At 64.4% G+C, this 112,818-nt stretch carries 107 protein-coding genes, 1 tRNA gene and 7 pseudogenes (2 of these 115 cut by a window edge); 65 read left to right on the top strand and 50 right to left on the bottom strand.

The window, feature by feature from the left end:
• Window positions 1-780: the 3' portion of an MFS transporter gene (locus C3B44_RS07755; protein ID WP_235840443.1), read on the top strand. 390 nt of this gene lie to the left of the window's left edge; the window shows 780 of its 1,170 coding nt (coding positions 391-1,170); its start codon lies off the left edge, out of view; the stop codon is at window positions 778-780.
• A 38-nt stretch (window positions 781-818) separates the two neighbouring features.
• Complete coding sequence (locus tag C3B44_RS07750) at window positions 819-2,195, top strand: FAD-dependent monooxygenase (RefSeq protein WP_108431874.1); 1,377 nt, start codon at window positions 819-821, stop codon at window positions 2,193-2,195.
• A gap of 10 nt (window positions 2,196-2,205) precedes the next feature.
• On the opposite strand, the gene pth is transcribed toward C3B44_RS07750, so the two are convergent.
• The 6 genes and pseudogenes from pth to C3B44_RS07720 all read right to left on the bottom strand — a co-directional run bounded on the left by pth (window position 2,206) and on the right by C3B44_RS07720 (window position 8,355).
• Window positions 2,206-2,748: an aminoacyl-tRNA hydrolase gene (pth, locus tag C3B44_RS07745; RefSeq protein WP_108431873.1), complete on the bottom strand. Its 543-nt coding sequence runs from the start codon at window positions 2,746-2,748 to the stop codon at window positions 2,206-2,208.
• Between the two features lie 90 nt (window positions 2,749-2,838).
• The gene (locus C3B44_RS07740; protein ID WP_108431872.1) at window positions 2,839-3,504 is read right to left on the bottom strand and encodes a 50S ribosomal protein L25/general stress protein Ctc; all 666 of its coding nucleotides are present in this window, start codon (window positions 3,502-3,504) and stop codon (window positions 2,839-2,841) included.
• A 237-nt stretch (window positions 3,505-3,741) separates the two neighbouring features.
• Window positions 3,742-4,509: an SDR family NAD(P)-dependent oxidoreductase gene (locus C3B44_RS07735; RefSeq protein WP_108431871.1), complete on the bottom strand. Its 768-nt coding sequence runs from the start codon at window positions 4,507-4,509 to the stop codon at window positions 3,742-3,744.
• A gap of 124 nt (window positions 4,510-4,633) precedes the next feature.
• Window positions 4,634-5,611, bottom strand: a complete 978-nt coding sequence (locus tag C3B44_RS07730) for a ribose-phosphate diphosphokinase (protein ID WP_108431870.1) — start codon at window positions 5,609-5,611, stop codon at window positions 4,634-4,636.
• Between the two features lie 2 nt (window positions 5,612-5,613).
• Window positions 5,614-7,086 carry a bifunctional UDP-N-acetylglucosamine diphosphorylase/glucosamine-1-phosphate N-acetyltransferase GlmU gene (gene glmU / locus C3B44_RS07725; RefSeq protein ID WP_412841952.1) on the bottom strand — a complete coding sequence of 491 codons (1,473 nt, stop codon included), beginning with the start codon at window positions 7,084-7,086 and terminating at the stop codon, window positions 5,614-5,616.
• 43 nt (window positions 7,087-7,129) lie between these two features.
• Window positions 7,130-8,355: pseudogene (locus tag C3B44_RS07720) on the bottom strand (MFS transporter).
• Window positions 8,356-8,459: 104 nt separating this feature from the next.
• Here C3B44_RS07720 and C3B44_RS07715 point away from each other — a divergent pair.
• Window positions 8,460-9,977: a multicopper oxidase family protein gene (locus tag C3B44_RS07715; RefSeq protein WP_108431868.1), complete on the top strand. Its 1,518-nt coding sequence runs from the start codon at window positions 8,460-8,462 to the stop codon at window positions 9,975-9,977.
• A gap of 668 nt (window positions 9,978-10,645) precedes the next feature.
• Complete coding sequence (locus C3B44_RS07705) at window positions 10,646-10,933, top strand: transposase (protein WP_235840437.1); 288 nt, start codon at window positions 10,646-10,648, stop codon at window positions 10,931-10,933.
• Window positions 10,934-11,086: 153 nt separating this feature from the next.
• On the opposite strand, the gene C3B44_RS11665 is transcribed toward C3B44_RS07705, so the two are convergent.
• The 5 genes from C3B44_RS11665 to C3B44_RS07685 all read right to left on the bottom strand — a co-directional run bounded on the left by C3B44_RS11665 (window position 11,087) and on the right by C3B44_RS07685 (window position 14,076).
• Complete coding sequence (locus tag C3B44_RS11665; protein ID WP_146183469.1) at window positions 11,087-11,269, bottom strand: hypothetical protein; 183 nt, start codon at window positions 11,267-11,269, stop codon at window positions 11,087-11,089.
• A 31-nt stretch (window positions 11,270-11,300) separates the two neighbouring features.
• Window positions 11,301-12,155, bottom strand: a complete 855-nt coding sequence (locus tag C3B44_RS07700; RefSeq protein ID WP_108431867.1) for an esterase/lipase family protein — start codon at window positions 12,153-12,155, stop codon at window positions 11,301-11,303.
• A gap of 355 nt (window positions 12,156-12,510) precedes the next feature.
• Window positions 12,511-13,011, bottom strand: a complete 501-nt coding sequence (locus tag C3B44_RS07695) for an MmpS family transport accessory protein (RefSeq protein ID WP_108431866.1) — start codon at window positions 13,009-13,011, stop codon at window positions 12,511-12,513.
• A 245-nt stretch (window positions 13,012-13,256) separates the two neighbouring features.
• Complete coding sequence (locus C3B44_RS07690) at window positions 13,257-13,646, bottom strand: ImmA/IrrE family metallo-endopeptidase (protein ID WP_108431865.1); 390 nt, start codon at window positions 13,644-13,646, stop codon at window positions 13,257-13,259.
• Window positions 13,621-14,076 (bottom strand): helix-turn-helix domain-containing protein, encoded by a 456-nt coding sequence (locus C3B44_RS07685; RefSeq protein ID WP_108431864.1) that lies wholly within the window; start codon window positions 14,074-14,076, stop codon window positions 13,621-13,623. Before C3B44_RS07685 ends, C3B44_RS07690 begins: the two co-directional genes overlap by 26 nt.
• Window positions 14,077-14,260: 184 nt before the next feature.
• Between C3B44_RS07685 and C3B44_RS07680 the strand changes: the two genes are divergently transcribed.
• The 3 genes from C3B44_RS07680 (at window position 14,261) to C3B44_RS07675 (ending at window position 17,060) form a co-directional block, all read left to right on the top strand.
• Window positions 14,261-14,506: a hypothetical protein gene (locus C3B44_RS07680; RefSeq protein WP_108431863.1), complete on the top strand. Its 246-nt coding sequence runs from the start codon at window positions 14,261-14,263 to the stop codon at window positions 14,504-14,506.
• A gap of 602 nt (window positions 14,507-15,108) precedes the next feature.
• Window positions 15,109-15,672, top strand: a complete 564-nt coding sequence (locus C3B44_RS11660; protein ID WP_146183467.1) for a hypothetical protein — start codon at window positions 15,109-15,111, stop codon at window positions 15,670-15,672.
• A gap of 500 nt (window positions 15,673-16,172) precedes the next feature.
• On the top strand, window positions 16,173-17,060 hold the full coding sequence (locus C3B44_RS07675; protein ID WP_108431862.1) for a trypsin-like serine protease: 888 nt from the start codon (window positions 16,173-16,175) through the stop codon (window positions 17,058-17,060).
• A 99-nt stretch (window positions 17,061-17,159) separates the two neighbouring features.
• On the opposite strand, the gene C3B44_RS07670 is transcribed toward C3B44_RS07675, so the two are convergent.
• On the bottom strand, window positions 17,160-17,486 hold the full coding sequence (locus C3B44_RS07670; RefSeq protein ID WP_108431861.1) for a hypothetical protein: 327 nt from the start codon (window positions 17,484-17,486) through the stop codon (window positions 17,160-17,162).
• 420 nt (window positions 17,487-17,906) lie between these two features.
• On the opposite strand from C3B44_RS07670, the gene C3B44_RS12190 reads away from it, so the two are divergent.
• The 4 genes from C3B44_RS12190 to C3B44_RS07645 all read left to right on the top strand — a co-directional run bounded on the left by C3B44_RS12190 (window position 17,907) and on the right by C3B44_RS07645 (window position 23,942).
• Window positions 17,907-18,101: an excisionase family DNA-binding protein gene (locus tag C3B44_RS12190; RefSeq protein ID WP_412841954.1), complete on the top strand. Its 195-nt coding sequence runs from the start codon at window positions 17,907-17,909 to the stop codon at window positions 18,099-18,101.
• Window positions 18,102-18,388: 287 nt separating this feature from the next.
• Window positions 18,389-19,021: a TetR/AcrR family transcriptional regulator gene (locus tag C3B44_RS07655; RefSeq protein WP_108431860.1), complete on the top strand. Its 633-nt coding sequence runs from the start codon at window positions 18,389-18,391 to the stop codon at window positions 19,019-19,021.
• A gap of 11 nt (window positions 19,022-19,032) precedes the next feature.
• Window positions 19,033-22,635, top strand: coding sequence for a transcription-repair coupling factor (gene mfd, locus C3B44_RS07650; RefSeq protein WP_108432610.1), 3,603 nt, complete (start codon window positions 19,033-19,035; stop codon window positions 22,633-22,635).
• 119 nt (window positions 22,636-22,754) lie between these two features.
• On the top strand, window positions 22,755-23,942 hold the full coding sequence (locus C3B44_RS07645) for an HNH endonuclease signature motif containing protein (RefSeq protein ID WP_108431859.1): 1,188 nt from the start codon (window positions 22,755-22,757) through the stop codon (window positions 23,940-23,942).
• On the opposite strand, the gene nadC is transcribed toward C3B44_RS07645, so the two are convergent.
• On the bottom strand, window positions 23,896-24,759 hold the full coding sequence (nadC, locus tag C3B44_RS07640; protein WP_108431858.1) for a carboxylating nicotinate-nucleotide diphosphorylase: 864 nt from the start codon (window positions 24,757-24,759) through the stop codon (window positions 23,896-23,898). The genes C3B44_RS07645 and nadC overlap by 47 nt on opposite strands.
• Before the next feature lie 31 nt (window positions 24,760-24,790).
• On the bottom strand, window positions 24,791-25,747 hold the full coding sequence (nadA, locus tag C3B44_RS07635) for a quinolinate synthase NadA (protein ID WP_108431857.1): 957 nt from the start codon (window positions 25,745-25,747) through the stop codon (window positions 24,791-24,793).
• 86 nt (window positions 25,748-25,833) lie between these two features.
• On the opposite strand from nadA, the gene C3B44_RS07630 reads away from it, so the two are divergent.
• The 3 genes from C3B44_RS07630 (at window position 25,834) to eno (ending at window position 28,626) form a co-directional block, all read left to right on the top strand.
• Entirely contained in the window at window positions 25,834-26,445 is a 612-nt protein-coding gene (locus C3B44_RS07630; protein ID WP_108431856.1) for a MazG nucleotide pyrophosphohydrolase domain-containing protein, read from the top strand.
• 24 nt (window positions 26,446-26,469) lie between these two features.
• Window positions 26,470-27,255, top strand: a complete 786-nt coding sequence (locus C3B44_RS07625; RefSeq protein ID WP_108431855.1) for a lytic transglycosylase domain-containing protein — start codon at window positions 26,470-26,472, stop codon at window positions 27,253-27,255.
• A 93-nt stretch (window positions 27,256-27,348) separates the two neighbouring features.
• On the top strand, window positions 27,349-28,626 hold the full coding sequence (gene eno / locus C3B44_RS07620) for a phosphopyruvate hydratase (RefSeq protein ID WP_108431854.1): 1,278 nt from the start codon (window positions 27,349-27,351) through the stop codon (window positions 28,624-28,626).
• Window positions 28,627-28,697: 71 nt separating this feature from the next.
• Here eno and C3B44_RS07615 read toward each other — a convergent pair whose 3' ends face one another.
• Window positions 28,698-29,624 (bottom strand): DUF368 domain-containing protein, encoded by a 927-nt coding sequence (locus tag C3B44_RS07615; RefSeq protein WP_108431853.1) that lies wholly within the window; start codon window positions 29,622-29,624, stop codon window positions 28,698-28,700.
• Window positions 29,625-29,713: 89 nt separating this feature from the next.
• Between C3B44_RS07615 and C3B44_RS07610 the strand changes: the two genes are divergently transcribed.
• The 5 genes from C3B44_RS07610 (at window position 29,714) to C3B44_RS07590 (ending at window position 32,704) form a co-directional block, all read left to right on the top strand.
• Window positions 29,714-30,217: an FtsB family cell division protein gene (locus C3B44_RS07610; RefSeq protein ID WP_108431852.1), complete on the top strand. Its 504-nt coding sequence runs from the start codon at window positions 29,714-29,716 to the stop codon at window positions 30,215-30,217.
• Window positions 30,218-30,222: 5 nt separating this feature from the next.
• Window positions 30,223-30,771, top strand: a complete 549-nt coding sequence (locus tag C3B44_RS07605; protein ID WP_108432609.1) for a DUF501 domain-containing protein — start codon at window positions 30,223-30,225, stop codon at window positions 30,769-30,771.
• A 7-nt stretch (window positions 30,772-30,778) separates the two neighbouring features.
• Window positions 30,779-31,702 (top strand): Ppx/GppA phosphatase family protein, encoded by a 924-nt coding sequence (locus C3B44_RS07600; protein ID WP_108431851.1) that lies wholly within the window; start codon window positions 30,779-30,781, stop codon window positions 31,700-31,702.
• Window positions 31,703-31,737: 35 nt separating this feature from the next.
• Window positions 31,738-31,811 (top strand) — tRNA-Leu (locus tag C3B44_RS07595).
• Window positions 31,812-31,903: 92 nt separating this feature from the next.
• Window positions 31,904-32,704 carry a Bax inhibitor-1/YccA family protein gene (locus C3B44_RS07590; RefSeq protein WP_108431850.1) on the top strand — a complete coding sequence of 267 codons (801 nt, stop codon included), beginning with the start codon at window positions 31,904-31,906 and terminating at the stop codon, window positions 32,702-32,704.
• Window positions 32,705-32,801: 97 nt separating this feature from the next.
• Here C3B44_RS07590 and C3B44_RS07585 read toward each other — a convergent pair whose 3' ends face one another.
• From C3B44_RS07585 to C3B44_RS07575, 3 genes are all read right to left on the bottom strand, one after another.
• Entirely contained in the window at window positions 32,802-33,278 is a 477-nt protein-coding gene (locus tag C3B44_RS07585) for a hypothetical protein (protein WP_108431849.1), read from the bottom strand.
• A gap of 45 nt (window positions 33,279-33,323) precedes the next feature.
• Window positions 33,324-33,842, bottom strand: a complete 519-nt coding sequence (gene greA, locus C3B44_RS07580) for a transcription elongation factor GreA (protein WP_108431848.1) — start codon at window positions 33,840-33,842, stop codon at window positions 33,324-33,326.
• Between the two features lie 112 nt (window positions 33,843-33,954).
• Window positions 33,955-34,416, bottom strand: coding sequence for a DUF4307 domain-containing protein (locus C3B44_RS07575; RefSeq protein WP_108431847.1), 462 nt, complete (start codon window positions 34,414-34,416; stop codon window positions 33,955-33,957).
• Between the two features lie 142 nt (window positions 34,417-34,558).
• Between C3B44_RS07575 and mca the strand changes: the two genes are divergently transcribed.
• From mca to C3B44_RS07555, 4 genes are all read left to right on the top strand, one after another.
• Window positions 34,559-35,437, top strand: a complete 879-nt coding sequence (gene mca / locus C3B44_RS07570; protein ID WP_108431846.1) for a mycothiol conjugate amidase Mca — start codon at window positions 34,559-34,561, stop codon at window positions 35,435-35,437.
• On the top strand, window positions 35,434-35,727 hold the full coding sequence (locus C3B44_RS07565; protein ID WP_108431845.1) for a hypothetical protein: 294 nt from the start codon (window positions 35,434-35,436) through the stop codon (window positions 35,725-35,727). The genes mca and C3B44_RS07565 overlap by 4 nt, the downstream gene beginning before the upstream one ends.
• 204 nt (window positions 35,728-35,931) lie before the next feature.
• Window positions 35,932-37,005 (top strand): 3-deoxy-7-phosphoheptulonate synthase, encoded by a 1,074-nt coding sequence (locus C3B44_RS07560; protein ID WP_108431844.1) that lies wholly within the window; start codon window positions 35,932-35,934, stop codon window positions 37,003-37,005.
• Window positions 37,006-37,010: 5 nt separating this feature from the next.
• A complete protein-coding gene (locus C3B44_RS07555; protein WP_108431843.1) occupies window positions 37,011-37,781 on the top strand; it encodes an isoprenyl transferase in 771 nt (256 codons plus the stop codon).
• A gap of 19 nt (window positions 37,782-37,800) precedes the next feature.
• Here C3B44_RS07555 and coaA read toward each other — a convergent pair whose 3' ends face one another.
• Window positions 37,801-38,727 carry a type I pantothenate kinase gene (coaA, locus tag C3B44_RS07550; RefSeq protein WP_108431842.1) on the bottom strand — a complete coding sequence of 309 codons (927 nt, stop codon included), beginning with the start codon at window positions 38,725-38,727 and terminating at the stop codon, window positions 37,801-37,803.
• A 123-nt stretch (window positions 38,728-38,850) separates the two neighbouring features.
• Here coaA and glyA point away from each other — a divergent pair, with 123 nt between their 5' ends.
• Together glyA and C3B44_RS07540 are read left to right on the top strand one after the other, a co-directional pair.
• Window positions 38,851-40,146, top strand: a complete 1,296-nt coding sequence (gene glyA / locus C3B44_RS07545) for a serine hydroxymethyltransferase (RefSeq protein ID WP_108431841.1) — start codon at window positions 38,851-38,853, stop codon at window positions 40,144-40,146.
• A gap of 13 nt (window positions 40,147-40,159) precedes the next feature.
• Window positions 40,160-41,323, top strand: coding sequence for an alpha-amylase family glycosyl hydrolase (locus tag C3B44_RS07540; RefSeq protein ID WP_108431840.1), 1,164 nt, complete (start codon window positions 40,160-40,162; stop codon window positions 41,321-41,323).
• Window positions 41,324-41,333: 10 nt separating this feature from the next.
• On the opposite strand, the gene C3B44_RS07535 is transcribed toward C3B44_RS07540, so the two are convergent.
• From C3B44_RS07535 to C3B44_RS07520, 4 genes are all read right to left on the bottom strand, one after another.
• Window positions 41,334-41,843 carry a TspO/MBR family protein gene (locus C3B44_RS07535; protein WP_108431839.1) on the bottom strand — a complete coding sequence of 170 codons (510 nt, stop codon included), beginning with the start codon at window positions 41,841-41,843 and terminating at the stop codon, window positions 41,334-41,336.
• A 49-nt stretch (window positions 41,844-41,892) separates the two neighbouring features.
• Window positions 41,893-43,290, bottom strand: coding sequence for an MFS transporter (locus tag C3B44_RS07530; protein WP_235840436.1), 1,398 nt, complete (start codon window positions 43,288-43,290; stop codon window positions 41,893-41,895).
• A 282-nt stretch (window positions 43,291-43,572) separates the two neighbouring features.
• Window positions 43,573-44,502 carry a 3-hydroxyacyl-CoA dehydrogenase gene (locus C3B44_RS07525; protein ID WP_108431837.1) on the bottom strand — a complete coding sequence of 310 codons (930 nt, stop codon included), beginning with the start codon at window positions 44,500-44,502 and terminating at the stop codon, window positions 43,573-43,575.
• A 124-nt stretch (window positions 44,503-44,626) separates the two neighbouring features.
• Window positions 44,627-44,956, bottom strand: coding sequence for a DUF5997 family protein (locus C3B44_RS07520; protein WP_235840441.1), 330 nt, complete (start codon window positions 44,954-44,956; stop codon window positions 44,627-44,629).
• Window positions 44,957-45,019: 63 nt separating this feature from the next.
• Here C3B44_RS07520 and C3B44_RS07515 point away from each other — a divergent pair, with 63 nt between their 5' ends.
• The 3 genes from C3B44_RS07515 (at window position 45,020) to C3B44_RS07505 (ending at window position 47,853) form a co-directional block, all read left to right on the top strand.
• On the top strand, window positions 45,020-45,664 hold the full coding sequence (locus tag C3B44_RS07515; protein WP_108431836.1) for a LysR family transcriptional regulator substrate-binding protein: 645 nt from the start codon (window positions 45,020-45,022) through the stop codon (window positions 45,662-45,664).
• A gap of 74 nt (window positions 45,665-45,738) precedes the next feature.
• A complete protein-coding gene (locus C3B44_RS07510; RefSeq protein WP_108431835.1) occupies window positions 45,739-46,317 on the top strand; it encodes an LGFP repeat-containing protein in 579 nt (192 codons plus the stop codon).
• A gap of 195 nt (window positions 46,318-46,512) precedes the next feature.
• Window positions 46,513-47,853 (top strand): RNA 5'-3' helicase PhoH2, encoded by a 1,341-nt coding sequence (locus C3B44_RS07505; protein ID WP_108431834.1) that lies wholly within the window; start codon window positions 46,513-46,515, stop codon window positions 47,851-47,853.
• Here C3B44_RS07505 and C3B44_RS07500 read toward each other — a convergent pair.
• Both C3B44_RS07500 and C3B44_RS07495 read right to left on the bottom strand, forming a co-directional pair.
• Entirely contained in the window at window positions 47,850-49,385 is a 1,536-nt protein-coding gene (locus tag C3B44_RS07500) for an MDR family MFS transporter (RefSeq protein WP_108431833.1), read from the bottom strand. The genes C3B44_RS07505 and C3B44_RS07500 overlap by 4 nt on opposite strands.
• Window positions 49,385-49,975, bottom strand: a complete 591-nt coding sequence (locus C3B44_RS07495; RefSeq protein ID WP_158268646.1) for a TetR/AcrR family transcriptional regulator — start codon at window positions 49,973-49,975, stop codon at window positions 49,385-49,387. Before C3B44_RS07495 ends, C3B44_RS07500 begins: the two co-directional genes overlap by 1 nt.
• Before the next feature lie 171 nt (window positions 49,976-50,146).
• Here C3B44_RS07495 and C3B44_RS07490 point away from each other — a divergent pair, with 171 nt between their 5' ends.
• The gene (locus C3B44_RS07490; RefSeq protein WP_108431831.1) at window positions 50,147-50,644 is read left to right on the top strand and encodes a hypothetical protein; all 498 of its coding nucleotides are present in this window, start codon (window positions 50,147-50,149) and stop codon (window positions 50,642-50,644) included.
• A complete protein-coding gene (locus C3B44_RS07485) occupies window positions 50,554-51,075 on the top strand; it encodes a hypothetical protein (RefSeq protein WP_108431830.1) in 522 nt (173 codons plus the stop codon). The genes C3B44_RS07490 and C3B44_RS07485 overlap by 91 nt, the downstream gene beginning before the upstream one ends.
• Here the strand turns inward: C3B44_RS07485 and C3B44_RS07480 are convergent.
• The 3 genes from C3B44_RS07480 to glpX form a co-directional block, all read right to left on the bottom strand.
• A complete protein-coding gene (locus tag C3B44_RS07480) occupies window positions 51,032-51,589 on the bottom strand; it encodes a hypothetical protein (RefSeq protein WP_108431829.1) in 558 nt (185 codons plus the stop codon). The genes C3B44_RS07485 and C3B44_RS07480 overlap by 44 nt on opposite strands.
• Before the next feature lie 57 nt (window positions 51,590-51,646).
• Window positions 51,647-53,050 (bottom strand): class II fumarate hydratase, encoded by a 1,404-nt coding sequence (locus tag C3B44_RS07475; protein ID WP_108431828.1) that lies wholly within the window; start codon window positions 53,048-53,050, stop codon window positions 51,647-51,649.
• A gap of 113 nt (window positions 53,051-53,163) precedes the next feature.
• Window positions 53,164-54,180, bottom strand: coding sequence for a class II fructose-bisphosphatase (gene glpX, locus C3B44_RS07470; protein WP_108431827.1), 1,017 nt, complete (start codon window positions 54,178-54,180; stop codon window positions 53,164-53,166).
• Window positions 54,181-54,367: 187 nt separating this feature from the next.
• Here glpX and C3B44_RS07465 point away from each other — a divergent pair, with 187 nt between their 5' ends.
• Window positions 54,368-54,937, top strand: coding sequence for a DUF4245 domain-containing protein (locus C3B44_RS07465; RefSeq protein ID WP_199222421.1), 570 nt, complete (start codon window positions 54,368-54,370; stop codon window positions 54,935-54,937).
• On the opposite strand, the gene C3B44_RS07460 is transcribed toward C3B44_RS07465, so the two are convergent.
• Window positions 54,934-55,215, bottom strand: a complete 282-nt coding sequence (locus C3B44_RS07460; protein WP_108431825.1) for an exodeoxyribonuclease VII small subunit — start codon at window positions 55,213-55,215, stop codon at window positions 54,934-54,936. The genes C3B44_RS07465 and C3B44_RS07460 overlap by 4 nt on opposite strands.
• A 41-nt stretch (window positions 55,216-55,256) precedes the next feature.
• The gene (gene xseA / locus C3B44_RS07455) at window positions 55,257-56,459 is read right to left on the bottom strand and encodes an exodeoxyribonuclease VII large subunit (RefSeq protein WP_412841951.1); all 1,203 of its coding nucleotides are present in this window, start codon (window positions 56,457-56,459) and stop codon (window positions 55,257-55,259) included.
• A 185-nt stretch (window positions 56,460-56,644) separates the two neighbouring features.
• On the opposite strand from xseA, the gene C3B44_RS07450 reads away from it, so the two are divergent.
• Both C3B44_RS07450 and C3B44_RS07445 read left to right on the top strand, forming a co-directional pair.
• Complete coding sequence (locus C3B44_RS07450) at window positions 56,645-57,616, top strand: 4-hydroxy-3-methylbut-2-enyl diphosphate reductase (RefSeq protein ID WP_108431823.1); 972 nt, start codon at window positions 56,645-56,647, stop codon at window positions 57,614-57,616.
• Window positions 57,617-57,620: 4 nt separating this feature from the next.
• On the top strand, window positions 57,621-58,127 hold the full coding sequence (locus C3B44_RS07445; RefSeq protein ID WP_108431822.1) for an O-acetyl-ADP-ribose deacetylase: 507 nt from the start codon (window positions 57,621-57,623) through the stop codon (window positions 58,125-58,127).
• 228 nt (window positions 58,128-58,355) lie between these two features.
• Here C3B44_RS07445 and C3B44_RS07440 read toward each other — a convergent pair whose 3' ends face one another.
• From C3B44_RS07440 to C3B44_RS07430, 3 genes are all read right to left on the bottom strand, one after another.
• Window positions 58,356-58,928, bottom strand: a complete 573-nt coding sequence (locus C3B44_RS07440; protein ID WP_108431821.1) for a DUF6542 domain-containing protein — start codon at window positions 58,926-58,928, stop codon at window positions 58,356-58,358.
• Window positions 58,929-59,017: 89 nt separating this feature from the next.
• Window positions 59,018-60,184: a DNA recombination protein RmuC gene (locus C3B44_RS07435; protein WP_108431820.1), complete on the bottom strand. Its 1,167-nt coding sequence runs from the start codon at window positions 60,182-60,184 to the stop codon at window positions 59,018-59,020.
• Between the two features lie 36 nt (window positions 60,185-60,220).
• Window positions 60,221-61,654 (bottom strand): AI-2E family transporter, encoded by a 1,434-nt coding sequence (locus C3B44_RS07430; protein WP_108431819.1) that lies wholly within the window; start codon window positions 61,652-61,654, stop codon window positions 60,221-60,223.
• 93 nt (window positions 61,655-61,747) lie between these two features.
• Here C3B44_RS07430 and ychF point away from each other — a divergent pair, with 93 nt between their 5' ends.
• The 3 genes and pseudogenes from ychF (at window position 61,748) to C3B44_RS11955 (ending at window position 63,881) form a co-directional block, all read left to right on the top strand.
• Complete coding sequence (gene ychF / locus C3B44_RS07425) at window positions 61,748-62,833, top strand: redox-regulated ATPase YchF (protein ID WP_108431818.1); 1,086 nt, start codon at window positions 61,748-61,750, stop codon at window positions 62,831-62,833.
• Between the two features lie 37 nt (window positions 62,834-62,870).
• Window positions 62,871-63,362 (top strand): annotated as a pseudogene (locus C3B44_RS11960) (2'-5' RNA ligase family protein); the annotation flags it as partial.
• A gap of 21 nt (window positions 63,363-63,383) precedes the next feature.
• Window positions 63,384-63,881 carry a pyridoxamine 5'-phosphate oxidase family protein gene (locus C3B44_RS11955; RefSeq protein ID WP_328588290.1) on the top strand — a complete coding sequence of 166 codons (498 nt, stop codon included), beginning with the start codon at window positions 63,384-63,386 and terminating at the stop codon, window positions 63,879-63,881.
• Here C3B44_RS11955 and C3B44_RS07415 read toward each other — a convergent pair.
• Window positions 63,878-64,513 (bottom strand): MBL fold metallo-hydrolase, encoded by a 636-nt coding sequence (locus C3B44_RS07415; RefSeq protein ID WP_108431816.1) that lies wholly within the window; start codon window positions 64,511-64,513, stop codon window positions 63,878-63,880. The two genes, C3B44_RS11955 and C3B44_RS07415, sit on opposite strands and share 4 nt — an antisense overlap.
• Before the next feature lie 62 nt (window positions 64,514-64,575).
• On the opposite strand from C3B44_RS07415, the pseudogene C3B44_RS07410 reads away from it, so the two are divergent.
• Window positions 64,576-66,018, top strand: a pseudogene (locus tag C3B44_RS07410) (GuaB1 family IMP dehydrogenase-related protein).
• Window positions 66,019-66,024: 6 nt separating this feature from the next.
• Here C3B44_RS07410 and C3B44_RS07405 read toward each other — a convergent pair.
• On the bottom strand, window positions 66,025-67,050 hold the full coding sequence (locus tag C3B44_RS07405) for a zinc-dependent alcohol dehydrogenase (RefSeq protein ID WP_108431815.1): 1,026 nt from the start codon (window positions 67,048-67,050) through the stop codon (window positions 66,025-66,027).
• Window positions 67,051-68,027: 977 nt separating this feature from the next.
• Here C3B44_RS07405 and C3B44_RS07400 point away from each other — a divergent pair.
• The 4 genes from C3B44_RS07400 to C3B44_RS07385 all read left to right on the top strand — a co-directional run bounded on the left by C3B44_RS07400 (window position 68,028) and on the right by C3B44_RS07385 (window position 71,862).
• Entirely contained in the window at window positions 68,028-69,056 is a 1,029-nt protein-coding gene (locus C3B44_RS07400) for a GDSL-type esterase/lipase family protein (RefSeq protein ID WP_108431814.1), read from the top strand.
• A gap of 506 nt (window positions 69,057-69,562) precedes the next feature.
• Entirely contained in the window at window positions 69,563-70,120 is a 558-nt protein-coding gene (locus C3B44_RS07395) for a MetQ/NlpA family ABC transporter substrate-binding protein (RefSeq protein WP_328588289.1), read from the top strand.
• Window positions 70,121-70,159: 39 nt separating this feature from the next.
• Window positions 70,160-71,188, top strand: coding sequence for a methionine ABC transporter ATP-binding protein (locus C3B44_RS07390; protein ID WP_108431813.1), 1,029 nt, complete (start codon window positions 70,160-70,162; stop codon window positions 71,186-71,188).
• An 8-nt stretch (window positions 71,189-71,196) separates the two neighbouring features.
• Entirely contained in the window at window positions 71,197-71,862 is a 666-nt protein-coding gene (locus C3B44_RS07385) for a methionine ABC transporter permease (protein ID WP_108431812.1), read from the top strand.
• A gap of 20 nt (window positions 71,863-71,882) precedes the next feature.
• On the opposite strand, the gene C3B44_RS07380 is transcribed toward C3B44_RS07385, so the two are convergent.
• The 4 genes and pseudogenes from C3B44_RS07380 to C3B44_RS11945 form a co-directional block, all read right to left on the bottom strand.
• Entirely contained in the window at window positions 71,883-72,161 is a 279-nt protein-coding gene (locus tag C3B44_RS07380) for a Rossmann-fold NAD(P)-binding domain-containing protein (protein ID WP_146183466.1), read from the bottom strand.
• 174 nt (window positions 72,162-72,335) lie between these two features.
• Window positions 72,336-72,858: pseudogene (locus C3B44_RS07375) on the bottom strand (NAD-dependent epimerase/dehydratase family protein).
• Window positions 72,859-72,915: 57 nt separating this feature from the next.
• Window positions 72,916-73,059 carry a hypothetical protein gene (locus C3B44_RS11950; protein ID WP_235840435.1) on the bottom strand — a complete coding sequence of 48 codons (144 nt, stop codon included), beginning with the start codon at window positions 73,057-73,059 and terminating at the stop codon, window positions 72,916-72,918.
• Window positions 73,046-73,906: a hypothetical protein gene (locus C3B44_RS11945; RefSeq protein WP_235840434.1), complete on the bottom strand. Its 861-nt coding sequence runs from the start codon at window positions 73,904-73,906 to the stop codon at window positions 73,046-73,048. Before C3B44_RS11945 ends, C3B44_RS11950 begins: the two co-directional genes overlap by 14 nt.
• 25 nt (window positions 73,907-73,931) lie before the next feature.
• Here C3B44_RS11945 and C3B44_RS11940 point away from each other — a divergent pair, with 25 nt between their 5' ends.
• Both C3B44_RS11940 and C3B44_RS07360 read left to right on the top strand, forming a co-directional pair.
• Entirely contained in the window at window positions 73,932-74,348 is a 417-nt protein-coding gene (locus C3B44_RS11940) for a hypothetical protein (RefSeq protein WP_235840433.1), read from the top strand.
• 404 nt (window positions 74,349-74,752) lie between these two features.
• On the top strand, window positions 74,753-78,127 hold the full coding sequence (locus C3B44_RS07360) for a proline dehydrogenase family protein (RefSeq protein WP_108431808.1): 3,375 nt from the start codon (window positions 74,753-74,755) through the stop codon (window positions 78,125-78,127).
• A gap of 1,167 nt (window positions 78,128-79,294) precedes the next feature.
• On the opposite strand, the gene C3B44_RS07355 is transcribed toward C3B44_RS07360, so the two are convergent.
• Both C3B44_RS07355 and C3B44_RS07350 read right to left on the bottom strand, forming a co-directional pair.
• Window positions 79,295-81,175 carry a purple acid phosphatase family protein gene (locus tag C3B44_RS07355; protein WP_108431807.1) on the bottom strand — a complete coding sequence of 627 codons (1,881 nt, stop codon included), beginning with the start codon at window positions 81,173-81,175 and terminating at the stop codon, window positions 79,295-79,297.
• A gap of 150 nt (window positions 81,176-81,325) precedes the next feature.
• Window positions 81,326-82,141, bottom strand: coding sequence for a spermidine synthase (locus tag C3B44_RS07350; RefSeq protein WP_108431806.1), 816 nt, complete (start codon window positions 82,139-82,141; stop codon window positions 81,326-81,328).
• 78 nt (window positions 82,142-82,219) lie between these two features.
• On the opposite strand from C3B44_RS07350, the pseudogene C3B44_RS07345 reads away from it, so the two are divergent.
• The 7 genes and pseudogenes from C3B44_RS07345 to C3B44_RS07320 all read left to right on the top strand — a co-directional run.
• Window positions 82,220-83,596: pseudogene (locus C3B44_RS07345) on the top strand (ABC transporter transmembrane domain-containing protein); the annotation flags it as partial.
• 145 nt (window positions 83,597-83,741) lie between these two features.
• Window positions 83,742-84,020 carry a hypothetical protein gene (locus C3B44_RS12185; protein WP_412841953.1) on the top strand — a complete coding sequence of 93 codons (279 nt, stop codon included), beginning with the start codon at window positions 83,742-83,744 and terminating at the stop codon, window positions 84,018-84,020.
• Between the two features lie 63 nt (window positions 84,021-84,083).
• A pseudogene (locus tag C3B44_RS07340) lies at window positions 84,084-85,459 on the top strand (GntP family permease).
• 532 nt (window positions 85,460-85,991) lie between these two features.
• Window positions 85,992-86,750 carry a LamB/YcsF family protein gene (locus C3B44_RS07335; protein WP_108431805.1) on the top strand — a complete coding sequence of 253 codons (759 nt, stop codon included), beginning with the start codon at window positions 85,992-85,994 and terminating at the stop codon, window positions 86,748-86,750.
• Window positions 86,747-88,300, top strand: coding sequence for a 5-oxoprolinase subunit B/C family protein (locus tag C3B44_RS07330; RefSeq protein ID WP_108431804.1), 1,554 nt, complete (start codon window positions 86,747-86,749; stop codon window positions 88,298-88,300). The genes C3B44_RS07335 and C3B44_RS07330 overlap by 4 nt, the downstream gene beginning before the upstream one ends.
• 3 nt (window positions 88,301-88,303) lie before the next feature.
• On the top strand, window positions 88,304-90,040 hold the full coding sequence (locus tag C3B44_RS07325) for an acetyl/propionyl/methylcrotonyl-CoA carboxylase subunit alpha (protein ID WP_108431803.1): 1,737 nt from the start codon (window positions 88,304-88,306) through the stop codon (window positions 90,038-90,040).
• A gap of 29 nt (window positions 90,041-90,069) precedes the next feature.
• Window positions 90,070-90,693, top strand: a complete 624-nt coding sequence (locus C3B44_RS07320; RefSeq protein ID WP_108431802.1) for a GntR family transcriptional regulator — start codon at window positions 90,070-90,072, stop codon at window positions 90,691-90,693.
• A gap of 3 nt (window positions 90,694-90,696) precedes the next feature.
• Here C3B44_RS07320 and C3B44_RS07315 read toward each other — a convergent pair whose 3' ends face one another.
• The 3 genes from C3B44_RS07315 to C3B44_RS07305 form a co-directional block, all read right to left on the bottom strand.
• Window positions 90,697-91,488 carry a putative hydro-lyase gene (locus C3B44_RS07315; RefSeq protein ID WP_108431801.1) on the bottom strand — a complete coding sequence of 264 codons (792 nt, stop codon included), beginning with the start codon at window positions 91,486-91,488 and terminating at the stop codon, window positions 90,697-90,699.
• Between the two features lie 23 nt (window positions 91,489-91,511).
• A complete protein-coding gene (locus tag C3B44_RS07310; protein WP_108431800.1) occupies window positions 91,512-92,729 on the bottom strand; it encodes an NRAMP family divalent metal transporter in 1,218 nt (405 codons plus the stop codon).
• A gap of 108 nt (window positions 92,730-92,837) precedes the next feature.
• A complete protein-coding gene (locus C3B44_RS07305; protein WP_108431799.1) occupies window positions 92,838-93,572 on the bottom strand; it encodes a hypothetical protein in 735 nt (244 codons plus the stop codon).
• A 207-nt stretch (window positions 93,573-93,779) separates the two neighbouring features.
• Between C3B44_RS07305 and C3B44_RS07300 the strand changes: the two genes are divergently transcribed.
• A protein-coding gene (locus C3B44_RS07300; RefSeq protein WP_108431798.1) for an IS3 family transposase occupies window positions 93,780-94,996 on the top strand; the annotation gives its coding sequence in 2 pieces (ribosomal slippage) (window positions 93,780-94,041 and window positions 94,041-94,996; 1,218 coding nt in all).
• A 157-nt stretch (window positions 94,997-95,153) separates the two neighbouring features.
• Here C3B44_RS07300 and C3B44_RS07295 read toward each other — a convergent pair.
• Together C3B44_RS07295 and C3B44_RS11655 are read right to left on the bottom strand one after the other, a co-directional pair.
• Window positions 95,154-96,379 (bottom strand): IS3 family transposase gene (locus C3B44_RS07295; RefSeq protein WP_108431797.1). Its coding sequence is split into 2 segments (ribosomal slippage): window positions 95,154-96,100 and window positions 96,100-96,379, totalling 1,227 coding nucleotides; the frame shifts between segments, so codons are not numbered across the junction.
• Window positions 96,380-96,636: 257 nt separating this feature from the next.
• Window positions 96,637-96,945, bottom strand: coding sequence for a hypothetical protein (locus tag C3B44_RS11655; protein WP_146183504.1), 309 nt, complete (start codon window positions 96,943-96,945; stop codon window positions 96,637-96,639).
• 510 nt (window positions 96,946-97,455) lie between these two features.
• On the opposite strand from C3B44_RS11655, the gene C3B44_RS07290 reads away from it, so the two are divergent.
• A complete protein-coding gene (locus C3B44_RS07290; RefSeq protein WP_108432607.1) occupies window positions 97,456-99,273 on the top strand; it encodes a BCCT family transporter in 1,818 nt (605 codons plus the stop codon).
• A gap of 236 nt (window positions 99,274-99,509) precedes the next feature.
• Here the strand turns inward: C3B44_RS07290 and C3B44_RS07285 are convergent, their stop codons facing one another.
• A complete protein-coding gene (locus C3B44_RS07285) occupies window positions 99,510-100,577 on the bottom strand; it encodes a lipoate--protein ligase family protein (RefSeq protein ID WP_108431796.1) in 1,068 nt (355 codons plus the stop codon).
• 65 nt (window positions 100,578-100,642) lie between these two features.
• Between C3B44_RS07285 and zupT the strand changes: the two genes are divergently transcribed.
• The 8 genes and pseudogenes from zupT to C3B44_RS12180 all read left to right on the top strand — a co-directional run bounded on the left by zupT (window position 100,643) and on the right by C3B44_RS12180 (window position 105,595).
• Window positions 100,643-101,455: a zinc transporter ZupT gene (gene zupT, locus C3B44_RS07280; protein WP_108431795.1), complete on the top strand. Its 813-nt coding sequence runs from the start codon at window positions 100,643-100,645 to the stop codon at window positions 101,453-101,455.
• A gap of 41 nt (window positions 101,456-101,496) precedes the next feature.
• Complete coding sequence (locus C3B44_RS07275; RefSeq protein WP_108431794.1) at window positions 101,497-101,859, top strand: DUF2218 domain-containing protein; 363 nt, start codon at window positions 101,497-101,499, stop codon at window positions 101,857-101,859.
• Between the two features lie 62 nt (window positions 101,860-101,921).
• Window positions 101,922-102,161, top strand: a complete 240-nt coding sequence (locus tag C3B44_RS11780) for a transposase (protein ID WP_108430616.1) — start codon at window positions 101,922-101,924, stop codon at window positions 102,159-102,161.
• Between the two features lie 105 nt (window positions 102,162-102,266).
• On the top strand, window positions 102,267-102,752 hold the full coding sequence (locus tag C3B44_RS11775) for a transposase (RefSeq protein ID WP_199906014.1): 486 nt from the start codon (window positions 102,267-102,269) through the stop codon (window positions 102,750-102,752).
• A gap of 50 nt (window positions 102,753-102,802) precedes the next feature.
• Window positions 102,803-103,018: pseudogene (locus tag C3B44_RS07265) on the top strand (ABC transporter permease subunit); the annotation flags it as partial.
• Window positions 103,011-103,994 (top strand): ABC transporter permease, encoded by a 984-nt coding sequence (locus C3B44_RS07260; RefSeq protein ID WP_108431793.1) that lies wholly within the window; start codon window positions 103,011-103,013, stop codon window positions 103,992-103,994. The pseudogene C3B44_RS07265 and the gene C3B44_RS07260, both read left to right, overlap by 8 nt.
• Window positions 103,991-105,382 carry an ATP-binding cassette domain-containing protein gene (locus C3B44_RS07255; protein WP_412841964.1) on the top strand — a complete coding sequence of 464 codons (1,392 nt, stop codon included), beginning with the start codon at window positions 103,991-103,993 and terminating at the stop codon, window positions 105,380-105,382. The genes C3B44_RS07260 and C3B44_RS07255 overlap by 4 nt, the downstream gene beginning before the upstream one ends.
• A gap of 54 nt (window positions 105,383-105,436) precedes the next feature.
• Window positions 105,437-105,595, top strand: a complete 159-nt coding sequence (locus tag C3B44_RS12180) for an ABC transporter ATP-binding protein (protein ID WP_412841963.1) — start codon at window positions 105,437-105,439, stop codon at window positions 105,593-105,595.
• Here C3B44_RS12180 and arsC read toward each other — a convergent pair.
• The 3 genes from arsC to C3B44_RS07240 are packed head-to-tail and all read right to left on the bottom strand — an operon-like array spanning window position 105,592 to window position 107,184.
• Complete coding sequence (gene arsC, locus C3B44_RS07250; RefSeq protein ID WP_108431792.1) at window positions 105,592-105,933, bottom strand: arsenate reductase (glutaredoxin); 342 nt, start codon at window positions 105,931-105,933, stop codon at window positions 105,592-105,594. The two genes, C3B44_RS12180 and arsC, sit on opposite strands and share 4 nt — an antisense overlap.
• 16 nt (window positions 105,934-105,949) lie before the next feature.
• On the bottom strand, window positions 105,950-106,480 hold the full coding sequence (locus tag C3B44_RS07245) for a ribonuclease FAU-1 family protein (RefSeq protein WP_108431791.1): 531 nt from the start codon (window positions 106,478-106,480) through the stop codon (window positions 105,950-105,952).
• Window positions 106,480-107,184, bottom strand: a complete 705-nt coding sequence (locus C3B44_RS07240; RefSeq protein WP_108431790.1) for an Rv1157c family protein — start codon at window positions 107,182-107,184, stop codon at window positions 106,480-106,482. The genes C3B44_RS07245 and C3B44_RS07240 overlap by 1 nt, the downstream gene beginning before the upstream one ends.
• A gap of 294 nt (window positions 107,185-107,478) precedes the next feature.
• On the opposite strand from C3B44_RS07240, the gene typA reads away from it, so the two are divergent.
• From typA to fdxA, 5 genes are all read left to right on the top strand, one after another.
• On the top strand, window positions 107,479-109,398 hold the full coding sequence (typA, locus tag C3B44_RS07235; RefSeq protein ID WP_108431789.1) for a translational GTPase TypA: 1,920 nt from the start codon (window positions 107,479-107,481) through the stop codon (window positions 109,396-109,398).
• A gap of 10 nt (window positions 109,399-109,408) precedes the next feature.
• Window positions 109,409-111,112 carry an ABC transporter family substrate-binding protein gene (locus C3B44_RS07230; protein WP_108431788.1) on the top strand — a complete coding sequence of 568 codons (1,704 nt, stop codon included), beginning with the start codon at window positions 109,409-109,411 and terminating at the stop codon, window positions 111,110-111,112.
• Window positions 111,113-111,991, top strand: a complete 879-nt coding sequence (gene mshB / locus C3B44_RS07225) for an N-acetyl-1-D-myo-inositol-2-amino-2-deoxy-alpha-D-glucopyranoside deacetylase (protein WP_108431787.1) — start codon at window positions 111,113-111,115, stop codon at window positions 111,989-111,991. It abuts the gene before it with no gap.
• A 29-nt stretch (window positions 111,992-112,020) separates the two neighbouring features.
• Window positions 112,021-112,416 (top strand): hypothetical protein, encoded by a 396-nt coding sequence (locus tag C3B44_RS07220; RefSeq protein WP_235840511.1) that lies wholly within the window; start codon window positions 112,021-112,023, stop codon window positions 112,414-112,416.
• Between the two features lie 89 nt (window positions 112,417-112,505).
• Window positions 112,506-112,818, top strand: the 5' portion of a protein-coding gene (fdxA, locus tag C3B44_RS07215; RefSeq protein WP_108431786.1) for a ferredoxin. 14 nt of this gene lie beyond the right edge of the window; 313 of the gene's 327 nt are visible here — the first part of the coding sequence; it begins with the start codon at window positions 112,506-112,508; its stop codon lies beyond the right edge, outside the window.

Genomic DNA, 112,818 nt, shown 5'->3' with positions numbered 1-112,818 from the left:
GCCGATCTGGTTCCGGCGCGCAAGATGGCCGCCTGGTCCACCGTGATCATGGCCGGCGTGCCCTTGGGCGGCTCGATCGCCGCCATCCTCGCCGGCTTCATCGTCCCCTCCCACGAGGACTGGGGATGGCGCATGATGTTCCTCATCGCTCTCGTCCCGCTGGCAGTGGGGCTGCCGCTGGCCATGCGGATCATCCCCGCCGATAAAGAAATTATCGACGACCTGCGCCACCGCGGCCAACGCATGCCCGAAGGTAGCGCGGTACAGAAGCAGCCGGGCTTCGGTGCCCTGTTTGCGCCGCAGTACCGCAGCGCGACTGTCATGTTCGCCATCGCTACCTTCGTGACCCTGCTGGCCTGGTATGGGCTGGGTACCTGGCTGCCGCGGCTCATGCAGGAACAGGGCTACAACCTGGGCGCGTCGTTGAACTTCACGCTCGCGCTCAACCTCGGCGCGATCATCGGCTCGGTGGTGGCGATCTATGCGATTTTGGTGCTCGCGGGCGTCGGCACGCATGGGACCCAAATCCTCATCATCGCCGCCGTCACCCAGTTCTACCCGCACCAGCTGCGCGGCACCGGCCTGGGCTGGGCGCTGGGCGTGGGCCGCATCGGCGCCGTCGTCGCCCCGCAGATGGCCGGCCTCCTGCTGGCCTGGGGCCTAGGGCCCGCCTCCAGCTACCTCATGTTCGGCATCGCGGCGATACTCTCCGGGCTCTCCCTCTTCGTCCTCTGGCGGATCGCGCGGGCCCGCCCGCCGGTGCTCACCCGCGTCGACTAGCTCTCTCTACTGTTTAAGAAAGGATCAACTGCGAGACCATGTCTATTGCTGAAAAGACCACCGAACTGCAGGGACAGAAGATCGTCATCGTCGGCGGGGGCATCGGCGGGGCGGCAGGAGCACTCGCGCTCGCGCTGCGGGGCGCCGACGTCACCCTCTACGAGCACCACCCCGAATTCAAAGAGGTCGGCGCCGGGCTGCAGATCGGACCGCACGGCGTGAAGATGCTCAAGAAGTGGGGCATCGGGCAGCGCGCCATCGAGCTCGGCTTCGTGCCTGAGAACATGCAGTTCCGCGACGCGATGACCGCCGAGACCATCCTGACCATGGACTTCGGCGAGAAGTTCTTAGAACACTACGGCGCCGAATACCTGGTCATCCACCGCTCCGACCTGTTGAACCTCCTGGTCGAATCGGCCACCGAGGCCGGGGCGACGCTCGTCAACAACCATCACGTCCTCGACGGCGTCACCGACGGCGACGGCGTCAAGGTCACCGTCAAAAACCGCGCAGACAACTCCATCAGCGAGGTCGAAGCGGACGTCCTCATCGGCTTCGACGGCACCCACTCCTTGTTTCGGAAGAAGATTGTCGACGACGATCCCGTCCCCTCCGCCTACGTCGCCTACCGCGGCACCTCCTCGCTTCCCGACGACCCCGACATGGCCGGCCTCACCTCCGTCATCGGCTACATCGGCCCGCGCTGCCACTTCATCCAGTACCCGCTGCGCAGCGGCGAGTTGCTCAACCAGGTCGCCGTCTTCCAGTCCCCGCGCTACCTAAAGTCCCTGGTCGAAGGAACCGAGGTGCCCGAAGACTGGGGAAACAACGACGAGTTCCGCCAAGCCTTCACCCACACCCACGAAAAGATCCAGTGCCGCCAGAAGCACATGTGGCTCGACCAGTGGTGGCAGATGACCGACCGCGAGCCGCTGGACAACTGGGTGGTCAACGACCGCATCATCGTCATGGGCGACGCCGCCCACCCGCCGCTGCAATACCTCGCCTCCGGGGCCGTCATGGCCATGGAAGACTCCGAGGTCTTCGCCCTCTTCGCCGCCGAAGCCGCCAACCGCGGCGAACTCGACTGGGGCAAGGTGCTGCGCGAAGTGTCCGTTGAACGCGCCCCCCGCTGCGGCCGCATCCAGACGGTGGGACGTCTCTGGGGAGAGCTCTGGCATGTCGACGGCATCGCCCGCCACGTCCGCAACGAACTCTTCCGCCAAGCCGGCGTGGATAACTACTGGTTCCACTACGCCGACTGGCTGTGGAACTACGACCCCGAAGCCCGCGCTTATTTGAAGGACCCGTCGCTGGGCAACCTGCCGAAGGGCCTGGAGGACTGGGAGTACAACCTCCACAAGCTCGAACGCCAGCGCAAGGATGGCGCTCAGCCCAGCGACTTGGTGCTCTAATACGCGCGCGTTAGAGGTGTTTTTCCACCAGGTCCGCGGCATCGGCCGCGATAATCGGCAGGCTGTCGCGCTCTGCGCGGCCAAAGGGGCGCAACACAAAATCCGCCGGGGCCTGGCGCCCAGGCGGGCGGCCAATGCCGATACGCAGCCGCTGATAGTTGTTCGTGCCGAAGGACTTCGTCAGCGACTTCAGCCCCTTATGCCCCTTATCCCCGCCCCCGGTGACGAGCTTTAACTCACCGAAGGCGAGCTCCATGTCGTCGTAAAGCGCTACGATGCGTGCCGGGGGAATACCGAAATACCCCGCGAGTGCTTTAGCCGGCCCGCCGCTTAAGTTCATGAACTCGCGCGTGCGCGCGAGCACCACCCGCTTAGGCCCCAGCACGCCGGGGGAGATCTCGGCGATTTCGGTGTTGGTGCGTTTGTGCACCGTCAGTGTTGCCGACGCGCGCGCAAGCAGCTCGTCGAGCACCATCACACCCACATTGTGCCGGGTAAGGGCGTATTTCGGGCCCGGGTTGCCGAGGGCCAGTAGCAGGGAAGTATCAGACACACCCCTTAGTCTGACACAACAAACGCCCCGCCGCGGAAACCGGCCGGTGGTGGCAGGCCCGCAGCGGGGCGTTGGTGAGACCCGAAAGCCTTACTCGGTGTCCGAGTCGTTCTTCGAACCCTCGTCGACAGCGTCCGGCTCTTGGCCAGCCGGGGCATCCTCGCCGTCGGTCTCGGGGGCCTCGTCGCCCTCCTCGGGGACCTCGGCCTCTTCCGGCTCGGTGATGTTGACGAAGAGGTCGTCTTCCTCGTCGTTGACCAGGGAGACACCGTCCGGCAGCGGCAGGTCGGAGGAGAAGATCTGGGTGCCGATCTCCATGCCCTCGACGTTGATGACGATCTCGTCCGGGATCTTCAGCGGATCCACCAGGACCAGGACGTTGTCGGTCTCCTGCAGCAGCTGGCCACCCGGGGCGATCTCGCCCTCGGTGACGACCGGAACCTCGACCTCAACCTTCTGGCCGCGCTTGACGGTCAGCAGGTCGATGTGGTCGATGTCCAGGGTCAGGATGTTCTGATCGATGTGGCGCACCATGCACAGGTGCTGCTGGCCCTCGAGCTCGAGCTCCATGACGGCGTTGACGCCCTCGTAACGGATCAGGGTCTGCATCTCCAGCAGGTCCACGTGGAAGTGGTAGTTGTCGTGGCCCTCGCCGTAGAGCACACCGGGCAGGCGCCAGTCGCGGCGCAGACGGCGGGCAGCGCCCTTACCGAACTCCTTACGGACCTCACCCTTGATGACCGGGGTTTCAGCCATGTGGAATCCAACCTCTCTTGAGTATGTCGCTTACTGTGGTTTTCCGGTCGAGGGCGACAAAAGAAATGAAGCCTGCGACCGACTCGGTGTCTACGTCGAGTCATCGCAGGCTTCGGTGCCACGTCAAGGTGGCCAGAAAGTCTGGGATTAAATCATCGCGTCGATAACGGCCCACATTCGTGCGCCCTCGCCGAGACGGTAGCTAATGCTAGCAGCCTGAGAGGCGAGGACCCAAAACTAGACCGTGGTGTAGCCGCCGTCGACCAAGTGGTAGGAGCCGGTGATGAACGAGGCATCCTCCGACAGCAGGAAGGAGACCAGCTTCGCCACCTCTGCGGCGCGGCCCAGCCGGCCCATCGGGTGCTTATCGACCAACGTCTCGCGCACCTCCGCCGGCAGCTTCGACAGCAGGGGAGTGTCAATGTAGCCGGGGCCGACCGCGTTGACGCGGATGCCATCGGCGGCGTACTCGACGGCGGCGGTCTTCGTCAGCCCGACGACCGCGTGCTTAGCGGTGGTGTAGGCCGAGTTGTTGCGCACGGCGACGGTGCCGGCCACCGACGCCAGGTTCACGATCGCGCACTCGTTGGTGTTGTCCTGCTTCTCGAACTGCTCGATCTGGTAGCGGTTGCCGAAAGCCACGCCGTTGATGTTGACGTCGATGACGGCATTCCACTTCTCCGGGGTGATCTCACCGGTGGGCTCGTCGGTGCCGCCGATGCCGGCGTTGTTGACGGCCAGATCGAGGCTGCCAAAGGTCTCGACGGCGAATGCGACCGCCTTCTGATGCTCCTCGGCCGAGGTGGCGTCGTGCTTCAAGGCGGCGGCCTCGCCACCGGCCTGCTTGATCTCCTCGGCGACCTTCTGCGCGCTTTCCTCGTTGATATCGGTGGCGACGACCTTCACGCCGTGCGCCCCGAGATCCAGCGCGATCGCCTCTCCGATGCCGGAGCCGGCACCGGTGATCAGCGCAACCTTACCCTTGAGTCCTGCGTAATCAGCCATGTGTAAGTCTGAATCCTCCCAATAACGTGGTTCAGATTCTTACGTAGCCCACGCTAGCCCTGTTCGCGGGTCTTGGCCACGGTGCGAGATTGGGAGCAGGTGCTCACACGCTTGACGGAAGAACCTAAGCCTCGCCCTCGAACAACGTCGTGACGGAGCCGTTTTCGAAGATCTCGTGGATGGTCTTGGCCAGCAGCGGGGCGATGGACAAGACGGTGAGGTTCGACCAGCCCTCGGTGGACTGCGGCAGGGTGTTGGTGGTGATGACCTCCTCGGCGCCGCACTCGCTGAGGCGCTCGCGGGCTGGGTCGGAGAACACGCCGTGCGTGCAGGCGATGATGACGTCCTTCGCGCCGGCTTCCTTGAGAACCTTGACGGCGCCGGCGATGGTGCCGCCGGTGTCGATCATGTCGTCGAGAAGCACGCAGTTGCGGCCCTCGACGTCACCGACCACGCGGTTAGCGGTGACCTTGTTGGCCTCGTCGACGCTGCGGGTCTTGTGGACGAAGGCCAGCGGGGCGTAACCCAGCGTCTTGGCCCACTTCTCGGCGACCTTCACGCGGCCGGCATCGGGGGAGACGACGACTAGGTTGTCGAGGTCGTACTTCTCCTTGATGTAGTCGGTGAGGATCGGCATCGCGTGCATGTGGTCGACGGGGCCGTCGAAGAAGCCCTGGATCTGGTCGGTGTGCAGGTCGACCGAGACGATGCGGTCGGCGCCGGCCGCGGTGAGCAGGTCGGCGACCAGGCGGGCGGAGATCGGCTCGCGGCCGCGGTGCTTCTTGTCCTGTCGCGCGTAAGGGTAGAAGGGCAAAATCGCGGTGATGCGCTTGGCGGAGCCGCGCTTGAGGGCGTCGATCATGATGAGCTGTTCCATGATCGCCTTGTTCAAATCGCCGGAGTGGGCCTGCAGGACGAAGCAGTCGGCGCCGCGGACGGACTCCTCGAAGCGCACGAAGATCTCACCGTTAGCGAAGTCGCGGGCAGTGGTGGGCACGAGGTCGATGCCGAGTTCCTTAGCGACGGCCTCGCCCAGCTCCGGGTGGGCGCGGCCGGAAAACAGCATCATGTTTTTGTGGCTCTCGGACCATTGTCCAGTCATAGTTACTTGCCTTCCTTCTCGCGTGCGCGCTGCGCGGCCTCCGCTGCGGGGGTGCCGGGGCGCTTCTTCTCGACCCATCCCTCGATGACGCGCTGCTTGCCTTCCTTGACAGCCAGCGCCCCTGCCGGGACATCGTCGGTCACTACTGTACCGGCCCCGGTGTAGGCGCCGTCGCCGACCGTCACCGGGGCGACGAACATGGTGTCAGAGCCGGTCCGGCAGTGATCGCCGATGGTGGTGTGGTGTTTGTTCACGCCGTCGTAGTTAACGAACACACTCGAGGCGCCGATGTTCGTCTCCTCGCCGACGGTGGCGTCCCCGATGTAGGTCAAATGCGGCACCTTGGAGCCGGCGCCGATCGTGGCGTTCTTGGATTCCACGAAGCCGCCGAGCTTGCCGCCGGTGCCCAGCACCGTGTGGGGGCGCAGGTAGGTAAACGGCCCGACGGTGGCATCCGCGCCGATGGTGGAGCGCTCGCCCTGGGTGCGGATCACGCTGGCGCGGGTGCCGACGGTCACATCCGTCAACGTCGTATCCGGACCGATCACCGCCCCGTCGGAGATATGCGTAGCCCCCCACAGCTGGGTGTTTGGGTGGATGGTCACATCCTGGCCGATCACCACGTTGACGCCGATGAACGTGGTCTCCGGGTCAATGATCGTCGCCCCACCCAGCATCGCGGCCTCAACGGTGCGGCGGTTGAACTCCTTGCCGGCGGCCGCGAGCTGGACGCGGTTGTTCACCCCGGCCAACTCGCGGGGATCGTCGGCGAGGTGGGCGCCCACGGTGTGCCCCTCGCGGCGGGCGATGGCCAGCACGTCCGTGATGTAGAGCTCGCCCTGGGCGTTGTCGGTATTCAGCTGGGTGAGTGCGTGGTTGAGCACGCGGCCGTCGAAGGCGAAGACCCCGGAGTTGACCTCCGTGATCTCTTTCTGCTCCTCGGAGGCGTCCTTCTGCTCGACGATCTCGGTGACCTCGCCGGCGTCGTTGCGCACGATGCGGCCATAACCGGTCGGATCATTCAGGTCCAAAGACAAGACGGTGACTGCGGCGGAGGCGGTGGTGTGGGCGTCGAAAAGCGCCTGGATGGTCTCGGCGCGCAACAGCGGCACGTCTGCGTTGGTGACGATGACCGTGCCCTCATACTCCGGGATCGGGCGCAGCCCGGCCGCCACCGCGTCGCCCGTGCCGTTTTGCTCTTCCTGCACCGCCTGCAGCACCTCGCGGTCGAGTTCCTCGGCGACTCGTTCGACCTCGGGGATGACCTGGTCGCGCTGGTGACCCACCACGGCGACCAGGTGCTCCGGGTTGATGCCCTCGGCGGCGTGCAGGGAGTGCGAGAGCAGGCTGCGGCCGCCGATGGCGTGCAGGGTCTTCTGGGTGGCGGACTTCATGCGGGTACCGGCGCCGGCAGCTAAGACGATGACGGCGCAGGGAGTGCGGGTGCTCACGACGAGTGCTGCTCCTGGAGACATAGACAACAGTGATAAGGAAAACTACCGCCCCAGCATATCGCGCCTAGGGGTTGCGGGAGACGTCGTCGAGACGCGTGGCGCCCACCACGCCGATCACGCCCACCGCGGCCAGGAACAGCAGCGTGATCGACGCGCCGAAGATAGCGATCACACCGGAGACCACGCCCACGATGAGCAAGATGAGGCCCATTATCGTGTTCGCCGCGCCCGTATAGCGGGTGCGCTGGTTTCCTTCGGCCATATCGACGATGTAGGTCTTGCGCGCCACCCGCACCGCGGTATGCGCGACCTGGATGAGGAAGAAGCCGAGCGGCAGGGCGAAAGGCGCCAACCGGTCGGGAGAGAAGTGCGCGGCGGCCACCACGAGCACGATCACCGCGGAGGCCGCCGCCGAGCCGTAGGCCATGACGCTTTTCGACGACGCATCCGACCAGATCCCCGAAATCCGGCCAGTAACGAGTGACGCCGCGGCCGAGGCGACCACGAAGGCGCCCAGACCGGAGATGTCGTGGCCGATCTGCTGCGACAAGGCGACCACGAACGTCGTCGACAGGGAGGTGACCAAAAGGAGGGAGCGCACGATCACGAAGCGGCGAAACTTCGCATCCTGGGTGAACAACCCCCAGGTGTCGGCCCACCAGCGGCGGTTGAGTCCCTGTTCTTCTTCTTGTGAGTCCGGCTCACGAATGCCGCCGAAGATGACGACGGCCGCCGCCCAGCTCGCCGCCCCCACCGCGAGCAGCAGCGCCAGCAGCCACTGCGGCAGATCCGAATCTAAAAACCACAAGAACACGCCCACGACCAGTGCGATCAGCCCGCCGAGTGCGGTGGCCCGCCCCGTGATGCGCCCGCGCAGGCCCTTCGAGATCGTGCGTCCCTGCACGTCCTTCGACGAGATCGAGTTCAACGCCCGAAACAGCGCGAGTACGCCGAGGAGCACCACCACCGCAAGGCCGAGCGCGACACCGCTTAAAAGCACGGCGGCGAGCGCGATCCCGACGGCGGCGAGCGCCTGGCCGGCCGCACCGATCATCCAGACCTTTTTGCGCGAGGGCTGCGTCGTCACCCATGGCGAGAGCGCCGCTTGGGGCAGCATCGAGCCGGCCTCGCGGACTGGAACCAGCAGGGCGATGAAGAACCCGGGCGCGCCGGCGGCCCCAAAAGCCACGGAAGCACAGTCTTCGCGGAGACGATCTGATCCCCCAGGCCTTGCAGCCCGTTGGAGACGATGAAACGGTTGCCGTTATGGCGCTCCAGGTCGCTGGTCATTAATTAAAATAGTACGGCTAAGGTTAATTAAAATAGTACGGCTAAGGTTGAATTATGCACTTTCGGCTGAATGAGATTGGTGAGTGTTGACGATGGCTGCAGCGATGTCACGACGCGGATTTCTCAAAGCGGCGACGGTGATGGCCCTCGCCGCCGCCACCGGCCCGGTCCTCGCGGCGTGCGGCACCTCTCAACCGCAGCCGCGCGGCTACGATGGCGAGCCGCGCCCGCTGCCCATCCCGCCGCTCGACGAGGGCAAGCTTGTCGACGGCCACCGCCACTTCACCCTCACCACCCAGGCAGGCAGCGCCGAAATCCTGCCCGGCACCACCACCTCCACCTGGGGTTTCAACGGTGACTTCCTCGGGCCGACGTTGCGTATGCACCGCGGCGACGACGTCGAGGTCGACATCACCAACGAACTCGACGAGATGACCACCATCCACTGGCACGGCATGAAACTGCCCGCCTGGGCCGACGGCGGCCCGCACTCACCGATCGAGCCGGGTGAAACCTGGAGCCCACGTTTCGGCGTCGACCAGCCCGCCGCCACCCTGTGGTACCACCCGCACCCCCACGGGCGCACGCGCCTGCACTGCTACCGGGGACTGGCCGGGCTGTTGCTTATCGACGACGACGTCTCCGACAACCTCGACCTGCCCCATGAGTACGGCGTAGACGACATCCCCGTGGTCATCATGGATCACAAGTTCACCGACGACGGCGAGCTCGATGAAACCCTCGACGATGACCTCGGGCTCATGGGCGACACCCCGGTGGTCAACGGCATCACCAACGCGCGTTTCGACGCCGAGACCTCACGCGTCCGCTTCCGCATCGTCAACGGCGCCAACATGCGCTTCTACAACCTGGCGTTGAGCGATGAGCGGGCTTTTTCCGTCGTCGCCACCGACTCCGGCCTGCTCAGCGAGCCGCACGAGGTGACCCACGCGCTCATCGGGCCGGGCGAGCGCTTAGAGATCGTCGTCGACCTCGAGCCGGAAGAGGAGATCTCGCTGGTCTCGCTGCCGCTGGAGGGAAACTTCGGCATCCCCGAAGACAACGACGAGGCCCCCGATTTCGGATTCCAGCACGAGTTCGAGTTCTTGCAGATCACCGGCCCGGCCGAGGGGACGCCGGCCTCGGCGGCGCTGCCCGCCGAACTCGACCCAGCGGCCGCCGAGCAACCCAACCTCGACGGCGTCATCGAGCGCGAGTTCGCGCTCAACACCTTCGAGATCAACGGCGAGACCATGGACATGGAGCGTGTCGACGTCACCATCGACCACCAGGACCCCGAGGTCTGGATCGTCACCAACGAAAATCCCGACTGGCCGCACAACTTCCACATCCACAACAGCCGCTTCCGGGTGCTGAGCATCGACAATAATGAGGTCGAAGAGATCGGCACCTACGGGTGGAAAGACACCGTCTCCTTGCCGCCGGGGGCCACGGCGCGACTGGCCGTCGAGTTCGGCTACTACCCGGATCCCACCGTGCCGTACATGTATCACTGCCACATGCTCTGGCACGAGGACAACGGCATGATGGGGCAATTCGTGATCGTCGAGCCCGGCGAAGAAGCCGCCCTAGAGCCCATGAGTGGGCACGGCCCGCACTAGGCGGCTATCGAGTTATGTGGTGCTGTCAGTGAGGAGTGATCGAGCTTTCCTGAGATGCTGAAGGGCGGATGAATGCGGGGAAGACACTGGTGGATGTGAAGTAAACCGCTGGGTTCATTGGTGAAGTCTCCTTAAAACAAGGAAAGACCAGGTGAGTGGGTGATGGCATACCTTCAGCCGCGCACCGTCAGGCGACGGTGCCTCCCCATCCCCACAGCGAGCGAGATCATCAAACAGTCCTGGGCAATCACGGGCAAGTGCCTCGCCACCTCGATCAGGAAATACTCGCAGAACTCCTAAAACAGCGACTCTGAAGAAGACCAGTGCGAGCTGATCAGTCGCTCTGCTTGCTCGTGGGAGCGTTGACCACGGGGAGCCAGGACGGTTGGCTTGCCCGGCTTTGATCTCCTCGGCGTCCCACAGTGGTGCCGCCTTACCCCATGTAGCCACGGGTTTAGGCGTGCGTCCGTTGGCGTAGTAGTTGGACCAGGTGCGGGCGGTGACGCCGATGTAGTCGGCGCATTGGGTGCCGTTCCAGAGACGGGCGCCGGTGTCTTCGGCGATGATGATGCCAGTTCCAATCCCTAGCATTGTGAAGTTCCTCTGCTGTGCAGGGCGCCAAGGTTCTTTGGGGCAGTGAAACTCTCTCATCTGCAATGAGAGTAGGCATGGCCTCTCGTTATTCCGCAGAATTCCGCAAGCAGTGCGTCGATGCCGTCCTCGAGCTCGGCAAAACCCGGACCGAAGTCGCCCAAGAATACGGCATTAGCGACTCCACCTTGGGCCGCTGGGTCGCCAAGGAACAAGGCACCCTCGGCACCGGCTCCGGAAGCCACATGCGCAAAGCCGATCCGAACTCCACAGATCCTGCAGAGATGGCCAAACGCATCGCCGAGCTGGAACGCGAAAACGAGTTCTTAAGAAAAGCAGCCGTGTTCTTCACTAAGGAGAACTAGCGCCTGACCAGCGCAACCACTGGCCGGCGGGTCGTCGTCAAGCTTCCCCACCAGGACTCGAACCTAGAAATAAAACCACATTTAAGCTGCTTAAACGCCGAAACTTGCCCACACTCCGCGACAAATCCACGACATAAAAAGCATACAATTAACTTAAAAGATGACGCCGAAGAATTCCCTGGCAGACTGCCCCAATCCGGTGAGTGCGGCGGCGAAGCCGAAAATGATCACCACGATGGCGAGGACGCGTTTGATGGTGTGCCAGAATTCAGGCTGCTGAGTGTGATTCATGATTCCTGTGATGTCGAGGTTAAGGGGGACAAAAGGAAAAGCCATCCTACGTGGGTAGGATGGCTGGGATTGTCAGCTACGGTATGCAGTGGGGTTTGACGTCCTGTCCCCGGAAGAACTGCACGATCATCTCATGTACCGCGTGGTGGAAACCCATGAGCGGGTGGTCCACCTGTTGGAAGGGACACATGTCCTCGATGAGTACATTCTGGTAGTCGCCGTCACCGAACATGAGGTTGTTGGTGTAGGGACCGGCGACGATGTCGGCGCGGGAATCGATGTTGAGGTATTCGATGCCGGGGAGCGCTTCGGTGGGGTTGGTGATGAAGTGGATGACGTCACTGTTGGGATCAAGGTCTTGGCAGGTTCCGATTCCCAAGCAGCCACCGGGAAGGAGTTGGTTGGCCAACTGGGCGGCGGGGGATCCGTGGACAAGACCGGAGATGTTGACCACTTTGTCCACCTTGGAGGCGTTGTTGCCTTGGCGTTGCCATACTGCGGAAATGAGTCCACCTTGGGAGAAAGTGACGAGATTGACTTTGGGTGCTCCGGTTTGCCGTAGCACGTCGTCGATGTAAGCGTTGAGGCTGGGTGTGTATTTATTGATGTGATCGAAGACGCCGACGTTGGGGTCGGTGGCGGTGACTGCGAGTGGTGCCCATTCGAAGAAACGGAGGCCGTTTTTCTCGAAGTAGGAGCGGGCGCGGGTGTTGATGCCGGGGAAGTCGAGGGCTGATCCTACCCATACGACGGGGAGGTTGGATGAGTCTTCGCGGACTTGTGCGGTAACGGCGGGAGGCGTGCCGCCGAGTTGGTCGGGGTAGGAGGGGGATTGGATGGTGTTGGCTCCTGCCGCAGGTGCGGCGAAGCTTGCGGCGAGGGCCAGTGTGGCCGCGGCAATGGCGGCATGGCGGTGTCGTACATGAATCATGGTGTCGAGTGTATTTTCCGTGTCGCTGGGCGGGAAATTAGGCCCCTATCAGTGGGCATTGATGAAACATTGATGAAATAGGTAGGGGTCCTCACGGACGAGTTGACAGTCCGCTATATCTCAAACGTCGGGTGGTCGTCAGTGGCATCATCGCCGAAAATGATGACGTTGATGGCTAGGGGGTGAACCGCCAGCGCGTGTGAAGGGGCTTCTTGGATGGTTGAGTTCGTGGGCGAGGGTGGATCGGTATTCGGCGATGGACAGTCCGCGCCGGGCACTGGGGTATAAAAAGAGGGCGCCCCACTGGGTGGGGTGTCCACCGTGTGAGGCGCAGCCACATGAAACTCGGTTTCGTTTATTCTCCGGTGTCGATATCACTCGTCGCGATGGAGCAGGAAGCGCTCGCGCCCATGCCGGACGCGGAGTTTTCAGTGACGACCTCGCCGTTGTAGAGGATGCGGCAGTTGATGGTCCCTTCATCTTCAACTCCGTTGGTGACTGAGACCTGGGCAAGGTCGAAGCCGGTGAAGGTGACGTCCTTGCTCCACGGCAGGGCGACCCCGTTTTCTTGGGACATGTTGCCGTCGGTGTTAATGAAGGTGACTAGGGCTCCGGTGGCGTCACCATCAACCTCGTAGGTGATGGCACGTTCGGTGTTCATTTCCTCGTTGACGTCGTTAGCGGCTTTTCCGAAAAGCGCTGTGCATCCACCCATGAAAAGGAGGATGATGATCACGATGATGAGGGGGATGATGCAGCCGGGCTTCTTGTACCAGGGGCGCTTTTGCCGGATCTCGTATCCTTCGGGGAGGTTGTTGGGCTGCGGGTTCGGCTGCTGGCCGTTCGGGGTTGACACTGATTACTTTTCCTTTCTGTGTTGGGCGCGGTCACACTGAGTATGCCGTGCTCGGTTAGGGCCTTTGTTTTGCGGTCATTGAGGCTATCGTGGGCGGGTTAATAATACTTACGGCCGGGGGGTGGCGGGGGAGGTTTTGACGGGCTCAGTCGTCTCGAAGCTACCTCCGCGAGAACGTACCCACACGCTAAGTATTTACGCCTAGCTTGCCCTGCCAGTGTTCATGTCCCAAATTTTTGTGTCTTTCATGCTGTTTTCCTTTGGTAGTGGTTGCGCCAGGTGTTGATGACGTGAGTTGTCACGCCGAGTTCCAATGCTATGGCTCCGCTGTGGGGGCCGTGTGTGTTCTCTGCGTCTCGGTATCTTTCGGGGGTGATGAGCAGGTCAGCTGCCCACTGGTCTGCTGCGTTTTCTTGCCTTTCCTTCCACCACCCGGTGGCTCTGGGGTTGTGGTCGAGGATGTAGTGGGCGAGCTCGTGGGCGAGTGTGCAGCGCCGGGCGCGGTAGCCGAGGCCGCGGCGGAGGCTGATTATTCCGTAGCCGTAGTAGCGGCCTTTCTCGCCTGTGTCGTGCTCGAAGATTGTCACCCCGAGTTCGTGTGCGAGTTTCTCAGGGTCCGTCGTGGAAACCTTCATCTCCTTCCTCCGGTTCGTTGGGGCTGTCGTCAGCAGCATAGGAACCGAGGTGGACATCGGGGGTGGGGAAGTCGAACACTTCGGCGTCCGGGGCGAGTCCGATGGTGCCCTCGTCTGCACCGAACAGGTGGCGCGCTTCGGGGTCGGAGCGGCGCATGATCTCGTCGAGGAGTTGCTGGTTCGTCGCCCGCTCGAGGGCGAAGGGGACGGAGACGCCGTCGGTCTCGTAGGACTCGATGTAGCCGGTCTCGACGAGTCCGGTGACAGGGGAGCGGCCGTAGGCACGGCAGAGGGTGATGATCGTCTCCGGCGTCATCCTTCCAGCGTCGAGGTTGCGGGAAAGGGTGCTCTTTGAGACGCCGCTCGTCTCGGCAGCTTCGCGTAGTGAGGCGTTGCCCGTCAGGTCGGTGAACCACTTCTCAATGTCCATGTGTCCCACTATAGGGACACTGTGTGATCGCGGCAATCTGTGCAGCACAAGTGTGTTGACGGGGGTGACGGGCGGGGTATGGCGTGGTGCGAGGGTTGCATTAGCGGGACGCATGGCCCAAACTAGGGACACCGGCGCATGGCAGAGCACCGGAACAATAAATGAATGACAAGGAGGGAATTACATGAACGCACTAAGCAAGCCGCGTTACACCTTCCACCCCGGAGCGCTCGAAGCAATCATGCGCTCACGCAACCTCACCACCGACGAACAGCTCGCACTGTTCATCGGGGTACGCCGCAACGACCTCGCAAAGGTACGCGCCGGCTACCCCGTCTCCGCAGAGGTCGCACTCCGCGTCAGCGCACTCCAGGGCGACCAGAACTACCTCGCAGCCTGGTTCGACCAGGTACAAGACAACGCAGCATAAAAAGAAAGGAGGCCCCAGAATGCCTAATCATCTGGAGCCAGTCAACGGTATTTATTAGCTCCAGCATGGTGTCCTAGGGGATATGAAATGCTGGCTTTGCCGATGGCAGGGCTGTGTGTTCGCTGCCATCGGTTAGGTGGTGTGATTAGTGCTTGGGCTGCTCTACATGATTGCTGTGGCAGTATCTACGTTATGAAATCAGCCACGAGGGACACGGTAGTTGGCGCCCTAGGGGCAGCTCGGATGGCCCCATATCTTTCTGCTGCAGACGGCAACAAGAAAAGGGCTCTTGCGCTGTATCGGTGGAGTTCGGACGCTACAACGTCTACAAAGGTAGTATGACCTACTGGTCACCAAAGTGCGGAGCGCACTTTAATATCCAGAGCATTAAGACAAGTTGCAGGGAGTAGCACTGCCCTGCAGGAATTGGACCTAAATAACAGACCAACAGGAGTCAAAAGTTACAATTAGACTCCTCTACACACCTAATACAAGGAGTAGAATGCGTATTCTAAAAGGTAATTCAGTGATCGTCGCAGGTGCAGCTTGTCTGATCGCATTCCCCCCCAGCTACTGCCGCAGCCCAATCGTCTAGCGCTGCATTGCTTACCGCTTCCCCGGAAAGTTCTGTCACCCAGCCCGTCGACCAGAGCGAGACATGCTCGCAGACCGTTTCAGAAACCAAAAGCGAGAAACAGAAAATTCTAGACTCTGCGCAGGAAGAGTACGAAACTTTTGATCTGCAAGAAGCGATTGCGAAAGATCCCGTTCAATATCAGGAAAATATTTCTATCATTGAAAATTCTTCAGCGCTAGTTGAATATTTTGATAAGTATTCTGATTTTTCAATAGAGGATCGACAGCGTCTTGCAGCGAGCACCCCTACGGTCGTCGTGCAAGAAATAGCGGCGAATCTAGAGGGAAAAGCGCTCCTACTCCATCCATCTACAGGTTCACCGGAAGTTGTGCCACAGGACGAGGCTGATAAGTACGACAACTTTCCGTCACTTCAAAACGATCCCTGCTGGAAAAGCTATGTAGGAGCAGGCACCGCAGCGGTAGTAACTGGATTCTATTGCGGTCTTGGCGGACCAATCACCGCTACAGCATGTACTATCGGAGCTGCTATAGGTGGTACTCATATTGATTGGAATAGATACTGTTAGGGTTAGGGTATTAATGACAAGGTTTCTAACATTCACAGCAATACTTGTAATACCGGCCTTAGCGCTTTACCTCTTGTTTGTTTTTTTCAGCATAGGGAATGAGGACTCCTGGGTTGTTGTGAGTTTAAGCTTCGGCCTCGTTCTATCGGCATACTTCTTGCTTAGATTCCCAATTAAAAAACGCCACAGAGATCGGACGGGAGAAGCCAAGAAATAGCCTCTCCTCACATTGCTGGAAATCGCATGATAGAAATATGGGCCTGAACCCCGGAAAGTGGACACGGAGTTTTAATCAAGATGCGGTTTTGAGCATAGTTGCTTCGGAAGATTCAAAGGCGTTCGGCGAACGATAGCCGCACCTCGAGTGCAGGCGTTTGGTGTTGTGGTGTGCGCTGGCTGTCCTTAGGCTACAAGTTGTCTTTCAGTGCTGCAGTGCGAGCCGTACAGATGTTAACTAAGTGGAAACTGCACCTATTGTGGCGAGAAAGAGTGTTGGGGATATGAGGGTCGAGAGGAAATGCGGCAGATTCCTGCTGGCTGCCGCTACTGTTGTGGGCGTTGTAACTGGGTTGCCTCACGCTGTGGCGGATGATTGGCCGTCGCTGCAGGCGACAAGCACTACTCCTGTTATGGACAATCGAATTGCCGCCTTGTGGCAGGTTATACCCTCATCCAGCGGAGATGCTTCACTTCAGGTCCGTAGGGAGTGCACTGCGAGTTATGTGGGGGATGGGTTTTGGCTTACTGCGCACCATTGCGTCTCTCAGAACCCGTCGATGGATGGTTACTTAGAGCAGTTTGATGGGCAGCGGGCTGGGATCGCCGGGATCTACACATTGTCGGATACAGATGATGTTGCTCTGATTGAGGTGGGGCCGGGAATTGATGCGGATACTTTTGATGTAGCGCAGGATCCGCTCGACATAGGCCAGCAGGCAACACTGACGGGGTACGGAGAGATCCACGACTATGCGTCGTCTGCCACCACGACGATTGTCGCTCATCGTGGCGAGATAGATTTCGGGTCCGCAGTCTATACCGATCTGTTCGAAGCGCAGTCTGCAACCGCATCGCGATCATGTAGTGGTGACTCGGGGGCACCTGTTTATATCGGGTCAACCATCTATGCGATCCATACGGGAGGGGGTTACAACCCGTCCTGCGTGGACGGAAAAGACATGCTGATGTGGCACACCAATATTGCATCCAGGGCTGACTGGATCAACAGCACTATAAGAATGAATGCTGGGTTAACTGCAGCGGAGGAGCATAAGGCTGTTACCGGACTCGATGCTGCTCCAGAGGGTGAAACCGTGCTGGGTGACGTCGATCAGGGAACGAGCAGTCACCCTCACGGCCTGCTGAGTAGCAGTCGATTCAGTTCGTAGAACCTTCAACAGAACAACGGCGTCGTGATAGGCGGATAGCTCGCTAAAGGAAGCGGTGGTTTCAGTCGGCGTGTACGCCGGTGGCGGTGGTTTTTCGAACTACCACGCTCCGCCGCTTGCCTGCGGCAGCTGCCCGGGGCGGAAGCGGATTGCATATTTACCGCCTTTGCCCGGCGAAATGACGATTTCGATGCAGTTCTTTCCTGAAGAGTCGGACAGGAAGAAGGGTTCCTCGAACTCGAAGGACCACGTCTCGGGACCCCATCCGACGTGCTCACCGTGAGCCAAAGCGTATTCATCCTGATCTGTCATCGCTGTGAAGAAAGTCCGTCCACCTGCCACGTTGTCCTGGCGAGGATTGATTTTGCCGAATCCCTTCAACTCGATCCATCCGGTGCCTTCCACACGCGTCCAGTTGTCAGTCATTGCAACTCCTTGATCAGAGGGATTCCTTAAATCGACGATACCTGAAAACGATTTCGTGAAGAGGGGCTCGACGGGCATGCCGCACACCTAGCCTCACAACCAACTTTCGAAGGGTGGAATCGCGTCCGTCGGCACCGCCGAGATCTGTTGGTCGGACTGGTCCGCTAGCCACCGAAGAACCCTCTCGGCGGGAAAAGTAATAGACATTTCTGGCTCCTACTCGCCATCCAATGGAAATGGTGAACCGACTGTCACCACAACCGTCAGCATAGGCGGTTCTCGTGGCGGTCAACGGGCAGTTTCGTGACACTGTGTACGTTCGGTTGACTACACGCTATCGGTACACCAAACGGGGGTGTGGATTTCCGGAGCCAGTCGCCCCGATGCACAGGCCGTGCGGGCCGACACCGCCCTGGGCGGATTCCTTCAGGTCGAGGCGCATACAGACCGCTCGGCCTGTGGATAATCACAGACCAGGCCGCCGAATATCTCGCACTGTCCAGATGGACAGTGACACAGAAAATCAGGCGCGGCGAGCTCGGCGCTATCAAGCACGGTAAGACGTACCGCACCACCCTGAAGTGGTGCGCCGACTATATGTCAGGAAAGGCCTAACCTTCCAGCTCTGCTGTGGGTGCGGGATGTTGCGTTTCGGAGCCCCGGAAATCCCACGACATTTCCACGACATCTGACCCCACACTCAGCCACACCCAGCCACATTCGATAAATTGATAAACCCCCGCCACCAGCAAAAACACAGGTAGCGGGGTGAAACAAAAAGCTTCCCCACCAGGACTCGAACCTGGAATGACGGTACCAAAAACCGTAGTGTTGCCATTACACCATGGGGAACTGCACCTCGACAGCTTAGCGGATGAAGCTGCAGGGGTAGTGTCTGGGGCATGAGTCGACAGCGAATGACGGGGCGCGAGCGTCGTGAACAACTCATTTCTATCGGACGAGCCTTGTTTGCCGAGCTGGGTATCGCGGGGGTGAGCGTCGAACAGATCGCCTCGCGGGCCGGAGTGTCCAAGCCGGTGGTCTACGAGCACTTCGGCGGCAAGGAAGGGCTGTATGCGGTGGTCGTGGACCGCGAGATGCTGCGCCTGGAGTCGCTGATCACCGACGCGATCAGCGAGGGCCGGTGGCGCGAGCGCATCGAGAAGGCCGCGCTCGCCCTGCTCACCTACGTCGAGGAGGAAACCGATGGCTTCCTCATCCTCGTGCGTGACTCCGCCCAAGGGGAGGCCGATCGTTCCTATGGCACCTTGCTCAACACTGCCGTGGGGCAGGTGTCGCATATTTTGGGTAGGGCGTTCGAGCACCGGGGTTTCGATCCCCAGCTCGCCGTCATCTATGCTCAGGCGCTGGTCGGCATGGTCTCGGTGACCGCGCAGTGGTGGCTCGACGAGCGCGAGCCGGATAAAGAGACGGTGGCTGCGCACATCGTGAACCTGTGTTGGAACGGGCTGTCCGGCATGGAAAATACGCCGAAGATGCGCGACTTCAGTGAGGATGAGGAGGACAACAACTAGTGGCCACCCCGATGCTTTCCGGTCTCGCCGGAGCGATCGCCGAGGATCCGAAGCTCGCCGGGCTGATGAATTCGGCCGGGCACAACCGCCTGCACGTCACCGCGATCCCCCAGGCACGCCCGTGGGCGATGGCGGCTTTAGCCAGCAAGGCGCCGGTGATAGTCGTCACCGCCAACGGTCGGGAGGCCGAAGACCTCCACGCCGAGCTCGCCGCGATCATGGGGCAGAAGGTCGCCTTGTTCCCCGCCTGGGAGACCCTGCCGCATGAGCGTTTGTCGCCGGGGACGGATATCGTCGGCACCCGCGCCCGCGTCCTGCATCACCTGCCGGACTACCAGGTGGTCGTCGCCTCCGCCCGCGCGCTCGCGCAGCCGGTGCTCAAAGAGGCCGCCGGATGCGAGCCGATCGTGCTTGCCGAAGAGCGCGAGTTCGACCTCACCGAGCTGGCCGACGCCCTCACCTTCCGCGCCTACTCGCACGTCGACATGGTCGGCCGCCGCGGCGAGTTCGCCGTGCGCGGCGGCATCCTCGACGTCTTTCCCACCACCGCCGATCACCCCGTCCGCGTCGAGTTCTGGGGCGATGAGATCACCGAAATCCGCCAGTTCTCCGTCGCCGACCAGCGCGCGCACCCCGAGATCACCGTCGACGAGGTCGAGATCTTCCCCGCGCGCGAGTTGCTTATCGACGACGCCGTCGCCACCCGCGCCCGCGAACTCGCGCCCGACCACGCCGGCAACGCGGCGCTGGCCGAACTGCTCAGCAAAATCGGCAACAAGGTGGCCGCCGACGGTATGGAAGCGCTGATCCCGGTGCTCACCGATGCGGAGATGACCACCATCGACCAGCTCATGGACCCGACCACCCATCTGGTTTTCGTCGATCCCGAAAAAGTCCGCCAGCGCATCAGCGACTTAGAAGAAACCGACGCCGAATTTCTCAACGCCGGCTGGGAGGCCGCCGCCATGGGCGCCGAGGGCCCCATCGCCTCCGCCGACCTCGACGTCTCCGCCTCCAGCTACCGCTCCTTCGAGTCGCTCATCGACGCCGCCCGCGGCCCCGTATGGACCTTCGCCGCGCCGGGCATGTTCGCCGCCGACGAGACCGAAACCCTCCCGCTCGACTACGAGCCCGGCCCCACCCCGCGCGGCGATCTGCGCGAGATCGACGCCATGATGGCCACCCTGCGCGCCCACCTCGCCGACGGGGGAGCAGCCGCCTTCATCGCCCCCGCCGAAGCCACCATCAAGCGCATGGCCGAACGCTTCCGCGAGGCCGGTGTCTCCGCGCGCGTGGCCACGCCCGGCTGGCGGCCGTCGATCGGCGAGATCACCCTGTATCAGGCCCTCAGCCACGCGGGCCTGAGCTTTCCGCGGATACGCACCGTCGTCATCACCGAGACCGACCTCACCGGCAACCGCGTCGGCGACATCGCCAGGGCCAAACGCCGGCCCGCCAAGCGGCGCAACAAGGTCGACCCGCTCGCGCTGAAGGCCGGGGATTTCGTCGTGCACGAGACCCACGGCATCGGCAAGTTCGTGAAGATGGCCGAGCGCACCATTCACGCCGGCGACGAGACCTCCCGGCGCGAGTACGTGGTGCTGGAATACGCGCCGTCGAAACGCGGCCAGCCCGCCGACCAGCTGTGGGTGCCGATGGAATCGCTCGACCTGCTCAGCAAATACACCGGCGGCGAATCCCCCACCCTGTCCAAGATGGGCGGCAGCGACTGGAAGAACACCAAACGCAAGGCGCGCGCCGCGGTGCGCGAGATCGCTGGCGAGCTCGTCGACCTCTACGCCAAGCGCCAGTCCGCGCCGGGGCATCAGTTCGGGCCCGATACCCCCTGGCAGCGGGAGATGGAAGATGACTTCCCCTTCGTCGAGACCGAAGACCAGATGACCGCCATCGAGGCCGTCAAACAGGACATGGAATCGACCGTGCCGATGGACCGCGTCATCGTCGGCGACGTCGGCTACGGCAAAACCGAAGTCGCGGTGCGCGCCGCCTTCAAGGCTGTCCAGGACGGCACCCAGGTCGCCGTCCTCGTGCCGACGACCCTGCTCGCCCAGCAGCACTTCAACACCTTCACCGAGCGCATGGACGGCTTCGGGGTCGAGATCCGCGAGCTGTCGCGCTTTAGCACCCCGGCCGAGGCGAAGAAGATCTTCGCCGGGCTTGCCGACGGCAGCATCGACATCGTCATCGGCACCCACCGCCTACTGCAGACCGGAGTGAGCTGGAAGAACCTCGGACTGATCATCGTGGACGAGGAACAGCGCTTCGGCGTCGAGCACAAAGAACACATCAAGGCGCTCAAGGCCGACGTCGACGTGCTCACCATGTCCGCCACCCCGATCCCGCGCACCTTAGAGATGAGCATGTCGGGCATCCGCGAGATGACCACCATGCTCACCCCGCCCGAAGACCGCCACCCCGTGCTCACCTACGTCGGCGCCTACGAGGACAAACAGGTCGCCGCCGCCATCCGCCGCGAGCTGTTGCGCGACGGCCAGGTCTTCTTCATCCACAACAAGGTCGCCGACATCGAATCCCGCGCCCGTGACATCCGCGACCTTGTGCCCGAAGCGCGCGTCGTGGTCGCCCACGGCCAGATGAGCGAGGAGCTGCTCGAGCGCACCGTCCAAGGATTCTGGCACCGCGAATACGACGTCCTGATCTGCACCACCATCGTCGAAACCGGCCTGGATATCGCAAACGCCAACACCCTGATCGTGGAAAACGCCCACCGCATGGGGCTGTCCCAGCTGCACCAGCTCCGCGGGCGCGTCGGCCGCTCGCGCGAGCGTGGCTACGCCTACTTCCTCTACCCCAAGGGCCACACCCTCACCGAGACCTCCTACGACCGGCTTGCCACTATCGCCCAGAACAACGACCTCGGTGCCGGCATGGCCGTCGCCATGAAGGACCTGGAGATGCGCGGCGCCGGCAACGTCCTCGGCGCGCAACAGTCCGGCCACATCGCCGGCGTCGGCTTCGACCTCTACGTCCGGCTGGTGGGGGAGGCCGTCGAAACCTTCAAGGCCATGGCCAAAGGCGAAGTCATGGACGCCACCGACCAAGGCCCGAAGGAAATCCGCATCGACCTTCCCGTCGACGCCCACATCCCCGAAAGCTACATCAACTCCGAGCGCCTGCGCCTCGAGATCTACCGCAAGATCGCCTCCTCCAAGGACGAAGATGATCTCGCGCGCGTGATCGAGGAGATGGTCGACCGCTACGGGCCCGTGCCCGAAGAGGTGCTGCGGCTGATCGCTGTCGCGCGCGTGCGCCACCTCGCGCGGCGCGCGCACGTCGCCGACATCATGGTCCAAGGCACCCGCATCAAGGTTCACCCGGTGGAGCTCACCGACTCGCTGCAGGTGCGCCTCAAGCGCCGCTACCCGGGGGCGAGCTACCGCGCGGCCGCGAAGGCCATCAACCTGCCGTTCCCCAAGGCCGGCCGGGGTGCTGGGCAGCCCAACTTGCGCGACGTCGAACTACTGCAGTGGGTGGCGGACTTTTTGGCGACCATGTTCGACCAAGAGCGTATCGACGTCACCGGCTCCCAAGATGCTGCTAAGCACACAGTGGTCTCGGTGAGCGAGTCTTAGATGCGGGTCTGTGGATAACTAGGTCTGATCGGGCGCTATGCGGACGGTGGGTGGTAGGTTATCCACAGCTTTGCCGCGGGCGGCTGTGAGCGGGTGCGGGTGGTTTTAGGCTTAGGCCCATGAGCCACCTGGATACCTACGCCGAGCTGCAGTTCGCCGGCATCGACCTGCTGGAGGAAGCCGACCGCTACTCCCGCGGCGAGCTGACCGAGCGTGGAATATCCAGCCGCGAGGCCTCCCGGCTTTTGAAGCTTTCCCGCACCTTCTTCAGTAAGGCGCGCCACCCCCGCAAACAGCGCGATGCCGTGGAGGCGGCGCGTCGGCGCCGGCATTCCGTCGACACCTTAGAAGTCATCCGCAACACCGCGCGCGGGGTGCACAAAGGCGCAGAGGTGGGCATGTGGGACCTGATGGTCGAGTTCTGCGACTACGAAGGTAGCTACGACGAGATCAAACGCCGCACCAAGCAACGCGTCCTGGAGATCAACCTGCGGGTGCCTGATCGCGTCGAAAAAGCCCGGTCGCGGCGCACGCTGCACATCTCCGCGACGATCACGGCGTGGGGCACCCGGCGGTTTTCAGGGGAAGCACCGGCCGAGGATCTCGACGGTTTCCTGCCGCTTATCGACGAACGCACCCGCGCCCTCCGCAAAGCCGACAACAAACTCACCTTCGAACAGGCCCACTACGACGCAGTGAAATCCCTCCTCACGGACGGTGAAGACGGTGAGAAACTCGCCCCCGTGGACAAGACCTACACCCCGTTGGTGGTCGTGAGCGCCGAGGACGCCTTCGAGATCATCGAAGGCCGCGGCGACGACGTCCTGCTCGCCGCCACCGACGGCACCCAGATGACCGGCCGCGACCTCATCAACGAGCGCCTGAGCGACTACACCTACTTCGGTTTAGTCGACCCCGTCAACGGGCCGATCAACCTCTACCAAGGCGAGCGCTTCGCGAACTTCAAACAACGCGCCCTCGCCCGCGCCGAAACGATCCTGTGCGCCTGGGACGGCTGCCTCACCCCGGCCGATCGCTGCGAAATCCACCACATCGACGCTGTCTCCCAGGGAGGAGGCACGGACCTGCGCTGGCTCACCCCACTGTGCGGCCACCACAACGGGCGTAACGACGACGACCCCCACGCCCCACCCAAAAACGGCAGGGTCGAGCGGATTAACGGAAAAATCCACTACCGGCCGCCCGACGGGGAACCGGTGAGACACCGAGAACCCGTCGCCCGGATGGGCATGATGGACGTTATTGATCGAAGTCCTCGAAGTCCAAGCCCAGATCCAGAGCCTTAACCGAATGTGTCAGAGCGCCGACCGCCAGGAAATCCACCCCCGTGGCGGCATAGTCGGCTGCCTTGTCTAAAGAAAGCCCGCCGGAGGCCTCCAGGAGGACCTCGGGGGCGTTTCCGGCGCGCCGGCGCACGGCTTCCGCGCACTCGGCGACCGTGAAGTTGTCGAGCAGGATCTCCGCCGGCTTCTGCTCAAGCACAGCATCGAATTGCTCTAGGGTGTCTACTTCTACCTCGCACTGCGCCTCGGGATACCGCGCGCGCACGCGCGCCAAAGCCTCCACCACGCCGCCCGTGGCCGCCACGTGGTTGTCTTTGATCAGCGCCGCATCGCCGAGTCCCATCCGGTGATTGACACCCCCGCCGGCTGCCACGGCGTATTTTTCTACCGCGCGCAGCCCGGGCAGGGTTTTGCGCGTGTCGCGCACGCGCGTATGGGCGCCGGTCCCGCCGATAGCCTCAACCCAGGCCGCCGTCGCGGTGGCGATCCCGCTTAAGTGGGTCAACAGGTTCAAAAGGGTGCGCTCAGCGGTGAGCAGCTCGATGGTCGGAGCGGTGATAGTAGCCACTACCTGCCCGCGGGCCACCTGGTCGCCGTCTGCGCAGTGATAGGTGGTCTCGGCGCCGTCGACAAGCTCAGCCAGCGTCCAGCCGATGATGTCGCGTCCCGCGATCACCCCGTCGCTGCGGGTGGCTACGCTCGCTGTCGACCACGAGCCGGGCTCGACGGTGGCCAGGGAGGTCAGATCCGGGCCGTAGGCTAAGTCTTCCTCGAGGGCGGTCCGGATCAAGGCGCGGGTGGTGTCTTCTTGAAGGCGCATAGAACTCCTGCAGGGTGTGCTCGTTCAGGGTTTATTCGCCGCTGCCGGGGTTGCCGATGGCGATCATCGCTTCCAGCGAGGCGCGGGCGCGCGTGCTGATATCTTCCGGCACCGTCACCTCGTCGCGCCCGTGGGCGAGGGAGTCGCGCAGCTTCTCCAGGGTGATCATCTTCATGTATTTGCAGGAGGCTTCCGGGTTGACCGGCTGGAAGTCGACCTCCGGGGCCGCCTGGCGCAGTTGGTGCAGCATTCCGACTTCGGTGGCCACCAGCACCGAGCCGTGCGGCGAAGCGTGGGCGGCATCTAACATCTTCCCGGTGGAGAGCATCTTGACCCGCTCCGGGGCGACGACGCCTTCCCCGGCGAGATAAAGCGCCGAGTTCGCGCAGCCGCATTCCGGGTGGATGTAGAGGTCAGCGTCGGGGGAGGCGGCGGCGCGCTCGGCGAGTTGGCGTCCGTTGATGCCGGCGTGGACGTGGCATTCGCCGAGCCAGATCCGGATATTGTCGCGCCCGGTTTCGCGGCGCACGTGCGCGCCTAGGAACTGGTCGGGGCAGAAGAGGATTTCGCGGTCGCGCGGCAGCGAGTTCACCACGTCGACTGCGTTGGAGGAGGTGCAGCACACGTCCGTTTCGGCCTTCACGGCGGCGGTGGTGTTGACGTAGGAGACCACGAGGGCGTCGGGGTGTTCGGCTTTCCACTCGCGCAGTTGTTCGGCGGTGATGGAGTCGGCGAGCGAGCAGCCGGCCTCGGCGTCCGGGATGAGGACGGTCTTGTCGGGAGAGAGGATCTTGGAGGATTCCGCCATGAAGTGGACTCCGCAGAAGACGATCGTCTCGGCGTCGGTCTCCGCCGCGATGCGCGACAGGGCGAGAGAGTCTCCGGTGTAGTCGGCGACGTCCTGGACTTCCGGGACCTGGTAGTTGTGCGCGAGGATGACGGCGTTGTGCTCCCGCGCCAGCTCGCGGATTTCCGTGGCAAGTGACATGAAAATGTAGCGTACTCTCCTTGTTCGCAAAATCTGGCGGATCCCGGGCAGTGCCTACCGTTCGGGGGTGCCTAGGATAGCGAACTATGACGATCCTGGTGTTGGACCCCCGTTGGCCCGAGATGATCCCGCGGCGCGCCCTCGGCCGGATTCTTGCCCCGGTGGAATTCGCCCCCGAGGTGCCCATCAGTCTCCGCTGGGATTTCGACGAGCTCATCACCGCCAAGGACCCTTCCGGTACCGGCACCTTCGTCACCATGGATCCGGACGAGCGCGGCGACGGCACGCGCGAGGTCATCCGCGCCACGAGCCTCGACGACCCCGTCGACACCGCCCGCCGCGTCATGCACGCCGCCCGCAGTCTGGGCGAGTGGGAGGCGGCCCAGACCCACGAGAGCCTGCTTCCTTATCTCGAGGAGGAGTCCCGGGAGTTTACCGAGGCCGTGCGCGCGGGCGCGAGCGATGAGGAGCTGAAGAAAGAGTTGGGCGACGTCTTCCTCCAGGTGCTCTTCCACGCGGAGATTGCTTCTCGACGCAGTGCCTTCGACCTCAGCCAGGTCGCGCAGAGTTTTGTGGACAAGATGCGCTCGCGCGCGCCTTATCTCTTCGACGGCACTACTGAGATGGTGGAGAAATCCCGCCAGGACGAGCTGTGGGCGTTAGGCAAGCAGAATGAGCGCACGCGCGCGAGACCTTAACGCGCGCGTGTAGAATCGACCGCCATGAACGAAGGGGCGAAGCGCAGTTTTGGCTGCGGTTGTGGGGCGATTTTGGCGGTCATCGTGGTGATCGCGCTGGTCGGTTGGTCCCTGAGTTTTCTGCCGGGCCCCATCCAGGTGATCCCGAAGGAGCCGATTCCGGACAATGTGCCGCCGGCGGCCGGGGCGGAGGTCCCAGAGATTGATGTGCACGCGCCGGGCCGGACGTCGGATAAGTTGTCGTTTTGGGCGGCGCCGATCGCGGAGTCGACGAAGATCCCGGAGCCGGCGGTGCGCGCCTATGGCAACGCGGAGTTGATCGCGGCCGACGCCTGGCCGCAGTGCAACCTTAAGTGGAACACGCTCGCCGGTTTGGGGTGGGTGGAAACCCGCCACGGTTCTTATACGGGCAACTTCTTCGATGGCGCGAGCATTGATGAGAATGGTTTCGTCACCCCGCCGATCATTGGCATCCCCTTGGATGGTTCCCCGGGGGTGGCGAAGGTCCCGGATACCGATAGAGGCGAGCTCGACGGCGACTCCGAGTTTGACCGTGCCGTCGGCCCGTTGCAGTTCATCCCGGAGTCGTGGCAGCGCTACGGGTTGGATGCGAACGGCGATGGGGAGGCGAATCCGCACCAGATCGACGACGCCGCCTTAGGCGCGGCCCACCACCTGTGCGATAACGGCCGCGACCTGTCTACCCCACAGGGGTGGACCGAGGCGGTGATGTCCTATAACCGTTCGCAGGAGTATCTCGTCGATGTGCGCGACGCGGCGGCGAATTACGCGATTCAACAGCCGGCATAAGGACAGCAAGCATCCCAAAACCACCGCCGGCATTTTCTGGAATAATAGGGGCCGTACCCTCAGGATTGTCTACTGGCACAGGAGGCCCGAGTAGTGGCTGGCATTTTGCACGTTTTCGCACGTGAGATTTTGGATTCCCGCGGTAACCCGACTGTGGAGGCGGAGGTTTTTCTCGACGATGGTGCGCACGGCCGTGCCGCGGTCCCGTCGGGTGCGTCGACCGGTGTGCACGAGGCGCATGAGCTGCGCGACGGCGGCGATCGTTACCTCGGCAAGGGCGTGACCGAGGCCGTCAAGAACATCAACGTCGAGATCGCTGACGAGATCGCTGGCTTGGAGGCCGACGATCAGCGCCTCATCGACCAGGCGCTGATCGCGCTCGATGGCTCGGAGAACAAGTCGCGTCTCGGCGCGAACGCCATCCTGGGTGTCTCGATGGCCGCCGCCCGCGCTGCCGCCGAGTCTGCGGCTCTGCCGCTGTACCGCTACATCGGTGGCCCGAACGCCCACGTTCTGCCGGTGCCGATGATGAACATCCTCAACGGCGGCGCCCACGCCGATTCCGGGGTCGACGTCCAGGAGTTCATGATCGCCCCGATCGGTTTCGAGACCTTCTCCGAGGCCCTGCGCGCCGGCGCTGAGGTCTACCACCAGCTGAAGAAGGTCATCAAGGACAAGGGCCTGTCCACCGGCCTGGGCGATGAGGGTGGTTTCGCCCCGTCGGTCGATTCGACCCGTGCGGCGCTGGATCTCATCGTCGAGGCCACCAAGGGCGCCGGCTTCACCCCCGGCGACGAGATCGCCTTGGCCCTGGACGTCGCCTCGTCGGAGTTCTTCGAGAACGGCACCTACAACTTCGAGGGCGGCCAGCATTCGGCGGCCGAGATGACCAAGGTCTACGAGGAGCTCATCGACGAATACCCGATCGTCTCCATAGAGGATCCGCTCCAGGAGGACGACTGGGACGGCTACGTCACGCTCACCGAGGCCATCGGCGACAAGGTGCAGATCGTGGGCGATGACCTCTTCGTCACGAACCCGAAGCGTCTGCAGGAGGGCATCCAGAAGAAGGCCGCGAACGCCCTGCTGGTGAAGGTCAACCAGATCGGTACCCTGTCTGAGACCTTCGACGCGGTCGATCTGGCGCACCGCAACCAGTTCAAGACGATGATGTCGCACCGCTCCGGCGAGACCGAGGACACCACCGTCGCGGATCTCGCCGTCGCCCTGGGCTGCGGTCAGATCAAGACGGGTGCCCCGGCGCGTTCGGAGCGCGTCGCCAAGTACAACCAGCTGCTGCGCATTGAACAGGAGCTGCAGGAGGCCGCGGTCTACGCTGGTCGCAGCGCCTTCCCGCGCTTCCAGAAGTAACGAAGGACGCGCACCAAAACCACAAACGCCCGCTCCTCCGACACCAGGAGGGCGGGCGTTTGTGGGGTTATTTAAGCAGCAGTGCGGTGGAAACGCCGCTCGGCGAGGATGGTGATGCCGACGATCGCCACGCCGAGTGCAAACCAACCGAGCATGGCGAGCGCTTCGCCGGCCGAGGGCGGGGCGAGGAGCGCGGCGTCGGCATCTTGCCAGGGCCAGAGGGCGCGCAGGGAGCCGAGCATGAGGCCGGCCATGACCACCACCGTGACGGTGCGGTGGTGGGAGAGCAGGTAGCTCATGATGCGGATGAATAGCGCCAGGCCGACTATCGCGCCGAGGGCGAAGACGATCATGACGTCCCACTGGCGCTCGTCGACAGCCCCCATCACCGGGGCATAAAGACCCATGGCGAGCAGCAGGTAGGAGCCGGAGACGCCGGGCAGAATCAAGGCGATCACGGCGATGGAGGCGGCGAAGAAGATCACCGGGTAGGAGGGGTCGGCGACGGTCGAGGAGGTAAACCCGGTCGCGAAGAAGGTGGCCACCGCGGAGATCACGAACGCGACCCACACCCAGGGCTTGGCCTTCAGGTCGGCGGGCTGGGCCATGCTCAACGGCACGTACAGCGACATCGCGACCATGCCGAGGAACAGGGCGCGCGAGGTCTGCTCGTATTCGGTGACGAAGGTGTGCATCACCCCGGCCATGGAGAACACGGCGATAATCATGCCGACGCCGACCGGGATCAGTAGCCACCAGTCCAATCCGCGGGCTTTCTTCCCGGCGGATTCGCCGGAGGTAAACAGCGCCTTGACGGAGCCCATGAGCTGCATGCCGGCGTCGAGTGCGCGTTCGTAGATCCCGACGACGAGGGCGACCGTGCCGCCGGAGATGCCGGGCACGAGTTCGGCGAGACCGATGAGGAAACCGCGCAGGACGTTAGCGACAGATTCCCCGATCTTCCCGGCGGAGGAGGTGTGTTGGTCGGTAGGGGCCACGGTGGTCCTTTCAAGTGACAGGCAAATGTCGTCAAAACAATCATGTTAGGCCCTCAATGGTGAATTCGTGAGTTAGACTCGAGGGTCCTATGGCAGCACGTTTTTCTCAGCGCACCCGGGTGCCGGTGTCGGACCGCAGCTCGGCGACCCGGCGCAGCCGCCCCGCGCGCAAAGCTGGTAAGGCTAAGGGGCGCAGCCTCGACGTCCCTTCGCTCGCGGTCATCGGGGTGGTCGTGTTGCTGATCCTCGGTGCGATCTATGTGCCGCTGAAGAACTATTTCGACGGGCGCACGGAGATCGCGCGCCTGCACGAGTCGATCGCGGCGAAGGAAGCCCAGAAGGAGCAGCTCCAGGACGAGATCGCGCAGTATGACGATGAGGAGTTTGTGCGTCAGGAGGCGCGTCGGCGTCTCGGCGTGATCGAGCCGGGGGAGACGGCCTGGCGGGTCGTCGACCCGCGGATGGATCCGGAAGACCAGGTCACCACCTCGAGCACGGACGCCGAGATCCAGCCCGAGTGGTACGAGGTGCTGTGGGATTCGGTGGCCACACCCCCGTCGCCGGCGGCCGAGATGCACCTGCCGGTACAGTGATCGCCATGACTGTGGCAGATGAGGATCTGGCGATCGTCGAGAAGCAACTCGGCCGAGCCCCGCGCGGCGTGTTGGAGGTCAGCTACCGTACGCCGGATGGGCAGCCGGGCGTCGTCAAGACGGCGCCGAAGCTTCCCGACGGCACCCCGTTTCCCACCCTCTATTACCTCACCGACCCGCGGCTGACGGCCGAGGCGTCGCGGCTGGAGGTCGCGCAGGTGATGAAGTGGATGGAGGCGCGGCTCAAGGACCCGAAGCTTGCCGACGACTACCAGCGCGCCCACGAGCACTACCTGGCGAAGCGCAACGCCATCGCGGATCTCGGCACCGACTTCTCCGGCGGCGGGATGCCGGAGCGGGTAAAGTGCCTGCACGTACTCATCGCCTACGCCCTCGCCGAGGGGCCGGGGCATTTTCGTTTCGGCGATGAGGCTGTCGCGCTGGCCGCTGAGCACGGTGATCTGCGTGGCACTGCTCTGCCCGCCGATTGGCCCACCACCGCTGACCTCGGCATCGAGGTCGCCGCCGACGGCACCGCCCGCGTAAAGGAGTGAACTGATAGTGACCCGTGTCGCCGCTATTGACTGTGGAACGAACTCGCTGCGCCTGCTGATCTCCGACGACGGGCGGCAGATCACCCGTCGCAACGAGATCGTGCGCCTCGGCGCCGGCGTGGATGCGACCGGCCGCATCGACCCGGAGGCGCTCGAGCGCGCCCGCCGAACGCTTAAGGATTATGTCGAGGTCATGGACTTCGAGGATGTCTCGAAGGTGCGTATGGTCGCCACCTCCGCGACCCGCGATGCGGACAACCGCGAGGAGTTCTTCGCGATGACAGAGAAGCTGCTCGGCACGCGCGCGGAGGTGATTACCGGCGAGGAGGAGGCCCGCCTGTCGTTTACCGGCGCGGTGCAGGATCTCGACGCCAGCCGCGAGCCCTTCTGCGTCATCGACTTAGGCGGCGGCTCCACCGAGTTCGTGGTGGGGCGTGCCGACGGCGACATCCTCGGCTCCCACTCCGTCCAGATGGGCTGCGTGCGCCTGACCGAGCGCATCATGCGCGCCGACCCGCCGAGCGAGACCGAGGTGGAGATCGCCGCCGACTACGTGGCGAAGAAGCTGGACGAGGTGCGCACGATTGTGCCCGTCGATAAGGCGGCGACCTTCGTGGGCGTGGCCGGCACCTTCACCACGCTCTCGGCGATGGCGCAGGGACTGGAAAGCTACGATCCGCGCGAGATCCACAACTCCGAGTTGCGTATCGACGCCCTTTGCCTCGTCACCCGCCAGCTCATCGGAGAATCGGCCGCCGCGCGTGCCGCCCACCCAGTGATGCACCCGGGACGCGCGGACGTGATCGCCGGTGGCAGCGTCGTGGTGGAGGGTATCATCGGCATGATCGAGGACCTCGGTACCGCGGAGACGCTGGTCATTTCCGAAAAAGACATCCTCGACGGTATTGTCGCAGGATTAGTGGGCGCCTAGCGTTCTGAGAGATCGGGTCCTCTCGGTCTTTTCAAGCCCCCATAGCCCAACCGGCAGAGGCAGTCGACTTAAAATCGATTCAGTCTGGGTTCGAATCCCAGTGGGGGCACTGCGGGAACAATAGTTGACGTTGGTACGTTGGAAACTTGTAAGACTTCACGCGTACCACCGAAGTTTCAGCTAAACGAAAGGTCAACTTTAGTGCGCAGCAGCAACCCCGTTCTGAATAATCTCCCTGCGGGGGAGTATTCCCAGCAGGGCAACAGCTACGACGCTGACTACGGGCAGGTCCCCGAGCAGTATCGTGAGCCGCAGGCCCAGCAGCCGATGACGATCGATCACGTCGTCACCAACACCGGCATCACGCTGGCGGTCATCATCGCGCTCGCCGCCGTGAACTTCGGCCTCTCCCTGGTCAACCCCGGCCTCGCCATGCTGCTGACCATCGCCGGCGGCATCGGCGGCTTCATCACCGTCTTGGTGCACGCGTTCGGCCAGAAGACCGGCCCGGTGACCACCCTGATCTACGCCGCGTTCGAGGGCCTGTTCGTCGGCGGCATCTCCCTGATCTTCGCGGAGATGGCCAGCGACCTCAGCACCGGCGCCATCATCGGCCAGGCCGTCTTAGGCACGGTCGGCGTCTTCGCCGGCATGCTGTTTGTCTACAAGACTGGCGCCATCCGCGTCACCCCGAAGTTCACCCGCTTCATCACCGCCGCCCTCATCGGCGTCGCGGTGCTGGCGCTCGGTAACCTGCTGGCCGCCATCTTCCTGGGCATGAGCCCGCTTCGCGACGGCGGCATGCTCGCCATCCTCTTCTCCCTCGTGTGCATCGTGTTGGCGGCCCTGAGCTTCCTGCAGGACTTCGACGTCGCCGACAAGCTGATCCGGGCCGGCGCCCCGGCCAAGATGTCCTGGGGCGTGGCCCTGGGCCTGGCGGTCACCCTGGTCTGGCTCTACACCGAGATCCTGCGTCTGCTGAGCTACTTCAACCGCAACTAGGCCGTTGTGCACGGCCGTTCACAACGGCCGCAGATTAAAGCCCCGCTCACCGGTTTTCTTCCGGTGGCGGGGCTTTCTTGGTATTTGTGCCAGGCGCTTAAGCGTCGACCGGGGCGCCGTCGACCAGCACCACCGAGAACACCATCGCGGTGCCGTTGTTGGTCGGCTCGGAGAGTTCGATCTGGGCCTCTTCACCGTCGGGGCCGGTGCCGGTGCCGGTGGCCGACTCCTCGGTCCACTCGTCCCACTGGATGTCGGTGATCTGCTGATCCGGGTTCTGGCAGTCGGCGGACAGCGCGGTCGGCTCAGTCTGCGGGGTGCCGAAGCAGTCGATGACCATGACATCGCCTTCGGCGGCCGGATCGGCGGTGGCCTGGTCCTGATCCTGGGCTTCAGTCTCAGCAGCCGTGGTCTGCTGGCTATCCGCGCTACCGATGGTGTCCTGGTCCTGCTCCGTGGCGGTGTCCACCTTGGTGTCGGAGGGGTTCTCGTTCGGCGGGACGCAGGCGCTGATGGTCAGGCCGGCGGCGGCGATGAGGGCGATGGCGCTGGGGGTGCGTTTCATAGAGCGCATGGGCGATCCTGTCCTTCGTTGAAAGCGGGGCTATTTACACCCAGTCTAGGCGCGCGGGGTGGCGGCCTTCCGGGAGTCGTAGGGGGCGGCGGAGACGACGGTGACCTTGATGGTGTTGCCGTTCGGGGCGGTGTACTCGCGAGTCTCACCCTCCTGGGCGCCGAGCAGGGCGGCGCCGAGCGGGGAGTGCTCGGAGTAGGTCTCTAAGTCCTTGTTGTCCGTGGAGGTGGCGCGGGTACCGATGAGGAAGGTCTCCTTCATGTCCTCGTCACCGTTGTAGTAGACGTGGACGACGGAGCCGACATGAGCGGTGCCTTCCACCACGCCGCTGCGCTCGGTGGTGGAGTTCTGCAGCACCTCGGAGATGTGCTTGATGCGGGCTTCTTCCTGGTCCTGCTGCTCACGGGCGGCGTCGTAGCCCGCGTTCTCCTTAAGATCACCCTCCTCGCGGCGTTCGTTGATTTCGGCGGCGAGCTCCGGGCGGTGGTCGATGAGTTCCTGCAGCTCGGCTTCGAGCTTGGCCTTCATCTCCGGGGTGATGTACTGCTTCTGGGCATCTGCCATAATGGGCGACCCTCCAAATCAATCGACAACCGTCCGCCACGTGAACAGGCCGGTTCCCGTGCGGACGGTACTTATCTTTACCTTACGCAGGCCTTCTGTGCCCTGGACTTTATCAGAAGGTGTACACGGGGTTGTGCACGTCCAGGTGTGCGGGAATGCTGGTGGAGCATCCGTAGACACCCCCGGCGACGGGGTAGTCGCGGGTGGGCACGTCGACGGCGATGCGCTGCTCGTTGTCCCCGCCGGCGGGCACGGGCACCTCGCGGCGGCCGACCTCAGCCATCGCGTAGTTGAGTGCGGTGACGATGCAATAAGAGTCCTGCGAGGTATCCGGCCGGGAGATGTCGACCCAGACGCGCATGAGGTCGTCGTCGAGACGCTCCTGGGTCACGAGGGACACATCGACGGGGTTGTCTTCGCGCTGCTGGATGTAGCGCACGGCGAAGAAGATAGCGACCAGCACCAGCAGCACCGCGCCAACGGCGAGCATCTTGGCGGTGACGTTCCTGGGCCCGTTGCGGCGGGCGGAGCCGTACCGGGAGTTCGGGCGCTGGCGGGAGATGGGGGACGACATCGTCGAAAAGACCTCGTTCGGGCGGCATCAGATGCAGGGTCAGGTGCAGTGTCAAACCGACGCCTTTAGCTTAGTCGCATGCGTGCGGACTAGGATTGACCGGGTAAGAAAGCTCCGCCAGAGGGAAGGACAGGGAGTAAAGGTGACTGGATATCGCTTGTTGGCGATTCACGCGCACCCCGACGACGAGGCGTCGAAGGGGGCCGCCACGATGGCGAAGTACGCCGCCGAGGGCAACGAGGTACTGGTGGTGACCTGTACCGGCGGTGAGCGCGGCGATATCCTTAACCCGGCGATGGACCGCCCCGGCATCCGCGAGCACATGCAGGACGTCCGCCACGAGGAAATGGCCCGCTCCGTCGCCGCCTTGGGCGTCGATCACGTCTGGATGGGCTATGTCGATTCCGGGCTGCCCCAGGGCGATCCGCTGCCGCCGCTGCCGGAGGGCTGTTTCGCGCTGGCCGATACGGAGCAGGTGGTGCGTGACTTCGTGAAGATCGTGCGCGCGCAGCGCCCGCACGTCATCATCACCTACGACGAAAACGGCGGCTACCCCCACCCGGATCACCTCAAGGTCCACGAGGTCTCCGTCGCGGCGTGGGAGAGGGCCGGCGATCCCGACTACGCCCCCGAGCTGGGCGAGCCGTGGGAGCCGCTGAAGCTCTACTACTCGCACGGCTTCGTGCGCCAGCGCATGCAGTTGCTTCACGACGACCTGCTTGCCCAGGGCAAGTCCAGCCCTTATGAGCCGATGTTGGAGCGGTGGAAGACCAACCGCGGCGACATCCTGGCCCGGGTGACCACCCAGGTCAATGCGGCCGACTACTTCGGCGCCCGCGAGGCTGCGCTGCGCGCCCACGCCACCCAGATCGATCCCGCCGGCGCCTTCCTCGCCAGCCCCGTCGAGGTGCAGCAGAAGCTGTGGCCGACTGAGGAGTTCGAGCTCGCCGCGACGCGGGTGTCCACGGAGATCCCGGAAACTGACCTGTTCGCCGGCCTCGAGGAGAACGAGAAGAAATGATTCCCACCACCTTCACCCACCTCACCTTCGTGCTAGCCCAGGCCAGCGGCACCGACGGCCCAGTCGGCCCGGAGTTCGGTAAGGCCTCGCCGATCGGCCTGCTCGTGCTGGTCGGCCTCGCCGTGGCGGTGCTCATGCTCGGCTGGGCTTTCCACCGCCGCAACTCGCGGTTCCGGCGCCGGCGCATCTTCGCTGGGCAGCACGGTATCGATCCCTTCGACCAGGAGGCGATCGACAAGGCGATGGCCGAAGCCGGTGTGCTGGACCGCCGCCAGAAACGGATGCTATGATCAAAGTCATGCTCACCGCGCGATTTTATTTTGGGAAGGCTCCGGTTATGCCGGACGCCTTCGCGGTTGCCGCTAGCTAAGTAAAGCTTTCAGGCATCGCGCCCAGGCGCAGAGCACACCGGAGCAGCAGCACCCGAGACCGAAAAGGTCGGGGGCTGCTTTTTTATTTGCCCAACCACCGATAACCGTTACAGGACAATCACCATGAGCCCGAAAGTATCCCTAGAGCATTCCGCATCGACGACCAATCGCCGCATCCGCGCCTTCCACGATTTGCCCAGCCCCGCCGAGGTCCAGGCGAAAGACGGCCTGACCCGCCTGCAGCAGAAGAAGGTCGAGGCCGATAGGCAGGAGATCGCCGACATCTTCCACGGCGAGGATGACCGGCTGGTCGTGGTGGTCGGCCCGTGTTCCATCCACGACGTCGACGCCGCCCGCGAGTACGCCGAACGCCTCGCGCCGGTGGCAGAGCGACTCGATAAGGACTTAAAGATCGTCATGCGGGTCTACTTCGAGAAGCCGCGCACCACTATCGGGTGGAAAGGCCTCATCAACGACCCGCATCTCGACGGTTCGCACGACATCGTCCACGGCCTGATGCTCGCGCGGCGGGTGCTCACCGACGTCGTCAACTTAGGCCTGCCCGCCGCCTGCGAGTTCCTCGAGCCGAACTCCCCGCAGTACTACTCGGATGCCGTCGCCTGGGGCGCGATCGGCGCGCGCACCACCGAGTCGCAGATCCATCGCCAGCTGGCCAGCGGCATGTCCATGCCCATCGGTTTCAAAAACGGCACCGACGGCTCCATCGACTACGCCATCCACGCGGTCTCTGCCGCCAGCCAGCCGCACTTCTTCTTCGGAGTCAGCGACGACGGGAAGCTCGCTGTCGCGGAGACCGTCGGCAACACCAACTGCCACATCATCCTCCGGGGCGGCAGCAACGGGCCGAACTACGATGCGGAGTCGGTGGCCGCGGCCGTCGACAAGCTGGGCGACGATGCCCGCCTCATGATCGACGCCTCGCACGCCAACTCCGGCAAGGATCATGTTCGCCAGGCGGAGGTCGCGCGCGATATCGCGTGGCAGGTCGCCGCCGGTAACGAGCACATCGCCGGTGTCATGCTGGAGTCCTTCCTCGTCGCTGGGGCACAGAAGCTCGACAACCCGGCCGACCTGGTCTACGGGCAGTCGGTGACCGATAAGTGCATGGGTATCGAGACTACTGTGCAACTTCTCGACGAGCTCGCGGCGGCCGTGCGCCAGCGACGGGTAAACTGAGGGCCGTGAAACTCCTGCCGCGATTGCTGTACCCGCTGTACGAGGCGCGCCTGAACCGACAGATCCGGGACCGGGCGCGGCCGAAGCACGTCGCGGTCATCGTGGACGGCAACCGCCGGTGGGCGCGCGAGGCCGGGTTCACCGATCCCAGCCACGGGCATCGCATCGGGGCGCAGAAGGTCGGCGAGTTGGTTGACTGGTGCGCGGATACGGATGTGGAGGTCGTCACCGTCTACCTCTTATCGACGGAGAACTTCTCCCGCTCCGCCGATGAGATCGAGCTGCTCTTCGACATCATCTCCGGGGTGGTCGACGAACTCTCCACCACCCATACCGGCTGCCGGGTGCGCCTGGTCGGCCACCTGGATCTGCTGCCGGAGAAGTTCTCCCGGCGTATGCACGAGGCCGCGGAGAAATCGAGCGATAACGAGGGGATCATCGTCAACATCGCGGTCGGCTACGGTGGGCGCCAAGAAATTGTCGACGCCGCCCGCGACGTCGTGCGCGAGGAAGCCGAGGCCGGCACCCCGGCAGAGGAGATCGCGGAGAAGATCTCGGTGGAATCGCTCGCGCGCCACCTCTACACCTCCGGCCAGCCGGACCCGGACTTAGTCATCCGCACCTCCGGCGAGCAGCGCCTGTCCGGCTTCCTGTTGTGGCAGGCCGCCTACTCGGAGATCTGGTTTACCGACACCTACTGGCCGGCGTTTCGGCGCATCGATTACCTGCGCGCGCTGCGCGATTACTCGCAGCGTAACCGGCGTTTCGGGCGCTAGGCGGGCGCGAGCTCGCGCCCTAGATTTTGCGCATCCGCACCCGCTCGACCTGGTGATCTGAGCCCTTGCGCAGCACCAACGAGGCCCGCACCGCGGTCGGGGCGATGTTTTCCACCAGATTCGGCAGGTTGATCGACTGCCAGATCTCGCGCGCGATAGCCACCGCCTCTTCGTCGCCCAGATCGGCGTACTTGGCGAAGTGCGCGCCGGGCTCACGAAACGCGGTGTGCCGCAGCCCCAGAAAGCGGTTGATATACCAGCGCTCGATGTCGGAGGTGGCGGCATCGACATAGATGGAGAAGTCGAAAAGGTCGGAAACCATGAGCGTCGGGCCGGTCTGCAGCACGTTCAAGCCCTCGAGGATGAGGATGTCGGGCTGCTCGACGAGCTGTTGTTCGCCCGGGACGATGTTGTAGGTGATGTGCGAATACACCGGTGCCGCGACCGACTTGCGGCCCGATTTCACGTCGGTGACAAAACGCATGAGCGCGCGCCGGTCATAGGATTCCGGGAAGCCCTTGCGCTTCATCATGCGGCGCCTTTCCAGCTCCTCGGTGGGCAGGAGGAAACCGTCCGTCGTCACGAGATCCACCCGCGGGTGTGAGTCCCAGCGCTGCAGCAGCACCTGCAGCAGACGCGAGGTGGTGGACTTGCCGACGGCCACCGAGCCCGCCACCCCAATCACAAAAGGCACGTGCCCGGGGCTGTCGCCGAGGAAGGTCTCGGTGGCGGCAGTCAGCCGCTGGCGGGCGCGGATCTGGAGGTGGATGAGACGCGACAGGGGGAGGTAGACGTCGGCGACTTCGTCGAGATCAATGTCTTCGCCCAAGGCGCGCAGGGAGACGACCTCGTCTTCCGTGAGCACCTGGGGCATGTACTTGCCCAGCTCACGCCAGTCATTGCGGTCGAACCCGAGGTAGGGAGTGGAGTCGTTGGTACGCGCCATGAGTTCTATTGTCGCACCCGTATAGGTGAAGGGTGTGAAAGGTCACCACAAACGCTTCCGAACTCTCTATAATTCGGCCTTACATCACCGAAACCTACGAGATAAGAAGTGCCGGGTGTAATTATGACCGATTCTATATCTTCGTTCACTCAGCCGCTGAACGAGTTCGACCCTGCCGTCCACGAGGCCATGAACGCGGAGCTGAACCGCCAGCGTTCCACCCTCGAGATGATCGCCTCCGAGAACTTCGTTCCGCGCTCCGTCCTGCAGGCGCAGGGCTCCGTTCTGACCAACAAGTACGCCGAGGGCTACCCGGGGCGCCGCTACTACGGTGGCTGTGAGCACGTCGATGTCGTCGAGGATATCGCGCGCGACCGCGCGAAGGAGCTCTTCGACGCCGAGTACGCCAACGTCCAGCCGCACTCCGGCGCCCAGGCCAACGCCGCGGTGCTGCACGCCCTGGCGCGCCCGGGCGACAAGATCATGGGCCTGTCTTTGGCCCACGGCGGACACCTGACCCACGGCATGAAGATCAACTTCTCCGGCCGCCTCTACGACGTGGTGGCCTACGAGGTTGACCCGGAGACCTTCCGCGTCGACATGGACAAGGTCCGCGAGATCGCCCTGGCCGAGCGCCCGAAGGTCATCATCGCTGGCTGGTCCGCCTACCCGCGCACCCTCGACTTCGAGGCGTTCCGCTCGATCGCTGACGAGGTCGGCGCCTACCTCTGGACCGACATGGCCCACTTCGCCGGCCTCGTGGCCGCCGGGCTGCACCCCTCGCCGGTGCCGCACTCCGATGTCACCTCGACCACCATCCACAAGACGCTGGGCGGGCCGCGCTCCGGCATGATCCTGGCGAAGCAGGACTACGCCAAGCAGCTCAACTCCGCGGTCTTCCCGGGCCAGCAGGGTGGGCCGCTGATGCACGTCGTCGCCGCCAAGGCCGTCGCGCTGAAGATCGCCGCCTCCGAGGAGTTCCGCGCCCGCCAGGAGCGCGTGCTCGAGGGCGCGCGCATCCTCGCCGAGCGCCTTACCGCCGAGGACACCAAGCAGGCGGGCGTCGACGTGCTCACCGGCGGCACCGACGTCCACCTGGTGCTCGCTGACCTGCGGAACTCCGCGCTCGACGGCCAGCAGGCCGAGGACCTGCTCCACGAGGTCGGCATCACCGTCAACCGCAACGCCGTGCCTTTCGACCCGCGCCCGCCGATGGTCACCTCCGGCCTGCGCATCGGCACCCCGGCGCTGGCCTCCCGTGGCTTTGACGCCGAGGCCTTCACCGAGGTCGCCGACATCATCGGCACCGCCCTGGCCGCCGGCCAGTCGGCGGACGTGGCTGCCTTGCGCGAGCGCGTGACTAAGCTGACCGAGCAGTACCCGCTCTACGAGGGCTACGAGAACTGGACCATCAACTAGAAAGTCCCTTGCGATGACCGCGCTCGATCACGCCATCCTGTGGCATCTCTACCCGCTGACCGCCACCGGGGCGCAGATCCGAGGGGGCCGTAAGCCCGGGCGCGGTGTGGCGTCGCTAAGCGCCTGGCTCGACTACCTCGTCGAGCTGGGCTGCGACACCCTGCTTCTAGCCCCGATCTTCCAGTCGCACACCCACGGCTACGACACCATCGACCACTATCGCATCGACGATCGCCTCGGCGACGAGGAGGACTTCGGAAAGCTGGTCGGCGAGTGCCGCCGGCGCGGGATCAACGTGCTTCTCGACGGCGTGTTCAACCACGTCGCCGCCGATCACCCCTGGGTCGATCAGGGTTTGACCACAGGACGCAGCTGGGAGGGCCACGAAGAGCTCGCCGAGCTCAACCACGCCGACGAGCGGGTGGCCGAGGCGGTCGTCGCCATCATGAACTACTGGTTGGATCGCGGCATCGCGGGCTGGCGTCTCGACGTCGCCTATGCCGTGCCCACCGCGTTCTGGGCGAAGGTCACAGATAGGGTGCGCCAGACGCATCCGGACGCGGTGTTTTTAGGCGAGATCATCCACGGCGACTACGCCGCCCTGCTGCGGGACGGCCACGTCGATGTGGTCACCCAGTACGAGCTGTGGAAAGCGCTCTGGAGCTCGTTGAAAGACACCAACATGCACGAGCTGGCGCACGCCTTAGGCCGGCACAACGAGTTCTTGGAGGCGGGGTATCTGAACACGTTCGTGGGCAACCACGACACCGACCGCATCGCCAGCGTGGTGGGCCAAGACCAAGCCATTCTCGCCGCGGCGATCCTGTTCACGCTGCCCGGGGTGCCGAGCATCTACTACGGCGACGAGCAGGGCTTTGAGGGCCTGCGCGGTGAGGGCTTCGCGGCCGACGACCCTGTGCGCCCGCCGCTTCCCGACACCCCCGCGGAGCTTTCCCCGCTCGGGGCTCGGGTATACGAGTACTACCAGCGTTTCATCGGTTTTCGACGCCGCCACGGCTTCCTAACCACCGCCGGCGTCGAGATACGCGAGGTAGATAACGCCCGGCTGTCCTACCGCGTCGCGCGCGATGACGATTGGCTCGATGTCACTGTCAGCCTGCCGGGCGAGTTTAAGGCCATTGCCAGCGACGGGGAAGAATTGTCGTTCTCGCTCTAGCTACTGGTTGCTATTGGTTGCGGCGTGCGATCTCGACGGTCAGCGCGGTAGCGAAGCTCGTCCAGGCGACATAAGGGGTCAGCGCCCAGCCGGCGGCCGGGGTGATCGTGCCGGCCTTGCGGGCCAGGCGGGCCGAGGACAGCGCTAAAAGGGCTGCCTCGACGGCGGAGACCACGTTCTTCTTGCCCTGGAAGAAGAGGATGGACCACCCAGCGTTGAGAACGAGGTTAGCGGTGAGCTCGTTGATGAAGCTGCGTCGCTTGTCCGCGGCCTTCTTCCCACCGGCGCGGTCGAGTTTGTTGAGCACGTGCGCCGAGCTGGCGGCGATTGCCGCATAGAGACCGGTCCAGGCCACCGGGAACGCCCAGGTCGGCGGCTGCCACGGCGGGGTGTCCAGTTCCTTGTACCACTTGGAGTTCGGGTCCGTGGCCAGCGAGCCGACCACGGCCGTCACGGTGGTCAGCCCCGCGGCGAGACCGATGTTCTTCCAGCGTTTCTTGGCCGTCTTCTGCTTAGCCATGTAGGGCTCAACTCCTTGTAGCTTGTACTTTCAATGAATAAGAGCGCGTTTAAGCCAGTGTAGGCTTAAACGCGCTCTCAGGTGGTGCAGCAGTTGCGCGCGCGAGCTTAGCTCTCGGAGGGGACCAGGGCGGAGGCTTCGTTCTCGGCGGCCTCACGCTCGGCGCGGGTCTGCGCCTTTTCGACGATCTTTTCGTCGGCCGGGGAGCGGGGGGGATGAGTGCCGTCGCCACGCCACCGATCAACGCGGCGCCGGCGAAGAGGTAGAAGGCCATCGTCGGGCCCAGGCCGGCGCCGATGATGAGACCACCGATGGCCGGGCCGAAGATGCCACCCAGGCGGCCGAAGCCGGCGCACCAGGCGACACCGGCGGCGCGGGCGGAGGTGCCGAAGTAGTTCGCGGTGAGGCCATAGGTGAGCACCTGGGTACCCAAAACGCCGATGCCGGCCAGCGCGATGAGCGGGTACATCGGGGCCACCGAGCCGAACTGCGGCAGGATGGCCAGCGACAGCGCAGCCAGGGCGAAGGTGGAGGTGATCACGGCCTTGGCTCCGATGCGGTCGGCGATCCAGGAGGCGATGAGCCCGCCGAATACCGCGCCGCCGTTGAGGAAGAGCAGGGAGTAGAGCGAGTCCTCCGCGGTGGCGCCGTTGGACTCCATAATCTTCGGCAGCCAGGTGTTCAGCCCGTAGGTGGACAGCAGGCCGATGAAGGACATCACGCCGATGAGAATGGTGCCGATCAAATAGGAGCCGGAAAAGATCGCGGCGAAGCCGGTCTTCTCGGCGACCTTAACGCGGGGCTCGTGGGCGGGCTTGACGGTGTCGATGGCGAGGAACTGCCCCTTCGGCAGGCCGCGGGATGCGCAGAGTTTTTCGGCGTCGGCGATGCGCCCGCGGGAGACGAGCCACCGCGGCGACTCCGGCAGGAAGAAGATGGCCATCGGCAGCAGGAAGACAAGCGGGCTGGCGCCGATGAAAAAGAGCCCGCGCCAACCGATGGCGTCCTCGAGCCAGATGGCCAGCAGGGAGGCCATGACGCCGCCGGCGGGGACACCGGAGTAGACGATGGCGTTGAACAAGTTGCGGCGGTTCGCGGGCGCGAACTCGGCGATGATGGCGCCGCCGGTGGCGACGATGATGCCCACGCCGATACCCGTGAGGAAGCGGAACAGGCCGAACATGAACACCGAGGTGGTCGACGCGGTCAGCGCCATGCCGAGTGAGAACCAGACGATGGCGGTGATCATCACCTTGCGGCGGCCGAGCCGGTCGCCGACCGCCCCGGCGGAGAGCGCGCCGACGAGCACGCCGATCAGGGCATAGGAGCCCAGGGTGCCGGCCACTGCGGGGGAGAGCTCGCCGATCTCGCCTCCCTCCATGAGCGTGGTCAACACGGCACCGTAGATGACGAGGTCATAGCCGTCGAAAAGGATGGAGATGCCCACGACGGCGAGGATCAGGTAGACCGTCGCGCGGTGATGGGGAGAGACCCACCCGCCGGGGCCTGGGTGCTGGTGCTCATGCTGAAAAGCTCCTGACTGTCAAATGTGATTCGGGTATGACAATCAGTAAATAGATGAGTTTCATCACAGACACTAGGGAAAGCCCGAAAGAGTCCCCAGGGGGCTACGTGCGTGGCCCTGACAAGGAAAAACCGCCCCCACCGCGGGGGCGGTGCAGGGGCGGTTTTGAGCGTCCGCCGGAAGGCTTAGCCGGCAGGCCGGAGGCTAGTCAGCGTCGGACTCAGTGGACCAGTCGCGGGTGGCGAAGTCGGACAGGCCGGTGCGGTTGCCGTCGGCATCGTAGGTGTAGAAGCCCTTGCCGCTTTCGGTGCCCACGTAGCCGTTGTCCAGGCCCCACTTGAGACGGCGGGCCATCTCCTGGGAGTCCGGGTTGTCCTTGTTGTTGGCGGTGATGTGGTAGGCCACGCCGAAGCCGATGCGGTCGAAGATGTAGAACGGCGTGAACATGTCGCCACGGGTGATGGTGGAGGCGACCTTCTCGATGGTCTCCACGTCCGTGATGTTGCGGGTCCACAGCAGGGCACCGGAGTCCAGCCACGGGATCAGCAGGGTGTTGATGACGTAGCCCGGGTGCTCCTTGTTGAGCTCGATCGGGACCATGCCGATCTCCGGGGCGACGTCGACCGCGGTGCGGAAGATCTCCGGGTCGGTCTTCGCGGTCGGCATGACCTCGACGATGTTGACCAGGTGGATGTTGTTGGCGAAGTGCATCGCCAGGTACTTATCCGGGCGGCCGGTGAGCTCGGCGAAGTCGGACGGGCGCAGAGTCGAGGAGTTGGTCGCCAGGATGGTCTTTTCCGGCATCAGCTCCGCGAGCTTCGAGTAGGTCTCGTTCTTGATGTCGGTGTTTTCCGGGACGGCCTCGATGATGAGATCGGCGTCCTTCGCTGCCTCCACGAGATCCGCGGTTTGGGTCAGGCGGGAACGGGCCTCGGAGACCTTCTCCTCGGTCGCGTCTTCGAGATCGTTGAGGTAATTCTTGCCGATCGTATCGAAACGACCCGCCGCAGCCTTCAGGGCGTCGTCGTTGATGTCGTAGCTGATGACGTTCTTGCCGTTGTAGGCGGCAAACATAGCGATCTGTGCGCCGAGGTTACCGGCGCCCAGGATGGTCACATTCTTGATGTCAGTCATAAAATCCTCCCAGAAATCTTGGGTACGCGGGGGTGTTTCCATCTTCTTTCCCTACATAAGCCGATGCTGCATCCCTCTGGGAGTTTGTATAGCGCTACCTAAAAAGCCCAGCTCACACGGGTTTTTATTCCGCGTTTTCGGCGTTGCGGTTCTCGGCGAGCTTCTGGCGCTCGGCGCCTAGCCACTCCGGCTGGTCGGCGAGCAGCTCCTTGATCTCCGCGGTGGTCAGCGGCTTATCCAGCTCGGCGCGCTTGAGCGCGGAGATAGAAATACCCAGCTTCTGCGCCACGACGGGGCGCGGGTGCGGGCCCTCGCGGCGCAGGCGCGCCAGCCACTCCGGCGGATTCTGCTGCAGTTCGCGCAGCTCCGCGTGCGTGACGGCGTTGTTCTGGAAGTCCTCCGGGGCGGCGGGCAAGTAGATTCCAAGTTTCTTCGCGGCCGTCTCCGGCTTCATGGCGGTGCCGGAGGGCTGTCGATTATTCGAGTCAGTCACGTTAGCCACGGTAGCATCGAGGCCATGTTGATCTTGGGGTTCGTCACCGGATGTGAGCCGGATAAGTGGCTGCGCCGCTACCGCGAGTTCACCGCGCACGGCGGGGTAGAGGCAACGGGCATGGATGACCCTATCGCCGCACTGATCGACGGCCACCTGGACGTCGCTTTGGCCCGCCTTCCGGATGCGCGTATCGACGACACCTTTCACGTCATCACCCTCTACGAAGAAGCCCCGGGGATCGCGGTGCCGAAGGGCTCCGTCTACGCCGAGGTCGGCCAGACCCTCCGTCCCGGTGATGTGGACGACGAGATCGTCAACTACCGCTTCGCCGGCGATTCCGGCGATGCCAGCGACTCCATCGCCGAGCTGCGCACGGCCCTACAGGTCGTCGCGGCGAACGTGGGGATCGTCCTCGCCCCGCGCCCGCTTCTGAAGGTCTTGAGTAAAAAGAAGGTCGTCCACTTGGGCTACCGAGACCCTGCCGCACCGAGCACCACCATCGCGGTGGTGTTCCCGCGCGAGAAGGATTCGGCTGCGGTGCAGGACTTCATCGGGATCACCAAGGGGCGTACCGCGAATTCCTCGCGGCAGGCCGCTCCGAAGCGCACCGCGCGGCAGAAGGCCAAGGCCAAGCAGGCGCGCCGGGCACGTAATCGTCGAAAATAGGCGCCGCGCGAAGACCGTTACACTGGAAACTTGAAATATTTTGAGAAACATCAACTAAAGGAAGGTGCAAGAATATGACCTCGACCACTCTGACCCGCCGCCTGCTCGCCGGAGCGACCGTGCTCGGTCTGTCTTTCGCCACCGTCGCCTGCGCCGAGGACAACGGTGAGGCTAACGGCGGCGCCGATAACGGCACCGAGACCGCCGCCGAGGATACGGCCGATAGCACCGCCGAGGAGACCGAGGGCGCCGAGGCCGCCGGCCAGGACCCGGAGACCGAGGAGACCGTGGACGTCGAAACGGCCGACGGCAACACCGCGCTGGTGCCGCAGGCCTTCGCCGACGCTATCGCCGAGCGCGAGCAGGACTGGGGCCAGCCGCAGACCATCCAGGAGGGCCACAACGGCTCCATCGCAAAGTTCGAGAACGGCGATCGCATCGTCTACTCGGAGGACACCGGCGCCGTCGAGCTCGTCGGCATGATCGGTGCCGCCTGGGACGAGCAGGGCGGCATGGACGGCGAGGTCGGCCTGCCGGTCGCCGCCGAGCAGGAGACCGACAACGGCTGGACCCAGGAGTTCCAGAACGGCGTCATCTCCTGGGAGCGCGACGCGGAGGGTAACTTCGACTCCACCATCGAGCCGGCCCAGTAAGTTACCTTAAGTTCATCTCACACCAATGTAATTTTTGCCTTCCCCGCTTAGCCTCGGAGTCAACGGAAGCTGATGCTATGACCTCGGCTTTCGCCGGTCACGCCCTGCACCACCGGTGCCGGCGGGTGCGAAGGGCGGGCCTTTTGCACAGACACTGCACAGACTTCGGCCGGCACTCATAGGGGAAACTGCGAGATGGACGTCCGCACCGAGCACACCAACTCTTCCACCGAGACGACCGGGACCATCACCACCTACGTCCTCGATACCTCCGTACTTCTCTCCGACCCCTGGGCGTTGACGAAGTTCGCGGAACATGACGTGGTGCTGCCTCTGGTCGTCGTCACCGAACTCGAGGGCAAGCGCCACCACCCGGAGCTGGGCTGGTTCGCCCGCCAGGCCCTGCGCATCCTCGAGGATCTGCGCGCCACCTACGGCCGCCTCGATCGGCCGGTGCCCGCCAGCCTCGAAGGCGGCTGCCTGCGCGTCGAGCTCAACCACCAGGACCAGGACGCGCTGCCTCTGGCCTTCCGTGGCCCGGAGGGCGATCACCGCATCCTGGCGTGCGCCATCAACCTGCAGCGCGAGGGCCATGAGGTCGTGCTCGTTACCAAGGATGTGCCCCTGCGCGTCAAGGCCGGCACCGTCGGCCTCCAGGCGGATGAGTACCACGCCCAGGACGTCGTGCTCACCGGCTACAGCGGCAACGCCGAGCTGCAGGTCAGCGAGGACGCCATCACCGAGCTCTACAGTGATGGCGCCACCAACCTCGGCGAGGCCGTCGCCGACATGCCCATCCACTGCGGCCTCACGCTCACCGGCCCGCAGGGCCAGTCGGCGCTGGCGCGGGTGCGTCGCGATGGCGAGGTGACCCTCGTCCGCGGCGACCAGCAGGCCTTCGGGCTCACGGGGCGTTCGGCCGAGCAGCGCATCGCACTCGATCTGCTTCTCGACGACGAGGTCGGCATCGTCTCCATCGGCGGCCGGGCGGGCACCGGTAAGTCGGCGCTCGCGCTATGCGCGGGCCTGGAGGCGGTTCTAGAGCGCGGCGAGCACCGCCGCATCATCGTCTTCCGCCCGCTGTATGCCGTAGGTGGGCAGAACCTCGGCTACCTGCCGGGCAGCGAGAACGAGAAGATGAACCCCTGGGGTCAGGCGGTCTACGACACCCTGGATGGGCTCGTCTCCGAAAACGTCATGGAGGAGATTCACGCCCGCGATCTCATCGAGGTCCTGCCGCTGACGCACATCCGCGGCCGCAGCCTGCACGACGCGTTCGTGATCGTCGACGAGGCGCAGTCGCTGGAGCGCAACGTGCTGCTCACCGTGCTTTCGCGGCTGGGGCGCGGATCGCGGGTCGTGCTCACCCACGACGTCGCCCAGCGCGACAACCTGCGGGTGGGCCGCCACGACGGCATTCAGGCGGTCATCGAGAAGCTCAAAGGCCACAGCCTGTTTGCCCACATCACCCTGCAGCGCTCCGAGCGCTCCGCCATCGCGGAGCTGGTCACCGACCTGCTCGAGGGAGCGGGCTAGTCGATCGTCTCGCGGAGGCGCTCGCGCTTGATCGGCAGCAGGATGAGCGCCGCGGCGAAGGTCAGCGGCGCGAGCATCAGGAAGATGGGGGTCAGGCCGTCGTTATAGGAGTTCACGATGGCCTCCAGCAGCGGGCCGGGCAGCTCGGCGACCGCGTCGGGGGTCAGATGTGAGCTGCCGTCGCCCGTCGCAAAGCTTTCTACCAGGGCTTGCCCCTCCTCGCCGACGCGCTCGGCGGCCAGCGGGAGGTTGTGCTGCATCTCTTTCTGGATGTTGTGGATGAACAGCGAGCCGACGAGGGAGGCGCCGAGCGCGGAGCCGATCTGGCGGAAGAAGTTGTTCGCGGCGGTCGCCTGGCCGACTACGCGCAGCGGGAACGTGTTCTGCACGATGAGTACCAAGATCTGCATGACCATGCCGAGCCCGAAACCGAAGAGGAAGAAGTAGATACCCAGCACGCTCAGCGGAGTCTCGACGGTCATCGTGGACAAAAGCACCAGCGACACGGTGGTGAGGACCAGGCCGATGATCGGGTAGACCTTGTAGTTTCCGGTGCGCGCGACGATGAAGCCGACTGCCGTGGAGGTGCCCAGCAGGCCCAGCATCATCGGGATCATCATCAACCCGGCGGTGGTCGGGGTGAGGCCGTGGACCATCTGCAAGTAGGTCGGCAGATAGGCGAGGACACCAACCATGGCCAGGCCGATGACGACGCCGGACAGCGTGGTCAGCAGCATGTTGCGGTGGCGGAAGAGCCCCATGCGGATCAAGGGGTCCTTCGAGTGCATCTCCACCCACACGAACGCCAGGCCGGCGAGCACGGAGACCGCGCCCAGGATGAGGATGAGCGGCGACGTCCAGGCGTATTGGGTCCCGCCCCACGTGGTCACGAGGACGAGGGTGGCCGTCGCGACGCTCAGCAACGCGGTGCCGAGGTAATCGTAGTCGCGCCAGCGGGCCTTGCCGGTGCGCAGGTTGAGCACGAGGGTGGCCACCAGGATCGCCAGCAGACCCAGCGGGATGTTCATCCACAGTGCCCAGCGCCAGCCGGGGCCGTCGGTAAACCAGCCGCCGAGCACCGGCCCGAGCACCGAGCTCACGCCGAACACGGAGCCCATGAGCCCCATGAACTTGCCGCGCTCGCGGGCGGTGGTGACCTCGGCGATGATCGCCTGCGAGTTAATCATCATCGAGCCGGCGCCCAGGCCCTGGATGGCGCGGCCCAGAATGAGCAGGCCCATGGTGTCGGCGAACCCGCCGATGGCCGAGCCCACCACGAACAGCCCGATGGAGATGATGTAGACCCACTTGCGGCCCACGGTGTCGCCGATCTTGCCGGAGATGGGCATGGCGATGGTCATCGTCGCCAGAAAGGCGGAGATCACCCAGCTCATGTGCTCGACGCCGCCGAGCTCGCCGACGATGGTCGGCAGGGCGGTGGAGAAGATCATCTGGCCCAGCGAGCTCATGAGCATCGTCGTCATCAGCGACGCGAAGACGAGCCCTACATGCGGAGCGTTTTTCTGACTCATCAGTTATATCCTTTCGCGACGGTGGTGATTTGTTCGGCGTTGGCGCGCCACAGTGTGAGTAGCTCCTCGGCATCTCCGTTGTTCGGCTGGTCGTTCATGCTGGTAATGAGCACGACTTCACGCACGAGGCCGACGGTGACCGCCGCCTCCTTCTCGACGGGCTCTTGCGGCAGCCGGCGCCGGTGCGGGTGCGCGTCGAGATGCTTGACGACGACCTCCCGCAAGTGAGCCCCCAGATCCCGGAAACGCGCGTGCGAGATCAGCGCGACGGTCGGCTCCGCCGCCAGGATCTCCCGGCGGCGCTCGTGCAAGCGCTGCTGCAGCTCGCGGTCGCCTAGATCAGTCGCCTCTGCGAAGGCGACGGCGAGGTGGGCCAGCAGGGCGTCGACAAGATCGTCGGTGGCGGTGTTGATGAGCTTCTCGACGCTGGCGTTGTCGAGGCGCGCGGGCATCGTGCCCAAGACGGCCTCGTCCTTGCTGTCCATGTAGTTGAAGAACGTGCGCCGGCTGATGTCGGCGTCGCGGCAGATGTCGTCGACGGTGACGTGGGCGAAGCCGTGCTTGACGACGAGCGCGGTCGCCGCCTCCACGATGCGGTGCCGAGTCTGTCGGCGCTTCCGCTCGCGGAGGCTGGAGGTGGCGGTGGTCAGAAAAACTCCTTCACTCAGTGCAAAAATTTACTCAGGAGCGAAATAATATCATCGCGTATCCCGAGACGCTCGCCGATCTCCGCTACGGTGAAGTAGGTAAACAGAAAGGGGATGGACTCTACCGTGTTCTTCCGACGTTCCCGCACCCAACCGGATAAGCAGTTCCCCCGGCTCAGCCGCGAGCGCGCCAACGAGCTTCGCCGTGTGCTGCAGAAGCAATTCACCGCGCACGGCTACAAGGTGAGGCTCGTGGGCGATGAGCTCTACGTCTATCACGGCGAGGGCGAGCCGTTGATCGTGCGCACCACCGAGCTCGTCGAGATGGTGGCCAGGGATAAGGGGCCGGGGGACGTCGAGAAGTGGGTGACGGCGTTGATCCAGGCTATCGACGCCGCGGAAGCGGCCGCGGACCTCGATACCTCCAGCACCTACCGCGCGCTCAGGCTGGTTCTGCAAGGGGCAGATGACATCTCCTTCGACAGCGTCGACACGGCCCCGAGGGGCTGGAGGAATGCTTTTTGCTCGATACCGGCGAGGCCGTCACCCCAGGAAAACTCGACGAGCTTCTGGCCTACGACGACCTCGAGACCCTGCGGCGCGCCGCGTTGACTAACCTGCGCCAGGAGATCGCGCACCTCGACGCGGAGACCGAGTTCCGCTTGGACGACGATAACCAGGCCGGCGCCTGGCTGATCCGCAGCCGCTCCCCGTATATCGCGGGCGCGCCGCTGGTGATGGAGGACTTCCTTAAGCGCTTCTTCCCGGATATCAACCCGGCCGACGGGGTGCTCTTCGCCCTGCCCGTGACCAACTTGATGGTGCTGCGGGAGGTCGGCTACGGCGAGGAACTCGCCCGCGCGATGCAGATCCTCGCGGCGGTCAACTACGTGGTGACCTCCCACCTCCGGGCCAGCAGGATCATCTCCCCGCGGATCTATTTGTGGCACGACGGGATCATCGAGGCGATCTCTGATGCCGGCGGCGAGGACGGCTTCATTATTGAGCCGACGCCGTATCTGCTGGATCGGATACGGCACTGAGCGTGCCCTCGACTAACACCTGCTCATCGTCGGTGACGAAGGCCAGCTCTAAGAGCCCGCCGCCTGGGTAGGTGATCTGCCAGGCCCCGGTGCCGGCGCAGGCATCGCTGAGCGCCTGCGAGCTCCACTGGCCGTCTGCTTCGGCCTCGAGATACATCGCGCAGCCGGTCGAGGGATAGACCATGAGAGCGTTATCGCCGGCGAAGGTGGCCACGGCCTGCCAGCTGCGCCCTGCGGTGTCATCCTCGGCGACGGAGACCAGGCTGCCGGCGTAGGTATCCGGTGCGGGCCGATCTGCGTCTTCGGCGCGTGGGTCCTCTTCCTGCTCCGGGGCGGCGGTGACCGTGATGGTCTCCGGGGTGGTGGGGTGCTGGGCGTCGTCACGCCCGGCGGCGATGATGCCGGCGGCGATAGCGCCGAGGACAGCGAGGATGAGTACGATCACCCCGGCGATGATCACCGGGCGGTTTTTCGGGGTGCGCTGGTCAAGATATGCAAAAGAACCGTTGTCCACGCCCGTGATGTTAACGGACGTTAAGACAACGGTTCTTTATGGCTAGAGGCTGTGTGCCTACTTGTCGCGGTCGGTGTTGGCCATCTTCAGCACGTCGAGGCGCTTATCCAGCTCCTCTTCGGTGAGGTTCTCGCCGTCGACGAAGCCGAGGTCGATGACGGCCTCGCGGACGGTGATCTTCTCGTTGAGGGCGTGCTTGGCGGCCTTCGCGGCGTTCTCGTAGCCGATCGCCGAGTTCAGCGGGGTGACGATCGAGGTCGAGGACTCCGCGTTGGTCTTCATGCGCTCGACGTTGGCCTCCAGGCCGTCGATGTTGCGCTCGGCGAAGACACGCGAGATGTTCGCCAGCAGGCGGGAGGACTCGAGCACGTTGCGGGCCATCATCGGGATGAACACGTTGAGCTCGAGGTGGCCCTGGGAGCCACCGAAGCCGACGGCGGCGTCGTTGCCGAAGACCTGCGCGGCGACCTGGGTGGCGGCCTCCGGCAGCACCGGGTTGACCTTGCCCGGCATGATCGACGAGCCCGGCTGCAGGTCCGGCAGGTGGATCTCGGCGAGGCCGGTCAGCGGGCCGGAGCCCATGAGGCGGATGTCGTTGCTGATCTTGAACAGGGAGCCGGCGACGACGCGCATGGCGCCCGAGAACTCGACGAGGCCATCGCGGTTGGCCTGGGCCTCGAAGTGGTTCTCGGCCTCCTTCAGGCTGTCGAGACCGGTGAGCTTCTTCAGCTCTTCGGTGACCAGCGCGCCGAAGTCGGCGGAGGTGTTCAGGCCGGTGCCGGTGGCGGTGCCGCCGATGGCCAGCTCGCCCAGGCGCGGCAGGGTGGCCTCGATGCGCTCGATACCCAGCTCGATCTGGCGGGCGTAGCCGCCGAACTCCTGGCCCAAGGTGACCGGGGTGGCATCCATGAGGTGGGTGCGGCCCGACTTCACGACCTTCGCGAATTCCTGAGACTTCTTCTTCAGCGACTCGTGCAGCACCTTCAGGCCCGGGATGAGGTCCTTGACGGCAGCCTCGGTGGCAGCGACGTGGGTGGCCGTGGGGAAGGTGTCGTTGGAGGACTGGCCCATGTTGACGTGGTCGTTCGGGTGGACCTCCACGCCGTTGCGGGCAGCCAGCGAGGCGATGACCTCGTTGGTGTTCATGTTCGACGAGGTGCCGGAACCGGTCTGGAAGACGTCGATGGGGAAGGCATCATCGTGCTTGCCCTCGGCGATCTCCTTGGCGGCGGCGATGATCGCGTCGGCCTTCTCCGCATCCAGGGTGCCCTTGTCCTTGTTGACCTGGGCGCAGGCCGCCTTCAGCAGGCCCATGGCGCGGATCTGGGCGGACTCGAGGCCGCGGCCAGAGATCGGGAAGTTTTCGACGGCACGCTGCGTCTGCGCGCGCCACAGGGCGTCCTTCGGCACCTTCACTTCACCCATGGTGTCGTGCTCAATGCGGTAGTCCTGCTCGGTCATTAGCGAATCACCTTCGTTGTTCAAAGAGTGCGGTTGTCTTTTCAAATTCCCACCATAGTGAGATTGCCGGGCGTGTGTCAGTGCTAACACCGCCCGGGCAATTCACGTGCGGGTTACTCCGTCGGGCGGGTGTAGTCGATCACGGAGTACTCCTCCAGCTTCGCGAGCTTGTGCTCAGCTTCCACGTGGCGGATCGTGCCGGACTTCGAACGCATGACCAGCGAACGGGTGGTGGCGCCCTTCGCGCGGTAGGTCACTCCGCGCAGCATGTCGCCGTTGGTGACGCCGGTGGCGGCGAAGTAGCAGTTATTCGAGGACACCAGGTCGTCGATGGTGAGCACGGCGTCGAGATCATGGCCGGCCGCGCGGGCCTTGGCGGCTTCGGCGTCGTCGGTCGGGGCGAGCTTGCCCTGGAGCTCGCCGCCCATGCACTTCAGGGCGCACGCGGCGATGATGCCCTCGGGGGTGCCGCCGATACCCATCATGATGTCGACGGAGTTCATGGTGTGCGGCTGGGCGGCCGCGACCGCACCGGCGACGTCGCCGTCGGAAATCAAGCGCACCTTGGCGCCAGCCTCGCGCAGCTCGCGGATGAGCTCCTTGTGGCGCGGGCGGTCCAGCACCACGGTGACCACCTCGGAAGGCTCGATGCCCTTGGCCTTGGCGACGGCGCGCACATTGTCCCTCACCGGCGCGTTGATATCGACCACGCCCTTGGCCTCCGCGCCGACGGCGATCTTGTGCATGTAGAACACCGCCGAGGGGTCGTACATGGAGCCGCGGTCCGCCGCCGCGATGACGGAGATGGCGTTCGGGCGGCCCTCGGCCATCAGGGTGGTGCCGTCGACCGGGTCGACGGCGATGTCCACCTCAGCGCCGCGGCCGGTGCCGACGCGCTCGCCGTTGAACAGCATCGGCGCCTCGTCCTTCTCGCCCTCGCCAATGACGACGACGCCGTCCATCTCCACGGAGTTGACCAGGTGGCGCATGGCGTCGACGGCGGCACCGTCGCCACGCTCTTTCTGGCCCCGACCGACCCACCGCCCCGAGGCCAGCGCTGCGGCCTCAGTGACTCGGACCAGCTCCATCGCGAGGTTACGATCCGGTGCTTCCGTGTGATTATTCGACATGTCGCGCCTCCTGGCGGGGTAAAGATGAAGAAAGGATCCGGCGTTGTCGCCAAAGGCAACGCCTCTCTTCTTCCATTGTGACACTTTCGCGCCGGCGGCGGGGGAGAATGTGGCGGCCCGACCGGTGGTGTGCGCCGGGGTGGGGCGGGCTTTAGTCGCGCGTTAAGAACGTGCGATACTGAACGGCGTGGCAACCGACGAGAAACCCAGAATCTTCCAGTCCGGCCGGGACATGATCATCTCCATGGCCGTGATCGTGGTCCTTACCGTCGCGATCATCCTGCCGACCGGCCTGTGCACGTTCAACCCGGGCGCCCCCGAAAGCGGCCCTGTGCACGAGGTCGACGAGCGCACCTTCTTATCTCTGGAAGCCGGCGCCGCCGACTACGACCTCGTCATTCCCACGGTCCCGGCAGACTGGACCGCGAACTCCGCACGCCGCACCAGCATCGGCCAGACTCCCGCGCCCGTAGTGGGCTACGTCACCGGGGAGAACGGCTTCTTGCAGCTCGTCCAGACGGATTTGCCGGAAGAAGAAGCCGTCGACGGTATCGACGGCGAGCTGCGCAGCCTCGATCGCACCGAGGACATCCGCGGCGTGGAGGTGTCGGTGCACACCTCAGAAAACGAGGACGTCCGCGATCTCTGGTCCTTCACCGAGGGCGGGGTGACCTACCTGATCAACGGTGTGGCCGCCGACGATGAGTTCGCCACCCTCATCGAGGCCACCTTGGATGGCGAGCCCGTCGAGAACTAATCCTGCTCGGCGTCTGTGTCTTCCGCGCCTGCGTTTTCCGCGTTGCCGAGTGCGCGCTCGACCTTCGCGGCGGCGCCGTCGAGGTAGTCTTCGCAGCGCTTCGCCAGCGCCTCGCCGCGCTCCCAGTACTTCAGCGACTCGTCCAAGCCCATCTGGCCTAACTCGAGGATCTTCACGATCTCCACGAGCTCATCGCGGGCCTCCTCGTAGCCTAAATTCTCGACGGGCGTGAACGCGTCCTGGCGCACCTGCCCAGCTCCTACGGTGTTGTCGGTCATCGTGTTCTCTCCTGCGGGGTTGTGGTTTTATCAGGGTGTGGTTAATCAGAGCGCTGGGTGGACATCGCAGCGGCGGTGATCGAGCCGTCGCCGACGCGGATGCGCAGCTGCGAACCCGGCGGCGACTGGGCAATCGAGGTGACCACCTCCGGCCCGCTGCCGTCGCGCGGCAACACCTGAACGACCGAGTAGCCGCGCGCCAGCGTGGCGGCCGGGCCGAGGGCGGAGACCTGCCCGCGCAGCCCGGCGACCTGGGATTGCTCGCCGCGCAGCAGGTAGGAGATGTCGCGGCGGATCAGGTTGCGGGCGCGCTCGATTTCTTCTCGACGCTGCGTAATCGGGCGCATCGGGTCAGCCAGCACCGGGCGCGAGCGCAGCGCGTTGAGGCCCTCGCGTTCCCGGCGCTCCCAGCCGCGCAACGCGCCGGCCATGCGGGCACGGGCCTGCTCTAAGACGGCGCGTTCCTCCGCGACATCGGGAACGACCTTCTTGGCGGCGTCGGTCGGGGTGGCGGCGCGCAGATCCGTGACGTTGTCGAGCACCGGGTTATCCGGCTCATGCCCAATCGCGGAGACCACCGGCGTGCGCGCCTGCGCGACCGCACGCTGCAAGGCCTCTTCGGAAAACGGCAGCAGATCTTCCACGGAGCCGCCCCCGCGGGCGATGATGATGACGTCGACCGACGGGTTGTGATCCAGACGCTTGAGCGCCTCCATGACCTGGGGGACAGTGCTCGCCCCCTGGACGGCGGTGTTGATGATCTCGAACTGCACGGCCGGCCAGCGGGCATTGGCCACGGACAACACGTCGCGCTCGGCCGCCGAACCGCGGCCGGTAATCAGACCGACCTTCTGCGGCAGGTAGGGCAGGCGCCGCTTGCGCGCCGGGTCGAACAGCCCCTCGGCGGCTAAGGTGCGGCGCAGCGCCTCGATGCGTGCCAGCAGCTGGCCGACGCCCACGTGCCGGATCTCACTGACCCGCATGCTCAACCGCCCGCGGCCGACATAAAAATCCGGACGGCCGCAGACGACGACGCGGTCACCGTCGTTAAGCGGGCTGCTCAGCTCCTGCAGAACGCTGGTGGGGCAGGTGAGCTCGATCGACTGCTCGACCTCAGTATCGCGCAGGGTGAGATAGCTAAACCGCCACCGCGGCTTCGTATTGATCTGCGTCAACTGGCCCTCCACCCACAGCCAGCCGAGGCGATCGATCCAGCCCTTGATGGATTCGTTGAGTCTATGCACCGGCCAGGCGGTCTCCTGGCTGTTACTCGGGGTGCTGGAACGTGGCGCCACCTGGGACTTACCTCTCTTTTCACGGCGTTGTGGCTGCGTTTCCTTCTCGGCAGCATATCGGGCAGTGTTTCGGGCAGTGCGGCCTAGTTTAGGGCCTCTACTGTTTCCGACTCATTTTAGATACGGTGGGTTCCATGACCGATGGAGCAAAGAAGGTCCTGCTGGCGGCCCCGCGCGGCTACTGCGCCGGCGTGGACCGGGCGGTGGAGACCGTCGAGAAGTCCCTGGAAAAGTACGGCGAGCCGATCTACGTCCGCAAGGAGATCGTCCATAACAAGTATGTGGTCGAGACCCTGTCGAAGAAGGGCGTCATTTTCGTGGACGAGGCCGACGAGGTACCCGAGGGCGCCCACCTGGTGTTCTCGGCGCACGGGGTGTCGCCGCAGGTGCGTAACCTCGCCGCTGAGCGCAAGCTGCGCACCATCGACGCCACCTGCCCGCTGGTGACCAAGGTCCACCGGGAGGCCACCCGCTTTGACCGCGATGGCCACCACATCCTGCTGGTCGGCCACGAGGGCCACGAGGAAGTCGAGGGCACCTCCGGCGAAGCCCCGGAGGTCACCCACATCGTCGACAACGTCGACTCGGTCGACGAGCTGCCGGAGTGGCTGCACAACGAGAAGCTGGTGTGGCTGTCGCAGACGACGCTGTCGGTGGATGAGACGCTGGAGATCGTCAATAAGCTCAAGCAGCGCTTCCCGCACCTGCAGGACCCGCCGTCGGACGATATCTGCTACGCCACGCAGAACCGCCAGGAAGTGGTCAAAAAGATCGCCCCGGATACCGATCTCATGATCATCGTCGGCTCCCAGAACTCCTCGAACTCCAAGCGCCTGGTGGAAGTGGGCCTCGACTACGGCGCGAAGGATGGCCACCTCGTGGACTACGCCGCGCAGATCGACGAGGCCTGGCTCGAGGGCGTTGAGACCGTCGGCGTCTCCTCGGGTGCCTCGGTGCCGGAGATCCTGGTCCGCGAGGTGCTCGACTACCTCGCCGAGCGTGGCTTCAGCGACGTCGAGGAGATCACCACCACCGTCGAGACCATCAACTTCGCCCTGCCGCGCGACCTGCGCGCGCCGCGCACGAAGAAGACCGCGAAGGCCTAGCACCATGCAGTTGCGCATCGAAGCTGGAGACATCACGGCCGTGTGCGCCGACGCCATCGTCAACGCCGCCAACTCCGAGCTTCTGGGCGGCGGAGGTGTCGACGGCGCCATCCACCGCGCCGGCGGCCCCACGATCCTCGCCGAGTGCCGAGAGATCCGCGCCACCACCCACCCCGACGGGCTGCCCGCCGGCCAGGCCGTGGCCACCGGGGCCGGCGATTTGCCGGCCCGCTGGGTGATCCACACCGTCGGGCCGGTTTACTCGACGACCGAGGACCGCTCCGCCACGCTCGCCTCCTGCTACCGCGAGTCGCTGCGGCTGGCCAGCGAGCTGGGCGCCCGCACCGTGGCCTTCCCGGCGATCTCCGCCGGGGTGTACGGCTGGCCTATCGACGACGCCGCCCGCATCGCCGTGCGCACCTGCCGAGCAGTCGCCGGCATCGACGAAGCCATCTTCGTCCCTTTCAATCCCGAGGCAGAAGAGGCCTTCCACGCCGCCCTGCGTAACTAGCTAGCGCACGCGTGGCGTCGCGAGCCACTGGAGGATGCGGAGGAGGGCGGCGCAGGCGTGGTGCGCTTGCGCTGGTCGACAGCACCCTCATATAAAGGGCGCTCGCGAGGTCGAATTCAGTACTCCTTTAGTAGTGACTCCTTTCGACCAGCGCAAGCGCAACATGCCGGCAAGCCCGCCCACCAGGCAGCCCGCCCCCAGAACGAGAACCCGAACCCCAAGACCCCGCTACCGACGCCGCCGATGGTGGGAGCGCCGCGTACCGTGCGAGGGCGCTTCCTTCCCGGCGCGGGCCAAGAGCTCGTCCACGGTGAGCTGCCCGGAGCGCCGACGGGCTGCGCGGGACAGCGCGCGGTTGCGTCGGTCCGCTTCCTGGAGTTCGCGTCGTTGTTGGGCGGCGTGGTTGTCGATGCGCTGCGACTGCCGGCGCAGCAGCCACCACCGCAACACCCCGATCCCGATCGCCGCCAAGGTGACCAGCGCCAACCAGGGGAAATGCTGGGTCATGGGGTAGAAGGCCGTGACCATATTCGCGCGGGAAAACAGCGGGGTGCCTTCACTGGATTGCACGCGGGCAGTCAAAAAGGACGTGAGCACCGTGAAGATGGAGAACAGAATGGGCAGGCTCGCCACAGTTAGAAAGATCCCCTGCGGGCGCACCAAGAGCGCGACGATGAGGGCGCTGATCGTGAAACAGAGCAGATATGGCAGCCCGAGTCCGCCCGTGCCGAGGCTGATGAGCAGCCCGGTCGTCAGGGCCGCGACGACGAGTCCGAACGACAACCAGAGTGGCAGCCCCATGAAGCGCCCCTGGTTGCGCGATGGTGGCGCGGGGCTGCGGGTAGGAGAACTCGGCGTCGACACGGTCGCTAATCCTACCCAATTAGCGGCTAGTGATTGTCGAACGACCCGGGCAGTGTCCGAAAATCACCGCCCAAAGAACCGCCCAAAGAACCGCCCAAAGAATCACCGAAAGACGAAGAGCGGCGCACACCCGTCGACAGTTGATCCGGCGGGGTGGGGGTGCGTGATCCGCGCACCGACAGCTCCATCTCCGCCAGCCGCCGCGCGGTGACCAGCACCCGGGAGTCCAGCGAACCGAGGGTGGAGTTATAGGTCTCCACCGCCTTTTCCAGGCTCCGGCCGAGTTTGGTGTAGTGCTCACCGAAGACGGCGAGGCGCTCGTGTAGCTCGCGACCCAAGCGCTGGATCTCCCGGGCCTTGTCGGAGACGTCTTCTTGCTGCCACCCCAAAGCGACCGTGCGCAGCAACGCGAACAGCGTGGTCGGGGTGGCGAGCACGACGTTGCGGCTGAAACCATATTCAAGCAGTTCGGGGTCGACTTCGAGCGCGGCGTCGAGGAAAGGATCCGCCGGCACGAACGCGATCACGAACTCCGGGGTCGGGTCGAAAGCCCGAAAGTATTCCTTATCCGCCAGCTGCGTGATGTGAGTGCGCACAAGGTGCGCGTGACGACGCCTAAACCCCGCATGCTCCTCCGGATCCTCGGTGTCCATCGCGTCGAGATACGCGCTAAACGGTACCTTCGCATCGACGATGAGCTGCCGCCCGCCCGCCAGGTGCACGATGAGATCCGGGCGCACGGTCTGACCGCCGAGCCGGGCGGTGACCTGCGTGTCGAAGTCACAGTGACGCACCATGCCACCCAGTTCGACGACGCGCTCCAGCTGCGTCTCACCCCACCGTCCCCGAATCTGCGGCGCGCGCAGCGCGGTGACCAGCTTGTCGGTACGATCGCTGAGCCTGGTCGAGGTACGCGTCATGGCCTGGACCTGGCTGGCCAGTGAGGACAGCGAGGCCGCCCGATTCGTCTCCAGCGTCCCGATCTTCCCGTCGAGCGTGCTCATCGCCTGCTCTAGGGCGTGCAGCTGGCGGCTCATGGTTAGCTCCTGCTGCGTGGGTTCGTCTCGCTCATCGACGACACCTTCGCCCCCACCCTGCAGATCCTGCCGCCTGGCCCAGGCGGCGTGAGCGAGCCAGCCGATGAGCGCGCCGAGTGCGATACCCACCAGGAGATATGCCAGAAGGTTGTCCATAACCGTCACTGTCTCACACGGGGTGGACATTCACCGTCAGCGCTTGCGGAATTTCCCGATCGCTTGTTCGAAAAACTTCTTCGCTGCCTTGTTGTCGCTTGCCTTCTCGTCCTCGGAGTCCGCTTCTTCCTTCTTCTGGTCCTCTTCGACGAGCTGGGCGAACTCGGCCGAGGAGTGGCCCTCCTTGCGCCACTCTTCGCGCAGGGTGCGGCCCTGCTGCTGGTTGAGCTGGCCGACCGCGCGGCCCTCCGGGGTGACGAACTCCATGTCGTCGATAGTCTTCTCGCCCGCCTGCAGGGTGATCATACCGATGAGGTAGCGCAGGCCCACCGCGATGACCGCGGCGACCGGCACCGCCAGAAACGCACCGAGGATGCCAAGCATGCTGCCACCGACGACCACGGAGATCAGCACGATCACCGGATGCAGCTTCATGGCCTTCGACTGCAGCACCGGGTTGAGGATGTTGCCCTCGAGCTGCTGGACGGCCACGGCGAGCAGCAGAGCGAGGATCGCCTCTTCGAAGCCCAGCGAGACCAGCGCGACGAGCACCGAGAGCGCACCAGCGACGATCGGCCCGATGTAGGGGATGAAGCCGGCGACGAAGGTGATGATGGCGAGGGTGAAGGCCATCGGCACGCCGATGAGCCAGAGGCCGAGGCCGATGAAGAACGCGTCGACCGCGGAGACGATCGCTTGGGCGCGGATGTAGCCGCCGAGCGTGGTCCACGAACGGGTGAGCATCTCGGTGGCGTGCCAGCCCATCCGGCGGCCGAACATCTGGCGCACCCAGGGCAAAAACTTGTGGCCGTCTTTGAGGAAGAAGACCACGAGCACGAGGATCATGAACAGCTGGATGATCCACGAGGTCGCCGTGCTGATGCCGGAGACGACCCCGCCGGCGATGCTGGTGGCCTGGTCTTGCAGCCAGCTGGCGATGTCGTTGAGCACGTTTTCGATGCCCTCGGTGTTCAGCTCCAGCGGCGGGCCCTGGACCCACAGAATAAGGCGTTGCACGCCCGCGAAGGCCTGGAGGTAGAGCACCTGCGACTGGCGCACCAGATCGGGGGCGATCAGCGCGATGATGCCGCCGAGGATGCCGAAGAACAGCAGGATCGACACCAACGCGGCCAAGGCGTCGGGGAAGCCGATCCTCCGCAGCCAGGTGGTCGGCGGGGCGAGCACCGTGCAGATGATCAGTGCGAGGATCATCGGCTGCAGGCCCGCCCAGAACTGCTGGATCAACAGCCAGACGACGTAGCCGCCGGCGGCGATGACGAAGAGTCTCAGCGCCCACCAGGCGAGCTTCTTTAAGAAGGTGGAGACCACGACGGAGCGGTCGACGATGTCCTTTTCGGGATCGTCGAGCGCGAGGTCATTGGCGTCGTAATCGGTGGAGTCAGCGGCGCCTACGGCGGTGCTCCCGGAGGGGCTTTGATCCTTCTCCGGGGTCTCAGGCTCGTCAGTCACACATCCATAGTGCCTTATCCCAAATTTCCAGGCAACGCCGAGGCCGGGGACGGGTCTTATCGCGGGAAAACGGATGGGCTACCATGAGTCGATGTGAGCCTTACTCTTGGAATCGTCGGACTGCCCAACGTGGGCAAGTCGACCCTGTTTAACGCCCTGACCCGCAACGAAGTGCTGGCCGCGAACTACCCTTTCGCGACCATCGAGCCCAACGTCGGCTTGGTCGAGCTTCCCGACGCCCGGCTGAACCGGCTCGCCGAGATTTTCGACTCCGAGCGCATCCTTCCGGCCACGGTCTCCTTCGTCGACATCGCCGGCATCGTCCGCGGCGCCTCCGAGGGCGAGGGCATGGGCAACGCCTTCCTCTCCAACATCCGCGAGGCCGACGCCATCTGCCAGGTCGTGCGCGCGTTCTCCGATGACAACGTCGTGCATGTCGACGGCAAGGTCGACCCGGCCTCCGACATCGCCACGATCAACGCTGAGCTCATCCTCGCCGATCTCCAGACGATCGAGAAGGCCCTGTCGCGCCTGGAGAAGGAGGCCCGGAAGGATAAGTCGCTCGCCGCGACCGTCGACGAGGTCAAAAAGGCGCAGGCCATCTTAGAAGACGATCGCACCCTGTACGCCGCCTCCCGCAGCGGCGAGATCGACCTCGAGCTCGTGCGCGATCTGCACTTGATGAGCGCGAAGCCCTTCCTCTACGTGTTCAACTCCGATGAGGAGGTGCTCACCGACGACGCTAAGAAGGAAGAACTGCGCCAGCTCGTCGCACCGGCCGACTGCGTCTTCCTCGACGCGCAGACCGAAACCGAGCTGCTCGAGCTGGACGACGAGGAGGCCGCCGAGCTGCTCTCCTCCGTCGGCCAGGACGAGCCGGGCCTGCACTCGCTGGCCAAGGCGGGCTTCGCCACCCTGGGGCTGCAGACCTACCTCACCGCCGGACCGAAGGAGGCTCGCGCCTGGACCATCCACCAGGGCGATACCGCCCCGCAGGCCGCCGGCGTGATCCACTCGGACTTCGAGAAGGGCTTCATCAAGGCGGAGATCGTCTCCTACGACGACCTCGACGCCGCCGGCTCCATCAACGAGGCCCGCGCCAGCGGCAAGGTCCGCCAGGAGGGCAAGGACTACGAGATGCAAGACGGCGACGTGGTCGAGTTCAAGTTCAACGTTTAGGGGTCGGCCGGCGTGCGGTGAGTAAAGGAGAGCCCAGGTGACCTCGCCGGATAACATCCTCTTCCACCTCTCCGGTGACCAGGAGGCGGAGATCCGCGCGATCTTCTCCCGCTTGGCCGAGCGCGGGTTCCCGCCCCAGCGCCAGACGCCGCACATTACGGTGACGTTTGCGCCGGAGATGGTGCCCGTCGTCACGCGGCGTGCCGCGCAGCTGTTGCCGCCGCACGTGCCGGCCGCTTTTCGACGGGCCGGAACCGTCACCTTCGGAACGAAGCGCCGCCAAACCGTCGCCTGGCTTTTAGAGACCACCGAAGAGCTCGAGTGTGCCGCCCGCGAGCTCTCCGCGCTGAATCCGGACGGGCGGGGCCGGCGGTGGCTGCCGCATCTGACGATGGGTTTGCGGCTACCGCGGGAGGTCGTCGGGGATTATATTCGCGCCCTGGACGAGGAGACATCTCCGCACTTGCGAGAGCTTATCGGCGTGCGCGTGGGGCTGTGGCAGCCGCGCTGGCAGCGCTACACGAGCTTTCTGCCCGCTAAGTTGGACGGCATGAGCACTTTGAGCGCGAAACAGCTGCAGGATGTCGCCTCGATGACCGGCCAGGCGCCGGAGCTGGATGTAGACAACCTGCCCGATAACCCGATTGCACTGTTCGTGGACTGGTTTCATGCCGCCTGTGGCCCCGTCGCCGAGCCGAAGGCCATGACCCTGGCCACGGTGGATGCCTCCGGTGCGCCGGATGCCCGCACCGTCAACCTCTACGCGGTGGACGAGCAGGGCTTTTCTTTCGGCACCTCGGCGCGCTCCACAAAGGCGGAACAGCTGCGCCACGTGAAGGCCGCTGCGCTGAACTTCTGGTGGCCGGAGCAGGCCCGCGCGGTGCGCGTGCGCGGCGAGGTCAACCGCATCACCAGCCCAGGCGGGGGCGGGGAGTTCTTCGCGGTTTCCCCGCAGCACGTCGAGTTCTGGCAGCCGGGGGCTGAAAAGGCCGCCCTGCGCGTGCAGTATGACGCGGAAGGGAAAGGCTGGCGTCGCGAGGTGAACTAGCGGGCTGCCAGCTCGTGTGATTCGTCCGGCGCGAGCTCGAGGTAGCGGGTGTCGTGATCTTTGGCGAGCGTGCGTAGGAGGTTGGTGCGCACCCCGCGGCCGTTGTCGTTGTCGATGCCGTCGTGGACCCCGATGAAGGACTCTGGGCGGTTGGCGGCGAGGTAGTCGTCGACGTTGAGCATGCGCATCCAGGGCGCGGAGATCGGCACGCACACCAGCTCCATGCCGGGGCGATCGGGGAAGGAGTCGCCCGGGTGGAAGATGCGGCCGTTGAATACATAGCCGACGTTTTGGGGCAGCTCGATGGAGCGGATGATCGTGGCGTGGGCGCTTTCGTGAACCTCGACGTCGATATCGCCGATCGCGAACTTCTCGCCGTGGGCGACGGTGGTGTGCTCCAGCTCGAGATTGTCGCCGAGGGCGGCGGGGCCGTAAATCTGCAGCGCGGGGTTGTGGGCGCGGGCGGCGCGGACGGCGTCGACGTCGACGTGATCGGGGTGGATATGGGTGATGAGGATGGCGTCGGCGTCGGCCAGGTTTTCGGGCGCGCCGAAGCTGCCGGGATCGATGATGACGGTGGTGTTGCCTTCGCGGATTTCTACGCAGGAGTGGAATCGTCGGGTGATCTTCATGGTCTCCATTGTGCCGGCGCACACGGTGTCGCGACAGGTGTGATCGCGGCACAATAGGCGTTATGCGATTCCTTTATGACAGAGCACCGGAACACGACCTGACCTACGACGACGTGTTCATGGTGCCTTCCCTTTCCGAGGTCGGTTCGCGGATGTCTGTCGATCTTTCGACCTCCGACAACACCGGCACCACCATCCCGCTGGTGGTGGCGAACATGACGGCGGTGTCTGGCCGCCGCATGGCGGAAACGATCGCCCGCCGCGGCGGCATCGCCGTCTTGCCGTAGGACGTGCCCGCCGACATCGCCGCCGAAACGATCACCAAAGTCAAGTCTGCACACTTGCTTTATGACACCCCCATCACCGTCAAACCCCACCACACCGCCGGTTATGCCCGCCACCTCATGCCGAAGCGCGCCCACGGCGCCGCCATCGTCGTGGACGCCGAAAATCCGCTGCGCCCCGTCGGCATGCTCAGCGAGCGCGACCTCGTCGGCGTGGATAACTTCGCGCAAGTCGGCGCCTTGATGTCGCGGGATCTCTACACCCTGCCCGCCGGCATTGAGCCCCGCGCGGCTTTCACCCGCCTGACCTCCGCATCCCGCAAGCTCGCCCCAGTGATCGATGACAGCGGGCACCTCCTCGGCGTGCTCACCCGCCACGGGGCGCTGCGCGATTCGCTCTACACCCCGGCCACGGATGCCGACGGCCGGCTGCGCGTCGCCGCCGCCCTGGGCATCAACGGCGATGTCGAGGGCAGGGTGAAGGCGCTTCTCGACGCCGGTGCCGACGTCCTCGTCATCGGCACTGCCCACGGTCACCAGCAGTCCATGCTGGACGCCGTGCGCCGCGTAAGGTCTCTGGATCCGGGGGTGCCGGTGGTGGCGGGGAACGTCGTCACGCCGGAGGGCGTGCGCGATCTGGTGGCGGCGGGTGCGGATATCGTCAAGGTGGGCGTGGGCCCGGGCGCGATGTGTACCACCCGCATGCAGACCGGCGTGGGCCGCCCGCAGTTTTCCGCCGTCGTGGAATGCGCGGCGGAGGCGAAGAAGCACGGCGCGCACGTCTGGGCCGACGGGGGAGTGCGCCACCCGCGCGACGTCGCCCTGGCCCTGGCCGCCGGCGCGTCGCAGGTGATGATCGGCTCCTGGTTCGCCGGCACCTACGAGTCGCCGGGGGATCTGCTCAAAGACTCCGACGGCCGCGCTTACAAGGAGTCCTTCGGCATGGCCTCGCACCGGGCGGTCGACGCCCGCAACACCGAGACCGAGGCATTCGAAAAGGCCCGGCGCGAGATGTTCGAGGAGGGGATCTCCTCGGCGCGGATCTATCTCACGCCGGGCGCAGGTGGGGTCGAGGATCTGGTGGATTCGATCGTCTCCGGCGTGCGCTCCTCGTTCACGTATGCCGGCGCCGATACGATCGAACGCTTCCACGAGCGCGCGATCGTCGGCGTGCAGTCGGCCGCGGGCTATGCGGAAGGCCAGCCGCGGCCGACCCGCTAGGCGGTACTAGTAGCGGATGACCTTGCGGCCTTCGACGGTGCCGTCGACAAGCGCCTGGAAGACGTCGTTAATCTCGTCGTGGCGGCACTCCGAGTAGGTCGGGCGGATCAGCCCGCGGGCGTAGAAGTCGAGGGCTTCCTCCATGTCCTGCCGGGTCCCGACGAGCGATCCGCGCACACTCAGCTCCTTGAACACGATGTTGAAGATCGACGCCGGGAAATCCCCCGGCGGCAGTCCCACGAAAGCGATGGTGCCGCCGCGGCGGCTAAGGTCGATGGCCTGGCCGAACGCCGAGGGGTGCACCGCGGTGACGAGCACGCCGTGCGCGCCCTCGCCGGTGAACTCCTGGATCGTAGCCACCGGGTCGCCGTCTGCGGCGTTGACGGTCAGCTCCGCGCCGTGCTTGGAGGCGAGCTGGAGCTTCTCGTCTGCGATGTCGACGGCGATGACGCGCATGCCCATCGCCACCGCGTACTGCACGGCGATGTGGCCAAGCCCGCCGATGCCGGAGATCACGACGAACTGGCCGGGCTTCACGCCCGTGGTCTTAAGCGCCTTGTACACCGTCACGCCGGCGCACAGGATCGGCGCGACCTCGATGGGGTCGCAGCCCTCCGGGATGATGGGGCAGTAGCGGGTATCGACGAGCATGTACTCGCCGAACGAGCCGTTCTGGGTGTAGCCGCCGTAGTCAGCGTCCGCGCAGCGGGTCTCGTGTCCGGTGCGGCAGTGCTCGCACTCGCCACACGCCGACCACAGCCAGGCGTTGCCGACCATCTGGCCCACCTTGACGCGGGAGACGTTCTCGCCGACCTTCTCGACGATCCCGACCCCCTCATGTCCAGGCACGAACGGCGGTTCCGGCTTCACGGGCCAGTCACCTTCGGCGGCGTGCAGATCGGTGTGGCAGATTCCGGAAGAAACGAGCTTGACTAGAGCCTGGAAGGGGCCTGGCTCGGGGAGTTTAAGATCGCGGAGGTTGACTGTAGGGCCGAATTCGTCGACCACGGCGGCGGTGAAAGTCTGGGTCATGGTCTCGCTCCTTAAGGTAAAGGGGCTGGAAAGAGGACTGGGGTGCTCGCGAGTGTGTACCCAGTTATCAGTATAGTTTCACTAAGCTAGTGTGAGCAAGGCCACATTTGTTGGTGGTGGGGGTTTGTGGGGGGCTGGGGTGCCTGGGGTGCCGCCCTGGGTGCAAATGCTTAAAGGGAGAACCTTGAGGGGCGGCAAATCGGGTGATTTTTCGCGACAAAACCTTAAGGGCGCGCCCCTCAAGCATCGTCCTTTAAGCGTTTGTATAGCGGTAACGTAAAACCGCGCCAAAGAGCGGACCTTCAGAACACCTGACGCCCTACCGTCCATGCAGCGTTATCGCCTTCGTGTGCCCGGTCGAAAGAGCCCTCTCAGAAAGGAGTCCCGCGCGGTCGAAACCAGCACTCCTTTAGGGGCGGCTGATTTCGACCAGCGATAGCGCGTCATGCCAATGCGGGCCGGCAAAATACAACAGCCCCACAGAAGAGGCCAATGGGCGAGGTGGGACGATTGGCCGGCGCCAACCACCGCCTACTCTCTCGGGTCCTGTTGTTGCGCTAACGCTCGTCGAAAAGACCCTGGCAGACGAGTCTCGCGGATCGGGGCCCCTGCCTGTCGGCGCACCGTCTCGCGCTATCCGTTCGCGGATCCTGGGCGCCCAATGCTGGCAGCCCTTGGCGGCTGCGTGTCCGAAAAGCGATGGCGGGAGCCCGGGCGAAATCCGCTCCCTGAAATATGAATCACTTCGCACATCAAAATCTGAGAAAACACTGCGTTAATCATGTGATTCCCTGCACAAACGGGGGTGATACTTCGGTTGAGGGTGCGAGTAAAGCTACTGGCGCTATTTTTCCGCCTGACCAGCATTAGATATGCCCAGAAACGCATATGTTGGACAAGCGTGTAGTGAAAAAGACTTTCAGCAAACTTTAAGCCCTTATATGGATATAACAAAGCAGTTATGTTGCATTTAACGCATGGTTAAGAACTTCGTTACTTCCGCCCGTGTTGCAGTGGTCGCGGCCGTCGCGACGCTGAGTGGCGGGCTCCTTGTCCCCACCGCAGCTGCCACTCCGGTACCTGGTATTCCTGCGGGCCCGCCGCCGGCCGTGGCCGCGAACGCCGTGGGTGCCGCCGTCGCAAGCCCGCTCCAGCAGCTCCAGCGGACCCTCGATAACCTGGGTATCCCGGTCGAGGCCGCCGGTCTGGACCTGCCGTCGAACTTCTCGCCGTGGGCTACCGAGCCGAAGCAGATCGTCGCCTTCGGTGACTCCTTCACTGCCAACGCCGGCAAGGCTGGCCCGCGCGGTCTGGAGCCGGGGCAGAGCCTCATCGTCTCTAACTGTGCGACCGACAACGAGAACTGGCCGAAGATCGTCGGCCGCGAGTCCGGCAAGACCGTCGGCGACTGGTCCTGCAACGGCACGGGCGGTCTCCCGATCGTCCAGATGCTCGCCTACCTCGAGGCCGCCATCATGTACGGCGATATCGGACCGGGTACCGAAGAGGTCGTGCTCATGTACGGCGGCCTGGACGTCACCCAGTGGGCTGACGCCGCCCTGGGTTCCGTGAACATTCCGGTTCCTCCCGTGAGCGCCTACCGCCAGCTGGTTAACCACGTGCAGAACCGTGTCAGCCAGGTTGCCCCGGGCGCCCGCGTGACCTTCACCTCGTACCAGGCTTTCGCCGAGCCGGCCTCCGAAGGTAACGGCGAGAACGTGTGCTTCGTGAACCTGCCGAACAACACGATCCTGCGTCTGCCGACCCCGGGCAGTGACTTCATCCAGGAGTCGTTCCGCAACAACCTTCGCGACGCTGCTCTGGCCGGGGGCGCGAACTTCATCGACGTCTACGAGCAGTCGAAGTCGCATTCCACCTGTGCGCCGGAGGGTGAGCGCTGGGTTGCTGGAGTGCAGGATCCGGAGATGGGCCCGATGGTCAACCACCCGACCGTGCAGGGTCAGTACGGCATGGCCGAGATCATTAAGAATGACCTCGGCATCTAACTCAGGTATCTAACTCAGAGCCAAAAGACGGTGAATGCGATCGTTACTGAGCGTCCTTGAGCCCAACCCGCCTCGTCGCTGTGACAGCGAGGGGTGGGTTTTGCCGTTGTTAAAAACCAGTTGTTAAAACTGCCGCATATGCACCCTTTCGTGGGGGTCGTTGGCAGCAACCTGAACGGACCAAGTGGTCTAAGCGCGACGTACTACTTGGTCTATTTTATTCAGGAGAAACATGCATATCCGCCGTTGCCTCGCACTGGGTGCTATCAGCGTATTCGCCTCCGCAGGCCTCGTAGCCTGCGGTGCCGATGGCTCGGACGAGAACACCATCCGCGTGGCCACCTTGCCGGGTCCTTACTCCGTACTCTTCCAAGACGGCATCGAGCCCATTCTCAGCGAGGCCGGATACACGATCGAATACACCGAGTTCTCGGAACTCCAGCAGGCCGACGTCTCGGTCGCGGGAAGGCTCGACCGACCTGAACGTCGACCAGCACACCTCCTACATGGAGAACTTCAACGAGGAGATCGGGTCGGAGCTGGCCAACATTACCCCGGTCCCGACCGTGCCGGCCGGCATTTACTCCGAGAACCATTCCTTGCTGGACGACGTCGCCGACGGCCACACCGTCGGCATCCCGCAGGACGCCTCCAACCAGTCCCGCGCCTTCCTCATGCTGGAAGACGCCGGCTGGATCACCCTCAACCCGGACGCGAACCCCGGACTTTTGACCATGGCGGATGTCGAGGACAACCCGCACAACCTGGATATTCAGACCATGGATTCCGCCACGATCCCGCGCTCTCTCGCGGATCTGGACTGGGGCGTCATCCCGGGCTCGATCTCCTATGCCTCCGGCGTGGATACCGAGCTGCAGCACTTCCAGGAGTCCCTGCGGCCCGAGCTGATCCTGCAGGCCGTCGTGCGCGCCGAGGACGCGGACTCCGAGTGGGCCAACGCGGTCGTCGATGCCTATAACTCCGAAGAGTTCCACGAGTTCCTCGCCGAAGAGAACTCCGATGAATACTGGTTCGTCCCGGAAGAGATCACCCCTCCCCAGTAGCGGGGCGTCGAGCGACAGAGAAACGAAAGGTGTGCCTGTATGACCTCACCTAATACCGTGCCCGCCGTGAGCTTCAGCGGCGTGAGCAAGGCTTTCGATAGCGTGCTTGCCTTGAAGGATATCTTTTTCGACATCCCCGCCGGCAGTATCTATGGGGTGGTGGGCACCTCTGGTGCCGGCAAGTCCACTCTGCTTCGCACCGTCAACGGGCTCGAGAGTGTCACTGGTGGGACCGTGACCACGTTGGGACGAGACGTCGCCAAGCTCCGGCACTCGGAGCTGCGCCAGCTGCGCCGCCAGATGGGCATGGTCTTCCAGCATCACAACCTGATCGACTCGAAGACCGTCGCCGAAAACGTGGCGATGCCGTTGGTGCTCGCCAGCGTCGCCAAGAGTGAGAGGGATAGCCGGGTCAAGGAAGTGCTCGAGCTCGTCGGACTCGCCGAGCGTGCCGGCCACCGGCCCGCCCAGCTCTCCGGCGGGCAGCGTCAGCGCGTCGGCATTGCTCGCGCGCTGGTCATGGACCCGAAGATCCTGCTGTGCGACGAGCCCACGAGCGCCCTCGACCCGCTGACCACCTCGCAGATCCTCGAGCTGCTGGAGCGCATCAACGAAGAACTCGGCCTGACCATCCTCATCATCACCCACCAGATGTCGGCGGTCTCGAGGATCGCCGATAACGTCGCCGTCCTCGAAAACGGGGAACTCATCGAAAACGGCGCCGTGCGCGACGTGTTCGCCCACCCGCAGCAGCCGTTGACTCGGCGCTTCGTCGAAACGGTCGTGCCGCAGAAGCTGCCGGATAGCGTCGTGGCGGATTTGCGCGAGCACCCCTTCCCGACGACTGTGCGCATCGTCCACACCGGCGGCGCCGCCCGCGACATCATCGGCCAGTTTAGCGAGCGTTTCGACGTGACCGCGCAGCTACTCCACGCGGCGGACGCGCCGCTTCGGCACAGCTCGGTGGGCACGCTCGTGCTCGGGCTCAACGGGGCGTCGGCATCCATTTCCTCCGCCCTGAGCTGGGCGGATCGCACAGACGGACTCAATGTGGAGGTGCTTCCGTGAATAATTGGATGGAAACGTTCGACACCCGTGTGAGCCCCGAGCAGTACCTCTCCGCCGGCGGGGAGACCCTCTACATGGTGGGCATCTCGCTGTTCATCGGCGCGTTGATCGGCATCCCCTTGGCCTTGGTGCTCGTCTTGCACCGACCGGGCGGTCTGCTGCCCAACAAACCCGTTTACGCGCTGACGAATTTCCTGGTGAACATCGTGCGCTCGCTGCCGTTTATCATCCTCATGGTGGCGATCATCCCGTTTACCCGCCTCGTGGTCGGCTCCGCCATCGGCACGACCGCGGCGCTGGTGCCGCTGACCATCTATATCGCGCCCTTCATCGCCCGCCTCATCGAGGCAGCGCTCCTCGAGGTCGAGCCCGGCATCATCGAAGCCGCCGAGTCGATGGGAGCAACCACCTGGCAGACCATCCGCTACTTCATGCTGCCGGAGGCGAAGCCGGCGATCATTCTGGCGCTGACCACTTCGACGGTCGGCCTGATCGGCGCGACGGCGATGGCCGGCACGGTCGGCGGCGGTGGCGTCGGCGACTTGGCGGTCTCTTATGGCTACCAGCAGTTCGATAGCTTCGCGATCCTGATGACGGTGATCATCCTCGTCATCGTGGTCCAGGCGATCCAGTCGCTGGGTAACTGGCTCGCCCGCCGCTCCCGCTACAACTAACCTAGAACCGAATAACCCCGCTAATCCTGGTAGCGCTCTTGCAGCCAGCGCACCGTATCCGTGATCGTCTCGGTCACGGGGCGCGGCTCATAGTCCAGCTCCGAGGTCGCCTTAGCGTGCGAGAAGTTCGCCGGCGCTTCGAGGGTATGCAGCGAGTAGCGGGTAAAGAGGGGAGCGGTGCCGCGCAGCCGCGAGATCCACTCCGCCAGCGGCACGATGGCCTTCGCTACCCACAGCGGGATCTCCACGGGACACCGCCGACCCGTCGTCTTGGCGACGATCGCGCCCAGCTCACCCACGGTCACCTCGTGCCCACTGAGCAGGTAGCTCTCCCCGCGGCGGCCCTTGTCGGCGGCGCTGATCGCGCCGGAGGCGACGTCGCGGACATCGACGAAGTTGTACCCGCCGGTGACGACGATGGGCAGGGTGCCCTCAGTGAGATCACGGATCAGGCGGGTGAGGTGGGAGTCGCCTTAGTCACCGGGCCCTACGATGCCGGAGGGGTGGACGATGACCGCATCGATATCGCTGGCGGCGTCTTTCACCAGCGCGGTCGCCTCGGTCTTCGTCTTCGCATACTCGCCCACGACGAGCTCGGGATCGAAGGTCTCGACCTCGGTGAGTACGCCTTCTTCCTCCGGGATGACGTGCACGCTCGAGACATGCACGAGCCGGTGCACCTGATGCTCACGGCAGGCGTCGAGGATGTTGCGGGTGCCGTCGACGTTGGTGGTGCGCACGGCCTCGGTGACCGTGCTGCCGATGCTGACGATGCCGGCGCAGTGAATGACGGTGGTGCTCTCATCGGCGCCGTCGAAACCCGCCGCCACGGCGTCAGTGTCGGTGACGTCCATGGTGACGATCTCGCACGACAGCTCGTCCAAAGCGCGCGGCCTCGGTGTCATAGACACAGGCGCGTACCTCTTCGCCCTGCTCGAGGAGCTGGCGCACGATCGTGTTTCCTAGAAATCCTTCGGCTCCGGTGACAATCCACATGCCTTCCCAGCGTAACAGCCTGGTTGAACCAGCCTGTGGAACCAGCGGGCGCGCTGATCATCGCGGTGAGGTATCTGGGCCTTCCGGGGTGTCGTTGAGTTCGGCGAGTTCGGTGAAGTCGGCGTTCGCATCGACGAAACCTTCGTCGTCACCGATCTCGTCGAAGTGCCGGATGGTGCCGTCGCGTTCATCGCGGAACATCCTTGGGCCATAAATCACCGCGAGCATGAGGAGGCCAGCAGCGAAGGCCCACCCAGCTCCCTGAGTGACGAGTACTCCCGCCGTGACCCCGGCGATTCCTAAGTCCTTTTTGGTTCTTCGCTTCCATGATGCCGACGCGAACAGAGACAAACCCCTGGATAGTAAGGGTTAGGGCGAGTCCGACGGCGAGGATTGGTCCGACGAAGGTAACGATCGGAAGGAGCATCAGGCCCACGTTGGTGCCCCAGCGGAAGGAGCCCGCGCCGCCGAAGATGGAGCGCATGGCGCGCCGCCCCTGCTTGTAACGCTCGACGAGGACGACATGCATTGCGGACCACAAAGGCCCGCACATGGCAACGTCGGGACCGAGCACGCTCATCACCATGTTTCGCCCGCCGAACAGGAGATGCGCCCGGTTGGGGTTGTATACGACCGCCTCGTCGGTGCGAACGTGATCGGCTTCTTTCAGGATCGCCTTGCTTTGCAGGACATCTCCGAAGACGACGATATAGGCGGCAAGGACGGTAGGAATGCCCGTAATGAACATCATCGCGGGCGGAAGCCCGAGGCCGAAGACGGTGTACTCGTTCCACAGCGTGAGGAAGTCCGGCTGGCTGAAGCCCCATTCCACGTCCGGCCACGCGCCTTCTCCGACGATCGGGGCGACGAAGACGCCGATTAAGATGGCCGGAAGAATCCCCAATGAGGCGAGGAAACGCCAGCCTGCGGCTTGTCGACGAAGCGCAGCGAACCCTCGCGAGTACATGAGATAGAACGCGATCAGAACCGCGATGGTGATAGTGATGGGGAACGCGTGAAAGTGTCCTTCGTCGCCGAAGACGGACATGAGGGCGGCGATACCAGCTCCGAGGATGATCCCCGACCTCAGGCCGGAAGGGATAATCCTGACGACGCGCGAGGCGAGTCCGGTTATACCCAAGAATCACCGCGAATATGCCGAGGACCAATTGGAAACTAATGAGCGCCCATACCCGTTGTTCCCCCTCGGGAAAGGTTTCGACGTAAAGGATCAGAAGCGGGATAGCCGGGGTGATCCAGCCCGGTACGACCGGGTCGCCGAGCAGATGGTGGAGCAGATACATCAGGCCGTTGAGGATGACCACGGCGAGGGCCACCTCGAAGGGCATGCCGAGCGCCTGGGTCATCAAAGGGATGGCACCCAGATCAACCACGCACATGAAAAGGCCCTGCGCGAAGTCGGGCCACTCGATGCGGTAATGAACGAAGGGGAGCCGGACATCGAAAGGCCCCAGCGCCCAATGGGGTGAGACCTTCCCGATTCCTTCCTGCTGGGGCTCTGATTGTGACTGGAGGCGATCGCCTGGCGGTGATGTGCTCTCTGACATAGGGTCACCGTAATGAACCTTTACCGCGGCCGGAACACTCTGCGTATGGAAGAAAACACTGAAAATGGGGATCTGGGTGTGCATTTTCACAGGGGGTTAAACGTCCAGGTGGAAACGGCCGTCGATAAGCGATCGCCCCAGCTCAGCGGCCCTTATGCCCGTCGCCGGTGTACCCCACGGGGGTGTGTTATGCGTCGTCATTGACGGAAGGCTAGGACCAGGGTCACACTGGGGGATGGTCACGGAATGCGTGATTGTCGCTAAGACCCCGCCCTCTCCCGTCGAGACCGGACCGGGGTCGGCTATGCACAAGGGGATAGTCAACCATGAATGATGCGCCTTCTCTTTCCCAGCTGGTCGAGGATTCTGTCACTCTCGCCCACGAATGGCTGGACAAGACCGACGACGGTGCCGAGGCCACCGATGCCGCCTCCCGCCAGCTCGCCGGCCTGATGCAGGACCCCGAGGGTGTCAACTTCACGATGGACTTCGTGGATCGTGTCGCCCGCCCCGACGACGATGCTGTCGCTGCTCGAGAACTGCGCAAGATGCCGACGGGCCCGGCCTTCCTCGGCCCGATCAACCGGGGTATGCTCAGCCTCGGCTCCCTGGCCGGGCGGATCGCGCCGGGCATCGTCATGCCGCTGGCGCGGGCGCGCATGCGGCAGATGGTGGGCCACCTGGTCCTCGACGCCGACGGTGATTCTCTGAACAAGCTTCTCGACGACGCCAACGAGAAGAACGTGCAGCTAAACCTCAACCTGCTGGGTGAGGCGGTGCTCGGTAACGCGGAGGCACAGGATCGCGCGCGCCGCACCGCTGAGCTGATCGAGAACCCCCGGGTGACGTATGCGTCCGTGAAGGCCTCGAGCCTGTGCGCGCAGCTCAACCACTTCGACGAGGACGGCTCCGTCGAGCGCCTCAAGGACCAGCTGCGACCGCTATACCGCCTCGCGCGCGACGCGTCGCCGCGGACCTTCATCAACCTCGATATGGAGGAGTACAAGGACCTCGACCTCACGCTGCGCCTGTTCAAGGAACTGCTCAGCGAGGAGGAGTTCTTAGACTACGAGGCCGGCATCGTGCTGCAGGCCTACCTGCCGGATTCGGTGTCCGCGATGAAGGAGATCCAAGAGTTCGCCCGCCAGCGCAAGGCGAAGGGCGGGGCTCCGATCAAGGTGCGCATCGTCAAGGGCGCGAACCTGTCGATGGAGCGGGTCGATGCCGAAACCCACGGCTGGGAGCAGACCGTCTACGCCACCAAGGACGAGGTCGACGCCAACTACCTGCGCCTTTTAGACATGGTCCTAGACGAAGAGTATGCCGACATCCTGCGCATCGGCGTGGCCAGCCACAACCTCTACACCCTGGCCATGGCCTACCACCTGGCCTCCAGCCGCGGGGTCATGCGCCAGGTCGACGCCGAAATGCTCCAGGGCATGAGCCCGGATCAGGCCGACCTCGTCCACGAAGCTTTCGGCTCGCTGATCCTCTACACCCCGGTGGTGCGCGCGGAGGATTTCGACGTCGCCGTCAGCTACCTGGTGCGCCGCCTGGAGGAGAACGCGTCGTCGCAAAACTTCATCCACGCCCTGTTCGCCGAGAACGAGATGGATGACCAGGAGCGCCGCTTCCGCCGCGCCGTCGAGGATGCCGCGAGTGTCAGCGAGACCCCGAGGCGCACCCAGAACCGTTTCACCGAAGAGGGCCGCGCTACGCGCCGGGGCGTGTTCACCAACGAACCGGACACCGATCCCGCGCTGGAGCCGAACCGCCGCTGGGCTCTCGAGGCGCTGGCCGATACCCCCGGCGAGATCGAATCCCCGGAGGCCACCGACGTCGCGGAGGTCGACGCGGCCGTCGACAAGGCGCGGCAGGCGCATAAGGCCTGGGCGGAGCTGAGCGGCGACGAGCGTGCCGACGTCCTCGAGACCATCGCCGACGAGCTCGCCAAGCAGCGCAAGAAGCTGCTCACGGTCATGGCGCACGAGGCCGGCAAGACCATCGAGCAGTCCGATCCGGAGGTCTCCGAGGCGATTGACTTCGCTGCGTACTACGCGCAGTCGGCACTCCAGCTCGACGAGCGTTTCACCCCGCATGAGCTCGTCGCGGTGATCCCGCCGTGGAACTTCCCGGTCGCCATCCCGGTCGGCGGTATGCTCTCCGGCCTGGCGGCGGGCTCGGCGGTCATCATTAAGCCGGCCCCGCAGGTCGTCCGTTGCGCCGAGATCGCGGTCGAGGCCATCCACCGCGGCCTGGCCCGCCACGACATCAACCCGGACATCCTGCAGCTCGTGCGTGCCGACGAAGGCGATGCCGGCAAGAAGCTCATCACTTCCGCCGACTCGGTGATCCTCACCGGCGCCTCCGAGACCGCCGCCCTGTTCCGCTCCTGGGATCCGACGATGAAGATCAACGCGGAGACCTCGGGCAAGAACGCCATCATCGTCACCCCGGCCGCCGACCCGGACCTGGCCGCCGAGGACGTCATGAACAGCGCCTTCGGCCACTCCGGGCAGAAGTGCTCGGCGTCCTCGCTGGTCATCCTCGTCGGCTCGATGGGGGAGTCGGACCGCTTCCGCAACCAGCTTCTCGACGCCATCGACACCCTCGTCGTCGGCCGCGGCACGGACATCTCCACCACGATGAACGGGCTCATCGAGCCGCCGCCGGAGAAGCTCCAGCGCGGTCTGACCACCCTCGACGACGACGAGACCTGGCTGATCGAACCGCGCCAGCTCGACGAGGAGGGCACCCTGTGGACGCCGGGCGTGCGCGACAACGTTCAGCCGGGCAGCTGGTACCACACCCACGAGTGCTTCGGCCCGGTGCTCGGCATCATGCACGCCAAGGATCTCGACGAGGCCATCGACTGGCAGAACTCCACCGGCTTCGGCCTGACGGGCGGTATTCATTCGCTTGACGACGACGAAATCGCCCACTGGATCGAGCGCGTCGAAGTCGGCAACGCCTACGTCAACCGCGGTATCACCGGCGCGATCGTGCAGCGTCAGTCCTTCGGCGGTTGGAAGGACTCCGCCATCGGAACCGGCGCGAAGGCCGGCGGCCCGAACTACGTCGCCCAGCAGGGCACCTGGGAAGACGGCGAGCTGAAGCCGCAGAACGTCTCTTTGGAGCCGCGCATCGCCCGCGAACTGCTGAGTGTTGCGGCCCTGCTCAACGAGGAGGACGCCGAATGGCTCACCCGCGCCGCGGAGCTCGACGCTATCGCCTGGCGCAGCGAGTTCGGCGTGGAGCACGACCGCACGGCCCTGGCCAGCGAGCGCAACATCTTCCGTTACCGCCCGCTGCTCGATCGCCTCATGGTCCGCCTCGGCCACGGCTTCGAGCTCAAGGACCTGCTGCGCCTGCACCTGGGGTCGATCCTCACCGGCACCGAGCTGGAGATCTCCGCCCCGGCCGCCGTCGAGGTCGTGGTGCCGGAATTCATGGAGATCACCGTCGAAGACGACCTGAAGTACTCCCAGAAGATTGCCGAGCGCTCCGGTGTGCGTGTGCGCTACCTCGGTGACGTTCCGGACATGGCCTACCAGGCCGCCGTCGATTCCGGTTCGGTGATCATCGATACCCCGGTGCTTGCCGACGGCCGCCGCGAACTCCTCCACATGCTCCTCGAGCAGGCGGTCTCGGTGACCTCGCATCGCTTCGGCGTTCTGCGCAACGTCGGCCACATGGGTTAGGTTCCGCTGAGCTGGGTGCTTGAATGGCGCCTGGTTGCTGGTTGCTGGTTGCTGGTTGCTCCGAGGCGTCACGTCCGTCCCTCGCGAAACGCGAGGTGGCTGGAGGTGGCGCCTCTTTTCCGGCTTAGATAGGCGCATAGTCGCCGTTTAGATTTTGGGGAAAGCAACCCGATTCCCGTCATATACTGCAGATTCGGGGTAGGTGGTAGTGCGTGTCCGGGTAGTTGGTAGTAGGATTCCGGTTTGCCTGGTAGCACCTAGCTCCGACGCATCTCTTCATTCCACGGTGTGCGGCCCCGCGGAGTCTCTCTCGCCGGAATATGCTTACCGGAGTGTTTCTCGTGTTTCTTGCACTTTGGCGATCAGTTCGAAGAGAACTGCTGGATCGCCACCTTGGTCTACTGGCGGAGGTGAAGGAGCGAAAACGCATCTACGCGACTATGCCGCGGCATAGTGCGGATGAGGGGTTTTACGCACGTGCGTAATCGGAAATCGATGAATCGCGGTTGATTCATAGGTTTAGTTGTCGGAGTCGCTCGGTGCGTCGCCCTGGCGGGTCGCCGCGTCGGCCCCACGGGCAGAACAGTCCCGGGCGGCTCACTATGCTGCCGCATAGTGTGGGGCGGGTTTTACGCATGTGCGTAATCGGAAATCAATGGATACCGGGGAACTCATAGGAACATGAGGAACACTGTCACCCTGAGCCCTCTGCTTTTTTACGCACGTGCGTAAAAGCTTCGTCGGTTGGCTTGCCGCCGCTACGAGCGTCCTGCGTTGCCGAATGCGCCGTGTGACATGGTTGCCGCCGCTACGAGCGTCCTGCGTTGCCGAATGCGCCGTGTGACATGGTTGCCGTCCCTGTAAATCATCCAAGAAAGCAGGAACACCAAAGGAACACCAAAGGAACACCAAAGGCAGGCCGGAATTTGCGGGAATGGATAACCGAGTCGCCCATGATGGCTACTTCCTTGCGTGGAGACGCGGGATGACAGTGCCAGCCTATCTGGGGGAGTACACGCACACCCAGCCGCACGGTAGGGCTCTACAGCGCCCGCAAACTCCCACCGAAAAACCCAGCCCGCACGCCGTCTAGAACGCAGAGAATCCCCCGCATCAGCGGGGGATTCTCTCAAGGCAAGCTCAAAGGAAAGCTAGGCCAGATCCGTACTACTGTGCGGAGCCGTCCTTGGTGATGCCGTAGGAATCGACGAGGGTAGCCTCGCGGTCTTCACCCTCGTGGAGATCGCCTTCCACCTGGTAGAACTCGATCTTCAGGTTGTTCTCGTCCACGGTGTAGACGGCGAAGTGCTGGATTTCCGACTGACGGTAGTTGTCGTGAGCGTGCTCGAACTTCTCGGAGTCCTCGGGCTGCTCAGCGATGTCATAGAGGGTGTTCCAGTAGTCGACCTGTTCCTGGGTCATCCAGTCCAGATCCGGGCGGACCTTGTGAACGTGCTCGGCGCCCTTCTGGTAGATCGCGTCGTAGGTCTTGGTGCCCGAGGTGTTCGGGATGACGTAGGTGACGCCCTCCGGGTTGACGTGGTACTCGGTGCCGTCGATCTCGGTCTTCTCGGTGTCCTCCACCTCGCCGTAGGCGAAGTTATCCGGGGTGTAGACCAGCGACTTGGTGCGGGTCAGGTGGTGGTCATGGCCCTGGAGCACCAGGTCGGCGCCCAGCTCGTCGGCCATCTTGACGAAGTCCTCGCGGGTGACCTGGACGTCCTCATCCTGCAGTGCGTGGTAGGACGCCGAGTACACCGGCTTGTGGTAGGCGAGGACGATCCAGTTGGCGCCGTTTTCGCGGGCCTGCTCGATGTCCTGGCGAGCCCACTCCATCTGCTCCTGGCCGATGGCGCCTTCCTCCGGGTTGTCCTCGGACTCCTTGTTGTCGTTGGTGTTAAGGACGGTGAAGTGGATGCCGGAGTGGTCGAAGGAGTAGTAGGAGCCGCCGTTGATGGCGTCGTTGGCCGCTGGGACGTTGAGGTGGTCGTTGAAGGACTCGAGCAGCGGCTCCTCCTCCCAGCGCACGGAGTACTCGTCGTGGTTACCCGAGACGAAGGCGTGCGGCAGGTTGAGGTTGTTCTCCACCGACATGTCCAGGTTGTCGACCCATTCGTCTTCCACCTGGGCGGTCTCGACGAGGTCACCGGTGTGCACGGCGAACTCTGCGTCCGGGGCGACTTCCCTGGCCTTCGCCAGGGTGTCGGCGCCGTAGGCGGCCTCGTTGTTGACGTTCGCGTTCCAGTACGCGTTCTGGGTGTCAGTGTACTGGATGAACTGGGTGAACTGGCCGTCCTCGGAAGCCGTGGTGAAAGAACCGGTATCGGAGAAGCCCTCGGACTCGGAACCGACCTGGAAGTAGTACTCGGTGCCCGGCTCCAGGCCCTCGGCGGTGGCCTTGTTGGTGTGCTCCGGGACCTCGACTAGGCCGAGGTAGGCGAGATCAGATCCGTCGGCAGTCCACTCGGTGTTCTCGCGGTCGATCTGCTCGTCGGTGAAGTAGCCGTTGACCTGCTCCGGCTCGCCGTTGTCGTCGAGGATGATGTCGCCTTCCTCGTCGCGCTCGGCATCGGCGTAGATGTAGTAGCCGTCCTCGGTGCGCTCGGCGTACTCGGAGATGACCTCCTTGGCCTCGGCCGGGAACTCCTGGGCGTCGGACATGTCCTCGTTGGTGGACACGCGCAGCACCGAGTCTTCCAGCTCGTCGGCGGTGTACCAGTTGAACGCCATGGAGGTGGTGGGCTCCTCGGTGATGCTCATGGCGATGCGGTTCGGCTCGTTGGTCGTCTCGACCTCCGCGACCTCCGGTTTCTCGTCCTGGAGTTCGATGAGGGCCATGCCGTTTTCCGCACCGTAGGCGGGATCGATCTCTTCGTCCTCGGCGGCCTCAGTGCTCTCGGCGCCAGTCTCCTCCGCGGTGGTGGCGGTGTCCGCGCCGTTGCCCTCGGCGGAGGTGTCGGTCTGGTTCGGATCCGAGCATGCGGTGATCAGCAGGCCGGTGGTGGCCACAGCGGCCACGGCCTTGAGCAGATTGGTCCTCTTAGACATGGGGTCCCTTTCCTCGAGAAACTTCCGTCGTCACTAAGTCATCATGTCCCCCAGAGGTGTCCGGAATATGAAATTGGTGCGTCCGGCTGATGAACTTTCCAGACTCGTCGCACCTTTCACACAGCCCGCGGCCAGCACCTGAGCCTTGCCTCAGTCGCGCAGCGGGCGCTCGTTCGCCGACAACCGCGCCACAAACTCCATGCCGCGCACTCGCAGATCATCCGCAGCCGCCGCGGTGATGTCCCCCAACGGCTGATCGGAGCCTAAAAGAAGCAGGTTGCCGTAGCGGCGTCCTTCGATCATGTCCAGCGGGGCGACGGCCGCCACGTGCCTAAAGGCCCGCAGCATCCCGGCCGCTTCTCGACGCGTCACCGGCAAACCCGCATAATCACCCACGTTCGCCGCATATAGTCCACCTTTGCCCAGCGCGCGCCGGGCCGCCTCGAAGAACTCGACGGTCTGCAGGTGGCGCGGGGTGTCGGCGCCGGAGAAGACATCCCGGATCAGCACATCGGCCCCGCCGGCGGGCAGCGCGTGGATGAGCGAGCGCGCCTCCGTCGCCACGATGTCGACCGCAGGTGGGGCGGGAATATCGAAAGACGCCCGCACCAGCCGCGCCAGGTCGGCGTCGATCTCGGAGACGGTATTGCGTGTCGACGGCCACTTATCCGCCACATAGCGCGCCAGCGCACAGCCGGCGCCGCCCAGATGTACCACGTGGATGCCGCGGCGATGGGGCAGGCGGGTGATGTGGGCGTCGATAAGCGGGGCTAGCCACTGCATGTAGGGAAAGGTCAGCACGCGCGGGGCGCCGAGGACGATGTGGGATGAGGGCACGTCGTTGACCTCGAGGAGGTAGGCGCCGTCGCGGGTCTCGTCGGCGGTGATGCGGGCGGTGCCGGTGGAAATCGGGAAGGTGCCGGTGATGCGCTTTTTCGGGGCGCGGGGTTTGTCTGTGCGCGACATGATCCGGCTAGCCTAGCAGGCGCTCAAAACGCATACCGTTAGACTTATAGGGTCGCACGCCAAGAAGGTTGAGCGGTTGTGAGTCTCTATCTCGGCCCGGCGGTACCGCAGCAAAAAGGTGCCGACGACCTTGCCCAACTCGAGCGCGCACCCGTGAGCTTCGAGCGGGTCGCGAGGCTGTTTTCGCCTTATCGACGCCGCCTCATCGTGGTGGTCGCGCTCATCGTCGCGACCTCCGCGCTCACCGTCGTGCAGCCGTTTCTGGTCAAGCAGGCCGTCGACGACGCGATCCCGCGCCAGGATGTGCCGCTGTTGCTTGTGCTGGTGGTCGGCATGATCGGGCTGGCTGTGATCACGCAGGCGATCGGGGTGTTGCAGACGTTGATCGCCACCCGGGTGGGCCAGGAGATCATGCACACGCTGCGTGTCGACGTCTTTCGTAACCTCCAACGTCAATCCCTGGGATTTTTCACGCGCAACCGTGGGGGAGAGGTCCAGTCGCGGCTGGTCAACGACATCTCGGGCATGCAGTCGGTGGTTACGAACACCGCCACCTCGGTCGCCTCGAACCTCACGATGGCGGTGGCGACGGTCATCGCCATGATCGCGCTGAGCCCGGCGCTGTCGCTTCTGACCGCCATCGTTATGCCGCCGGCGGTCTTTCTTGCCCGCCAGGTCGCGCTCAACCGCCGTCGCATACTCAACGAGCTGCAGAAGAAGCGCGCCGATCTCCAGGAGAAAGTCTCCCAAATCCTCTCCGTCTCCGGTATTCGGCTGAGCAAAACCCTCGGCGCCCAGCCGCGCCTGGAGGCCTCCTTCAGCGATAACTCCCACCAGCTCGTCGATCTCGAGGTCGAATTCCGCCTCGCCGGGCGCTGGCGCATGGCCACCACGCAGGTGCTCTTCGCGATTATGCCCGCCCTCGTCTATCTGCTCGCCGGGCTGCCGGCGACTGGCGGGGGCATGACCATCGGCACGCTCATCGCCTTTACCACCCTAAAGACCCAGGTCTTTCGCCCGATGACCGGCCTGCTCAACATCGGCGCGCAGTGGGTGAGCTCCATGGCGCTTTTTAGCCGTATCTTCGAATACCTCGACCTCGAACCCGAGATCAAGGAACCGGAACACCCGCGCGATAGCGAGATCGCAGATAACTCCTTCAGCGTCGAAGATGTCACCTATACCTACCCGGGAAGCGAAACCCCGGCGCTGGTGGGCGTCGATATCCGCATCCCCGCGAACACCACGACCGTCGTGGTGGGGCATACCGGCAGCGGCAAATCCACCCTCGCGCTGCTGCTCGCCCGCCTGGCCGATCCCAGCGGCGGCCGCGTGCTGCTCGGCGGCGTCGATATGCGAGACCTCAGCGCCGCGGAGCGTTCGCGCCGCATCGGCATCGTCTCGCAGGAGACCTACCTCATCCACGACACCGTCCGCGCCAACCTCACGCTCGCACGCCCCGAGGCCACCGACGAAGAGCTCTGGGGCGCCCTGGCCACCGCGCGTATCGACGACACCATCGCCGCCCTCCCCGCCGGCCTCGATACCCTCGTCGGCGCGCGGCTTCCGGTTTTCCGGCGGGCAGGCCCAGCGCATTGCGGTGGCGCGGGTGCTGCTGGCACGCCCGGAGGTCATGCTTCTCGACGAAACCACCTCCGCCCTCGACAACGAGACCGAGAAGGCGGTGCAGGCGGGGATCGATACGCATCGCGGCACCCGCGTGATCATTGCGCACCGGCTGTCCACGATCCGCGACGCCGACCAGATCATCGTCTTAGACGAGGGCCGCGTGATCGAGCGCGGAACCCACAGCGAGCTGGCGGGGCGCGGCGGGGCGTATGCCAGCCTGCTGGCGGCGGCGGAGCGGGACTCCGTCTAGGATGTTCGGAGAGCACCGGTTATTACCACACCGGCCAACACGAGAGGACGTGGAATAAACGCCCTGGAGACGTGGGATCAGACGCTCGGCACGGGGCCGCTAATTGTGATAGCCGCCGCGGGCATCGCGCTGATTTTGCTGTTGGTGATCAAGCTCCGGCTACACGCCTTCATCACGCTCGTGCTGGTCTCGTTGCTCACCGCGATCGTGGCCGGCATCCCGCTGGAGTCGATCTACGACGTCACAATGGCGGGCTTCAGCTCCACCCTCGGCAACGTGGGCATCCTGGTGGGGCTGGGGGCGATGCTCGGCAAGCTTATTGAACACTCCGGCGGTGCGCAGGCACTCGCCGACGCCCTCATTAACCGCTTCGGGCCCACCCGCGCCCCGCTCGCGCTGGGGCTCGCATCGCTGTTCCTCGGCTTCCCGATGTTTTTCGACGCCGGCCTCGTCGTCATGCTGCCCATCATCTTCGCGGTCGCCCGGCGTCTCGACGCCCCCATCCTCCTCTTCGCCATCCCCACCGCCGCGGCGTTTTCGGCGATGCACATCTTCGTGCCCCCACACCCCGGCCCGGTCGCCGCCGACTTCTACGTCACCAAACTGGGCCTTCTCATCGTCTTCGGCATCCTGGTTGTGGTGCCCGCCTTCTGGCTCTCGGGTCTCGTGTGGGGCAAGATCGCCGCCCAGAAGTTCCCGCGCATTACGGTCGAGGACACCATCCTGGGCGAGCAGGCCGCCCCGATGAAAACCCGCCTAAGGTGTGGGTGGTCATGGCGATGCTCCTGCTGCCGATGGCGCTGATCTTCCTTAACACCGGCGTCGATTACGCCAGTAGCGCCGGCTGGATCACCGGCAAAGAGACCTGGGCGCAGGCCTTCGACATGCTCGGGCAATCCGGTATCGCGCTGCTGATCTCCGTGCTGGTCGCGCTCATCGTGCTGAGGTTCGCGTAGGGCGACGGCGGCCGCCGCCTCGAAGCCATCCTCGACTCCTCGATCGGTCCCATCGCCTCCGTGGTGTTCATCACCGGCGCCGGCGGCATGTACGGAGGTGTTTTGCGCGCGACCGGCATCGGCGACGCCCTCGCCGAAACCATGGACGGACTCGGTGTCCCCGTCATCATCGCTGCCTACGTGATCGCCCTGCTGCTGCGCATTGCCCAGGGCTCCGCGACGGTCGCGCTGACCACCGCCGCCGGACTCATGGCGCCCGCGGTGTTTTTCGCGGACTTCAGCGACATCCAGGTCGTGGCCATCACCCTAGCGACGGCCGCCGGCTCCGTCGGCGTCTCCCACGTCAACGATTCCGGCTTCTGGTTGGTCGGAAGGCTATTCGGCATGGACGTCTCCACCACCTTGCGGGTGTGGACCGTGCAGCAGACCTTAGAGTCGGTCATTGCTTTTGCGCTTGCTTGCGTGCTGTTTGTGGTGTTTTAGGTTTTCTGGGGTGTTGGGTGGGGTGTCCGCTAGCATAACGCGCTAGCGCTGGTCGAAAGGAGTAGCCCCTAAAGGAGTGCTGATTTCGACCGCGTGGGACTCCTTTAGGTAGGGGTGCTTTCGACCAGCGTTAGCGCGGTATGGAGGGGGTGGTCGCGGCGGGCTGCGGGCGCGCACTGGAGGGACCGGAGGGGCTGATGGGGCGAGCTGTCCGCGCGGCACGTGCCTGCCTGGCTGCGCGCTTATGGTGCGTTAACGCTGGTCGAATTCACCCTTATAGAAAGGACTCCTCCTTTCGACCGCGTGGGACTCCTTTAGATGGGGGTCCTTTCAACCAGGCGCAAGAACGCGATATCGCCGCATGCCTGCTCAGCGTCCCGCACCTCCGTCCTCAAGGTGATTGGCACTGTAATCCGGGAACAAGGTGACCGCCACGACGGCACCCCCACAGTGAGATGCGTTTCACAAATGGGGAGCCATTCACTACACTCCAGATTGTTCAACAATCCGACGCATATGTCTGGAGGAAGCGATGCCCACCATCGATCTCAACGCCGATTTGGGGGAGACCACCGCCGGCAACCCCGTTGCCGATGACGCCGCGATGGTCTCGCTGGTTAGCTCGGCGAACGTCGCCACCGGTTATCACGCAGGCGATCCGCACGCGATCCGCACGACCCTGCGCGCGGCGGCCGACAACGGCGTCACCGTGGGCGCGCACCCCGCGTACAACGACCCGGCCGGCTTCGGCCGCCGCTTCCTCGACTACGATCTCGCGCAGCTCGCCGACGAGATCCTGTACCAGATCGGGGCGGTGGATGCGCTGGCACGTTCCGTCGGCACGCAGGTCAGCTACGTCAAGCCCCACGGTGCGCTGTATAACACCATCGTCCACAACGAGGTCCACGCCCGCGCCGTTATCGACGCGATTCGCGCTTTCGACCGCGAGCTCGCCGTCATGTTGCTGCCGGGCGGCGTCGCCGTCGACATCGCACAGCAGCGCGGCCTGCGCGTGATCGCAGAGGCCTTCGCGGATCGCGGGTACAACCCGGACGGGACGCTCGTGAAGCGCGGCACCCCGGGCGCGGTGCTCACGGATGCCGATGCCGTCGCCGACCGCGTCCGCCGCATCGCCACCGACGGCTCGCTGGTCGCCGTCGACGGCACTGTCCTCAACGTCGGCGCCGAAAGCGTGTGCGTGCACGGCGATTCGCCGGGCTCGGTGGAGCTGACGCGCGCGATCGTCGAGAAGCTGAAAGCCGACGGCATCGATCTAAGGAGCGTCCTGTGAGTGTAAAAAACCTCAAGCGCGTCGGCTCCCGCGCCGTCATGGTGGATCTGCCGGATCTCAGCACCGTCATGAACTACCACGCCGCGCTGACGACGGCGCCTCTCGACGGCCAGGTCGACGCCATCGCCGCTGCCCGCACCGTGCTGGTCACCTTCGACTCGCCGCGCTCCGCCGCCCGGGGCGCACAGGCGCTCGAGACCTTCAGCCCGGATGCGACCGAGAAAACCACGCCGCGCGAGATCACCATCGACGTCGTCTACGACGGCGAGGACTTAGAGGAGGTCGCCGAGCACCTCAACATGACGGTCGACGAGCTCATCGAGTGGCACACCTCCATCGAGTTCACCGGCGCCTTCGGAGGCTTTGCCCCGGGCTTTACTTACTGCGTGGCGGCCGACGAGCACAACGCGAAAGACGTGCCGCGGCGCAGCTCGCCGCGCACTGCCGTGCGCGCGGGGGCAGTGGGCTTAGCCGGGGAGTTCAGCGCCGTCTACCCGCGGACCTCCCCGGGCGGGTGGCAGCTCATCGGCACCACCGCGACCCCGATGTGGGACGCCGAGAACACCCCGCCGGCCGCCATCGCGCCGGGCGATATCGTGCGCTACCGCCAGGTCACAGAACACCCCCCGCAGCTACCGGCCGAGAAACCAGCACCTACTCAGGAACAAGGAGCCTTCGAGCTCACCGACACCGGCCTGCTCACCCTCATCGAGGACCTGGGCCGCGCCGGCAACGGCAACCTCGGGGTGACCACCTCGGGGGCCGCCGATCGGGCGGCGCACCGGGCGGCGAATGAGGCCGTCGGCAACAGCTCGAAGGCCGCCACCTTGGAAAACATCGGCGGGCTTATACTCACCGCGCGCACCGAGATCGCCGTGGCTGTGACTGGGGCGGGGGAGGTGGACGTCGATAAGCGACCCGTGACCAAGGGCCACCCGCTCGTGTTACCGGTCGGCGCGACCCTCACCATCGCGCCGGGGGAGGGCCTGCGCAGCTACGTCGCCGTGCGGGGAGGCATCGCCGCCGCCGGCGAACTCGGCTCGCGCTCCGCCGATGTGCTTTCCGGCCTGGGCCCGAAACCTCTGCGGCCCGGCGCCACCTTAGGCCTTGCTGATCAGGCGAAACACCCCGGCCTGCCCGTGCCCAACCCGCAGCGTGACGAGAAGGTCCTGCGCTGCGTCGCCGGCCCGCGCGACGAGTGGATCGCTGGCGGCACCGACGCGCTGACCAGCCGCGAATGGCAGGTCAGCGAGGCCTCCAACCGGGTCGGCCTGCGCCTGCAAGCTGCGGACGGCACCACCCTGACGCGCGCCTGCGACGGCGAGCTCGCCAGCGAGGGCATCGTCGGCGGCGCCATCCAGGTGCCCACCAACGGCGAGCCCGTCGTCTTCCTGCGCGATCACGCCGTGACTGGCGGATACCCCGTCGTCGCCACGGTCGTTGCCGAAGACCTCGACATCGCCGCCCAGCTGGCCCCCGGAGATACCGTGAGCTTCACGATCGTCGATCCCGACACCCTGACAGAGACCACCTCGCCGAAGGAGCACTAAACCATGAGCACCCAGATCACCTCCTGTCTGATCGCCAACCGCGGCGAGATCGCCGTGCGCATCATCCGTACCGCCCGCGACTTAGGCATTCGCACCATCGCCGTCTACTCCGACGACGACGCTGACGCCCTGCACGCCCGGCTTGCCGACGAGGCCTACCGCCTGCCCGGCGAGACCACCTCCGAGACCTATCTCTCGATCGAGGCGCTTCTCGACGTCGCCCGCCGCGCCCACGCCGACAGCGTCCACCCGGGCTACGGGTTTCTGTCCGAAAACGCCGACTTCGCCCGCGCGGTGGCCGATAACGGCATGACCTGGATCGGGCCCACGCCGGAGGCCATCGAGGTCTTGGGCGATAAGCTGCGCGCCCGCGCGCTGGCCGAGAAGGTCGGCGCCCCGCTCGCGCCGGGCACCCCGGATCCCATCGACGACTGGCAGGAGGCCCGCGACTTCGCGGAGGCTCACGGCCTGCCGATCGCCATCAAGGCCGCCTACGGCGGCGGTGGACGCGGCATCAAGGTCGTCTGGGAGGCCGAGGAGATCGAGGCCGCTTTCGCCTCCGCCGGCCGGGAGGCTCAAGAGGCGTTTGGGCGCCCGGAGTGCTTCGTCGAGAAGTTTTTGGTCCACCCCCGCCACGTCGAGGCCCAGGTGCTGGCGGATACGCACGGTAACGTGCGGGTGCTCGGTACGCGCGATTGCTCGGTGCAGCGTCGCTACCAGAAGCTCATCGAGGAAGCCCCGGCGCCTTTCTTGAGCGAAGAGCAGGAACGCTCAATCATCGAGGGCGCCCGCGCCATCTGCGAGGCCGCCGACTATGTCTCGGCGGGCACGGTCGAATACATCGTCTCCGAAGACGGCACGGTCTCCTTCTTGGAGGTCAACACCCGCGTGCAGGTGGAACACCCCGTCACCGAGGCCGTGACCGGCATCGACATCGTCGCCGAGCAGTTCCGCATCGCCGCCGGTGAGAAGCTGTCCTTCGACGAGGATTCCACCCCGCATGGCCACGCCTTCGAGTTCCGCATCAACGCCGAGGACGTCTCCCACGGCTTCATCCCGAACCCGGGCGAGGTCACCGAGTTCGCCGCCCCCACCGGCCCTGGCGTGCGGACCGATTCCGGCGTGGTCAGCGGTTCTGTCATCCCGGGCGCGTATGACTCGATGCTCGCGAAGGTTATTGTCAGCGGCCGCGACCGCGCCTCCGCCCTGCGCCGCGCCGCCGACGCCCTCAACGAGATCACCGTCCGCGGCGTGCGCACCGTGATCCCTTTCCACCGGGACATGCTCGCGCACCCGGCCTTCGCCGGCGACGAGCTGAAGGTCTACACCAACTGGGTCGATACCGAATACACCCCCGGCGAGGCCTTGGGCTACGAAGACATCGAGCAGGCTTATACCGAGCGCACTACCATGACGATTGATATCGACGGCCGCCTGCACACCGTCGGCATCCCCACCGGGCTTTTGGGCGCTTTCGCGAATGCGCCGAGCGCGGCCGAGGGCGCGTCCGAAGACGCGGAGGCCGACGCCGAGGGTGTGACCTCGCCGCTGGCCGGCTCGCTGGTGTCCTGGAGCGTCGAGGACGGCGCCGAGGTCACCGAGGGCCAGACCGTCGCGATCGCCGAGGCGATGAAGATGGAAACCCCCGTCACCGCCCCGCAGGCCGGGCGCATCCGCCTGCGGGTGGAAGCCGGCGAGAAGATCACCCGGGGGCAGGTGCTCGCCGTCTACGAGGACTAATCGGTTGTGCGCGTGCTTAACTGTTAAGCATGCTCGTGACTGACACGGCCCGCGAAATCCGCCGCCGGATCTCCGACGGCGACTATGATCCCGGCGCCAAACTCAACGAAGTGGCCCTGGCCGCCGAGTACGACGTCTCGCGCAACACGCTGCGCGAGGCTTTCGTCATGCTCATGAACCAGGGCTTCGTGCACAAAATCCCCAACCGGGGAGTGTTCATCGCCGAGCCGGGTATCGACGACGTCATCGACACCTACCGCGCCCGCCTCGTCATCGAGCCGGCCGGCCTTGCCCACGGCGAGTTCCTCGATGCCCGCGAGCTACGCGCCCAGGTGTTAAGCGCCAAGAAGGCGCGTGGTGACGGCGACCTTCCCGCCGTCGCCGTTGCCAACCAACGCTTCCACCGGGCGGTGGTCGCCGGGCTGGGATCGCGCGAACTCGACGAGCTGATGAGCAGGCTTTTGGCCACCATGCGCCTGGTCTTCCTCGAGGTCTTGCGCGTCGAACCGGACTTTCACGCCGACTACATCGCGCAGAACGAGGCCATCGCCGAGCTCATCGGCGCCGGTCAGCGCGCAGAAGCCGCAGAGAAGATGCGCCAGCAGCTTCAAGCCACCTCGGCGCGGGTCTGCGAGATCCTGGCGGGGGACTAGCTCTTAGGGAATCTGGTAGTCGAGATCGCGCGCATTGGTCACCAGCATGTGGCCCGGGGTGTGGGTGATCGCGAACTCCGGCGTGGAGGCGGCGAGCACCGCCTGCGGGGTGACACCGCAGGCCCAGAAGACGGGGACGTCGCCGTCGTGAAGCTTCACCGCATCGCCGTAGTCGGGGGCCGAGAGATCGTCGATACCTAAAGCGGCCGGATCGCCGATATGCACCGGCGCGCCGTGGACCGCCGGGTAACGAGAGGTAATCCGCACCGCATCGGAGACCTGATGCGCCGGGATCGGGCGCATGGAGACCACCAAAGGACCACAGAATCGCCCGGCCGGGGTGGTGGGGCGGGTGGTGCGATACATCGGCACGTTGCAGCCCTGGTCGATGTGCGCGACGCGGATCCCGTTGTCGATGAGTGCGGATTCGAAGGTAAAAGAGCAGCCGATGAGGAAGGTCACCAGGTCCTCGCGCCAGTGTTCGTGGACGTCGGCATAGGTGCCGTGCAGCTCGCCGTGGTGGAAGACGCGGTAGCTGGGCAGGCAGTCGCGGATGTCGTGGCCGTCGAGAAGCGGGGAGGTGACCTCACCGGCCTCGAGCACGCCGAGCAGCGGGCAGGGCTTCGGGTTGCGCTGGGCGAAGAGGAGGAAGTCGAACGCGTCGCGCGCGGGGATACTCAGCAGGTTGGCCTGCGCGTAGCCGTGGGCGTATCCGCTGCTGGGCCGCACGTTGTGGCGGAAGAATTCGCGGGCTTGGCTCGGTGAGTACTCAGCAGGCGAAAGTTCAGCGCTCATGAAGACCTCCTTGTTAGAGCGTATTACTGCCAGAGCTCGGACAGGCCGGAGATCGAGTTCCAGCCCAAGAAGATGGTCAGGGCCCAGACGACGAGGCCCAAGACGATCAGGTACTTGGGGTAGCGGTAGCCGTGCAGCAAATCCTTGCGGAACAGCGCCACCCAGAGGATCAGCGTGAAGCCGACCGGCAGGATCAGGCCGTTGAAGGCGCCAGCGAAGATGAGCAGCGCCTGCGGAGCCTGGTTGAGGATGAGGTAGGCGATGCCACAGACCACGATGAACGCGACCGTGAGCAGGTTACGGGTGCGCGGGGCGGTCTTTTGCGTGGTCACGAACGTGATCGAGGTGTACGACGCGCCGATCACCGACGTCAGGCCGGCGGCCCAGAGGACGACGCCGAACATGCGCAGGCCGATCTCGCCGGCGGCGTGGTAGAAGGCGTCGGCCGCGGTGTTGTCCTGGGACAGGGTCGCGCCGGTGGCGACGACGCCGAGGATCGCCAAAAACAGCAGCACGCGCATGATGCCGGTGACGATGATGCCGAGGATGCTGGCGCGGGAGACCTGGCCGGCGTGCTCGGGGCCGGAGAGCCCGGAGTCGATCATGCGGTGCGCGCCGGCGAAGGTGATGTAGCCGCCGACGGTGCCGCCGATCAGGGTGGTGATCACCAAAAAGTCGACCTCATCCGGCAGCACGGACTGCTTGAGTGCCTCGCCGACCGGCGGCGCGGAGACGATCGCCACGTACAGCATAAGCAGGATCATGATGGCGCCCAGGCCCACGACGATGCGGTCCAGCGCGAGCCCGGCCCGCTTCGAGAGGAAGATCAACAGCGCGATGATGGCGGAGACCGCGCCGCCGATGCGCGGGTCGATGCCGAACATCGCGTTCATGCCGAGGCCCGTGCCGGCGATGTTGCCGATGTTAAACACCGCGCCGCCAATGAAGACGAACGCGGCGATCACCCAGCCGAGGAAGGGGATAACCCGGTTGCCGAGCTCATTGGCACGCAAGCCTGAGACACCGAGGACGCGCCAGACGTTGAGCTGGATGGCGACGTCGACAAGCAGCGACACCAGGATCGCGAACGCGAAGGCCGCCCCCATCTGCACGGTAAACACCGAGGTCTGGGTGAGGAAGCCGGGGCCAATAGCGGAAGTCGCCATGAGGAACATGGCGCCGAACATGGCGGTTCTACTGGCAGCGGTCATGCCCTGCTTCTGCTGAGACTGGTCGGTCATCACACATCCTGACTTTTAGTGACGTGGGTCATGCTGAACGGGATGTGCAGAATTGTAGGGATTGTTCAACAATCACAAAAGGAGCAGGGGGTAGGTGGGGGTAGGCGCTTATCGACGTTCCACCCGCCCACCACGCGCCGCCTCCAGCCAGGCGTCATCGGCGGCGATGAACACGGCGTCCTCCGATGCGTCCGCGTTATCACGGGCGAGCACCGTCGGCTCCGGGGCGCCCAGGGGACTTAAGGGCCGCGAGCGCAGCGCGGTGTCGAGGTCCAGGCGGGCGATCCCCTCGGCGACGAACACGCGCCCGCCGAGCCGGCGGTGCTTGAGCGCCTCGACCAGCGGGGGAGGGGAGAAGGCCAGCCCGCCGAGCAGCGCGTCGTCGTGCATGAGCACCACATTCTTGCCGACCAACCGCATCTCCACCAGCACCTGGCACGCCGTGGTGAACTTCTCGTGCAGCTCCACCTCGAGCGGGGCGCCTTGGTCGACGAGCTCCACACCCTCGCCCAACTTTCCGACGGGCACCACAAACGGCGGCGCCGGCAACGCGACCTCGAGGTCGAGAGCGCCGGAGCCATCCTCGCGCAACCGCAAGCGCCCCGTGGTGGCCGGCTCCATCCCGGAGCGGAAAACGCGCAGCATATCCGGATAGCGCTGCGTCACCGAGGAATCGAGGAGACCGAGGTAACCATGCCCGCCGTCGAGGCTCCACCCGCCGGCCGCGATCGAGAGGCGCAGAGCGAGCTCACCGGGGCCGGTGCGCCACGCATTCGCCTGCGAGACCTCGCTCGCCGGAATCTCGAGCGTGCCGCGGGCGAGGGGATAGGTAGGCAGAGGCATGCGCCTCAGTCTAGTGCGGGGGCTTGGCGGGGATTTAAGTAACTACCGACGATAAGCCGATTTTCGGCCCCGAAACCCCAAGATCGTCGGTAGTTACTTGAATCGCTGACCCGCGCGTCGGCAAGAAACTCCGCGCCGACGCATTCGTGAGGTTACCCTCGTTTAGTGGACACCCTATTTGTGCGGATTTTGTGTCCGCAGGAAAGGATGTTCATTGTGAGTCAACAGCGCAAGAAATACACGCCGGAGTATCGGCGGGAAGCCGCGAACCTGGTAATAGAGTCGCGGCGCCCGATTGCTCATGTGGCTAAGGAGATCGGTGTTTCCGCCGGGCTTTTAGGCCGGTGGGTCAAACTCGAGCGTGAGCGCCGAGGAGCATCAGACGGGATGAGCGAGGCTGATCTTCGTGCTGAGATTGCTCGTCTGCGCCGGGAGCTGGCTGAAGCCAAGATGGATAATGAGTTTTTGTCAAAAGCGACAGCCTTCTTCGCTGCGAAGCAACGCGAGCAGAAAAATTCAAATTGATGCAGCAGGAGAAGGCGAACTACAGCATCAAGCGCATGGCACGGCTTTCAAAAGTGTCTCGGTCTGGATATTACAAATGGGCCTATACGCAGCAGAAGCGACTATCCGGTGAAGATTATCGTGCGGCATTTTACGATGATGCTGACCGCAAGATTCACCGGATTTGGAAAGACTCCGATGAGGTTTATGGTGCTCCGCGGATCACCGCAGAACTTGCCGAGCGCTACCACATTGCGCTTAACCGTAAGACTGTGGCTAAACGGATGTGCATGATGGGCATTGAAGGGATTTCACCGTGGGCCTTTGTCCCGGTGACAACGATTCAAGCTAAGCGTAAGTCCACGCTTCCTGACCTGGTCAAGCGCATGTTTGATACTGGTGAGCTCAACCGGGTGTGGATGTCAGATATTACCTACCTGCGCACTGCTGAAGGCTGGTTGTACTTGTGCGCGGTCCGCGATGGCCATTCCCGCAGAGTGCTGGGCTGGGCTATGGATAGCGTTCAAGATACCTGCCTGGTCGAACGGGCCCTGCGGATGGCGCATACACTGCGCGGTGACGTTCCTGATGGGCTGGTGTTTCACGCTGACCGCGGAGCCCAATTCACCAGCGAGAAGCTCTGGAAGGTTTGCCGCAACCTGGGCATTGCTCAGTCCGTGGGGCGTACTGGCGTGTGCTTCGATAACGCGATGGCTGAGTCATTTTGGTCAACGCTTAAAACCGAATTCTACGACCGTAAGCGCTGGACGACCCGTGATGCCGCACGCAAGGCCGTTGCCTACTGGATTGAAGTCGTCTACAACCGTCGACGCCGACACTCCGCACTCGGTATGGCAAGCCCCGTCGACTTTGAAAACCTCACCGGTTCAACCACTAGCAGAAAAGAAATAGCTGCCTGACCACTAGGTAGCTCCACTACGTGTCCACGATTTGCGGGCAACCCCATTCGGGTGCTGTGTTCTACCAGGATTGACATATTTCACCATCGTCGCAGGTGGCAGGAGATATGCTGACATATCAGAATATTGAAGCGTCCTGGGTTTAGTTCCGCTTCTTTTACGGCCCTGTGTTGATGGGCTCGGTGAGATAGTACTCGGTTTCTATTTCCTGTGGGGTAGCGTAGTCCAATGCTTCGTGAAATCGCTTAGTGTTCCACCAATGCACCCACCGCAAGGTGGCCAGTTCGACTTCTCCGACCGACGTCCACGGGCCCTGGGCATGAATCAGTTCAGCCCTGTAGAGACCGTTGACTGTTTCGGCTAGTGCATTGTCGTAAGAATCGCCGACTGTTCCCACACTCGGGCGGATTCCTGACTCAGCTAGCGCAGTGGAATACTTCAGTGACACATACTGGCTGCCCCGATCGCTGTGGTGAATTAGCTGGTTTCCATGGATTCGCCCTGCAGTCGTTAACGCATGCTCCAAAGCCTCCATCGGCAGCGCGTCGGTGCGCATTGTCGAGCGTGTAGCGACACCAACAATTTTTCGGCTGAATACATCCACGACAAACGCGGTATAGGCGAATCCTGACAGGGTGCGAACGTAGGTAATGTCAGCAACCCAAAGCCTGCCTGGTGCCTGCGCACGGAAGTTTCGGCGCACAAGGTCCGGGCGATGATCCGGTGTCTTCGGGCTGATCGTTGTTAGTGGGCTTCGCCCACGTCTGCGGCCAGAAACGCCAGCGAGTTTCATCAGACGTGCGGTCTTGTCGCGGCCGATATGAAAGCCTTCACGGTTCATCGCGTGCCACATTTTGCGGATGCCGTAGACCGAGAAATTCTCCGCATGCACACGCTGTATCTCTGGGATGAGCAGGCTATCGCTTAAGGCCCTTGCGCTGGGAACACGAGTGGTCGCCTTGCGGTAGCCACGAGAGGTGATGAATCCACGATCTGCCTGTTTTAGAACTCTGCAGATGGCCTCGACCCCACATTGATCTTCGTACGCGTCGATGTAGGAGATCATTTGGTCGTGGGTCGGTCGAGTTCCGCTGCGAAAAAAGCCGAGGCTGTCTTAAGAATCCCGTTTGCTCGTTTCAGTTCGCGGTTTTCTCGACGCAGACGCCTGAGTTCTTCTTCCATTTCTTCGCCGCCTGAAGCGTCAGAATTATCGCGTACGCAGGCGCTGTCACGGTACCAAGCCCGCAACGTGTGGTGGGATACTCCAAGCAGCTCACCGACCTGCGTGTAGGCGCGTTGCAGTGAGCAAGACTCCAGGCGGACCATTTCGATGATCTGATGGACTGCCTTCTCCTTGAACTCGACGGAATACTTTCTAGGAATAGTTCAATCCTTCCTTAGCTGAGGTAGGAACTAAACCCAGGACGCTTCATATATGTCGTTGCAGGTGGCAATGTTTCGCTAATATGCATGTCAATTTTCGTAGAACACAGCAGTCTTTGTGCATATCCTATTCGCGTCCCTTTTTTGCATAGTGAAGCAGGGCGCAATTGCTATGCATTTCATATGTTTTAAAAAAAACATGGCAACATGCAAAAACACCCCTCTGGTGAAGAGGGGTGTTTGTGAGTGAAAGGCAATTAGTTCGCCATGCTGTCCTCTGCATCTGAAGCACCAGGAGAAACGTTGTCGGAGCCACCGCTGACAGCATCATCCATGTCGTTCATGCCATCATTAGTGTTAGCCCCATTGACAGAATCGTTACCCATGCCATCCATCTCAGAACCATCGTTGATAGGTTCCTCAGGTGCCTCAGTGACAATAGTGTCAGTTACAGTGTTGCCAGCATCCTCAGCAGGAGCATCAGCGGAATCGTTACATGCAGCAAGCATGAGACCACCGAATGCAATGGTAGTAGCAGCAACAGCAGCGCGAGATGTCTTAGCCATAATAATTCTCTCCTTGTATATGGACTTCACGTACAGTTATCAACCATATCAAACATGCTCTGTTGTATGCATAGGCGCACCGTTGTCCAGAATCTTTCCTGACTCATTGACCCATGCCCCTGTCGCAAGCCCGCGTGCTTTAGCTGCGGGTAAGACAGGGGTGCTGTGTTCTACGAAAATTGACATGCATATTAGCGAAACATTGCCACCTGCAACGACATATATTCTGATATGTCAGCATATCTCCTGCCACCTGCGACGATGGTGAAATATGTCAATCCTGGTAGAACACAGCACCATTCGGGGGTGGTTATGTCACATCGGATGTGTCGCTGTGGTGAAGGTGCTTTAGTGATTCGAGTACAGATCCACCGGAACGCATAACTACAGAGAGGCAGGACCGTGATGTCGAGCTCGGAAGACGCATCCGAGGACCAACCCCGGGAGCGGGGTTTGCGGGAGAGTGCAGAGAAGCACCTGCGTCGCGGCACCCGCGATTTCGTGGAGGCGATGCGCTATCCGCATCGGATCCACCCGGCGCTGGTTCCCGGAGTGTCGATTGAGGATCAGAGGGTGCGTTATGGCGTCGATAAGCCTCTGACCCTCGTGGTCGGCCTGCTGATCGTGGCATTTGTGGCGTGGGGTGTGATTAACCCGGAGCAAGTCTTCGACTACTCGAGCATCGCGCTCGAATGGACCATGGTGAACCTCGGCTGGATCTTCACCATCCTGGCCACGGGCTTGATGTTCTTTCTGCTCATCCTTGCTCTGTCGAAGTATGGCAAGGTGCCACTCGGGCTCGATAACGAAAAACCTGAGTACTCCACTCTGTCGTGGGCGGCGATGCTGTTTGCCGCCGGTATCGGCATCGCGATCATCTTCTTCGGCCCCTACGAGCCGATGAGTCACTACCTCTCGCCGCGGCCCGGCGCCTATGAGCCGGCCACGCAGGAGGCGGTGCGCGGAGCGATGGCGCAGTCGACGATGCACTGGGCAATCAACGCGTGGGCGATCTACGCGATCGTCGGGCTTGCGGTGGCTTATGTTTCTTTCCGACGAGGCCGCGTCCCCCTCATGAGCTCGATCCTCATGCCGCTGTTCGGCAACCGTTCGTCGAGCTCTTGGCAGGCACGGGTGATCGACGGGCTGGCGATCATCGCGACGCTCTTCGGCACCGCCGCCTCCCTGGGCTTGGGTGCGCTGCAGATCGGCGCCGGCGTGGAGGTGGTCTCCGGCTGGTCGACGGCCGGCAATCAGTTCGCCATCGTCATCACCGTGATCCTGACGATCGGCACGATCGCCTCCGCGGTGTCCGGCGTGGCCCGCGGCATCCGGTGGCTGTCGAACATCAACCTCGGGCTCGCGGTCTTCTTGGCCGTGTTCTTCTTTGTGCTCGGCCCCACCGCGTTCTTGGCGAACATGCTGCCGGCCGTGCTCATCGACTACGTCGGCTCCATGCCCGAGATGCTCGCCGCCAACATGGGCGAAGGCGAAGAAATGCAGGACTACCTGTCCGGCTGGACCACCTTCTACTGGGCCTGGTGGGTGTCCTGGGCGCCTTTCGTGGGCGTGTTCGTCGCCAAGATTTCGCGCGGGCGCACCATCCGCCAGTTCGTCTTCGGGGTGCTGTTAATCCCATCGGCTATCATCACCTCGGCGTTTACGATCCTCGGCGGCACTGCCATCTGGATGCAGCGCGACAGCCAACTCATCGCCCCAGACAACACGGCCGAATCCATGCCGGCGCCGGAGGAGATCTTCTTTATCGTGCTCGAGGAGCTGCCGGGCACCGAGATCATGGCTCCGTTGGTGATCGTGATGCTGGCGATCTTCTTCATCACTACCGCGGATTCTGCGTCCCTGGTCAACTCCCAGATGTCGCAAAAGGGCAACCCCAACCCGCGGCGGATCATCACCGCGTTCTGGGCGCTGTGCATGGCGGGCATTGCGGTGGTGATCTTGCTGGCAGGTGGCGAAAACGCCCTGCAGGGCCTGCAGAATTTCATCACGATTACCGCGCTGCCGTTCGCGATCATCATCATCGGCATGTGTGTCGCGTTGGTCCGCGAGCTGCGCAGCGATCCTTATGTGATCCGCTACAACTTCGAGCGTCGCGCGCTGTCCAACGCGGTGCGCGAGGGCGTGCGGCTGCATGGCGATAACTTCTCGATCGATGTCGGCCCCACCAGCGAAGGCGACGAGTACGCCGCTGGCACGGGTTTTGACTCGACCGCCGATCGCAACACTGAGTGGTATCAGCGTACCGACGAAGACGGCAACCCCATCGACTTTGACTACGACACCGGCACCTACCCGGACGAGCGCTAGGGCTTCGTGGGTGCTGCTTCTGGGGGCGTTGGTTCCCTGTGTTGCGCTAGCGCTGGTCGAAATCACCCTGACAGAAAGGAGTCCCACGAAGTCGAAAGGACCCCTAAACCGGCCCTCTTTTCGACCGATTCCTTTCGACCCAGACGCAAAACCCCGCCCGCCCAACCCCCTGACCAGCCAAAACGAAACCAGCCAAAACGAACCCAGCCAAAACGCCCAAGCAGCCGCAAAAACGCTCACCGCACCCTCTTCGTCCACTCCTCGCGTCCGAACTTCTGCTCGACCAGCTCTTCGGCTGCGGCCAGGTCGCTCTCGGTGAGGGAGGAGAGCTGGGTGTCGTAACGCGAGCAGAACGTATCGATCAGCCCGGCGATCACGTCCTCGCGCGGCGCGCCGATCTGTCGCCGCAGGGGATCGACGCGCTTCTTCGCGCTGCGCAGCCCCTTGGAGGCGAGCTTGACCTTCCCCACGCGAAGCACCTCGGCCATCTTGTCGGCGTCGATGTCGTAGCTCATGGTGACGTGGTGCAGCACCGCATTGCCGTTGCGCTTTTGCGCCGCGCCGCCGATCTTGCCGCTGTCGGAGGTGATGTCGTTGAGCGGGACGTACCAGGCGTTGACCCCCTGCGCCTTTAAGGCGGCGAGCACCCAGTCGTCGAGGTACTGGTAGCTATCGGCGTAACTTAAACCCCGCGTCATCGATTCGGGCACGTACAGGGAGTAGGTCACGCAGTTGCCGCCCTCCATGAACATGGCCCCGCCGCCGGAGATGCGCCGCACCACGGTCATGTCGTGTTTGCGTACGCCGTCGTCGTCGATTTCGTTGACGTAGGACTGGAAAGAGCCGATGACCACGGCATTGTCCTCCCATTCCCACAGCCGTAGGGTCGGTCCGCGCTCGCCGGCGGCGACTTGGCGGGTGAGCACTTCGTCGAGCGCGACGTTCATGGGCGTCGGCAGCACGGGGGAGTGGATGACCTCGAAGCGGTGGTCGGTGAAGTCGGTGGCGCCTGTCACGGCGCGCCGGGTGACGACGGCTACGTCGCGCGTCGTGAAGCCATGCAGCTCGGCGGCGGGTTCGATGGTGGATAAGGCGGCGTCGAGACGCTGGGTGAGTTGGTCGGTATCTTCGTGGACGCCGGCGCCGACGAGGGCGGAGGTCAGCGCCTCGTAGGCGGCGTCAGGTTCGAGGAAGAAGTCGCCGGAGATGCGGGCGTCGGTGATGGTGGAGCCGTCGGTGGTGATGTCCGCAATGACGAGTTTTCCGCCGGGAACCTTAATCTCGAAGTGTTTGTTTTCGCTCATGCCCTTGACCGTAGTCGCCGTCTGCTACGGTCACTTTTGTTGAAAACTCGTATCAGGATCTTTTCATGACTTTCGACTACGACCTGCCGACCATCCTCCTGGCATTCGGCCTGACGCTGCTCGCGGGGTTGTCCACGGGCATCGGCGGCGCCATCGGCGTGGCGCACCGCCGTCCGGGCCCCGGGTTCTTGGCCGCCGCGCTGGGCTTTTCTGCTGGCGTGATGGTGCTGGTGTCTTTCGTCGAGATCCTGCCGAAGGCCACCGAGCACTTGGGGGAGAGCTTCGGTGGGGCCGGCGGCTGGCTGGCCTACGGCGCGTTCTTCGCCGGCATCGTGCTCATCGCGGTGATCGACTTCCTCGTGCCGAATGAAATCAACCCGCACGCGGCGGGCGCGGTCTCTGGGGCGTCGTCCTATCAGCGCCGCTCGGCGATGATGAAAACCGGCATGCTCACCGCGGTCGCGCTGGCGCTGCACAACTTCCCGGAGGGCTTCGCCACCTTCATCGCCTCCCTCACGGACGTGGGCATCGCGTTGCCGATCCTCGTGGCCATCGCCATCCACAACATCCCCGAAGGTGTCGCCGTGGCGGTGCCGCTGAGGGAGGCGACCGGCTCCCGCATGAAGGCGTTCAGCCTGGCGACGCTCTCGGGCCTGGCAGAGCCGGCCGGCGCGCTCATCGGCTTCGCAATTCTCGCCCCGATCCTCGGCGACGCCACCCTTGGCATCTCCTTCGCCGCGATCGCCGGCATCATGGTCTTCGTCTCCCTGGACAAACTCCTGCCGACGGCCGTGAGCACCGGACGCCACCACACCGCCATCTACGGCCTCATCGTGGGCATGGCGGTGATGGCGCTGTCGCTGCTGATTCTCGAATAAATGGTGTTCCCTTGCCTCAACGTGCTCGCTAGGATGAGGCCATGACTGCTACTTCTACCGCCCGCGTGGCCTGCGAAAGGCCCGCCCGTTATGCGAAGCAGCTAGCATCGCATTTCGCGAAGAAGATCGAGACTCGCTTCGACCCCGAGGAAGGCCGCGGCCATCTGAGTTTTAGCCGCGAGCAGGTCCGCGGTGAAGTGGAGATGATCGTCGGTGACGGCGTGCTGTTGCTACAGATCGACACCGACGATGACTACCTCGAGAAAGTCGAGTCGGTCGTCGGCCGCCACCTCGTGCGTTTCGGCACCCGCGATCGCCTCGAGGTCCGCTGGGCACGTCCTGGCGGCGTCGAGGGGCTCTACTTCCCGCCGGTCGAGGATGAGAACCCCGACCCGGAGGCTTAGGGCGTGTCTGATAATTGAGGGAAGCGTGGCATGGGACCCTGGCTCCCGTGTCGCGTTTTCACATGTTGAGTGATGCCCAGTGGGAGATGGTCGAAGAGCTTCTGCCCCGTCGCACGGGGAGAAAAGGCCGACCGTTCTCCGATCCCCGGCAGATGCTCGAGGCCATCCTCTACTGCCTTCGGGCAGGGATCGCGCGGTGTGACCTGCCCGCCTGCTTCGGGTCCTGGCAGACGGTCTACACCTGGCACAACCGGATGGCCAAGGACGGACACCTGGGACGTGATCTTTCAGCGACTTCTTAGACAGGCCGATACGGAAGACCTGATCGACTGGTCGGTGTCGGTGGACTTTGACGATCGCCCGGGCCCATCAGCACGTCACGAACATCACGCGGGTCACAGGGGGCTTTGTCGAATTACAACAACCTGCTGGCCGAGCCGCCTGATCACGCGGTCGGCCGATCACGGGGTGGTCTGTCTACCAAGGTCCACGCCCTGGTCGACGGCCATGGCATGCCCCTGACCATGATCGTTACTGCGGGCCACCGCGGTGACTGCCCGGTGCTGATCCCGTTGTTGAAACGCCTGCGGGTGCCCGGGATGGTGGGCCGACCGCGCACCCGGCCCGATGAACTGCGCGCGGATAGGGCGTATGCATCGAAGGCTGTGCGCAGGTATCTGCGCGAGCGCAAGATCACGGCGACGTTCCCGGAGAAGAAGGACGTGATCGCCGTCCGGAAGCGGAAAGGCTCGATGGGTGGGCGTCTACCGACGTTCGATGCGCAGTCCTACAAGGGCTGCAACGTGGTGGAACGGTTTTCGGCAACCTCAAGCAGTGGCGGGGTGTGGCAACCCGGTACGACAAGCTCGCGGTTGTCTACCGGGTCGGCGTGATGGCTATCGCCGTCATGACCTGGCTGAAGAAATTGTCAGACACGCCCTAGGGTGCGGACTTAGGCGCGCTCATGGGCGGCGCGATTGTCACCGAGGGCATCTTTGACATCAACGGTGTCGGCGGCACCATCTACCAGGCGATCTTGAAGGGTGAGCCCACCACCGTGGTGTCGTTTACCACCGTCTTGGTGGTCGTCTACATCATCGCGAACCTGCTCGTTGACCTTGTCTACGCCGTGCTTGACCCGAGGATCCGCTATGCCTGATACGCCGAAGAACCCCCAGAGACCTGCGTCTCCCGGCGAGAGCCTGCCGGGCCAGGAATACTTCATCAACTCCACCGACGAGACCGGACTCGGCGCCGTCGACGCCGTCGCCGACGAGTTCGCCCCGCGCTCCCAATGGGGCGAGGCGTGGCACTACCTGCGCCGCCGCCCGATGTTCTGGATCGCCGCGGCACTCATCGTGCTCGCCGTCCTCATGGCCGCCGTGCCCGGACTGTTCACCTCCGTCGACCCGCGTCACTGCACCCTGGAGAACTCGCTCGGTCTGCCCGAGGCGGGCCATCCTTTCGGCTTCGACCGCCAGGGCTGTGACATTTACTCCCGCACGATCCACGGCGCTCGCGCATCGGTGATCGTCGGCATCCTCACCACCCTCGCCGTGGTTATCATCGGCACGACCCTCGGCTCGCTGGCCGGCTACTTCGGCGGCATCCTCGACACCATCCTGTCGCGCCTGACCGACATCTTCTTCGCCATCCCGCTGGTGCTCGCCGCGATCGTGTTCATGCAGATGTTCAAGGACAACCGCAGCGTCATCATGGTCGTCATCGTTTTAGCGGTGTTCGGCTGGACCCAGATCGCCCGCATCACCCGCGGCGCGGTGATGAGCGTGAAGAACGAAGAGTACGTCACCGCGGCAACCGCCCTGGGTGCCGGGAAGTTCCGCGTGCTCACCAGCCACATCCTGCCGAACGCCGCGGTGCCGATCATTGTCTACGCCACCGTCGCGCTGGGTACCTTCATCGTCGCCGAGGCCACCCTGTCGTTTCTGGGTATCGGCCTGCCGAGCACGGTGGTCAGCTGGGGTGGAGACATCTCCGCCGCCCAGGCCAGCCTGCGCACCCGACCGATGGTGCTGTTTTATCCCGCGATCGCCTTGGCCATGACCGTCTTGAGCTTCATCCTCATGGGCGATGTGGTGCGCGATGCGCTCGATCCGAAAGCGAGGAAGCGATGACACCGCTGTTAGAAATGCGCGACGTCGAGATCACGTTCACCTCCACGACCGGCACCGTCGAGGCGGTGCGCGGCATCAACCTCACCGTCTACCCGGGCCAGTCGGTGGCGATCGTCGGCGAGTCCGGCTCCGGCAAGTCGACCGCCGCCATGTCGGCGCTGGGGCTTTTGCCCGGCACGGGCAAGGTCACCGGCGGGCAGGATTCTTTTCGACGGCCGCGACATCACCAACCTCTCGGAGAAGAGTTCCAGGAGATCCGCGGCTCGCAGATCGGGCTGGTCCCGCAGGACCCCATGAGCAACCTGAACCCGGTGTGGCGCATCGGCACGCAGGTCGAGGAATCGCTGAAGGCCAACAACGTCGAGGCCGACGAGGGGCGCAAAGAGCACGTCGCCAAGCTCCTCGAGGAAGCCGGCCTGCCGGATGCCGCCCGCCGCGCCAAGCAGTACCCGCACGAGTTCTCCGGCGGTATGCGTCAGCGTGCGCTCATCGCGATCGGGCTGGCGGCCCGGCCGAAGCTCTTGATCGTCGACGAGCCGACCTCGGCCCTGGACGTGACGGTGCAGAAGACCATCCTCGACCACCTGGAGACGCTTACCGAGGAGCTCGGCACCGCCGTGCTGTTTATCACCCACGACCTCGGCCTGGCCGCGGAGCGTTCCCAGCACCTGGTGGTCATGCACCGCGGCCGCGTGGTGGAATCGGGGCCCTCGCTGGAGCTTCTACGCAACCCGCAGCACCCTTATACCCAGCGTTTGGTCAAAGCGGCGCCCTCGCTGGCCTCGGCGCGCATCCAGGAGGCCAAAGACAAGGGCATCGAGACCGAGGAGCTGCACGCCCACGACACAGAGGCCGGTGCGGCCGACACCGTCATCGAGGTGAAAAACCTGGTCAGGGAGTTCGATATCCGCGGCACCATCACCGCGCTGGTCGGTGAATCCGGCTCGGGTAAGTCAACGGTGGCGAACATGGTGCTCAACCTGCTCGAAACCACCAGCGGGCAGGTGTTCTTCGAGGGCCGCGACATCTCGGCGCTCAAGGGCAAGGAGCTTTTCGATATGCGCCGCAAGATGCAGGTGGTCTTCCAGAACCCCTATGGCTCGCTGGGTCCGATGCTCTCGGTCTACCGCTGCATCGAGGAGCCGCTGCGCCTGCACAAGGTGGGCAACCGCAAAAAGCGCGAGCGTCGCGTGGCGGAGCTGTTGGATCTGGTGTCGATGCCGCGTTCGGCGATGCGCCGCTACCCGAACGAGCTCTCCGGCGGTCAGCGCCAGCGCATCGCCATCGCGCGGGTTCTGGCCCTCGGCCCGGAGGTGCTGGTGCTCGACGAGGCGGTCAGCGCGCTCGACGTGTTGGTGCAGGACCAGATCCTGCAGCTTTTGGCTTAGCTGCAGAACGATCTGGATCTGACGTATCTCTTCATCACCCATGACCTCGCGGTCGTGCGCCAGACCGCCAATGACATCGTGGTGATGAAGAAGGGTGCAGTCGTGGAGCAGGGCCCTGCGGATGACATCTTCGCCAACCCGCGCGAGGACTACACCCGCAACCTCATCGACTCGGTGCCGGGTCTCGGTATCGAACTGGGGGTGGGCTCTTAGAGGATCTCATCGAGAAGCTCCATCGGCCGCGGGATGCGCACACCCTTGTCGGTGACCACGATGGGGCGCTCGATCAGCCGGGGGTGGGCGACCATGGCTTGAAGTAGCTCCTCGTCGCTCATCTCGGGGCTTAAGCCCAGCTCTTTGTACTCGGCCTCGCGGGTGCGGATAGCGTCGTGCACAATGAGGCCGGCGGCCGCAATGAGCCGAGCGAGCTCGCTTGTCGACGGCGGCGTGTCCAGGTAACGGATCACCTCGGGCTCCTCGCCGGTGTCCTGGAGGCGCTGCAAAGCCTCGCGGGATTTCGAACAGCGGGGGTTGTGATAGATCGTGCTCATAGGCCCCCAGCGTAGGTTATTCCGCAGGGCAGAGGGTGATCTCTGCGGGATCGGCCCAGGTGAGTTGGATACCACGGGAGGCGAGCCAGGCCATCGGGTCGTCGCCGTGGCGGGAGATGCCGTCGACGGCGTCCAGGGTGGTCTCGATAGCCCGTTCGGCCTCGGCGGCGGTGATCAGGCCGCTCGAGCAGGCGGCGGCCAGTTCGTCGATGTCTAAGACCTCGATGGGCCGGCCGGTGAGGCTGACAAGGTCGACGTAGAGATCCCGGGTGATCCAGGTCTGCTCGTCGACGCTGATGTCCGCCACGTCGAAGTAAAAGTCCTGGGTGATGTCGATGTGCGGGCGGAAGTGGAAGATGTTCGCCCGCAGGCCCATCTCCGGTATCAGCCAGGATTCCAGGTAGCCGAAGCGCGGGTGGTTGGCCGGCCGTGCCATATACAGCCCGAAGTCGGCTGCGCGATATTCGTCGACCGCACGGATATATCCCTTGGGGTCGACGTTGATGCGCTCGTCGGTGACGAACGACTCCTTCTTGACGGGGTGCATTAGCGGGCGTCGATGATGGCGGCCGTCGGCAGGAAGTGGCAGGTCGATTCGGTGGTGTTCAGATCGCCGCCGACGATGGCGACGATGGTGCCGTTACCGGTGTCAGCGGTGCCGGACACCGTCGCCGGGCCTTCCGGGTTGATGCCGTTGTTGGCCAGCGGGGTGGCGCCGAAGCGCAGGTTATCCAGGTTGAGCCAGTGTACGTACAGCCCGCCCTGGTTTTCGGCGGCGGGCGGGGTGCCCAAGGCGGTGAACAGGAAGGAGGTCTGGCCTTCGGCGGCGCCGGGAGCCGGGATGGTGGCCGGACCGGGAACGGCGAGGGCGCTGGCGACCGCGTCTCCCTGGCCGCCGATGCAGCCGCCGGAGATCGTCGGCCAGTAGAACTGGGTGAACGTCGGGGCATCGGTCGGCAGCTCCGGGCCCCCGAGCTCGCCGTAGCCGGCGGTGAACGCCAAGGCGCTCAGCAGGGTGTCGCGCAGCTGGGGCGGGACGAAGGGCTGGTTGGCGAATTCGCGCACGCGCTCCTGCAGGTAGGGGGTGGGCCGTCCCAGCTCGTCGAGGTAGGTCGAGGACATCGGCACAGAGCCGGCGGGTGGGGCGGACTGGGCGGCGGCCGGGGTGGCCAGTGCAGTGCCGACACCCGTGAGTGCGAGGGTGGTGAGCCCCGTGACGAGGCGGCGGTTCAGCTTCGAGAGGTTCAGCACGGCGACGGCCTTTCCTTGGTTCGGCGACGGACAGCGTGACGCATAAACAGACTGCAGTAATCCTAGCAGTCGGACAGCATAACAACAGAAACAATAGTAACTGTTAAAACAATTGCCACATTAGTCACAAATTTTTCTGGCGCAACTATCTGGACGCAAAAATTCTCTACCATCCGTGGGGGAGTAGGGCCTGTCTTGAGGTGCACTCACCGGCGCTAACGAGTAACGTTGGGCCAGTTTCCGAGCCTGCGCTGATCCCGCGGGCGCCACCGCCACCGAGGAGAATTATCGCCAGTGAGCACCAATCACCCCGAGTTCCGTAACGTCGCGATCGTCGCCCACGTCGACCACGGGAAGACCACCCTGGTCAACGGCATGCTGGAGCAGTCCGGCGCCTTCGGTGACCACGGCGAGGTCGCCGACCGCGTCATGGACTCCGGCGACCTCGAGCGCGAGCGCGGCATCACCATCCTGGCCAAGAACACCTCCATCCGGCGTAAGGGCAAGGGCAAAGATGGTGCGGATCTGGTCATCAACGTCATCGACACCCCGGGCCACGCCGACTTCGGTGGCGAGGTCGAGCGCGGCCTCTCCATGGTCGACGGCGTCGTTTTGCTTATCGACGCCTCCGAAGGCCCCCTGCCGCAGACCCGCTTCGTGCTCTCCAAGGCGCTGGCGGCCAAGATGCCGGTGATCATCTGCGTCAACAAGACCGACCGCCCGGACGCCCGCATCGACGAGGTCGTCGAGGAAGCCCAGGACCTGCTGCTCGAGCTCGCCGCCGGGCTCGAGGACCCCGAGGCCGCCGAAGCCGCCGAGACCCTGCTCGAGCTGCCTGTGCTCTACGCCTCCGGCCGCGAGGGCAAGGCCTCCACCGAGAACCCCGGCAACGGCAACGCCCCCGACGCTGAGGACCTCCAGGAGCTCTTCGACGTCATCTACAACGTCCTGCCCGAGCCCAGCGCCGACGTCAACGCCCCGCTGCAGGCACACGTCACCAACCTCGACTCCTCCTCCTTCTTAGGCCGCATCGGCCTGGTGCGCATCCACAAGGGCACCCTGAAAAAGGGCCAGCAGGTCGCCTGGATCCACTACGACGCAGAAGGTAACCAGCACGTCAAGCAGGTCAAGATCGCCGAGCTGCTCAAGACCGAGGGTATGGAGCGCACCTCCACCGACGAGGAGGTTATCGCGGGCGACATCGCGGCGGTCTCGGGCATCGATGAGATCATGATCGGCGACACCCTCGCCGACCCGGAGACCCCGGAAGCGCTGCCGCGGATCACCGTCGACGAGCCGGCGATCTCCATGACCATCGGCGTCAACACCTCGCCCATGGCCGGCCGCGGCGGTGGCGACAAGGTCACCGCCCGCCTCGTCAAGGCCCGCCTCGACCAGGAGCTCGTCGGCAACGTCTCCCTGCGCGTGCTGCCCACCGAGCGCCCGGACGCTTGGGAGGTCCAGGGCCGCGGTGAGATGGCGCTGACCGTGCTCATCGAGACGATGCGCCGCGAGGGCTTCGAGCTGACCGTCGGCAAGCCGGAGGTGGTCACCCAGACCATCGACGGCGTGCTGCACGAGCCCTATGAGCGCATGGTCATCGACACCCCGGCCGACTACCAGGGCGCCGTGACCCAGCTCATGGCCGCGCGCAAAGGCCAGATGGTTTCCATGGGCACCGGCGCCGGCGACTGGGTACGCATGGAGTTCGACGTGCCCGCCCGCGGCCTGATCGGTTTCCGCACCACATTCTTGACCGAGACCCACGGCGCCGGCATCGCCAACTCCTACTCGCTCGAGCCGCGCCCCTGGGCCGGCGAGATCAAGGACCGCCCCACCGGCTCGCTGGTCGCCGACCGCACCGGCCAGGTCACCGCCTATGCCCTGATGAACCTCGCGGATCGTGGCACCTTCTTCGTCGAACCCGGCGACGAGGTCTACGAGGGTACCGTCATCGGCGCCAACAACCGTGATGAGGACATGGACGTCAACATCACCAAGGAAAAGAAGCTGACGAACATGCGCGCCGCCTCGGCCGACACCACCGTCACGCTCAACAAGGCGAAGTCGCTGAGCCTGGAGGAGGCCGTCGAGTTCTGTGGCCACGACGAGTGCGTCGAGGTCGCCCCGAACGTCATGCGCGTGCGCAAGGTCATCCTCAGCTCCACCGAGCGCGGCCGGGCGCGTTCCCGAGAAAAGCAGCGGAACAAGTAACCTCGCTTAGGTGAGAGCTTTTCGACGCCGCCTTCGCACCACCCTCGTCGCCGGGCTGGTCGCGGTGCTGGCCAGTGCGTGCGTGGCCGACCCGGGCCCGCCGCCCACGGTGGAGCCAACACCCACGACCGACACGACCGAGCAGACCACCCCGCCCACGGTGGAGCCGTCGGAACCCGAGCGCACCGAGGTGGCCGTCGGCGTCGACGAGCTGCGCAACGGGCTCAACCCGCACCTGCTCGCCGATACCTCGCCCTTGGTCGACTCGATCGCCGACCTCGTTTTGCCTTCGCCTTTCATCGGCGGCGCCCAGAACGAGGACCTGGTGACCTTCGCCGCCGAAGTCCAAGACAGCCTGCCGGGCGAGTCCCAGCCCGAGGAGACGGTGACGGCCGACGAGGACGTCTCCGCCGCCGAGAACGCCGGCACCGTGGTGCAGACCGTGCGCTACGAGATCCACCCAGAGGCGCAGTGGTCCGACGGCACCCCGATCACCGGCTCGGATTTCATCTACCTCTGGAAGGAGATCACGCACACCCCCGGAGTGATCGAGCCGGACGGCTACCGCGCGATCGAGGAGATCCGCACCGCCAACGGCGGGCGCACCGTGGAGGTGGACTTCTCCCGGCGCGTCGCCAACTGGCAGGACCTTTTCAACCACCTGCTGCCCAGCCACCTCGCCGACGGCGGCGCCACCGATTTCTCGACCGCATTTTATGCCACCATCGGCGCCGGCGGCTCGCGTTTTACGATCGATTCCGTCGACCGCGCCCGCGGGGTGATCACCCTGCACCGCAACGACCGGTTCTGGGGCCAAGACCCCGCGCAGATCGACATTTTGACCCTGCGCACCGTCTACTCGGTCACCCAGGGCCTCGACCTGCTGCGCTCCGGGCAGATCAAGTACCTCGATCAGCTGCCCTCCGAGACCATGGCGCAGGCCTACCGGCTGCTGCCCGAGGCCGAGGCCACCGTCGTCGACGGCCCGCGCACCCTGCAGCTGGACTACAACGTCTCCTCCGAGATCCTCGGCGAGGCCGACGCGCGCAAGGAGCTCACGAGCCTGCTGGACATCCCGGTCATCGCCCGCCAGGCGGCCGGGCGCACGGCGGATCTCCGCGTCGCTGACAACGTCCCCGTGGCGGAGAACGCCGCGCCCTCGGAGGAGCTAGTCGCCGCCACGCAGGACGCACCGCTACGCATCGGCGCTGATCTGGCTGACGAGGTCGCCTCCGCGGCCGTGCGCACCATCGCTGACCTTTTGGCCCGCTATGACATCGAGGTCGAGATCGTCTCCACCGACATCCCGAGTGCCGCGCGCTCGACGCTTGTTGACGGCGACCTCGACGCCCTCGTCACCCGCACCCGCGACGACGGCGGCCTCAACTACTTGGCCTCGAGATATCGCTGCCCGCCGGATGAGGATTCCCTGCGCCTGGCGAACCTTACGGGCTATTGCACCACCAGCGGCGATGAGCTCAGCGATGAGATCCTCGCCGGCGCCTACGGGGAAGAGGTCGCCCGCCAGCGCATCGCGCAGCTCAACGACTTCGAGGAACTGACGGTACCTATCATGCGCGAAAGCCGCGTGATCGTACGCAAGGTCGAAGAGGTTAACGTAGACAACGCAGAGAACCCAGAAGATACCGCCGACCCGTTCGCTGGCGGACTGTCCAACGCCGGAGCCTGGCGCATTCCAGTAGAGGAGGACTAAATGACCCGCGATCTCATCGGACGCCGCGTCGTCGCCGTGCACGCCCACCCGGATGATGAATCCATCGCCACCGGCGGCACGCTGGCACAGCTGGCCCGCCGCGGCGCGGAGGTCACCGTGATCACCTGCACCCTCGGCGAGGAGGGCGAGATCATCGGCGAGACCTACCAACACCTCGCGGCCGACGACGCCGACCAGCTCGGCGGCTTCCGCATCCACGAGCTAGCCCAAGCCCTTCGCCACCTCGGGGTGCGCGGCCACTTCCTCGGCGGGCCCGGGACGTTTCGGGATTCCGGCATGGCCGGGGCCCCGTCGCACGAGCACCCGCGCGCCTTCGTTAACTCCGGCGAGCGCGCCGTCGACCTGCTCGCCGAGCAGTTCGAGAAGCTGCGCCCGGAGCTCGTGATCACCTACGGCCCCGACGGCGGCTACGGGCACCCCGACCACATCCGCGCCCACGAGATCACCCACGCCGCCGCCGAGCGCGTCGATATCCCCCGCATCGTCTGGGCCGTGGCCAACCGCGCCCCGCTGGAACGCGCCGCCGCCGAGATCACCCAGATACCGCAAGGCTGGCGCGCCGCGGAAGTAGGGGAGCTGCCGGGCGTCGATAAGCATGATCTCGCCGTGCGCCTGAGCGAGGCCGACTACCACGCCAAGCGGGAGGCCATGCGCGCCCACACCACGCAGCTGTGGATCGCCGATGGCTCGATCAGCCGCACCAACCCGCACGCGGCGAAGGCCGTGAGCACCAACGGGATGAGCACGTTCGCCTTGAGCAACCTCATCGCCCAGCCGCTCATGGACGTCGAGCACTACCAGATCGGCCGCGGTGCCGGCGTCGACTCCGAAGACGACGACCTCTTCGCCGGGATCTAAAAACCGGGATTTAACTAGGGGAGAAGCGAGTGAGTTCAGAAGCGGTCCTGCGCACGGACTTCAGCCGCGGCGAGGCGACCGGCGGTATCATCTGGCTGTCGATCGGCGCGCTGTTCTCGTTGTTCGTCGAGATGCTCTATGTGGGCACCTGGATCGATGTGCCGGGTCTCGGCATGGTGCCTTTTCCCTGGACGATCCTGCTCGCGTTCTTCTTCAACATGGTGCTCACCAAAACCGCCTCCCTGTGGTCGCAGAACACCTGGGTCCGCGCTACGCCGGTGATCGTGTGGGCGGTGGGTTTCTTCGCCGCGGTGGCGCTCGCGGAGGTGTTGGGGCTTCAGCTGCTGGCGAATAATATACGCACGATTGCCCTGCTCGTGACGGGAATCATAGGAGGCGTTTGGCCCCTTTTGAGAACCAGGTGACATACTGTCTTACTGCACGCGGTGCCCACCAGAGGGTGCCGCGGCTGGATCCCGATCGTCTGACCGCCCGTGAGGAGCCCCGATAACCGATGACCTACACGATTGCCCAGCCGTGCGTTGACGTCCTCGACCGTTCCTGCGTCGAGGAATGCCCGGTCGACTGCATCTACGAGGGCAAGCGCATGCTCTACATCCACCCCGACGAGTGCGTGGACTGCGGCGCCTGCGAACCCGCCTGCCCGGTCGAGGCCATCTTCTACGAGGATGACGTCCCGGACGAGTGGTGGGATTACAACGAGATCAACGCCGCCTTCTTCGATGACCTGGGCTCGCCGGGCGGTGCCGCTGCGATCGGCCCGCAGGATTTCGATCACCCGGACATCGCGAAGCTCGAGCCGCAGA

Origin of the sequence: Corynebacterium yudongzhengii (genome assembly GCF_003065405.1) — a bacterium.
Classification (GTDB): domain Bacteria; phylum Actinomycetota; class Actinomycetes; order Mycobacteriales; family Mycobacteriaceae; genus Corynebacterium; species Corynebacterium yudongzhengii.
The sequence above is the reverse complement of the archived record's forward strand: the minus strand, read 5'-3'. Positions and strand labels throughout refer to the sequence as shown.

What these genes read in the sequence shown, in the direction of transcription:
- C3B44_RS07750 (WP_108431874.1), top strand. Translation starts at nt 819, where the DNA reads ATGTCTATTGCTGAAAAGACCACCGAACTGCAGGGACAGAAGATCGTC.
- C3B44_RS07740 (WP_108431872.1), bottom strand. Translation starts at nt 3,504, where the DNA reads ATGGCTGAAACCCCGGTCATCAAGGGTGAGGTCCGTAAGGAGTTCGGT.
- C3B44_RS07735 (WP_108431871.1), bottom strand. Translation starts at nt 4,509, where the DNA reads ATGGCTGATTACGCAGGACTCAAGGGTAAGGTTGCGCTGATCACCGGT.
- C3B44_RS07730 (WP_108431870.1), bottom strand. Translation starts at nt 5,611, where the DNA reads ATGACTGGACAATGGTCCGAGAGCCACAAAAACATGATGCTGTTTTCC.
- glmU (WP_412841952.1), bottom strand. Translation starts at nt 7,086, where the DNA reads ATGTCTCCAGGAGCAGCACTCGTCGTGAGCACCCGCACTCCCTGCGCC.
- C3B44_RS07715 (WP_108431868.1), top strand. Translation starts at nt 8,460, where the DNA reads ATGTCACGACGCGGATTTCTCAAAGCGGCGACGGTGATGGCCCTCGCC.
- C3B44_RS07705 (WP_235840437.1), top strand. Translation starts at nt 10,646, where the DNA reads ATGGCCTCTCGTTATTCCGCAGAATTCCGCAAGCAGTGCGTCGATGCC.
- C3B44_RS11665 (WP_146183469.1), bottom strand. Translation starts at nt 11,269, where the DNA reads ATGGCTTTTCCTTTTGTCCCCCTTAACCTCGACATCACAGGAATCATG.
- C3B44_RS07700 (WP_108431867.1), bottom strand. Translation starts at nt 12,155, where the DNA reads ATGATTCATGTACGACACCGCCATGCCGCCATTGCCGCGGCCACACTG.
- C3B44_RS07690 (WP_108431865.1), bottom strand. Translation starts at nt 13,646, where the DNA reads ATGAAGGTTTCCACGACGGACCCTGAGAAACTCGCACACGAACTCGGG.
- C3B44_RS07685 (WP_108431864.1), bottom strand. Translation starts at nt 14,076, where the DNA reads ATGGACATTGAGAAGTGGTTCACCGACCTGACGGGCAACGCCTCACTA.
- C3B44_RS07680 (WP_108431863.1), top strand. Translation starts at nt 14,261, where the DNA reads ATGAACGCACTAAGCAAGCCGCGTTACACCTTCCACCCCGGAGCGCTC.
- C3B44_RS07675 (WP_108431862.1), top strand. Translation starts at nt 16,173, where the DNA reads ATGAGGGTCGAGAGGAAATGCGGCAGATTCCTGCTGGCTGCCGCTACT.
- C3B44_RS07670 (WP_108431861.1), bottom strand. Translation starts at nt 17,486, where the DNA reads ATGACTGACAACTGGACGCGTGTGGAAGGCACCGGATGGATCGAGTTG.
- C3B44_RS07655 (WP_108431860.1), top strand. Translation starts at nt 18,389, where the DNA reads ATGAGTCGACAGCGAATGACGGGGCGCGAGCGTCGTGAACAACTCATT.
- mfd (WP_108432610.1), top strand. Translation starts at nt 19,033, where the DNA reads ATGCTTTCCGGTCTCGCCGGAGCGATCGCCGAGGATCCGAAGCTCGCC.
- C3B44_RS07645 (WP_108431859.1), top strand. Translation starts at nt 22,755, where the DNA reads ATGAGCCACCTGGATACCTACGCCGAGCTGCAGTTCGCCGGCATCGAC.
- nadC (WP_108431858.1), bottom strand. Translation starts at nt 24,759, where the DNA reads ATGCGCCTTCAAGAAGACACCACCCGCGCCTTGATCCGGACCGCCCTC.
- nadA (WP_108431857.1), bottom strand. Translation starts at nt 25,747, where the DNA reads ATGTCACTTGCCACGGAAATCCGCGAGCTGGCGCGGGAGCACAACGCC.
- C3B44_RS07630 (WP_108431856.1), top strand. Translation starts at nt 25,834, where the DNA reads ATGACGATCCTGGTGTTGGACCCCCGTTGGCCCGAGATGATCCCGCGG.
- C3B44_RS07625 (WP_108431855.1), top strand. Translation starts at nt 26,470, where the DNA reads ATGAACGAAGGGGCGAAGCGCAGTTTTGGCTGCGGTTGTGGGGCGATT.
- C3B44_RS07610 (WP_108431852.1), top strand. Translation starts at nt 29,714, where the DNA reads ATGGCAGCACGTTTTTCTCAGCGCACCCGGGTGCCGGTGTCGGACCGC.
- C3B44_RS07605 (WP_108432609.1), top strand. Translation starts at nt 30,223, where the DNA reads ATGACTGTGGCAGATGAGGATCTGGCGATCGTCGAGAAGCAACTCGGC.
- C3B44_RS07585 (WP_108431849.1), bottom strand. Translation starts at nt 33,278, where the DNA reads ATGCGCTCTATGAAACGCACCCCCAGCGCCATCGCCCTCATCGCCGCC.
- greA (WP_108431848.1), bottom strand. Translation starts at nt 33,842, where the DNA reads ATGGCAGATGCCCAGAAGCAGTACATCACCCCGGAGATGAAGGCCAAG.
- C3B44_RS07575 (WP_108431847.1), bottom strand. Translation starts at nt 34,416, where the DNA reads ATGTCGTCCCCCATCTCCCGCCAGCGCCCGAACTCCCGGTACGGCTCC.
- C3B44_RS07565 (WP_108431845.1), top strand. Translation starts at nt 35,434, where the DNA reads ATGATTCCCACCACCTTCACCCACCTCACCTTCGTGCTAGCCCAGGCC.
- C3B44_RS07560 (WP_108431844.1), top strand. Translation starts at nt 35,932, where the DNA reads ATGAGCCCGAAAGTATCCCTAGAGCATTCCGCATCGACGACCAATCGC.
- coaA (WP_108431842.1), bottom strand. Translation starts at nt 38,727, where the DNA reads ATGGCGCGTACCAACGACTCCACTCCCTACCTCGGGTTCGACCGCAAT.
- glyA (WP_108431841.1), top strand. Translation starts at nt 38,851, where the DNA reads ATGACCGATTCTATATCTTCGTTCACTCAGCCGCTGAACGAGTTCGAC.
- C3B44_RS07540 (WP_108431840.1), top strand. Translation starts at nt 40,160, where the DNA reads ATGACCGCGCTCGATCACGCCATCCTGTGGCATCTCTACCCGCTGACC.
- C3B44_RS07535 (WP_108431839.1), bottom strand. Translation starts at nt 41,843, where the DNA reads ATGGCTAAGCAGAAGACGGCCAAGAAACGCTGGAAGAACATCGGTCTC.
- C3B44_RS07525 (WP_108431837.1), bottom strand. Translation starts at nt 44,502, where the DNA reads ATGACTGACATCAAGAATGTGACCATCCTGGGCGCCGGTAACCTCGGC.
- C3B44_RS07520 (WP_235840441.1), bottom strand. Translation starts at nt 44,956, where the DNA reads ATGAAGCCGGAGACGGCCGCGAAGAAACTTGGAATCTACTTGCCCGCC.
- C3B44_RS07515 (WP_108431836.1), top strand. Translation starts at nt 45,020, where the DNA reads ATGTTGATCTTGGGGTTCGTCACCGGATGTGAGCCGGATAAGTGGCTG.
- C3B44_RS07510 (WP_108431835.1), top strand. Translation starts at nt 45,739, where the DNA reads ATGACCTCGACCACTCTGACCCGCCGCCTGCTCGCCGGAGCGACCGTG.
- C3B44_RS07505 (WP_108431834.1), top strand. Translation starts at nt 46,513, where the DNA reads ATGGACGTCCGCACCGAGCACACCAACTCTTCCACCGAGACGACCGGG.
- C3B44_RS07500 (WP_108431833.1), bottom strand. Translation starts at nt 49,385, where the DNA reads ATGAGTCAGAAAAACGCTCCGCATGTAGGGCTCGTCTTCGCGTCGCTG.
- C3B44_RS07490 (WP_108431831.1), top strand. Translation starts at nt 50,147, where the DNA reads ATGGACTCTACCGTGTTCTTCCGACGTTCCCGCACCCAACCGGATAAG.
- C3B44_RS07475 (WP_108431828.1), bottom strand. Translation starts at nt 53,050, where the DNA reads ATGACCGAGCAGGACTACCGCATTGAGCACGACACCATGGGTGAAGTG.
- glpX (WP_108431827.1), bottom strand. Translation starts at nt 54,180, where the DNA reads ATGTCGAATAATCACACGGAAGCACCGGATCGTAACCTCGCGATGGAG.
- C3B44_RS07460 (WP_108431825.1), bottom strand. Translation starts at nt 55,215, where the DNA reads ATGACCGACAACACCGTAGGAGCTGGGCAGGTGCGCCAGGACGCGTTC.
- C3B44_RS07450 (WP_108431823.1), top strand. Translation starts at nt 56,645, where the DNA reads ATGACCGATGGAGCAAAGAAGGTCCTGCTGGCGGCCCCGCGCGGCTAC.
- C3B44_RS07445 (WP_108431822.1), top strand. Translation starts at nt 57,621, where the DNA reads ATGCAGTTGCGCATCGAAGCTGGAGACATCACGGCCGTGTGCGCCGAC.
- C3B44_RS07440 (WP_108431821.1), bottom strand. Translation starts at nt 58,928, where the DNA reads ATGGGGCTGCCACTCTGGTTGTCGTTCGGACTCGTCGTCGCGGCCCTG.
- C3B44_RS07435 (WP_108431820.1), bottom strand. Translation starts at nt 60,184, where the DNA reads ATGGACAACCTTCTGGCATATCTCCTGGTGGGTATCGCACTCGGCGCG.
- C3B44_RS11955 (WP_328588290.1), top strand. Translation starts at nt 63,384, where the DNA reads ATGAGCACTTTGAGCGCGAAACAGCTGCAGGATGTCGCCTCGATGACC.
- C3B44_RS07415 (WP_108431816.1), bottom strand. Translation starts at nt 64,513, where the DNA reads ATGAAGATCACCCGACGATTCCACTCCTGCGTAGAAATCCGCGAAGGC.
- C3B44_RS07405 (WP_108431815.1), bottom strand. Translation starts at nt 67,050, where the DNA reads ATGACCCAGACTTTCACCGCCGCCGTGGTCGACGAATTCGGCCCTACA.
- C3B44_RS07400 (WP_108431814.1), top strand. Translation starts at nt 68,028, where the DNA reads ATGGTTAAGAACTTCGTTACTTCCGCCCGTGTTGCAGTGGTCGCGGCC.
- C3B44_RS07395 (WP_328588289.1), top strand. Translation starts at nt 69,563, where the DNA reads ATGGAGAACTTCAACGAGGAGATCGGGTCGGAGCTGGCCAACATTACC.
- C3B44_RS07390 (WP_108431813.1), top strand. Translation starts at nt 70,160, where the DNA reads ATGACCTCACCTAATACCGTGCCCGCCGTGAGCTTCAGCGGCGTGAGC.
- C3B44_RS07385 (WP_108431812.1), top strand. Translation starts at nt 71,197, where the DNA reads ATGGAAACGTTCGACACCCGTGTGAGCCCCGAGCAGTACCTCTCCGCC.
- C3B44_RS11950 (WP_235840435.1), bottom strand. Translation starts at nt 73,059, where the DNA reads ATGTTCCGCGATGAACGCGACGGCACCATCCGGCACTTCGACGAGATC.
- C3B44_RS11945 (WP_235840434.1), bottom strand. Translation starts at nt 73,906, where the DNA reads ATGTCCGTCTTCGGCGACGAAGGACACTTTCACGCGTTCCCCATCACT.
- C3B44_RS11940 (WP_235840433.1), top strand. Translation starts at nt 73,932, where the DNA reads ATGATCCCCGACCTCAGGCCGGAAGGGATAATCCTGACGACGCGCGAG.
- C3B44_RS07360 (WP_108431808.1), top strand. Translation starts at nt 74,753, where the DNA reads ATGAATGATGCGCCTTCTCTTTCCCAGCTGGTCGAGGATTCTGTCACT.
- C3B44_RS07355 (WP_108431807.1), bottom strand. Translation starts at nt 81,175, where the DNA reads ATGTCTAAGAGGACCAATCTGCTCAAGGCCGTGGCCGCTGTGGCCACC.
- C3B44_RS07350 (WP_108431806.1), bottom strand. Translation starts at nt 82,141, where the DNA reads ATGTCGCGCACAGACAAACCCCGCGCCCCGAAAAAGCGCATCACCGGC.
- C3B44_RS07335 (WP_108431805.1), top strand. Translation starts at nt 85,992, where the DNA reads ATGCCCACCATCGATCTCAACGCCGATTTGGGGGAGACCACCGCCGGC.
- C3B44_RS07325 (WP_108431803.1), top strand. Translation starts at nt 88,304, where the DNA reads ATGAGCACCCAGATCACCTCCTGTCTGATCGCCAACCGCGGCGAGATC.
- C3B44_RS07320 (WP_108431802.1), top strand. Translation starts at nt 90,070, where the DNA reads ATGCTCGTGACTGACACGGCCCGCGAAATCCGCCGCCGGATCTCCGAC.
- C3B44_RS07315 (WP_108431801.1), bottom strand. Translation starts at nt 91,488, where the DNA reads ATGAGCGCTGAACTTTCGCCTGCTGAGTACTCACCGAGCCAAGCCCGC.
- C3B44_RS07310 (WP_108431800.1), bottom strand. Translation starts at nt 92,729, where the DNA reads ATGACCGACCAGTCTCAGCAGAAGCAGGGCATGACCGCTGCCAGTAGA.
- C3B44_RS07305 (WP_108431799.1), bottom strand. Translation starts at nt 93,572, where the DNA reads ATGCCTCTGCCTACCTATCCCCTCGCCCGCGGCACGCTCGAGATTCCG.
- C3B44_RS11655 (WP_146183504.1), bottom strand. Translation starts at nt 96,945, where the DNA reads ATGGCTAAGACATCTCGCGCTGCTGTTGCTGCTACTACCATTGCATTC.
- C3B44_RS07290 (WP_108432607.1), top strand. Translation starts at nt 97,456, where the DNA reads ATGCGCTATCCGCATCGGATCCACCCGGCGCTGGTTCCCGGAGTGTCG.
- C3B44_RS07285 (WP_108431796.1), bottom strand. Translation starts at nt 100,577, where the DNA reads ATGAGCGAAAACAAACACTTCGAGATTAAGGTTCCCGGCGGAAAACTC.
- zupT (WP_108431795.1), top strand. Translation starts at nt 100,643, where the DNA reads ATGACTTTCGACTACGACCTGCCGACCATCCTCCTGGCATTCGGCCTG.
- C3B44_RS07275 (WP_108431794.1), top strand. Translation starts at nt 101,497, where the DNA reads ATGACTGCTACTTCTACCGCCCGCGTGGCCTGCGAAAGGCCCGCCCGT.
- C3B44_RS11780 (WP_108430616.1), top strand. Translation starts at nt 101,922, where the DNA reads ATGTTGAGTGATGCCCAGTGGGAGATGGTCGAAGAGCTTCTGCCCCGT.
- C3B44_RS07260 (WP_108431793.1), top strand. Translation starts at nt 103,011, where the DNA reads ATGCCTGATACGCCGAAGAACCCCCAGAGACCTGCGTCTCCCGGCGAG.
- C3B44_RS07255 (WP_412841964.1), top strand. Translation starts at nt 103,991, where the DNA reads ATGACACCGCTGTTAGAAATGCGCGACGTCGAGATCACGTTCACCTCC.
- arsC (WP_108431792.1), bottom strand. Translation starts at nt 105,933, where the DNA reads ATGAGCACGATCTATCACAACCCCCGCTGTTCGAAATCCCGCGAGGCT.
- C3B44_RS07245 (WP_108431791.1), bottom strand. Translation starts at nt 106,480, where the DNA reads ATGCACCCCGTCAAGAAGGAGTCGTTCGTCACCGACGAGCGCATCAAC.
- mshB (WP_108431787.1), top strand. Translation starts at nt 111,113, where the DNA reads ATGACCCGCGATCTCATCGGACGCCGCGTCGTCGCCGTGCACGCCCAC.